The sequence below is a fragment of the Nonomuraea pusilla genome (genome assembly GCF_900109355.1).
Lineage (GTDB): Bacteria > Actinomycetota > Actinomycetes > Streptosporangiales > Streptosporangiaceae > Nonomuraea > Nonomuraea pusilla.
Window position 1 is genome coordinate 109660 of the sequence record NZ_FOBF01000011.1, and the last position, 111776, is coordinate 221435.

Here is a 111776-nt window from a genome sequence, read left to right on the forward strand (position 1 = left end):
CGGGGTCCGCTCGCTGGACGAACTGCGCGCGCTCGGACCGGCCGAGCTGCGGTTCCTCTCGCTGTACCCGGCCGAGACGGACGAGGAGGCGGTCACCGCCAGCGCGACGGCCAACGGCGACCGGATCTTCACCTGGCAGAACCGGACCTGGGCGCGGCTGCACGCCCGCACCGGCGGTGCGACGTGGCTGTACCGCTGGGAGCACGAGCCGCCGGTGCCCGACGGGTACGCCGAGGGCCGGCCCGGCGCGTTCCACGCCTGCGAGATCCCGTACGCCTTCGGCACCCTCGACGCCCGCGACTGGGAGTGGCGGCCGATCGTCAGGGAGCTGGCGGCGACGCTGTCGGGCTACTGGACGGCGTTCGCCGCGACCGGCGACCCGAACGGCGGCGGGCGGCCGTCGTGGCAGCCGTACGTCCCGGACCGCCCGGCCGCGCTCAGCTTCGCCGCCCGCATCACGCAGGGCCCGCTGCCGGACGCAGCCCGGCTGGCCTTCCTGGACGAGCACTACTCCCGCCTGCGCGACCTGCCCTCGGGCCGTATGAACGCCTGACCCTCCAGCGTCAGGAGGCGGTGTGGCGCAGGCGTTCCGTCACCGCGTCGAGGTAGGCGCGGATCGCGTCGTGGTTGCGGCTCAGGCAGTCGATGCGGGCCTTGATGCGGTCGGCCTCCGCGCGCACCAGCTCGACCAGTTCGGGCGTCACGCACTCCGGGTGGACGTGGAGGTCGGTCGGCTTCTCCAGGAAGGGCAGGACGCGCCGGATGATGTCGGTGGTCAGGCCCGAGTCGAGCAGGCCGCGGACCTGCCGCACCCGGTCGACCGCCGACGGCGGGTAGTCGCGGTAGCCGTTGCCGGCCCGGTCGGGCCGCAGGAGGCCCTGCTCCTCGTAGTAGCGCAGCATGCGGGCGGGCACGCCGGTGCGCCGCGACAGCTCGCCGATCTTCATGGTGTTCCTCCCGGTGAGCGCCGTTTGCCTTCACACTGATGTGAGGGTTTCAGCATGGTCGCATGACCGGTACGACGATCGCGAACGCTCCCCGCGCGGCCCGGCTCCCGCTCGGGAGCCTGCTCGCGCTGTTCTGCGCGGCGTTCACCGCGGTGATGACGGAACTGCTGCCCGCCGGGCTGCTGCGCGGCATGGCGGGCGAGCTGGGCGTGACCGAGGGGCGGGCGGGGTTCCTGGTGTCGGGGTACGCGGCGGCCTCCTTCCTCGCCGCGATCCCGCTGACCGCGGTGCTGCGGGGCGTGCGGCGGCGGCCCCTGCTCGTGGGCGTGCTGCTGGCGTTCGCCGCCTGCGACGCCGTCACCGCCGCCTCCTCCTCGTACGCCCTGACCTTCGCGGCGCGGCTGCTCGCCGGGGTGACCGGCGGCGTCATGTGGGCGATGCTCGTCGGGTACGCCGCCAGGATGACGCCCGAGGAGCGGCGGGGCCGGGCCATCGCCATCGTGTCGGCCGGCATCACGGTGGCGCTGTGCGCCGGCATCCCGGCGGGGGCGGCGCTGGCCGGGGCCCTCGGCTGGCGGGCGGCGTTCTGGACGCTCGCGGTCGCGGCGGCGGCGCTGGCCGCGTGGGTGCGCCTGCGGGTGCCCGACTTCCCCGGCGAGGCGGCGGGGGCGCGGCTGCCGCTGCGCGGCGTCGCGACGCTGCCCGGGATCAGGACCGTGCTGGGCGTGACGGTGCTCGCCCTGTTGGGGCACCAGGCGGTGTACACGTACCTGGCGCCGCTGGTGGAGCGTACCGGCTGGGGAGAGGCGAGTCCGGCGCTGCTGGTGTTCGGCGTGGCGACGGTCGCCGGGATCTGGGTCGTGGGCGCGGTCGTCGACCGCCGGCCGCGCGGCACGCTGCTGGCGGCGCTCGGCGCGGTGGCCGCCGCGATGCTCGCGCTCGGGACGGCGGCGCCGGGCCCGGCCGGCGGCCCCCTCGCGCTGGCCGCGGTGGCGGTGTGGGGCGCGGCGTTCGGCGGCGTGCCGACGCTGCTGCAGACGGCGCTGGTGCGCGCGTCGGGGCCCGAGGGCGCGGACGTCGCCACGTCCATGCAGACGACCGTCTACAACCTGGGCATCGCCGCCGGGTCGTTCACCGGGGGGCTGGTGCTGGAGGGCGCCGGGGCGGCGGCGCTGCCGTGGACGGGCCTGCCGCTCGCCGCCGCCGCCCTGGCGGTCGCGGCGGTGTCCCGTCGCCACGCCTTCCCCGCCCGCCGCTGACCCCTCGCGGCGGCCGTTCCGTCACATCCCGTGCCTGGCCAGGGGTTCGACCAGCTCGCGCTCCTCGTACGACAGGTGCGACAGCAGGCTGTCGGTGAGCAGGTCCACGGCGGCGCGCAGGCCGTCGAGGGCGGCGGGGTCGGTGACGAACGCGACCAGCGCGCGATCCACCCGGTCGAGCAGCTTGTGGATCTCCTGGTGCTCCTCCTCCAGCCGGTCGATGACGGGCGTGAGCGCGGGCTCGGCGCGGCGCAGCCGGGGGAACAGCATGGCGTCCTCGGCGGTGTGGTGCATGGTCACCAGGCGGCAGTACGACTCGCAGTACGCGCCGAGCGTCCAGTTGTTCTGCCGCATCGTCATCTCGCTGATGTGCGAGCGGGCGGTGGCGGCGTCGAGGGTGCCCGCCGCGACCTGGGCGACGAGGTCGCGGAGCTGGGCCAGTTCGGCGCGCAGGTGGTCGTGGACGTCCACGAGGTGCTGCCCGGCGGCCTGCTCGGCGGGGGTGTAGCGGCGGCCGGGGTCGGGGGCGGGCCCGGTGGGGCGGGTGGACTCGTCCCAGACGCGGGTCCGGCTGAGGCGTACGCCGTCGTCGGGGGTGGGGACGGCCGCCAGCGGGACGGCCGTCAGCGGGGCGGCGGCCCGGGAGGCGCGGGCCTCGGGAGGCGTCGGCGTGGGAGCGGTCTTCCCCTCGCGGGCGGCGGCGACGAGCTCGCGGGTCGCGGGAGCCGTCTCGGCGGCCCAGCGGCGCAGCTCGCGCGGGTCGCGCACGATGAGCGTGAACACGCTCACCCCGTACGTCAGCGCGATCTCGGCGAGCCGCTCCGGCGGGAGCGGCTCGGCCAGGTTGAGCAGGCGGCGGACGGCGCGCGGGTCGCGGCCCGCCTCGGCGGCGGCCTCGTCGATGACGGCGTTGCCCGCGGCCAGCTCGGCCGGGTCGCGCAGGTGGGGGAGCGAGGGCAGCCAGCCGTCGGCGAGCCTGCCGGTGACGCGCAGCATGCGCGGTTTGTACGCGCCGAGCCAGACGGCGATGTCGTGGGCGGGCCGCGGCCCGCGCGGCGCGCCCACCACCCGGTGGTGCCTGCCTTCGTGCGTGATGGGGCCGGGGGCGTCGACGTCCCAGGCGGCCCGGATGATCGCGATGGCCTCCTCCAGCGCGTCCACGGCCTGGCCGGGGGTCAGGCGCGGGGCGCCCATGGAGGCGATGGCGTCCTGGTACCCGCCGGTGCCGAGGGCCAGCTCGAAGCGGCCGCCGCTGAGGATGTCCAGGCTGGCGGCGGCCTGGGCGAGCATGGCGGGCGGCCGCAGCGGCAGCGGGTGGACGTTGCCCGCGATCCGGATGCCGCTCGTCGCGGCGGCGACGTAGCTGAGCAGCGTCCAGGTGTCGAGGAACGCCGGCTGGTACGGGTGGTCCTGGAAGGTGACCAGGTCGAGCCCGTCGCGTTCGGCCCGCTGGACCAGGGCGACGACGGCGTCCGGCTGGTCGGCGGCGGGCATGAGGTTGACGCTGAACATCAGGTCGTGACCGTAGTCGGGCATGGGGTCGCTCCTCGGGGCACGCCGTTATGTGGCGGTACGAACTGTTCGCGGCGCGAAGTAAAAGTATTTCGTATCGCGAAGCAGTGTCAACTAGACTTGGGTGTCAGGGAGGTGCGCGTGGTCACGACGGCGGAGCCCGCCCAGCGGCGGATCGCCCAGGCGCTGGTACGGCTCGCTCATGCCGTGCAGCAGGTGTTCTCCGAGGTGAGCAGGGAGCACGAGCTCACGCCGCAGCAGGCGCAGCTGCTCTGCCTCCTCATCGACGGCCCCGTCGGCATGACCGGCCTGAGCCGGGCGCTGCACCTGGAGCGGTCGAGCCTGAGCGGGCTGGTCGACCGGGCCGAACGCCGCGGACTCGTGGCCCGCGCCCGCGACTCGCGCGACCGCCGGGCCTGCCGCATCGAGCTGACCGGCGAGGGCGCCCGGGTCGCCGCCCTGGCGCACGACGCCGTCACCGCCCGCCTGGAGACCCTGACGGCAGGGCTGCCGCCCGAACACCACGACCTCCTGGCGGCCACGCTGGACGACCTGCTCTCCCGCCCGGCGCCCCCCGGGCCCTGACCTCCGCGTCCCGGTCCGGCCGTCACGCACCGCGCGGCTGTTCAGCGCTGGCACAGCTCCCGGACGACCTCCCGCAGGTACGCGTGCAGTTCGTCCTCCTCGCCGTCGCCGAGGGCCGCCATGGCGGTGGGGAAGGCGTCGGTCAGATCGACCATGACGTCCAGCACGACCTCGTCCATGAACTCGCCGGAGCGCCCGGTCCCTGTCTTGGACCGCGCGCTGTCCAGCCGCGGCCCGTTCACCATGGTCCGGGCGATCCGGCGTAAGTCGCTCAGGGCGAGGTGCGTGTGCCGGTCCCAGGGCCGGCTCTCGTCGAAGCGTTGCTCGTCGAACTCCTCGATCTTCATCTTGAGGATCGGCCGCTGTTCCGCCGTCGCGGGGACGTCGGGACGCATGACGATGCCTTCCGCGAGGTTGCCCGGAATGTCCGGCAGGCCGTGCAGGCGTGGCACCCGGGTCGGGAACCGCAGCGGCAGGGCGTCCAGCTCGTGCCTGGACCCCCTGCCGAGCAGGGGCACGACGTCGAGCCCTGCCGACGCGGCCACCGCCGCCACGTCGGCATAGGGCAGGAAGAGCCCCGCGTCGTCCGGATGGTCGTGCCGGAGCACGTCGAAGAGCGCGAAGCGCAGGTCAGGGCTGTACCAGACCCCGGTCTGCACCGCGCCGACCCCGGCCACCGGCGCGACGTCGGGATGCGGATAGCGGCCGCCGTACAACTCCCCGTAGACGCGCACCGCCGCGCCGCCCGACGACAGCGCCGCCCTGGCCGCCTGCCACAGCCGGCCGCGCAGCAACTGCCAGCCGAAGAACGCCTCCTCCCCGCGCAGCCACGCCTTGCGCTTGCCGACGCGGAACTCCCGGCCGTCGTGGGCGACGACCAGTTGCGCTCCGTGGATCTTCTCGGTCGCGATCCAGCTGCCGCCGGGGCCCGCGGCGGCGCTCGACGCGACCGGGATCTTGGGGAAGGGCACATGACGCATGGCATGATTCTCGTTCTCCACACGTCGTGCCCGAACCTGGTTTTCGCTCCGGTCAGCCCAGCTTCTTCAGGTCGGCTGCCTCCTTTAGGAAGACGATGCCGTCGATCGTGTCGAGCTGGGCCGGGTCCAGCGGGAAGTACGCGAAATCGCGGGAGACGCGCGCGGCGGGTTCCGTGACGGCCCCGGCCAGGCGGCGGGCGTCGACGACCGAGCGGCCCCACGGCAGCGTGGACAGGACGCCCTCGACGGTGTCCGGGGGCGGGGTGTCGCCGTCGACCGCGCCGAAGGCGGAGGCCAGGAAGGCGTACCGGTCGCCCAGGTGGGTCTCCGCGATCGCCCCCGCGCTCCACCACTCCAGCACCTGGTCACCGAACCGCATGAGGCTCTTGCTCCGCTGCAGGTGGAGGTTGCTGGCGAAGACCAAGGCCGGGCCGCGCTCGGCGACGGCGCGCAGGTTGGCGGCCATCATGGCGTCCCGCAGGGCCGACAGCCGGGTCCACCGCACCGGCGACGCGTCGGCCATCCAGTAGTGGTAGCGGAGCAGGCCGGTGGCGGTGCGCCCGTACAGCGCCGCCCGCTCCCTGTCCTCCGGGCTCAGCTGCGGCGCCTGCGTGTCGAGCAGCGCCACCAGATCGTCGGCGATCAGCCGCAGCCGCTCGGCGTCGGCGGACCGGCCGATCGATTGGGACGGGTCCATGGCCGCGGCCTCGTTCGCCCACCGGTCGTCGGGGCCCAGCAGCGCGTCGAGGGCCTCGCCGGTGACGACGGCGCGGGGGAGCGGGCCGTCGAGGAGGGCGTGCAGGGCGGTGAGCGCTTGGCGCGGGCTCGCCGCCCAGTACTCCAGCGGGCCGTCGAACCCGAAGAACCTGAGCTTCTCGTCGTGCTCCTCGTTGTACGCCCGCATCCAGCGGACGAGTTCGCGGTTGGCCGGTGCGGCGCCGAAGCCGTGGCTGAAGCCGCGTTCCATGACGTCGTCCAGCGTGCCCGCGCCCGTCATGACGTAGTCGTCCACCACGAGGCCCATGAGGCAGTCGCTCTCGACGGCGAACGACCGGTAGCCCTCGTGCTCGACCAGATGCCGGAAGATCTCGTTCCGGGCCTCGCCCAGCTCGCCGACGAAGTGCCTGGCCTCGCCGAGGCCGAGCAGCAGGGGCTCGGCGGGGAGCGACCGGAGGAACGCCGAGATGCCTTCGCCGTCGAGCGGCCAGGCCATGTCCTTGATATCCATACCTTGACGGTATCGTTGAACATTCGAGGTAAACTTTTCGCGGAAAACCCCGCCCCCACCGCGCTGAACCTTCAATCGGGGGTGCAGCGGAGACGGACGCGCCCCCCGGTGCTAGTCCACCGTGTAGTCCGGTGTCATGGCGGCGGCCATGGCGAGGTGGGTGGCCGCCTCCTCGTGGCGGCCCTGCCGCTGGAGGGTCCGTCCGAGCAGGTGGCGGGCGTACGAGTCGTCGGGCGACTCGGCCACCAGCCGCTCCAGCGAGGTCCGCGCCCGGTTGAGCTGGGCGGAGGCGAAGTACGCGCGGGCCGCCAGCATGCGCACGCCGCGGTCCTCGCCGTGCTCGTCGAGCAGCGGGCCGAGCAGGGTCAGCGCGCCCAGCGGGTCGCGCATGTCGAGCAGCGACTCCGCGCGGCGCAGCCGCTCCACCTCGGCGGGCAGCCGGCGCGGGGTGCGGCCGGCGGCGTCGGCCAGGAACTCCGCGATCACGGCGGGCGGCTGGGCGCCGGCCAGCGCGATGCCGTTCGCGACGATGGTGGGCGACGTGGTGACCCCGATCGCCTTGCCGACCAGCAGCAGCTCGCGCAGCAGGGCCTCGCCCGCGCCCGCCGCGAGCAGGGCCGGGCCGTCGGCGAACCCGGCCTCCTCCGCCAGCCGGGCCAGCACCGCCGGGTCGCCGATGTCGACGACGTCCACGAAGTGCGCCCTGAACACGCGCTCCACGACGGCGTCCTGGAGCGCGGAGCCGCCCGACTCGTACGCCAGCGCGATGAGCCGGTGCGCCGGGCGGCTGTCGGCCCGCCACTCCGCGCCCGAGGCCGGCCCGAGCCCTTCGACAGCCCCGGAACCAGCCCCGGAACCAGCCCCGGAACCAGCCCCGGAACCACCCCCGGAACCAGCGCCTGAGTCAGCGCCGAAACCGGCACCGGCACCGGGACCAGTGCCGAGGTCGGCGGCCGGAGCCCCGGTCTCCGCGGGCGGCGCCCCGGGGACCGCGCAGGCGGCCGGCGCGTCAGCGTCCTTGGGCTCGTCCGCGGGCGACGCGGCCCGCGACGGGGCCGTGGGGTCGATCAGGTACGGCCGCCAGACGGTCTCGACGGGCTCGCCGTCCCACGAGGCGAGGGCCTTGGCCAGCCGCCGCCTGCCGACGTGGGCCCATCCGCAGATGACGTCGGCCCAGATCTCGATGCGCATACCTGTCAACGTAGGCGACCCGGACACCTCCTGACGAACCTCCCGCCCGTGCGCGGGAAGGCGCCGGCGCTTGGTAACCTCCCGCAGGCGCCGCCGACCGCCCCGTGCCGAGGGCGCTCACCGGCCGGACGCGCCCGGCCTCCGCAGAACCCGACCCGAGGTGACCGTTGCTGCTGCCCGACGAGCTCAGGACCGCGCTGGACTCCGCCCTGTCCCGCTTCTCGCCCCAGGACCTGTCCCAGGCCGCCGAGCAGCTCACCGAGCGCTACCGCGCCCACGACCCCGGCGGCGCCGTCCCGTTCATGCGCACCCCGCAGGACGTCGCCGCGTACGCCGCCTACCGCATGCCCGCCACGTACGCGGCGTGCACGGCGGCGATGGGCCGGGCGGCCGCGCTGGCGCCCGGCTTCGCGCCGCGCACCCATCTCGACGTCGGCGGCGGCACGGGCGCGGCCGTGTGGGCGGCGAGCGGGGTGTGGCCTTCGCTGGAGCAGGTCACGGTCGTCGAGCAGGACGCGAAGGTCATCGAGCTGGGGCGGCGGCTCGCGCGGACCGCGCCGTCCACGGCGGTGCGCGGGGCGTCCTGGCGGCAGGCGTCGGTCCGGGCCGGTCTCGACCGTCCGGCCGCCGACCTGGTGACCATGTCGTACGCGCTGGGCGAGCTCCCCGAGCGGGACGTCCCCGAGGTGGCCGTCTGGCTGGCCGAGCGGGCCGCGCTGGTCCTGATCGTCGAGCCGGGCACGCCCGCCGGGTACGCGACGATCGCCGCGGCCCGCGACGCCCTGCTCGGCCGGGGCCTGGCGGTCCTGGCGCCCTGTCCGCACGGCGGGCCGTGCCCGATCGAGCCGGGACGCGACTGGTGCCACTTCTCGGTACGGCTGCCGCGCACGTCGCTGCACCGCCGGGTCAAGGCGGGCACGCTCGGTTTCGAGGACGAGAAGTTCTCGTACCTGGCGGTCGCGGGGGAGGGGGCGGCGGCCGGCGCGGTCCCGCCGGGCGCCCGCGTGCTGCGCCACCCCGGCAAGCGCAAGGGCGTGGTGTCGCTGCGGCTGTGCACGCCCGGCGACGGCGTCCGCGACGTGATCGTCTCCAAGCGGCAGGGCGAGGTGTACCGGCTGGCCAGGGACGTCGAGTGGGGCGACGCCTGGTCCCACTGAGCAGAACGCGCAGAACGCTCGGACGCGGTCCCGTACGCGCACCCGTAGACTCGGACGACCGTCCCGATCGCCGACGAGGAGTGCCGCGCGTTGTCCCCGACCACCCCACGTGAGCTCGGCCTGCTGGCCGACTGCGCGAACTGCTTCGGGTTGTGCTGCGTCGCGCTGCCGTTCTCGGCCTCCGCCGACTTCGCCATGGACAAGGACGCCGGCCGGCCCTGCCCGAACCTCGCCGCCGACTTCCGCTGCTCCATCCACGACCACCTGCGTGACAGGGGCTTCCCCGGCTGCACGGTGTACGACTGCTTCGGCGCGGGCCAGAAGATCTCCCAGGTCACCTTCGGCGGGCGTGACTGGCGGTCGGAGCCGGGGTCGGCGGGTCGGATGTTCGCGGCGTTCCCCGTCATGCGCCAGCTCCACGAGCTGCTGTGGTACCTCGCCGAGTCACTGACCCTCGACGCCGCCCGCCCGGTCCTGCCCGAGGTGCGGCGGGCGCTGGAGGAGGTCGAGCGGCTCACCCGCGGCGACGCCGCCGACCTGGCCGCGCTCGACGTGGCGGCCTGCCGCGCCGCGGTCAACCCGCTGCTGCTGCGCGTCAGCGAGCTGGTCAGGGCGGGGCTCGGCGGCAAGGACCACCGGGGCGCCGACCTCATCGGCGCGAGGCTCGACGGCGCCCGGCTGCGCGGGGCCGACCTGCGTGGCGCGTACCTGATCGGCGCCCGGCTGCGGGGCGCCGACCTGCGGCAGGCCGACCTCATCGGCGCCGACCTGCGCGGCGCCGACCTGTCGGGCGCCGACCTCACCGGCGCGATCTTCCTCACCCAGTCCCAGGTGAACGCCGCCGCGGGCGACTCCGCCACGCGGCTGCCCGAGGGGCTGAGCCGCCCGTCCCACTGGACGGACACGCCGGCGGCCTCGCGCCCGGCTCCGGGCACCCCGCGCTCGGACTCGGGCTCGCGCTCGGGCTCGGGGACGCGACGCCGCCGCCCGCCCCGCCGGCGCTGACGTGGAGCCGTGACGCCACGGCGGCCTCCACCGCCTGGCTAGGCGGAGGTGTCGCCCAGGGATTCGAGGAGGTCGCGGAGGGCGGCGGCGAGGTCGTCGCGCCGGTCGGGCGTCAGGCGGGAGAGCACCCGGGCTTCGGTCTCGAGGTGCGCGGGCAGCGTCCGCTCGATCAGGGCGAACCCCTCGTCGGTGAGCGTGACGTGCACGACGCGGCCGTCGGACGCGCTGGGTGTGCGCCGGACCAGGCCGCGGGCCTCCAGCCGGTCGAGCCGCTGCGTCACCGCGCCCGACGTGATCATGGACGACCGCATCAGCTCGGCCGGGGTGAGCCGGTGCGGCGGGTCGCTGCGCCGCAGCGTGGCCAGCACGTCGAACGACGCCCGGTCGAGCCCGTGGGCGGCGAAGGTGCGCCCCAGTTCGGCGTCCACGAGCCGGGCCAGCCGTGACAGCCGCCCGATGATCCCCATGGGGGAGACGTCCAGGTCGGGACGTTGCGCCTGCCACTGCGCGAGGACGAGATCGACGTGATCGGCCACGGGCCCAGCCTAGCCGTTCTCTTAGCAGTGAGGTAAATCACGCTGCGCTTTGCTTAGTGCTAAGTTACTTTGTCTTAGTGCTAAGAAATCGCTTCGGCGTCGTCGCCGTGACGGCGCTCGCCCCCGCCGTCTGGGGCACCACCTACCTCGTCACCACGGAACTGCTGCCGCCGGGAAGGCCGCTGCTGGCCGCCGTCGCCCGCGCGCTGCCCGCCGGGCTCCTCCTCGTCGCCATCACCCGTACGCTGCCCTCCGGCTCGTGGTGGTGGCGCGCGGCCGTGCTCGGCGCGCTCAACATCGGGGTGTTCTTCGCGCTGCTGTTCGTCGGCGCGTACCGGCTGCCCGGAGGCGTGGCCGCGACCGTGGGCGCCGTCCAGCCGCTGCTCGTCGCCGTGCTGTCGGCCGGGCTCCTCGGCGAGCGGCTGACCGCGCGCACCGCCGTCGCCGCCGCGGCGGGCATGGGCGGCGTCGCCCTGCTGGTGCTGCGCGCCGACGCCCGGCTCGACGCGCTCGGCGTGGCCGCCGCGCTCGGCGGCGCCGTCGTCATGGCCGCCGGGGTCGTGCTCAGCAAGCGCTGGACCTCGCCCGCGCCGCTCCTGGCCACCACCGGCTGGCAGCTCGTCGCGGGCGGCCTGCTGCTGCTCCCGGTGGCGTTCGCCGTCGAAGGGCCCCCGCCCGCCCACCTGACCGCCGCCAACCTCGCCGGGTACGCCTACCTGACCCTCGTCGGCGCCGCCCTCGCCTACACGCTGTGGTTCCGCGGCATCAGGGCGCTCACCCCCACCAAGGTCACCTTCCTCGGCCTGCTCAGCCCGGTCGTCGCGACCGCGCTCGGCTGGCTCGTCCTCGGGCAGTCGCTCGGCGCGTGGCAGGGGCTGGGGGCGGCCGTCGTCCTCGCCGCGCTCGTCGCCGTCCAGCTCCAGCCCACCCGTACGGCGCCGCCCGCGCCCGGCGACCCGGGCACTCCCGCCCTGGTGCCGAACACCCCGATCGGAGAGAGGTCATGACGACGATGCGCATCACCGTGTTCGGCGCCGCGGGAGGCGTCGGCCGCCGCGTCCTCGCCGAGGCCGTGGACCGGGGCCACGACGTCACCGCCGTCGTCCGCGACCCCGCGCGCCGCCCCGGACTGCCCGGCCGGGTGGTGGCGGGGGACGCCGCCGCCGTCGAGGACGTCGTACGGCTCAGCGCCGGGCAGGACGTCGTGATCAGTGCCACCCGGCCCGCCCCCGGCCATGAGCGGGACCTGGTCACCACCGCCGAGGCCCTGCTGGCCGGGCTGGCCCGCACCGGGGTGCGGCTGCTGCTCGTCGGCGGCGCCGGCAGCCTGACCGTGCCCGGCGGCGGCACCCTGGTCGACACGCCTGACTTCCCGCCCGCCTGGCGGCCCATCGCGCTGGCCTGCGGCGACCAGCTGGACGCCTGCCGCGCCGACACCGCTGTGGACTGGGCCTACCTCAGCCCGCCCGCCCTGCTCGAACCCGGCGTGCGCACCGGCCGGTACCGGCTGGGCCGCGACGAGCTGCTGACCGACGCCGCCGGCAGGTCGGAGATCTCGATGGAGGACCTGGCCGTGGCGCTGCTCGACGAGGCCGAGCGGCCACGGCACCGCCGTGCCAGATTCACCGTGGCGTACTGATTTTCCTGGAAAAGGCCAACAATGTCATGACACTGTAATTGAAATGAACTGAATAAATTTCTTTCTCATGATATGATGGGAACAGGAATGAAATAACGGATATAGCCTTCCTCGCTGTGACCAACGTTTCATCCCCGAGCGCGACCGCGCTCACCGCAGCGGCCGCCCGCGCGGCCCACCTGGTCGTCGACCAGGCCCCCTTCCTCTTCGCCGACCCGCTCGCGCACCGCCTCCTCGGCGAGCAGGCGGACACGCTCCTGGGCTACCACCGCGCCCACGGATCGCACCCCGTGCTCGCCGGCGCGCGCACCGCCGTCGTGACCCGCGCCCGCTACACCGAGGACCGGCTCGCGGAGAGCACGCGCCGCGGCGTCGCCCAGTACGTCATCCTCGGCGCCGGGCTCGACACCTCCGCCTACCGGCCCGACGCGCCCCGCGGCACGCGGGTCTTCGAGGTCGACCGTCCGGCCACGCAGGAATGGAAACGCCTGCGCCTGGCCGAGGAGGGGATCACGGCGCCGGGCACCGTGACCTTCGTGCCGGTCGACCTCGAACGCGACTCGCTGCCCGGCCGTCTCGCGGCGCACGGGTTCGACCCGTCGGCGCCCGCGTTCGTGGCCTGGCTGGGCGTCAGCATGTACCTCACCCGCGAGGCCGTCGGCGCGACGCTTGACGCCGTCCGCGCGTTCGCGCCCGGCACCGAACTCGTCATGGACTACCTGCTCCCCGAAGAGCTGCGCGACGCGGACGGCCAGGCGTACGCCGAGGCCGTGATGGGGATGGCCGCCCGGAACGGCGAGCCGTGGCTGTCCTTCTTCGCCCCCGCCGACCTGACGTCCCTGCTCGGACGGCACGGCCTGGAGGTGGTCGAGCACGTCGGGCAGCGTGAGTGCGTCGCCCCGGAGCTGTGGGAACGCTCCGACGCGCTGCGGCCGTCACGGCTCGCGTGCCTGGCACGCGCCCGCGTCGCCCCGCCCTCCCGGACGGTTGACTCCACAGGGTGAGGATCGGCCGCTCGGCTGCGCTACGCCGGCGCCCACCTGGCCTGCGCGGAGCCGCTCAGGCGAGCCGGCGAACACCCGGCGCACCCGTTCGAGCCGCCCCCGTCCCAGCGGCGGCGGTCACGGGGCGCGCCGGGCCGCCGGGAGCGCTAGTCCACCGACCAGAGCGGCCTGTTGTCCTTGGAGTAGAGCACGATGTTGCCCTGGTTCTGCACCGCCAGGTACGCGCCGGGGTTGCCCGCGGTCCTGGTGATCCACAGGGCCGTGTTCGACGAGCTGTAGACGACCAGGTTGCCTTCCTTCTGCATCACGGCGTAGGCGCCGGGCTTGCCGGCCGTCGGGGTCGTCCAGAGCGCCTTGCCGGCCCGGCTGTACAGGACGAGGTTGCCCTCCTTCTGCATGAGCAGCTTGTACTCGCCGTTGCGCGACTGGACCCACTGCCCGGCCTTCAGCGTGTGGCCGGACGGCAGCGACCCGGCGTAGGCGTGCCGCGACCACAAGAACTCGTTGCCCGCCGAGTAGATGACGAGGTTGCCGTCGTTGTGCACCTTGAGGTACGCGCCGGGGTTGCCGGCGGTGCTGGTGCCCCACAGCGGCCGGCCGGACGTGCTGTAGACGACGAGGTTGCCCTCGCGCTGCATCGTCGTGTACGCGGTGGCGCCCGACGTGGGCGTCGCCCAGAGGGCCGTGTTGCCGGGGCCGTAGAGGACGAGGTTGCCCTCCGTCTGCTGGATCAGCCGGTACTGGCCGTTCTCGGACTTCACCGACTCGTTCGGCTTGAGCACCTCGCCCGCGGTCAGCCTGTCGTCCGTCTTGTCCGCCGCCGGACCGGCCGTCGTGCCGGCCGTCGTGCCGGCCATCGTGCCGGCCGTGCCGGCGTGGGCCGCCGCCGACAGCGGCAGCGCCAGCGCCGCCGCCAGGAGCGCGCACACTCCCGCCCCGCGCAGGTCCGCCCGTCCGAGTGAACGCCTTCGTACTCGCCTCACGAAACGAACTCCGAATCTTCTCGTGCTTGTCTGACGGGCCACGACCTTAGGGACCCGGACCGGGCCGCGGTGACGGTCGTTCGACCCGCAATGCGTACCGTGATCACCTGGTCACAGGTCGCCCACGTCGATCAGCCCGTCCTGGATCGCCCGCGCGACCAGGTTGGCCTTGGTCCTGGCCTCCCGCCCCACGTTCGCGTACTTGACCCTGACCCGGTCCAGGTAGGAGCTGACCGTGCGCGGCGTGATGCCGAGCCTCTGGGCGACGAGCTCCTTCGACTCGCACTGGAACCACTCGATCAGCACCTCCTCCTCCCGCAGGGAGAGCTTGGGCCGGTCCGGTGCGGTGTCGGCGCCGAACGCCCCGGCCAGCGCCGGCGGCGTGTACGGCCGGTCGTGCGCCGCCGCCGCGGTGGCCGCGATGAGGTGCTCCTCCCCCTCGGCCTTGGTGAGGAAGGTGAAGGCCCCGAGGTCCATGCAGGTCAGCGCGGTCCTCTCGTCGTCGCGCATCGTGTACACGACGACCTGCCGGCCCGCCTCGACCAGCCGCCGCAGCTCGTCGTAGGCGGGCGGGCGGCCGCCCAGTTGCAGGTCGAGCACGACGACGGCGGCCGTGTCCCCCGGCGGCGTCCACGCGGTCTCCACGCCGGCGCCTGAGGCCACGACCTTGATCGGCGGATCCGCCGTCGAGTACCAGTGCTCGGCCCCCGCCAGGACCACCGGATGGTCGTCGATCATCGTCACCGTGATGGCGTCGCCTGTCGCCACACCGCCTCCACCCACACTCGATTCTCCGCAACCACAGCGTTCACCGCGACCCGCGGCGATCCGGACTCCAGGCGCGGCGCCGCCCGTCCTTCAGCCGCCGATCCTTCAGGCGCGGGCCCGTCGCCGAGGGCGCTGACCCGGACCGTGTCCGGCGTGCGGACCACGGTGACCCGGGCACCGGCCACGGCCGCGGCCAGCACGGCCGCCACCGGGTCGATCAGCTCCCGCCGCACGTCCCTCGGCAGGTCGCGCGGCTCGCCCCGCGCCGCGAACCGGACGGTGACCCCGCGGTGCTCCGCGACCTCCATGACCGCGCGCAGCTCGTGCACCAGCCGGTCGGCCACGTCGTCCTTCTCGGCGAAGAGGCGCCGCATCCTGGCCGCCTCCTGCGCGCAGCGGCGCCGGACCTCCGGGTCGGACGGGTCGAGCGAGCCGTACCCGAGCCCGGCGAGCAGCGGGACGACGGCGCCCAGCAGCGCGACGTAGCGCTGCCGGTGATCGCGGTGGACGTGCTCGGCCACCGCCTCCGCCGTACGGAACCGCTCCTCCTCCTCGGCGGCCTGCCTCGCCCGCGCGGCGACGCGCCGCACCTCCCGGATCACCAGGCTCAGCGCGAGCTGGAACCCGTAGACGGACACCACGGACACCGCCATCGCCGCCCACGCCCGCGCTTCGGGCGGGCCCGACACGACGGCCTTGGCGAGGGCGATGGCGAGGTTGGCGCCGAGGAAGGCGGCCAGGTGCGCGAGCGGCCGGTCGAACAGCAGCAGCACGCCGTACCAGCCGACCAGGCCGAAGTACCAGTGGGCCCGGTCCAGATAGTTGCCCGGCGGCGCGGCGGCGGCCGCCGCGACCGCCGCGAGCAGCACCAGCGCCAGGCCGGCGCGCCGAGCGGGGGACGGGATCCGGCCGTCCCGCGCCAGGCACGCGGCGGCGACGGCCGCGACCCCGGCCATCAGCGCGAACCCGGCGATCTCCAACCAGAGCGGCTGGTAGCGTCCGCCGTGCTCGACGAACGTGGGCAGGCACAGTCCGAACTGCACGCCGACCGTGACCGCCAGGACCGACAGGCGGGCGCCGCGCAGGAGCCGGTCCTCGACGCGGGCGGCCGGCCTGTCGCGGCGGCGCTCAGCTGTCCGCGTCATCCGCCCCCGTCCCATCCGGCCCCGCGTCATCCGGCCACGTCCATGTCAGCGTGGTGCCCTCGCCCGGCCGCGACCCGACCAGCACCCGGCCGCCCGCCCTGGCCATCCGCTCCACGATCGAACCCCGCAGGCCGCGCCGGTGCGGGGCGACCCGCAGCGGGTCGAAGCCCCGTCCCCGGTCCCGCAGCTCCACCACGACCCTCCCGCTCACGTCGAGCCCGGCGCGCAGCGACGCCTCGAGCACCCCCGCGTGCCGCTCCACGTTCGTCAGCGCCTCCCGCACGCCGTGGAAGATCGCGAGCGCCGGCGTGGCGGGCACGGCAGGCAGGTCGCCGGCCTCCACCTCGACGCGGACGGCGGGGTGGCGGGCCGCGGTGCCCAGCAGCGGCCCCAGCTCGACGCGGCCGTCGTCCGATCCGGGCACCTTGGCGAGCTCCTCCAGGTCGTGGCGTGCCCGCTCCGGCACCCAGCGGTTCCCGCGGGCTCCGTCACGCGCTCCCACGGCGACCAGCAGCAGGGTGGTGCTCGCGGTGTCGTGCAGGGTCGCGAGGTACTCGCGCTCGCCGGAGCGCCTGGCCGCGGCGACGGCGGCGCGCCGGCGCCGGGCCGCGACCCGCGCGGTGAGCCGGTCCGCCGAGCGCGCCTGAGCGCGGACGAGCACGTAGGAGAGGCGCGACAGCGTCAGCTCCAGCAGCAGACGCAACCCCGCCGCCGCGACCGGCACCGGCTGCCGCGAGTGGGCGTAGGCGCCCGCGACGAAGGCGACGATGCCGAGCAGGCCCAGGCCGCACCCCACGAGCGGCCTCGTCGGCCACTCGTACGGGCACGTGACGGCCGTGATCGAGACCAGCGCCACCACCCAGCCGCCGGGGTCACCGGCGCCGGTCACCACCTGCCCGAGCCCCACCGCCACGAGGACGGCCGCGTCCAGCGCGGCGGCGGCCCACGACCGCGAGAGCGCCGGGTTCCGCGTCCAGGCCAGGCGCAGTGCGCACCACCCGGTGGCGAGGGTCGCCATCGAGATCGTCGCCGCCGTGTGCCCGTCCGGCGTCGCGAGGATCCCGAAGGCGGCGCACGGCACGACCACCGCGGAGCGGAACCAGACCGCGTAGCGCTCGGCCGCCCGGTTCAGCTCCCGCTCGGCCACCCCTGTTCCCGCACGGCCGCGCGGGACGGGCGCGGCTCCCGGCTCCGCCTCACCGGGGAGGCCCACCTCCAGGGGATCCGCCGCTGGCAGGTGCTCCTCGTGCTCTCCTCGAACCATCGGGTGAAGATTATCCACGGCGGACAGCCGGACCGATCATCGATTCTCCGGCCGCGAGCGGTCAGGCCGCGCGGGAAGGCCGCCAGCCGGCCCCGTCCTCGGCCGAGGGGACGTCCTGCGAGGCCCTCGCGCTGCCCGTGAGCGCGAGCATCCGACGGGGAGTCACTGCCATGGCCACGACCACCACCGCTGCCGTACCACTCTCGGAGGACGACCCGCGATCAGCCGTGCTGACGACGACGGGTCGCGACTAGCGGCGGGCGTAGTCCCCCACGGCGGGTTCCAGGAGGTCGTAGGCCTGCCGAGCCGTCCCGGCGAGGGCGGCGAAGATGTGCTCGGACTCCTCGCCGTCGAGAACCAGGCGCTGGCCTTCCTCGAACAGCAGCCGTTCCACATCGGCGAGCGCGGCTGCGACGAGACGGGGTGCGAGACCGGTGTCCCCGGTCTCCCGTGCGAGCACCGCGGCGAGCTCGGCCTCGGCCTGGTCGAACAGCTGGCGCAGGCGTGCCCGGAGCACGGGCGTGCCCAGCACCATCCGCTGCCAGCCGGCGTCGGCGTCGGGGATGGCCGGGTCGCGGCGGCTCAGCCGCTCGCCGTAGTCCCGGCGGACCGCGTCGAGGGCCGACTCGCCGGGCGCGCGCCGCGACACCGCCCGGGCCATGCCGTTGACCAGTTCCTCCTGCAGGTCCAGGACGAGGTCCTCCTTCAGCGGGAAGTGATTGGTGACGGTCATCCTGGCCACTCCGGCGGCGGACGCCACGTCGGCGATGGTGACGTTGTCGTATCCGCGTTCAAGGAACAGACGGGTCGCGACGTCGGAGATCAGCTGCCGGGTCTCGCGTTTCTGGCGTGCCCGCAGACCTTCCGGCCGTTCACCCACGATCTTCACCCTTCCTTCGAGTAGGCGTGACCCGCTCAATAGGTTTGACCAATTGACTAGGTCGGACCTAGCGTTTGGGACTGTCCTAGTCAATCGATCCTAAGGGTGCTCGATGACCGCCACCTCCACGCCCGGCGCCACGCGGGAGCCGCTCGATCCGCGCCTCCTGCGCATGGGGCTCGTCCTGATCGCCGCCCCCATCCTGGCCTCCGTCGACGCCACCGCCGTGGGCATCGCGTCGGCCTCGATGGCGGCGCACTTCGGCGCCTCCCTGACCGACGTCCAGTGGGTGGCCGCCGGCTACCTGCTCGCCATCGCGGTGGTCATGCCCCTGTCGGGCTGGCTGAGCGAGCGATACGGGGCCTCCAGGATGTGGATGATCGCCGTGGCGGTCTTCACCGCCGGATCGGCCCTGTGCGGCCTGGCCTGGTCGCTGCCGGCCCTGATCGGCTTCCGGCTCGTGCAGGCGATCGGTGGCGGCCTGATGAACCCCATCGGGCAGTCGATCCTGGCCCAGGCAGCCGGCCCCTCACGGATCGGCCGGGCCATGTCCACGCTGACGATCCCCGTCATGTTCGCCCCCGCCCTCGGCCCGATCGTCGGAGGCGTGGTCGTCCAGCAACTGGACTGGCGCTGGATCTTCTACCTCAACCTGCCGATCTGCCTGGTCGTCCTCCCGCTCGCCGCGCGGCTGCTGCCCCGCGACGGCTCCGGGCCGTCCGCCGCGGCACGGCTCGACACGCTCGGCCTCGCCCTGCTGTCGCCCGGACTGGCGGCCCTGGTGTACGGGCTCACCATGGCCGGCGGACGCGAGGGGACCGGCTCGCTCACCGTCGCCGTCGCGCTCTGCGGCGGGCTCGCGCTGGTCGCCGGCTACCTCGTGCATGCGCTGCGCACCAGCCGCCGGCCGCTGATCGACCTGCGCCTGTTCGGCCGAGGCGGCTTCACCGCCGCCTGTGTGACCCTGTTCCTGCTCGGGGCCTCGCTGTACAGCTCGATGATCCTGCTGCCGCTGTTCTTCCAGCAGGTCCGCCACGCCGACACGCTGTCGACGGGGCTGCTGCTCACCCCGCAGGCGCTCGGGGCGGCGGCCGGCACCTTCGTCGCCGGGCGGCTGGCCGACCGGTACGGTCCGCGCGCCGTCGTGGCCTGCGGCCTGGTGCTCTCGCTCGCCGGGCTCCTCGCCTTCACCCAGGCCCCTGCCATGCCCGAGACGTGGGTGCTGACCGGGTGCCTCGTCCTTTACGGGCTGGGCATCGGAGGGGTGTCCGCGCCCACCATGGCGGCGGCGTACGGCTCCGTCGAGAAGCACCAGACACCGGGCGCCGCCGGCGCGCTGAACGTGCTCAACCGGCTCGGCGGTTCACTGGGCACCGCCGTCCTCACCACCGTCCTGGACGGCCGGCTGCTCCGGGTCACCGACCCGGCGGCGGCCTACGCCACCGCCTTCTGGTGGGCCTTCGGACTCTGCCTGATCACACTCGTTCCGGTGACGTTCTTCCCGCCGTCGCGGTCGCCGAGCAGATGAAGCGGACAGCTATGACCACGCGTACCGACGTCCCGCCGGAAGCCCGCAGGTGCTCGGGCAGGCTGACGGCGGTGTCCGGGCAGCAGCGTGTGCGAGCGCGTCACCTGTGACCTGCCGACACAGCCGCCGCCGCTTCCGTCCAGCGTGCCGCGGACTGGCTGCTGTCACCGTGGCAGCAGCCAGTCCGCCACCTCGTCATCCCACGAGGGCTGCACGCAGTCACCTGCTGGACGTGCCCTTGTCCTAGAGCAGGCCGCGGGCGGTGAAGGCGGCGGTCACGGCGGCGGCCGCGTCGGTGCCGCCGTGCCGGCGGGCCGACGCCACCGTGGCCTGGGCGGCCGCCTTGAACGTGGTGTCCGGGGCGAAGTCGAACTGCGCGTCGACGATGATCGTGCCGGCCAGGCGGTCGCCCAGTTCGGCGCGGATGGCGTACAGGGCCGCCGACCAGATCTCGCCGTCGGCGTGCACCTCGCCGGCCATGTCCTCGGGGTAGTGCTTGGTGCCGTCGAGGCGGCGCAGGCAGTGGGGGACGGCGGAGGTGTAGGCGACGGAGTCCCAGTCGGCGACGCACGCCTCGGGGGTGCCCGTCGGCGTGCCGGTCTTCCACGACGTCACGGCGACGGCCAGGTAGTCGCCGAAGGCCTCGCCGATGGCGCCGGACTCCAGCGTGGTGCCGAAGCCGGACACCTGGCCGTCCTGCACCGAGTGGCCGTACTCGTGGACGATCACCTCCGCGTCCTCGGCGTCGTCGACGCCGCCCTTGCCGAGCGTGATGTTGGCCTTGTCGTCGCGGAAGAAGGAGTTGTCGCCGCCGTACTGGTTGATGCGCAGCTCGATCTGGCGCTGGTTGACCGGGCGCAGGCGGGAGCCGAAGCCGAGCGACTGCAGGTAGTGCTGGGCGGTGGTCACCCAGTAGTAGCCCATGACCTGCTCGAACTGGTCGGTGTCGCGGCGGAAGTCGTAGGAGCCGTTCACGGCCTTGCCGGTCTCGCTCTTGACCCTGACGTACCGGCCGGTGAGGGTGCCGGAGCCGTCGAGGTCGGTGAGCGTGACGCTGCGGTAGGCGGCGGCGAGGGCGGCGCTGTCGCGGTCCTTGTCGTCGGTGAGCGACTCGTCGCCGAGACTCTGCACGGGATTGGGGTAGAAGACGGTGGCGACCGGATCGGTGGCTCTCACGGAGGAGGCGTCGGCGGCGGCGGTGCCGGAGCCGAGCAGCGCCGCGGCGGCGGCCAGGGCCAGGCAGGCGGTGGACGTGCGACGTCGGGGGGTGTGCACGGTGCGTGTCCTCTCACGGGGGGAGACCATCGTAGGCCCGGAGACGCGCCACGCGCCCGCCCCGATCGGGGGCGGGGCCGGGACGCGGCGTTCCGGGAGTGCGCCATGATCGGAACCGGCGCGCGGCCCGGCCGCACCCGCCGCCGGGCCGGGCCCGGGAGCACGAGCACGACCCAGCGAGGAGAGCAGCATGACCGTTTCCGCCCACCCCGTGACCGATCCCGTCTGCGAGCACGGCGAGGGTCCCGTCTGGTGCGCCAGGTGGGGCGGGCTGCGCCTGGTGGACATGCTCGCCGGCGACGTCCTCGCCCTGGACTCCTCGGGCGCGGTGCGCCGCCGCCACGTCGGGAAGGTCGCCGCGGCCCTGCGTCCGAGGGCCGCGGGCGGGTTCGTGGTGGCGGGGGAGCGCGAGCTGCTGCTCGCCGGCTCCGACGACCTGGACGCGCCGCTGCGCTCGCTCGGCGAGGCGTGGACCGACCCGTCGGTCCGCATGAACGACGGCGGCTGCGACCCGGACGGCCGCTTCTACATCGGCACGATGGCCTACGACGCCGCCCCGGGACGCGGCACCCTGTACGTGACGGAGCGGGACGGCACGCTGAACCCGGTGCTGACCGGGGTGACGGTGTCCAATGGGTTCGACTTCAGCCCCGACGGCAGTCTGGCGTACTACAACGACACCGCCACCGGGCGCGTGGACGTCCTCGACTACGACCCGGAGCGGGGGCTGAGCGGCCGCCGCCCGTTCGCGGTGATCGAGCCGGGCCACGGCACGCCCGACGGGCTGACGGTGGACGCCGAGGGCGGGGTGTGGGTGGCGCTGTGGCAGGGTTCGGCGGTGCGCCGCTACGCCCCCGACGGCACCCTCGACGCGGTCGTCACGCTGCCGGTGACCAAGGTGTCGGCGGTGGCGTTCGGCGGCGACGGCCTCGACCGGCTCTACATCACGACGTCCGCGCTGGACGTGGACCGCGCCGAGCAGCCGCTGGCCGGGGCGGTCTTCGCCGCCGACCCGGGGGTGCGGGGCCGCCCCGTGCTGGAGACGACGCTCTGAGCGGCCGGTCGAGGGTCAGGTGACGCGGGCGGCCTCGACGACGAGGTGGCGCGGCCCGCGCAGCGACGCGCTCTGCCGGTAGGGCGGCGGGTCGGCGGCCAGGCGGGGCGACTCCAGCCGCCGCACCAGCGCGCCCAGCGCGACCCGCGCCTCGATCCGCGCGAGCGGCGCGCCGACGCAGTAGTGGATCCCGCCGCCGAACCCCAGGTGCTGGTTGTCCTGCCGCAGCGGCTCGTACCTGTCGGCCTGCGGGAAGCGCTCGGGGTCGCGGCTCGCGGAGGCGAGCAGCAGGGCCACGTTCGCGCCCGCCGGGACGGTGACGCCGTCCAGCTCGACGTCCGTCAGCGTCGTACGGGTGCGGAACTGCACCGGCGGGTCGTAGCGCAGCACCTCCTCCAGCGCGGGCGTGATCAGGTCGGGCCGCTCCCGGAGCAGGGCCAGCGCCTCCGGGTTGCGCAGCAGCGTGAGCATGCCGTTGGTGATGAGGTTGACGGTCGTCTCGTGCCCGGCGATGAGCAGCAGAGCCATCGTGGCGATGATCTCGGGCGGGTTCATCCGGTCGCCGGAGGCGTCGGTGAGCAGCCCCGACAGCAGGTCGGGACGCGGGTGGGCGGCGCGCTGCCCGGCCAGCTCGACGAGGTAGGCGCGCAGCTCGGCCGCGGCGGACACGGCGCGGGCCACCTCCTCCTCGGACATCCCCTCCGGAGGGTCGAGCGTGCGGGCCAGCGCGGTGGCCCAGACGTGGAAGCGCGGCTCGTCCTCGCGGGGCACGCCCAGCAGCTCGCAGATCACGGTGACGGGCAGCGGGTAGGCCAGGTCGTCCACGACGTCGAGCGTGGTCTGGCCGGCGCGGCGGTCGAGCAGCTCGTCCACCAGCGTCTCGACGTGCCGGCCGAGCAGCCTGATCCGGTGCGGCGTGAACTGGCGCATCACGACGGCGCGCAGCCGGTCGTGCTCGGGCGGGTCGAGGAAGATGAACCCCGGTCTGCGCTCGTCGCCGTCCTCGATGAGCCGGCCCGACGCGGCGAGCGCGCCCGCGCCGGTGCGGCTCTTGCGCTCGTCCGAGCTGATGCGCGGGTCGTGCAGGAGCGCGGTGACGGCGCGGTAGGTGCTGGCGGCGTACAGGTTCTCGCCCTGCCGGGAGACCGGGGTCCGGCGCAGCTGTGCGTACAGCGGGTACGGGTCGGCGCGGCTGGCCTCGTCGAGGACCTGCGCGAACAGGGTGTCGGTCATGGCGGTCCTCGTCACAGCGGCGGAGCGGTCAGGGGCGAGCGTGGGTCGCGGTGGGTGGAGCGGTCGCTCGCGGTGGGCCCGTCGCCGGTCACCGCGGCGGTGGGGCTGTGCGTGGCGCGGTCGTCGAGCGCCAGCCCGGCCGGTACGGGCCGCAGCGGGTCGGGCGCGTCGGAGGCGTGCAGGTCGGGCGGGAACGGCAGGTTGGCCGCGACGAACCCGGCGTAGGCGGGCAGCCAGCGCGGCGAGTCCACGGCCACGGCGGCGACGGTGCGTCCCTGGCGGCCGTAGGCGGCGACGAACCGGCCGTCGGCGACCGCTCCCTGAGTCACCACGACCTCGTCGGCGATCGTGGGCAGGCCCACGGACTTGATGTTCACGCCGAACTGGTACGACCAGAACGCGGGCAGCCCGCGATGGGGGCGCAGCGGCGCGGGCGGTTCGCGCAGCAGGTTGGCGGCGGCCGTCTCCGCCTGGCGCACCGCGTTGTCCCAGTGCTCGACGGCCAGCAGGAGCCCGTCGTAGTGCGGGTGCGGCCAGCGGGCGACGTCGCCGGCCACGTACACGTCGTCGGTGACGACGGCGTCGGCGTCGAAGGCGCGGCAGGCGGCGTCGCAGACCACGCCGCGCGCGTCGGCGGCCAGCCCGGACCCGGCCAGCCACTCGGTGTTGCGGACCGCGCCGAGCGCGACGACGGCCACGTCCACCTCGACGACGTCGCCGTCGGACAGGTACGCGGCGCGCAGCCGTCCCGAGCCGTCGCCCTCCAGCGCCATGACGGTGGTGTTGGCGCGCAGGTCCACGCCGTGCGCGCGCTGCATCCTGGCGGCGACGCTGCCGGCCGCGGCGCCCAGGGCCCCCGAGAGCGGGGCGGGGCCCCGCTCGGCGAGGGTGACGGGCAGCCCGAGCTCCCGGCAGACGGACGCGATCTCCGAACCGGTGAACCCGCCGCCGATCACGAGCACCCGGCGCGGACCGGCGGCGAGCGCGGCCCGCAGCCGTTCGGCGTCGTCGCGCCCGCGCAGCGTGAACACGCCGTCCAGCGCGGCCTCCTCGGCGGCGGGCCAGGGCCTGGCGCGGGTGCCGGTGGCGATGAGCAGCCGGTCGTAGCCGATCTCGCGGCCTCCGGCCAGCGTGACCGTCCGCGTGTGCGGGTCGAGCGCGGCGGCGGGCTCGCCGAGCAGCCACGTCGCCTCCAGGTCGGGGGCGCGCACGAGCGCGGTGTGCGCGGGCGAGGCGCGTCCGGCCAGCACCTGCTTGGACAGCGGCGGCCGGTCGTAGGGCTCGTGGGGTTCGTCGCCGATCAGCGTGAGCTCGCCGCGGAAGCCCTCGCGGCGCAGCGTCTCGGCGGCGCGCAGGCCGGCCAGCGAGGCGCCGACGATCACGACGCGGCCCGGCGCGGCGGGGCTACTCACCGGAGGGCTCCTCGGCGTAGGTGATCGCCTGCACGGGGCAGGCGGCCGCGGCGTGGCGCACCTCCTCGGCCAGCGCCCGGCCGGGCGCGTAGTCGTACTCGAGCGACTCGGCGCCGTGGAAGCGGAAGACCGACGGCGCGGCGAACACGCACTGCCCGTAGCTCAGGCAGCGGTTCAGATCGACGAGCACTCTCATGCGGGTCACGTTACGTACGGCCGGTCCAGGCCCTGATCAACGCCGTGCCAAGTGTCGGGTTGCGGCAGTAAACCTAGATGGTCTAGGTTTGCGCCTAGAGATCCTAGGTTTCCGGTGACGGGGAGGCGCGATGATGGCACGAGCGGGACTCAACGCGGAGCGGCTGACGGCGGCCGCCGCCGAGCTCGCCGACGAGATCGGCTTCGCCAACGTCACCGTCTCCGAGCTGGCCCGCCGCTTCGGCGTCAAGGACGCCAGCCTGTACTCCCACATCAGGAACCTTCAGGACCTGCGCACCCGGGTCGCCCTGTACGCGCTGCGCGACCTGGCCGACCGGCTCACCGACGCGACAGCCGGCAAGGCCGGCAAGGACGCCCTGGCCGCGTTCGGCGGCGCCTACCGGGCGTTCATGGTGCGCCACCCCGGCCGGTACGCCGCCTCCCAGACGCCGCTCGACCCCGAGGCGGTCGCCGGCTCCGAGGCGGTGCAGCGCGTCTTCCGCACCACCTACGCCCTCGTCACCGCCTACGGCCTGCGCGAACCCGACGCCACCGACGCCGTCCGGCTCCTGCGCAGCACCTTCCAGGGCTTCGCCGGCATCGAGGCCGCCGGGCAGTTCGGCCACCCGCGCCCGGCCGGAGAGTCCTGGAACAAGATCATCGACGCGCTCGACTGCGCGCTCAGACATTGGCAGGTTTCCCCATGACCACCCGCACCGAGCCCCCGCCGGGCCTCGGCCGCCCGCTCGCCGGGCTCGCCTGCGCCCTCGTCGTCGGCGCGTTCGCCGCGCTGCTCGACACCACGATCGTCGGCGTCGCCGTCCACACCCTCGCCGGCGCCTTCTCCGCCGACCTGGCCGCCACGCAGTGGGTGACCACTGCGTACCTGCTGGCCGTGGCGGCCGTCATCCCCGCCACCGGCTGGGCCGCCGCCCGCTTCGGCGCCGGCCGGGCGTGGACCGTCTCGCTCGCCGTGTTCCTCGCTGGGTCCGTGCTGTGCGGGGCCGCCTGGTCGCTGCCCAGCCTCGTCGCCTTCCGCGCCCTGCAGGGCGCGGGCGCGGGCATGCTCTTCCCGCTCAGCCGGATCATCGTCGTCGAGGCGGCCGGGCGCGAGCGGCTCGGCAGGATGATGGCGCTGATGGCGATCCCCGTGCCGCTCGCGCCCGTGCTCGGGCCCGTCGTGGGCGGTCTCGTCCTGGAGACGCTGTCGTGGCGCTGGGTGTTCTTCCTGAACGTCCCGTTCCTGCTGGCGGGCATCGCGCTGTCCGCCGCGTGCGTCCCCGGCGGGCGCCGCGACGGCGGCGCGCGGCTCGACGTCGCCGGCCTGGCCGCCGTCAGCGGCGGCGTCACCCTGCTCGTGCTCGGGCTGACCGGCGACCACGCCTGGCCCTCGGCGGCGGGCGCCGCGCTGCTCGGCCTGTACGCCTGGCGGCACGTCCGCGCCCGCCACGGCGGCCCCCACGTCGTCGACCTCGGCCTGTTCCGCGACCGGGCGTTCAGCGCCTCCGCCGCCCTGGGCCTCCTCGCCAACGCCGCCCTGTACGCCGCCGTGTTCCTCGTGCCGCTGCTGTTCCAGCAGGCCGGGGGCACGGGAGCGCTGGGGGCGGGGCTCGTCCTCGCGCCGCAGGGGCTCGGCATGCTCGCCGCCGTGCTGGCGGCCGGGCGGCTGGTCGACCTGCGCGCCAACCCCCGGGCGCTCGTGCTCGCCGGGCTCGCCGCCGTCGCCGCGGGCACGCTGCCGTTCGTCCTGCCGTTCGCGCAGGACGCCTCCGCCCCTGGCGGAGTCACGCCGCTGCTCGCGGCGGCGCTGTTCGTCCGCGGCGCCGGCATGGCCTTCGCCGTCGCGCCCACCATGACCACCCTCTACCACTCGCTGCCAAGGTCGAGTACGGCCGACGCGACCACCGCCAACGCCGTCCTCCAGCAGGTGGGCGCGGCGGCGGGCACCGCGGCCGTCGCCGTCCTGCTCGACCGCGCCGACGGCTTCGCGCCCGCCTTCTGGGCGACGCTCGCCGCCGTCGCGCTGTGCGCCGTGCCCGCGCTCTTCCTCCCCGGCCAATCGACGGAAAGGTGACCACCGTGAACCCGCTCACCGAACGGCAGATCCGCGACTCGTTCGTCAACTGCTCCAAGGGGGAGGCCCGCCGCGCCGGGCTCCCGCCCCGGCTCGCCGACCTGCCCTGGCCGCGGCTCGACTTCCTCGGCTGGCGCGACCCCGGCGCGCCCGAGCGCGCCTACCTGGTGGCCGAACGGCCCGGCGGCCCCGTCGGCGTCGCGCTGCGCCTCGCCCAGGACGTCCGCAGGAGCTTCACCAAGAGCACGATCTGCTCCGTCTGCCTCACCCCGCACAGCGGCGCCGGCGTCGCGCTGTTCGCCGCGCCCCGGGCCGGCGAGCGCGGTCGCCACGGCGACACCGTGGGGGCGTACATGTGCGCCGACCTCGCCTGCTCGCTGTACGTGCGCGGGCTGAAGCGCACCGACGGCGGCATCCGGCTGGAGGAGTCGCTGACGGTGGAGGAACGCGTCCTGCGCGCCGCGGCCAACCTGGACGCCTTCCTGGAGAAGGTGGTGGCGGACCGGGCGGGCGCCGCCCGGTAGCGCGTCCTGACGGCGCACGCCCGTTATGCTCTCGGTGGCATGAGCGAGCCGAACGACGACCGCGCCCCCGTGAAGACCCCGTCCGCCGGTCGGCCGCGCAGCGGCGAGGCCGACCGGGCGATCGCCGCCGCCGCGTTGAGGCTGCTGGCCGAGCGCGGGCCCGCCAGGGTGACGGTCGAGGGGGTCGCGGAGTACTCCGGGGTGGCGAAGACCACCATCTACCGCCGCTACCGCAATCGCCGTGAGCTGCTGCACGCGTCGCTGCGTTCCGTGGCCGACCTTCCGGAGCCCTCGCCGTCGCTGCCGGTCGCCGACCGGCTGGCGGTGCTGCTGGAGCAGTTCCGCGAGGGGGTCGAGAGCGTCGGGCTGCGGGTGGTGGCGACGCTGTTCCTGGAGGCCGAGGACCCCGAGTTCGCCGAGACGTTCCGGCAGTGCGTCCTGACGCCCCGGCTGGAGCTGCTGCGGCGCGTGTTCCGCGACGGCGTGGCCGCCGGCGAGCTGCGTCCGGACGCCGACTACCGCAGGGTGGGCGACATGCTGTTCGGGTCATACTTCGCCCGCTTCGCCATCGAGGGCGGGGTGGACCGGGAGTGGGCTCGTGCGGTGGTGTCGCTGGCGATGCCCTTGATCGAGCGGACCCCGCCCGGCCAGGGCGGCCAGGCCCCGTGACCCTCGCCCCGCCCGGCGTCCCGCGTGGTCGCCGCCGGCGTGTGCGGCGCGATCAGCGGGGCGGGCCGAACGTGGCCCGGAGGTGCCGCCACATGCGCTCCGCGGCCGCCCCCTTGCCGTCGCCGCTCCTGATGGACGCGGCCAGGTCGCCGGCGCGGCGCCGGTAGGAGGGCGTGCCGAGCACGGTCTTGACGGCCTCCCTGATCACCGGTGCCCGCCAGCGCCGTGCCGGGATCCTGATCCCGGCACCGCGTGCGGCCACGTGATCGAGGTTGATCTGCTGCTCGACCTGCATGGCGACGCCGATGATCGGGGTGCCCGCGGCGAGCGCGGTCTGCACGGTGCCCTGGCCGCCGTGGCCGACCACGAGGTCGGCGAGCGCGTTCACGGTGGGCGCGGGCACGAACGCGTCGGTGATGACGACGCCGGGACGCTCGGCCACCTGGGCCCGCGCCTCCTCGATCGGGCAGACCGACGGCGAGGCGAGGATGACGGCGTTCCAGGGGTCGCCCGCCGTGCCGGCGACGGCGCGGACCGCCTCCAGGAAGGCGTCCTTCGTTCCCGAGCTGCCCATCGTGCAGAAGATCACGGGGACGTCGTCGCCGGCCGTCAGGACGGCCCGGAGGGCGGGATCCAGGGCCGCGGGCCCGTCCCCAGGCGCTCCGGGCGCGAACAGCGGGCCGGTGATCGCCATGTGCCCGGGGACCACGCAGTCGGCGTAGAACTCGGGCAGATCGTTGACGAGGGTCAGGTCGGCGCGCAGCATCTCGAAGATCGTCCTGGGTGGCTCGCCGGGCCAGCCGCACGCGGCGATCGCCTCGCTCAGCCGGCGCTGCGTGAACGCGCCGAGCCCCGTCTTGACGCCCGCGGGAACCATCCTGACGATCGTCTCGCGGACGGGGCGCGGCAGCCTGGGGAGCACCGGGACCACGTCGGGAAGGTCCCGCAGCAGGCCGCCCGCCACGCTGGCCGGGTCCAGCGGGATCGGCAGGAAGCACATCGTACGGATGCCGAGCAGCCGGGCGGCGATGTTGCCGAACGGCCAGAACCCGTGCAGGACCACGTCGGGCCGCAGCGCCTCCAGGGCCTTGCGCTCGCCTTCGACGAGCTCCCGTGCCAGGGCGGCGGACCCGACGATCTCGGGCGGATCCCACTGCAGGTCATGGGCGATGCTGCGGCCCTCCAGGCGGGGCGCGCAGTGTGTGATGCCGAATCCGGCCCGCCGGATCATCGGCTCGAACCGGCTGCCGTGCGACAGGAACGTGACGTCCAGGTCCCAGCCGTCGGGCGTGCGCTCCCGCAGCCCGTGGGCCAGTTCCACGGCGCGCGTCGCCTCGCCGGCGTCCTGGAGGGCCACGGCGACGGCCATACGAAGACTGATCATGCCGGGCATATTACGCTACGGTCGTCGTAGCGTAATAACGGCGTGCGGGAAACCCGTGGGGATGGTGCAATGAGGCCACGCGGCGGGCGCCCGGCGGTGTCAGAGGCCGCTGCTCGGTGGTGTGCTCCCTGGAGTTCGCCGGCCGGTCATGTCGAGGAAGAGCCTGAGTAGCGCGACGACGGTCCGCGGCGCGTCCTCGGGGCTGTAGTGGCCGGTGGCGGGCAGTTCGCTGACGATCCCGTGGGGGAAGGCGGCGCGGAACAGGGGCAGGAAGTGTTCGGCGGCCAGGGTGCGGTCCTCGGCCCCCCAGATCGCGAGGGCCGGGATGCGGGAGGCCCGGTCGCGGGCGGCGGCCGTGGGCTCCTCGAACCGGTGGGCGCCGAGCGCGAAGCCCTTCGCCCAGCCGAGGGCGCCGGCCGCCTCGGCGGGGGTCGGGAAGGCGTCGGCGTAGGCGCGGATCCACGTCGGGGTGATGATCCGGTTGTCGTGGAAGCCGTTGAGCTTGAGCGTGCTGAGGATGTTGTAGCCGAGGCCGCCGAGGGTCCCATCGAGGCTGCCTTCGGCCTGGGCGCGCGCGATCCAGGTGAACCAGGGGGCCTGTGCCGCGTTGGCGGCCAGGGTGGCGGCGAGGTCCTGCTGCCCGAAGGGCGTGGGCCCGTTCAGGCTGACGACGCTGGCGATCCGGTCGGGGTGGCGGGCGAGCAGGCCCATGCCGACCGGGCCGCCGAAGTCGTGCATCACCAGGGTGATCTCGCGCAGGTCGAGATCCAGGACCAGCGCTTCGAGGTTGTCGACGTGGTCCTGGAGCCAGTAGGTGCGCTCGGCCGGGGTCTCGCTCTTGCCGAAGCCCATGTGGTCGGGCGCGATGACGCGGTGCGTGGGCGACAGGCCGGAGATCAGGTGGCGGAAGAGGTAGCCCCAGGTGGGCTCGCCGTGCAGGCAGAGCACCGTGGGGCCGGAGCCCTCGTCCACGAAGTGCATGCGGAATCCGGCGGCGGAGCTGAAGTGCGGCGGGAACGGGAACGTTCCTTCGAAGGTCTCGCCTGCGTCGATCACGGGTGGTGTCTCCTCGGACGGTGGCGGGTGGGGCGTGGGCAACCCTAGACCCAGGTGGTTTTTATTTGCAACCGCGATAGTCTTCATTCGCAACCGGAGGACGAGCAGTGGAGGCACCCAGGTGACCAGGCCCCAGGCGAGCGCGACCCCCTGCCCCGTGATGCGGACCGTGGACCTGGTGGGAGACCGGTGGACGCTGCTGATCCTGCGCGACGCCTTCGACGGACCGCGCCGCTTCAGCCAGTTCCAGCGCGACCTCGGCATCGCCAAGAACGTCCTCAGCGACCGGCTCGCCGGACTCGTGGCGGCCGGCATCCTGCGCACCGAGCCCGCCGCAGGCGCGGCGCCGTACCGGGCCTACGTCCTCACCGAGAAGGGCCAGGACCTGTTCGACGTGGTCATCGCGCTGCGCCAGTGGGGCGAGCGCCATGCCTTCGGCCCCGACGAGGAGTACCGGCCGCTGATCGACAGGACCACGGGCGACCCGCTGCGGCGGCTGACGTACACGCGGCCCGACGGGACCGGCGTGCGTCCGGGTGAGACGGCGCTCGGCGAGCTCCGCCCCATCGGGGCACCAGGCTCCAGCTAGGCACCGCGCTTCGGGAGCCGGGCGCGCTCCGTCCGGGCTACCGGTCCTCCGCCGCGGCCTTGACGTGCCGGTTGCGCAGCTCGATGAGACGGCTCATGTAGCGGCGCAGGACGAGCGCCTCGGCGAGCGCCCCCAGCGGCCCCGCCGGGGCGGAGAACTCGACGACGTCGCGCATGAGGGTCCCCGCCGCGCCGCCGTTCCCGTCGCCCGTGCCGTACGCCGCGAAGTGGTGCTCGTGCCGCCAGTGCCGGAACGGCCCGGTCACCTGCTCGTCCACGAAGAACCGCGGCCGGTGCCAGGCGCTGATCAGCGAGGTGAGCCGCCACGGCAGGCCGAAGTGCGTGGCCTGCCAGGTGACCCGGTCGCCGAGGGCGAGGCGGCCCGAGGTGACGCCGGCGACCGCCCGCTCGCGGGAGCGGCTCATGGACGACGTGTGCACCTCGACCGACAGCGAGACGTCGAAGACCGCCGCGGGCGGCGCGAGGACGACCGTGCTCACCTCGAAACGGACCACACGGACGATCATCGCACGGCGCCCGGCCGGGAGGCGGCGGGGGAGGACCGCCTAGCGGGCCGGCGGGAGGTGGCGGCGGAGGAAGTCGAGCTGGTGCAGGAGCATCCCCGCGAACACCGTCTCGTCCGACGTCGGGGCGTGGCCGGAGCCGGCCAGCGGCAGCACCTCGTGCGGGCGGCCCGCCGCCAGCAGCGCCGCCGACAGCCGCAGCGTCCCCGCGGCGAACACGTTGTCGTCGGCCAGCCCGTGGACGAGCAGCAGCGGCCTGGACAGCCGGTGCGCCTCCCGCAGAGTGGAGCAGGCGTCGTACCGGCCGGGATGCTCGGCGGGATGGCCGAGGAAGCGCTCGCGCCAGTGCGTGTCGTACAGGCGCTGGTCGCTCACCCCCGCCCCCGCGACGGCGGCGTGGAAGACGTCGGGACGGCGCAGCACGGCGGCGACGGCCAGCGTCCCCGAGAACGACCAGCCGCGTACGGCGACCCGCCCGAGGTCCAGCTCGGGGCGCCGCTCCGCGACCGCGAGCAGCGCGGCCACCTGGTCGTCCAGCACGGGGCCCAGGATGTCGCCGTGCACCTCGCGCTCCCAGGCGGGGCCGCGCCCGGGGGTGCCGCTGCCGTCGGTGACGAGCACCGCGAAGCCCTGCTCGGCGAACCACTGCGACACGAACGTCATGGGCGCCTGCTCGGCGGTGACCCGCTGCAGGGCGGGCCCCGCGTACGGGTCGACGAGCACGGGCAGCGCCGGGTCGCCGGGACGGTGCCAGGACGGCAGCAGCAGGTGACTGCGCAGCTCGCGCCGGGTGGTCACGAGGGCCGTACGGCGCAGCTCCAGCAGGGGGCGCTCGGCGTAGGAGGCGACGCGCACGCCGGGGCGGCCGGGGCGCAGCACCGTCACCTCGGCGCCGGGGCGGGCGGCGGTGCGGGCGGACAGCACGAGCGTCCCGTGCCGCAGCACGCCCGTGTGCACGCCCGGCGCGGACGTGAGCCGCTCGGGACGGCCGCCGGGGCGGCACCTCCACACGTGGGTCTCGGTGGGGTCGGAGGACGCCGTGAACAGCACGTCGTCGCCGTCCACGGAGAGGATCTCGCGCACCTGCAGCCCCTGCGGGGTGGCGGGGACGCCGTCGAAGGTCAGGCAGCGCGTGCCGTCCTCGTCGGCGTGCGCCGCCAGCGCGCCCCCCGCGGTGCGGGCGGGCGCGCCGGGCAGCAGGTGCACCCAGTGCTCGTCGCGTTGGACGGCCAGCCGCACGGTCCGCCCGGTGCCGGGGTCGATCGCGTACGTGACGACGGCGCGCTGGTCCCGGCTCTGCACGGCCAGGTACGGCCCGTGGGCGTCCCAGCCGGCCGCCACCAGGTACTCGTGGGCCAGGCGGTCCCACGGCACCTCGGTGCGCCGGCCGTCGAGCGTGACGATCCAGAGGGTGACGTCGGCGTTGGCCGTGCCCGCCGCCGGGTAGCGCACGGCCCGCGGCGGCCGCGCCGGGTCGGACGGGTCGGCGACGTGCCACAGCGCGACGGGGCTCTCGTCCACCCTGGCGACCAGCAGCCGGGAGCCGTCGGGCGACCACCAGTAGCCCCGGGTGCGGCCCATCGACTCGCGGGCGGCGTGCTCGGCGACGCCGAACCGCACCTCGGGGCCGTCGGGCTCGGCGAGGACGCGGTCGGCGGACCCGTCGGCCTCGGCCACGCGCAGCGCGCCGCCGCTCAGGTAGGCGACGCGGCGGCCGGACGGGTCGGGGCGCGGCTCCGACGCCCGGCCGGCCGTGGGGAGCGTCCTGTCCGCGCCGGAGGGCACGTCCACGACGTGGAGCTCGCCTTCCAGCGTGTACGCGGCCAGGCCGCCCGCGTCGTCGGTGGCGTACGCGCCGATGCCGGCCCCGGAACGGCTGCCGGGGCCGGCGACCAGCCGCTCGGCGGCGGTGTCCAGGTCGAGCTCCCACAGGCAGGTGGCGGGGTCGTCGCCGGAGCGGCTGCGCAGGAAGAGCACCGCGCGGCCGTCGCGGACGACGGTGAAGCCGGAGGGCGCCCCGAGGCTGAAGCGGCGGGTCCTGGCGAACTGCCGGGGAAGCCCGGTCGCCGCGTCGCGTCCAGGGGCGTCGGGGTCGTGGGGAGCGGCTGGGTGCCGGGGGTTGACGGGCATGCCGAAGGTCCTCTCGGGGAGACGCGGGATGCGGGCACGCGTCGAGGACGCGGCCCGCGGTGGGGGAGTGGTGCGATCGAGACCGGCGGCCGGTGTGCCGGGGATCCGCCGGAGGCGGTGGGGCCGGGCCCGTGCCTGTGAGGCTTCCGCCGAGCCGCTCGCCGGGCCTTCGCCTGCGATCGAGCGGTGCGGCATTGTAGGTACAAGATCGCAAAAAGCGCAAACGCCGCCCGGGGCGGACGTCAGAGGATGAAGAAGATGAACAGGACGCAGACCACGACGTTGAGCAGCCACCCATGGCCGTTCATCCAGTCACGCACCTGCGGCATCGCCCGCACGGCGCGCCGGTGGAAGACCAGGTAGGCCAGCAGCGGCAGGGCCGCGATGAGCAGCGTCGCCACGAGGAAGGGGAGGGCGGCGACGGCGGGCAGGTCGTGCTGCGTCAGGTGCACGCCGACGGTGAGCATCGCCATGATGTCGGTCGGCATGACGAGGATCAGCAGCAGCCCGGTGGTGAACGCCCGGTCGGGCCCGGCGTCGAGCAGCGTGCCGAGCCAGGCGGGCGGCTCCGACGTCTCACGTCCGAGGTAGTTCTTGACGGCGAAGGCGATCAGCAGGCCGACCAGGGCCACCTGGACGAGCGCGCCGACCGAGCCGGGGTCGGCCGGGTCGCCCAGCGTGACGGCGCCGCCGAGGAGCCCGGCGAGCCAGCGGGCGATCGCGGTGCCGATGACGGCGGCGATCGCGACGCCGGCGAGGTAGGCGAGCGACATCCGCACCGCCTGCCGGTGGGTCACCAGGATGATCGCCGTCATGATCTGGGGGCCCGCCATCATGGTGACGGCGAGCGGCAGCACCTGCAGGTCCATCGGCGCCCTTCCGTCGCGTCGCTCCGGCGCCCGTGGGACGGGCGGCACGGCGGGCCACGGCCCGCCGTGCGCCTGCCGGCCGCGCCGTCCGCGCGTGCCCGTCTACATCATGGGGCGGTTGAGTGCCCGCATCTCCCGGCCGTGGACGGCCAGGGCGTAGATCACCAGAGCGTCGACGATCATGACGATCAGCGACCAGAGCGGGTAGGCGGGGAACCAGGCGAAGTTGACGATCGCCTGGATGGTCGCCAGCGCGATGCCGACCACCCGTCCCCAGGTCTGCCCGGCGATGATCGCCGCGCCCGCGAGGGCCACGATGACGCCCATGATCAGGTGGACCCACCCCCACGCCGTGAGGCTGGCCGGGATCGCGAGGCCACCCCTCGTGATGAGGTAGAAGCCGCTGTTGAAGAGCGCGACGAGCCCCATGACGGCCTGGAAGCAGCCGACGACGATCATCGCGACGCCGGCGAACATGACCCAGCCCGCCCAGCCGGTGACCTGGGCCGGCTCCTCCGTCTCAGCCCGGGCGGGCCCCGGACGCTGCTGGGGCACGGTGGGCGGCACCTGCTGCTCCCTGGCCGTCGGCTGTGTCTGCGCGTAGCGCGGGTCTTCCATGGTCGGCTCCTTCCGTAGCCGCGCCTCCGGGCCGGTGCGCCGGAGACGGTTGACGCCTACCCCAGCAGTCACCCCAGGCCTCACAAAATGCACTAAAACTGCACAAACTAGACAGAGGTTTGGTGTGGTGAGGAGAGCATCGCCGCCGCCCGGCCCTGATCGTCCTGACCAGGGTGATCCTCGCCGTGCGGGGGGTAGACCGGGCAAAACCCGGGTCCCGCGCGGGCGGCGCGGGCCCCGCTTTGGTACTGTTGCCGTCCCAGACGTGATCGTCCCCAGGAGGTGAGACCCATTACCGCTGTGTCAGGCTGGGTGCTCCCCTCCAGAGAACGGTCCACGGGAAACAGGTGACCGCGGGAGCGCCCATCGGCTTTCCGAAAGGCTCCCATGTCGCTTTCCTGCTCACCTTCCGCCACGTCCGCGCTCGTCGCCAGGCTCCGCGCCGCCGGCTGCGTCTTCGCCGAGGACGAGGCCGAGCTCCTCATCGCCGCCGCCCGCACCCCTGACGACCTCGACGCCATGGTCGAGCTGCGCGTCGCGGGCCGGCCCCTCGAACACCTCGTCGGCTGGGCCGAGTTCCGGGGCCTGCGCGTGGCCGTCGAACCCGGCGTCTTCGTCCCCCGGCCCCGCTCCGAGTTCCTCGTCGAGCAGGCCGCGCGCCTCGCGCGGGCGGCGGCGCCGGACGGGCGCGCGCCCGTCGTGCTCGACCTGTGCTGCGGGTCGGGGGCCATGGGCCTCGCCCTGCTGGCCGCGCTCGGCACGGCCGCCCTGCACGCCGCCGACCTCGACCCGGCCGCCGTCCGATGCGCCCGGCGCAACCTCACCCCCAGGGGCGGCCACGTCTACGAGGGCGACCTGTACGAGCCGCTGCCCGCCGCGCTCCGCGGCCGGGTGGACGTCCTGATCGCCAGCCCCCCGTACGTGCCGTCGGGCTCGATGGGCCTGCTGCCGCCCGAGGCGCGCCTGCACGAGCCCCTGGTGGCGCTCGACGGCGGCCCCGACGGCCTCGACGTCGTGCGCCGCGTCATCGCGGGCGCGCCCGGCTGGCTCGCGCCCGGCGGCCACCTGCTCGTGGAGACCAGCGCGCGGCAGGCGGAGGCGACGGCCGCGGCCCTCGCCGCGACGGGCCTCGCGGCCCGCGTCACCCGCAGCGACGAGTTCGACGCCACCGCCGTGGTCGGCACGAAGCCCGGCTCCTGAGCCGCGCCCCCGCGGCCCCTCGCCGGGTGAACACGCCGGACCGCCGAGCATATAAGGACCAACGGCACCTCCATTAGGGACTTCGTCCCCGGGCGCACCGCCCGTGCCGGACGGCTAATGGAGGTGGAGGGAAGTCCGCTGGCGAAGAGGAGATCGTGATGGCCGGACGGATCGTGGTCGGAGTGGACGGTTCCGCCCCGGCGACGGCAGCGGTCGAGTGGGCCGCCGACGACGCCAGACGCAGGAACCTCGGGCTGCGGCTCGTCCACGTGTGCGAGCAGTGGCCGCACGCCGTGGGCGGCACCAAGTACTGCGCGGGGGCGCTGGAGGCCGCCGCCGACCGGGCACGCCAGATCGCCCCCGGCGTCGACGTCGTCACCGACCTGCTGGCGGGCAACGTCATCGAGGACCTCGTCCGCGAGTCCACGACCGCCGACAGCACGGTGCTGGGCAGCCGCGGGCTCGGCGGGTTCACCGGCATGGTGCTCGGCTCCGTCGGCATGGGCGTGGCCGGGCACGGCGCGGGCCCCGTCGTCATCGTGCGCGGCGCCGGGCCCGTCCACGGGCGGGTCCTCGTCGGGTACGACGGCTCCGAGCACTCCGACGCCGCCATGCGCTACGCCTTCGAGCAGGCCCGCGCCCGCAAGGCGCAACTGCACGTCGTCTACGCCTGGGAGATGCCGATCCTGTCCCCGTACGCCGCCGCCTACAGCAGCCTGGTGGAGGAGGCCTTCGAGGAGGAGTCGCGCAAGGCGCGCGAGCGCGTCGTCCCCTGGCGGGAGAAGAACCCCGACGTCGAGTGCGTCGACGAAGGGCTGTGCGAGCACCCCGCCGCCGCCCTCATCAGGGCGTCGGAGTCGGCCGACCTGGTGGTCGTGGGCACGCGCGGCATGGGCGGGTTCGCGTCGGCGGTGCTCGGCTCCGTGAGCCACGCCGTCCTGCACCACGTTCACTGCCCGGTGGCCGTCGTACGGCCGCGGGAGGAGGAGTCATGAGTGTCGAGACGCTGACCGCCGAGCAGGTGATGAGCCGCGTGCTCGTCGCGGTCAGGCCGGAGGAGTCGCCGCTGATGGCGTGGGAGCTGATGCGGCGCGCCGAGGTGCACCACCTGCCGGTCGTGGACGGGCAGCGGCTCCTCGGCATCCTCACCCGTGAGGACCTCGCGGGGTCCTGGTCGGGCGGGCCGCGCGAGCAGTCGAAGCGCCAGGTGCGCTCGCTCCTGGAGGGCGAGCGGCGCCCCCGGGTGCGGCCCGACTGCCCGCTGCCGCGCGTCGCCGCGATCATGCTGGACGCCGGGTGCGACGCCGTGCCCGTCGTCGCCGCGGAGGGCCTGGTCGGGCTCGTCACCGCGCGGGACGTGCTGATGGCGGTCGCCGGTCGCGCCGCCGCGCGGGAGGTCGCCGGCGAGGTCGTCACCGGGATGTTCCACCTCGAACCGGTGCTCCGCGTCAAGGAGTGACGGCGGGCGGGAAGCCGGGCGCCCGCGGGGAGGCGCCTGGAGGAGGACGAGGACGCGTACTCGCCGCGCGCGTCCAGGAGCCGGCCGCCGCGCGGGCGGGCGGACGGCGGCGAGCAGACGGCAGGGTCGAGAGGGAGGCGCGTGATGGACGCGCTCGTCGTGTACGAGTCGATGTTCGGCAACACCAAGCAGATCGCCGAGGCGGTGGCCGAGGGCCTGGCGACCAGGATGCGGGCGGAGGTGGCGGAGGTCGGCTCCGCGCCCGACCTCATCGGCGACCAGGTCGCCCTCCTGGTGGTCGGCGGGCCCACGCACGCGTTCGGCATGAGCAGGGAGTCCACCCGGCAGTCCGCGGCGCAGCAGGCGCCCGGCGGCCTGGTCTCGAAGGGACGCGGGCTGCGCGAGTGGCTGGGCGGCCTCGGGTCGTCGTCGGCCACGCTGGCGTCGGCGGCGTTCGACACGCGGGTCTTCAAGCCGCGCATGCCGGGGTCGGCGGCGCGCGGCGCGGCCAAGCGGCTGCGCCGCGCCGGGATCAGGCTGGTCGCGCCGGCGCAGAGCTTCTACGTCGCGGGAACGCCGGGCCCGCTGCTGGACGGCGAGCTGGACCGCGCCCGCGCCTGGGGCGAGTCGCTCGCCGCCTCGGTCGCCGTCCCCACCCGCTGACCCCCGCGCCGGACGTCTCCCCTGGCTGACGAAGGTCCCGGCGGGCAGGGCACAACGGCTCTGCCCGCCGGGACCGCCGCGTCGGACGATGGAGCCATGACACGCATCGTGGTGGGCGCGGACGGCGGCCCCGGCTCGGAGGCCGCGCTGATGTGGGCGGCGGCCGAGACGGAGCGCCGCGGGGGACGGCTCGTGATCGTGCACGCCTGGGAGAGCCGGGCGGAGCAGCTGGCCGCCTACGCCCCCCACCCGGCGGGGGCGGAGCCCGGACGCCGGCGCGCCTGGGAGAGCGCGGCGCTCACGCGGGCCGTCCACACGGTGGAGGACGCGTTCCCGGGCCTGCCGGTCGAGCCGCTGCTCGTCCTGGGACGGCCGGAGACGGCGCTGCTGCAGGCAGCCAGGGGCGCCGACCTGCTCGTGCTCGGCTCGGCCGCCCACCGGGCGGGTGACGGCAGGCTGGGCGCCGTGCTGCTCTCCTGCCTGCGCTGGCCGCCCTGCCCGGTCACGGTCGTCCCCGCGGACCATGTGGCCGCGCCGCGCGACCCCCTGGCCGGGCTGCTGACCGAGCCGGTGAGCCGGCTCGCAGCCCGGTAGGGCGGCAGGTGGGGCCCGCGGTTCCTCAGGGGAGCCCGGGCCGGGGCGGTGGGCCGGGCCGGCCTCGGTCAGCGCGCGCCGGCCGGCGCTTCCTCGGGCCGAGGGGACCTCAGACGGTCGCCCGGCGTCCGGCCGGCCGCCCCGCCGTCGTCCTGCCGGTCGGGCGGGGGCAGGGCGGCCGCGGTCAGCGCGCGTACCTGCTCCTCCAGTCGGGTGACGCGTTCGCGCAGCGCCGCCAGTTCCACGTCGAGCGCCGACGCCTCCATGATCATCCGGCTGCCGATCATGATCGGTTCACCTCCGCTGGGGCCGTGTGACACCCCCAGGGTGAGCGACCGCCGCGCGCGGCGACAGCGCCGAACGTCCCCGGTGGCGGGGACCAAAGGCACTGCCCGGGGCGCGGGCCACGACCCGGCGCGGGAACCGCCCGGCAGGCGGTCGCGGCCGGGGCCGAAGGTCCCGGGGGCCCGGGGCCTTCGGCCCCGGCGCGGCGGACGTCCCGGATGATCTGGTGGAGCCATGGACGCCTTGACGCACGCCGCCGACGGCCCGCCCGCACCCGCCGCGGACGGCCTGCCCGACGAGGAGGCCGTGCGCCTGCTCGCCGAGTACGGCCCCAACGAGCTGCCCGCCGCCAGGCCGCCCTCGCTCCTCGCGCGCGCCGCGCGGCAGCTCGCCGACCCCCTGTCGATCCTGCTGCTGGCCGCCGGGCTCGTGACGCTGCTGGTGCTGGGCGAGGTGCCGGAGGGCGTCGCGATCCTGGCGATCCTCGCCGTGAACGTCGCCATCGGCGTCACCCAGGAGGCGAAGGCCGAGCAGGCCGTACGGGCGCTGCGCACGATGACGGCCCCGATGGCGAAGGCGCGGCGCGGCGGGGCGGTGCGCAGGATCCCGGCCGCCGAGGTGGTGCCCGGCGACGTGATCGAGGTGGCGGCGGGAGACCGGGTCCCCGCGGACGCCCGCGTCGTGGAGGCGGCGTCGCTCGCCGTGAACGAGGCGATGCTGACCGGCGAGTCGCGTTCGGCGGGCAAGCGGGCGGGCGGCGCCGTGGACGGCGCGCTGGGCGACCGCGACGGCCAGCTCTTCTCCGGGACGATGGTGGTGCGGGGCTCCGGCGTCGCGGTGGTCACCCGCACCGGGGCCCGGACCGAGATGGGGGCGATCGCCTCCGCCCTGCACGGCCAGGTGAAGGGGCCGCTGGAGGTGGAGCTCGCCCAGGTGTCCAAGCGCATCGGGCTGCTCGCGGCGGCGGCGGGCGTCGTCATGGTGGCGCTCGGGCTGGCCAGGGGCGGCATCGCGCCGTTCGACCTGGTGCTGGCGGGCGTGGCGCTGGCCATCGCCGCCGTTCCCGAGAGCATGGCGGCGGCCGTCACCACCGCGCTGGCGCTCGGGTCGCAGCGGATGGCGCGGCTCGGCGTGATCGTCCGGCGGCTGTCGGCGATCCAGGCGCTCGGCGCGACCACCGTCATCGCCTCGGACAAGACGGGCACGCTGACCACCGGCCGCCTGACCGTGGCGGATCACGTCGCGGTGCCGGGGGAGGACCTGTGGCGGGCCGCCGTCCGCTGCAACGACGCCCGCGACGGCCTCGGCGACGCCGTGGACGTGGCGCTCCTCGCCGCCGCCGCGGAGCACGGGACGCGCAGGAACCCCGCGGAGACCCGGCTGGCGGCCCGTCCCTTCGACGCCGAGACCCGCTCGATGACCGTCCTGACCGGGACACCGGGGGAGACGCCGGTGGTGACCGTCAAGGGAGCGCCCGAGGCGGTGCTGCCGCGCTGCGTCCCGGGTCCGGAGACCGAGCGCCTGGCCGCCGCCGTGCCCGAGCTGGCCAGGCGCGGCCTGCGCGTGCTGGCGCTGGCCCGCGCCGACGCCCCCGGCCATCGGCCCGGTGACGGCGCCCGGTCCGCCCGGCCTGGCGAGGCCGGTGACGGCGCCCGGCCCGCCCGGCCTGGCGAGGCCGGCGACGGCGACCGGCCCGGCGAAGGCGGGCCTCCTGACGGGTGGGACGCGCTCGACGCGGCCGGGTTGCGGCCGGTGGGGCTGGTCGGGCTGAGCGACGAGGTGCGGGCCTCCGCCGGCCGGGCCGTGGCGGAGTGCCGTTCCGGGGGCATCCGGGTGATCATGGTGACCGGCGACCACGCCGACACCGCCCGCGCCGTCGCCGAGGAGGTCGGCATCGACCCCGACCCGGTCGTCACGGGCGCGTCCCTCGACGGCCCCGACCGCGCGGCGCTGCTGCGCCGGGCCGGCGTGCTGGCCCGCGTCGATCCGGCGACCAAGCTGGAACTGGTGCGTGAGCTGCGCGAGCACGGCGAGGTCGTGGCCATGACCGGCGACGGGGTCAACGACGCCCCCGCCCTGCGCCACGCGGACGTCGGCGTCGCCATGGCCGGCGAGGAGGGGACGGACGTCGCCAGGGAGGCCGCGTCCGTCGTCGTGACGAACGGCGAGCTCGGCACGATCGTGGCGGGCGTGCGCGAGGGCCGCCGCCTCCACCGCAACGTCGGCTCCATGATCGGCTACCTGCTCACGGGCAACCTGGCCGAGATCCTCATCGTGCTCGTCGGCATGTTCGCCTGGCCGGACCTGGTCATCCCCCTGCTGCCGGTGCAGCTCCTCTGGATCAACCTGGTGCTGGACGGCATCCCGGCCATCGCGCTCGGCGTGGACCGCGCGCCCGGCGACCCCCTCGCGAGCCGTCCGCGCCGTGACGGCCTGCTGTCCGGCGCGGTGCTCGGCGGCATCGCGCTGCGCTCGCTCGTGGTCGGCCTGCTCGTCGTCGCGGCGGTGGAGGCCGCGAGGGCGCTCGGCTGGGACAGCGAGCAGGTCAGGACGCAGGCGGTGCTCGCGCTCGTCTTCGCCAGGCTCACCCTCGCGTACGTGGCCAGGGCGCGCCGCTGGACGTTCGAGCCCGGCTGGTGGCGCGGGCGCGCGGTGCTGGCCGCCGTGGCGGGGACGGCGGCGCTGCAGGCCCTCGTCACGCTGGTCCCGCCGCTGGGCCGGCTGCTGGCGCTGGCGCCGCTCCCGCCCGCCGGGTGGGCGATGGCGGCGGCCGCCGCGCTGCTCACCCCGCCGCTGTGCGACCTGGCGGCCCTGCTCACGCGCGCCCGCCGCTCGACCCCGGCTGCGGCGGGGTGACGGCCGGCCGATGTTCGGGTTCCGGCCGTACGGGCACATGGTCCGGTGCGGGGGCCCGGTCACCGGGCGGCCGCCGGTGCGGCATGCGACCGGCATGCGGTCGGCATGCGGTCGGCGAGGCCGGGGGGACCGGGGAGAGGGCCGAGGAGGTCGGTGATGAGCAGGCCCATCGTGGTCGGACTTGACGGGTCGGAGTCGTCGTACGAGGCGCTCGACTGGGCGGTGGACGACGCCGTCAGGCGGGGGCTCTCCCTGCGCCTGGCGCACGTACGCCAGCCGTGGCAGGCCGAGCGGTCCGGAATCGCGGCCTCCGACCACCAGACGCTGACCGAGCGGTGCGAGGCCATGCTCGCCACCGGCACGGAGCGGGCCCGGCGGCGCGTGCCCGAGCTGCGCGTGGAGAGCGCGCTCATCACCGGCGCGCTCGTGGAGCGGATGCGCGAGGAGTCGCGCGCCGCCGACTCGATGGTGCTCGGCAGCAGGGGCCTCGGCGGGTTCGCGGGGCTGGTGCTGGGGTCGTGCGGGCTCGCCCTGGCGGGGCACGCCGTCTGCCCCGTCGTGATCGTCAGGCGGCCCGAGCATCCGGGCGGCGAGGTGGTCGCCGGGTTCGACGGCTCGCCCGACGCGGAGGCGGGGCTGGAGTTCGCCCTGGAGCAGGCGGCGGCGCGGGGCGTGCCGCTGCGCGTCCTGTACTCGCAGCCGTCGCCCGTCGTCGCGCCGCACCCGGTCGGCTACGGCCCCATCCCGGTGGGGCCGCCGGTGAAGGAGATCTGGCAGCGGCTGGCCCCGTGGCGGGAGAAGTACGCGGACGTGGAGGTGGCCGAGTCGGTGGCCACCGGCCAGCCGGCGACGGCGCTGTCCCACGCCTCCCGCCGCGCGTCCCTCGTGGTGGTGGGGTCGCGCGGGCTCGGCGGTTTCGCCTCGGCGGTGCTGGGGTCGGTCAGCCACGCCGTGCTCCAGCGGGCCCGCTGCCCGGTGGCCGTCGTCCACTCCCCGTGGAACCGCACCTGACGCGCCCGGGCCGGGCCCGCGAGCGCGGTTCAGCGGCGTGGAGACCCGGCGCGGGGGTCCCGCGTCAGAGGCCGTGGATGCGGCGGCCGGTGATCTGGGTGGGCAGGATCCTGATATAGAGCAGACGGGCGCCGCCCGCCCACGGGCTGATGCCCGCCTCGGCCAGGTCGCCCGCCTCCTCCGGCGGCACGTGGTGCGCCGCCCCCTGGACGAGCACGCTCCACCCCTCGTGCCTGGCCTCGTCGATCCTGTCCACCTCGAACCCGACCTTGATCTCCACGCCTTCCAGGCCGGTGCGCAGGTCCTCGTCCATCGGGCCGTGCGGCGCGGTGCGGAAGACGATCGCGCCCTCGCGCACCTTGTAGTTCACCGGCAACACGGTCGGCCCGTGGGAGCCGCTGAAGGCCACCCTGCCGACGCCGCCCGGCGAGATCAGCCGCAGGCACTCCTCCTCCTGCAGCACCTCCAGCGTGGGGTGCGCCATGGCGGGGCCCCGCCCCGGCGGGCGGTCCACGTCGCTGCCCAGCAGGTCGTCCACGGTGGTCTGCAGCGCCTCGGCCAGCCGGTACAGGACGCCGCTGCTCGGCGGCTCGGCGCTCTCCTCCAGATAGCCGAGGTAGCCGGCCGACATCTCGGCGCGCTCGGCCACCTGCTCCCTGCTCAGGCCGAGGCGTTCGCGGTGGTGGACGAGCCGTCGTCCGAGGTCGCTGGTCCGGGTCATGATCGGTTTCTCCTCGGTGAAGACGCGGGACTCGACGCCGTTGACGCGCGCCCGCCGGTGGTCCGCGTCGATGAAGATCTGCGACCCGCGGTAGCGGATCGACATGGACAGCAGCCCGAGCTGGTCGGGCAGGAGCGGGTCGAGCCGCAGCTCGCCGCGGCCCACCTCCAGGCCGAGGTAGCAGCGCTGCAGCAGGTCGAGCGTGCCGCCCATGGCGCCGAGGTGGATGCCCTCGGCGGTGGTGCCGCCCTGGACGTCCTCGATGTCGCTGAGCAGCGCCTCGGTGAAGAACAGCCAGGACGACGACCGGTCGTACCTGGCGAGGACCCAGGCGTGGACGACGGCGCTGAGCGTGGACCCGTGGCTGGTGCGCTCCAGGTAGTAGGCGATGGTCCGCATGATCAGCCCGTGGTCGGCCGGGTAGCCGAGCCCGCGCAGGATCTCCAGCAGCTCGTCGGCGGTCAGCAGGTAGAACAGCATGAGCGTGTCGGCCTGCTTGGACGCCTTGTAGCGGTTGACGTCGTCGCCGTCGGCCTCCAGCGCCCGGTCCAGGCGGCGCACCCGGCTGTAGCGGCTCCAGTCGAGCTCCAGCAGCGCGGCGTACCCGGTGAACTGGCTGATGACCCCGTCGTGGAAGTCGACGCGCATGCGGCGCGCGATGTCGTCCCAGCGGGCCAGCTCCTCGGCGGGCGGCGCGAGCGCGGGCGCCAGCCGCGCCGTCTCGCGGGCGCGCAGCAGCAGCCACGCGGTCATGACGTTGGTGTAGGCGTTGTTGTCCAGGCCGGGGGAGGAGGCGCCCGGGTAGGCGTCGTGGTACTCGTCGGGGCCCATCACGCCGTGGATCTCGTACCTGTCGCCCACCCTGACGCACAGGGAGGCGAAGAAGCGCGCGATGTCGAGCAGCAGCTCGGCCGCCCACGGCGGCATGGAGCCGGTGGCCAGGTGGTGGTGCCACACGTTGTAGGCGACGGCCAGGCCGACGTGCCGCTGCAGGTGCGAGTTGTCGGGCAGCCAGCGGCCCGACTCGGGGTTCAGGTGCAGCGTCTGCGTCTCCTCGCGGCCGTCGCTGCCGCTCTGCCAGGGGAACATGGCGCCCTCGCGCCCGGCCTCCCTGGCCGCCTTCCTGGCCTGCGGCAGCCGCCGCCACCGGTACCGCAGCAGGCCGAGCGAGACCTCGGGGAAGCGCAGGTTCATCCACGGCAGCACGAACAGCTCGTCCCAGAAGACGTGCCCCCGGTACGCCTCCCCGTGCAGCCCCCGCGCGGGCACGCCCACGTCCAGAGCGGCGGTGTGCGGCGAGAGCGTCTGCAGGACGTGGAAGACGTGCAGGTGGACGATCTGCGACACCTGGGGGCCGTCCACGTCGAGCCGGGCGCGCAGCCACAGCCGCTGCCAGGCCTCGACGTGCTCCCGCATCAGGACGCCGAAGCCGGGCGCGCGGGCGGCCCGCCGCAGCGCCGCCGCCCGCGGGTCGTCCACGCCGGCGTCGCGCGACGACACCAGCGCCACGACCTTCGTCAGCGTGACCGGCTCGCCCTGGACCAGGTCGAGCACGTGGTCGGTGTGCACCTCCGCGGCGCCGGCGGTGGCCTCGCCAGGACCGGTCGGCGCGTCGATCCTGGAGGCGAGCGCGACGGCGACGCGCGAGGTGCGGGTGGTCGCCGTCAGCCACGTCAGGCCGTCGCCGGCGCCCGCCGCCTGGTCGGTCAGGTGGTCGCCGCGCAGCGACCGGTAACGCGCCACGCCCCGGTTGGCGACGTCGCCGTCGATCCCGGCGCGCACCCGCAGCGGCCCCGACCAGTTCTCCGCGACGAACGTCGTCTCCATCGCCGCGAGGAACGGGTCGGCCATGGACACCAGGCGGCGCTGCCGCACCAGCGTGACCCGGCCCGCGCCGTCCTGCCAGCGCAGCTCGCGCAGCAGCAGGCCGTGGCGCAGGTCGAGGTCCTGCCGGTACTCGGGCAGCCGCGCGCCGCCGGGACGGAACCAGGCCGACCCCGGCGTGGCGAACGTCAGCGGCAGCCAGTCCGGCAGGTTCACCATGTCCTCGTTGCTCACCGTGCGGCCGGCCACCTCCGACTCCAGCCGGTCGTAGCAGCCCGCGAGGTACGTGCCGGGCGCGCGCTCGGGCCCGGCCTCAGGGGTGGCGCCCCTGGTGGCGAAGCGGCCGTTGCCGAGCGTGCACAGCGCCTCCCGCCGCCCCTCCGACGCCGGGTCGAAGCCCTCGTAACGCAGCACCCACGGGTTCATCGCAGCTCCACCGGCACCCGTCCGGACACCGCCAGCTCGGCCAGGTCCTGCACGACGACGTCCGCGCCGGCCGCCTCCAGCGCGCCCGCCTGCGTCCCCGAACGGTCGACCGCCACCACCATGCCGAACCCGCCCCTGCGTCCCGCCTCGACGCCGGGCAGCGCGTCCTCGACGACCGCGGTCTCGGCGGGCCGCAGGTCGAGCCGGCGCGCCGCCTCCAGGAACAGCGCGGGGTCAGGCTTGCCCGGCAGGCCCAGCCTGGCGCTGTCGTTGCCGTCGACCACCACGTCGAACAGGTGCGACAGCCCGGCCGAGGCCACGACGGCGCGGCAGTGCCTGCTCGCCGACACCACCGCGGTGCGGCAGCCCCGCCTGCGCAGCTCGTGGAGTAAAGCCACGGTGGAGGGGAACGGCGCCACGCCGTGCTCCTCGATCTCCCGCATGAACAGCGCGTCCTTGGCCATGGCCAGGCCGCGCACCGTCGGCGCTCCCGGCGGGTCGGACGGCGCCCCCTCCGGCAGCGCGATGCCGCGCGAGGCGAGGAACGTGCGCACGCCGTCGAGGCGCGGCCGGCCGTCCACGTACCGCAGGTAGTCGGCCCGGATGTCGAAGGGCGCCTCAGGGGATCTCTGCTGAGGCTCGCCCGAGGGCTCCGATCGGCCGCGCAGGAAGGTGTCGAAGACGTGCTTCCACGCGGCGGCGTGCACGCGGGCGGTGTCGGTCACCACGCCGTCCGTGTCGAGGACGACGCCGCGCAGCCTGGTCAGGTCGATGGCGGCCATGTCTGGACGCTACCCCCCGCTGACGTGGGCAGGCATGGGCCGTTGGACCCGCCCCGCGGGGACCTCCGGCCCTGCACCCCGCACCGCCCCCCGAGGTCCGCTGGAGGTGAGAGGAGACCGCCCGCGAAAGGACGCGCCGGCGGTGAGCACGAGGAGGCCCGTCATGATCGTTGTCGGTGTGGATGGCTCGGTGGCGGCGCGTGCCGCCGTCGAGTGGGCGGCCAACGACGCCTTCAGGGCGCACGAGCCGCTGCGGATCGTCCACGCGGTGGACAGGACGCCGTACCAGGTGCGCAGGTTCCCCGAGGAGGACCTGCCGGACGCGCTGAAGCGCCAGGGGCGCAGGATCCTCGACGAGGCGCTGGCCCTGGCGCACGAGCGCCAGCCCGGGGTCGAGGCGACCACCCACGACATCGAGGGCTCGCCCGCCGCGGTGCTGCGCGACCAGGCGCAGGACGCCAGCGAGATCGTCGTCGGCAGCCGCGGGCTCGGCGGCTTCCGCGGAGCGCTCCTCGGCTCCGTCAGCATGCACGTCGCCGGGCACGTCACCTGCCCCGTGGTCGTGGTGCGGGCCGAACACCGGCCGGTACGCGGCCAGGTCGCCGTCGGCCTCGACGACTCGCCCCAGTCGGAGCCCGCCCTCGACTACGCCTTCCGCCAGGCCTGGGTGCGCGGCGCCACGCTGCGCGCCGTCCACGCCTGGCAGCTCCCCGTGCACGCGTTCGCGCCCCAGATCCCGTACGACATGGACGACGTCCGCGCGGCCCAGCACCGGGCCGTCGTCGACCGGCTGGAGGCGTACAAGCAGCGCTACCCCGAGGTCAAGATCGTCGAGGACGTGCAGTCGGCCCACCCGGTGGACGCGCTCACCGAGGCGTCGGAGGAGGCGGACCTGCTCGTCGTCGGCTCCCACGGGCGCGGCGGCCTGACGTCGATGCTGCTCGGCTCCGTCAGCCGCGGCGCGCTGCACCACGCCGAGTGCGCCGTGGCTGTCGTGCGCGGGACCTAAGTCTCCCCCGGCGGGGACCTTCGCCGCTGCCCGGCCCCGCCGGGCGGCGGCAGCCTGAGGAGTGGAAGGAGAGGTGGACACCATGGCAATCGAAGTCAAGGACGTGATGGGCCGCGTGGCCATAGCCGTCCTGGAGGACGCTCCGTTCGCCGACATCGTGGCCGCGATGAAGCGGTTCGCGGTGGGAGCGGTGACGGTGATCGACGCGGACCGGCGCCCCGTCGGGGTCGTCTCGGAGGACGACCTGCTGCTGAAGGAGACCGACGCGGTCAAGCACAGCGTCTCCATCTTCGAGTCGCGCAGGCAGCGGCAGGAGCACCAGAAGGCGTCCGGCGTCACGGCGGGCCAGCTCATGACGACGCCCCCCGTCACCGTCACCCCGGGCACGCCCGTGCGCGAGGCGGCCCGCATCATGCACGACAAGCACATCAAGCAGCTCCCCGTGATCGACCCCGTCACCGGCCGCATCATCGGCACGCTCCACCAGCAGGACGTCCTGCGGGTCTTCGCCCGCCCGATGGAGCAGCTGGAGGCCGACATCCGCGCCGCGATCGACGACCTCGACGACTACGCCGTGGAGATCGAGAAGGGCGTCGTGCGGATCTCCGGCAAGGTGCAGTGGAAGTCCCAGGCCATCGCCCTGGTCGAGCGCATCCGGGCCGTCGAGGGCGTCGTGGACGTGCTCTCCGAGCTGACGTACGAGCACGACGACCTCGTCATCGTCCCGCCTCTCCTCTGACCGCCGGGGCGGTCAGGCGCCGCCCCGGACCGGGACGTCCACGTCGTCGTCGAGGCGCCAGGCGAGACCGTCGCGCACCGCGACGACCCCGTCGACGCCTTCGGCGAGCCGCACGGCCGCGCGGGCCTGTGCGCGCCGCTCCACGGTGCCCGACAGGGTGACGAGCCCGTCGCGCACCGCCACGTCCACGCCGTCGGGCACGCTCTCCAGCACCAGCCGCCTGATGTCCGCGTCGGGACGCAGGAACACCTTGATCAGGTCGCGGCGGCTGACGATGCCGGCGAGCCTGCCCGAGGCGTCCACGACGGGCAGCCGCTTGACGCCGTGGCGGTCCATCAGCCGGGCGGCCAGCACCACAGGGGCGTCGGGCGTGGTGACGTGGGCGGGGGACGTCATCAGCTCGCCCGCGGTCTCGCCGTGCGCCTTGTGGTAGCCGCTGCCCTCGCTGCCGAGGTTGTGGCGCATGCGGGTGCGCAGCGACGGCCGGTACCCGTCGCCGGGCGAGCACTCCTTGTACTCCTCCTTGGCCAGCAGGTCGCACTCGGAGACCACGCCGACGACGCGGCCGTCGCCGTCGACCACCGGCAGGCCGCTGACGCCGTGCCCGAGCAGCTCCTCGGCGACGGCGTGGAAGGAGGTCTTCTCGTGGACGGAGACCACGTCGGCGGTCATCACGTCCCTGACGGTCATGCGCATGCGGTCACCTCGGGGACACCTCAGGAGCGCGTCAGGAATCTGACCCGGACGATCCCGGGCACGGTGCGGGCGAGCAGACCGGCGATCCTCGCGGTCTTGTCCGCGTCGTCGAAGCCCGCGTTGTCGAAGCCCGCGTTCTCGGGGCGCGCGGGTTCGTCGCCCGCGTGGTCGAAGGCCCCGGTGAGCTCGGCCACGCCGTCGCGCACGGCGACCTCCCAGACGGGCCCGCCGGGGTACTGCTCCCGCAGCGCCTCGACGACCTCGCCGCGCAGCTCCTCGTCAGGACGGGCCAGCATCGCCATGAGGTCGCGGCGGCTCACCACCCCCACGACGGCGCCCCCGCCGTCCACCACGGGCAGGCTCTTGATCCGCCGGCCCACCATGAGGTCGATGGCGACGGTGACGTCGGTCGTGCCGGTGACGGTCGCGACGCCGGCCGTCATGACCTCCTCGACGCGGTGCGGCGGAGGCGCCCCGCCGCCGGACGGCGGGATCGCCGTCGCGCGGGGGTCTGGCTCGAACTCGTCGCGCAGCAGGTCCATCTCGCTGACGACGCCCACGAGGCGGCCGGAGTCGTCCAGGACGGGGGCGGCGGTGATGTCGTGCCCGTGGAGGACACGGATCGCCCGCCGCACCGTGTCGGTGCGGCGGACGGTCACCGCCGGGCTGGTCATGACCTCGCGTACGAGCATGGCGGCCCGGCCTCCCACCTGGATCCGGCGGTCGCGCGCGGCACGGCTCAGCCCTTCTCGGGCTTGCCGATGGCGATGCGGGTCGCGCCCTGCTTCTCCTCGGCCAGCTTGACGCTGACCTCCAGGATGCCCTTGTCGTAGGTGGCCTTGACGTCGCTCTCGTCGGCCGTGGACGGCAGCGCCACCGAGCGGGTGAACGAGCCGTACCTGAACTCGGTGCGGTGGGCGTGCTTCTCCTCGGTACGGCGCTCGGCGTGGATGGTGAGGACGCCGTTGGCCAGGGTGATCTCGACGTCCTTGTCGGGGTCGAGGCCGGGCAGCTCGGCGCGCAGCACGTAGCGGCCCTCCTTGACGTACTCCTCCAGCCGCATGGGGGCCTCGGGTCGCGTCCCGGCGAACGGGGCTTCCAGCAGGTCGAAGATCTCCGGGAAGAACCCGCGCTCACGGCGTGCGATCGAACTCATGCTTGCCTCCTTTGTTCGCCTTCATCACACCTCGTGCTGGTCGAGGGGTTGTAGGGGCGGAAGTCCCGAATGCCGTGCCGTTGGTCAGGCCGCCGGAGACGCGGGTCAGCGCAGGCGGCGCAGCAGCGGCGACGGCTGCGGGCCGCAGGGCGCGAGCCTGACCCGCGCGTCCACGACGGGCGCGCCGGCGGCGCCGACGATCACGGGGTTGAGGTCGAGCTCGGCCACCTCGGGCAGGTCCTCCAGCAGGCGGCCGACGCGGGCCACCTGGAGTGCCAGCGCGTCCGCGTCCACGGGCGGCGAGCCGCGGTAGCCGTGCAGCAGGGGCGCGCAGCGCAGCTCGTCGACCATGGCGGCGGGGTCGGCGACGGGCGGCACCCGGAACACGCGGTCGGCCAGCAGGTCGGCGGCCACGCCGCCCATGCCGACCATCAGCAGGGGGCCGAACACCGGGTAGTTGACGCCGCCCACGATGATCTCGACGCCGCCCGGCAGCATGCGCTGGACGACCCCGCCGGTCATCTGCCCCCCGAGGCGCGCCGCCATGTCCTCGTACGCGCGGCGCACGTCGCCGGGCGTGGCCAGGCCGAGCATGACGCCGCCCACGTCGCTCTTGTGCACCGGCCCCACGGCCTTGAGCACGGCGGGCAGGCCGGTACGACCGGCGGCGGCCGCGGCGGCGTCGGGGCCGTCCACCTCGACCGTCTCGGCGAGGTCCACGCCGTAGCAGCGCAGCAGCCGGGCGGCCGTCGCGGGCGGCAGCCAGCGGCCGTCGGGACGGGCGGCCAGCTCGGCGGCGACGAGGGCTCGCGCGGCGGCGACGTCGGCCGGGGGCACGTCCGGGGGCACGTCCGGGGGCACGTCCGGTGGCACGGACGGTGGCGCGGACGGTGGCGCGGACGGTGGCGCGGACGGTGGCGCGGACGGTGGCACGGGCGGCTCCAGCAGGCCGGCCCGGTGCCTCGCGTACGCGACGGCCGTGGCCAGCGCCGCCACCGCCTGCTCGGGGAAGGCGTAGCTGGGGACGAGCCCGTCGATCAGCCCGTCGTGGCCGACGACGCAGGCCAGGACGGGTTTCGCGGAGCCGCGCGCCGCCGCGGCGAAGGCCCGCCGCGTCTCCTCCAGCCCCGACCCGAACGGCGGCGTGTAGACCGCGAGGACGGCGTCCACGGCGTCGCAGGCGGCCAGCGCCGCCACGGCGGCCCGCAGCTCCTCGGCTCCGGCGTCGGCCGTCAGGTCCACCGGGTTGCCGAGCGCGGCGTTGGCGCCGCCGCGCAGCAGCCCGGCGGGCAGCTCTGGCACGATCAGGCCGTGCTGCTCGCACGCGTCGGCGGCCATGGCCTCCGGCCCGCCCGAGTTGCCGACGACGGCGACGCGCGGCCCGGCGGGCAGCGGCTGGTGGGCCAGCAGCCGGGCGGCGTCGATGAGCTCGTGGACGCTGTCGAGCCTGATCACCCCGGCGGCGCGGGCCAGCGCGTCCACGGCGACGTCGGGCGAGGCGGCGGCGGCCGTGTGCGAGCGCACCGCGCGGTCCCCGGCGCCGGTCCTGCCGCTCTTGACCATGAGGATCGGCTTGCGGGCGCTGACCCTGCGGGCGATGCGGGCGAACTTGCGCGGGTTGCCGAACGACTCCAGGTACAGCGCGATGACCCCGGTGTCGTCATCGTCCTCCCAGTATTCGAGCAGGTCGTTGCCGCTGACGTCGGCCTTGTTGCCGACGGAGGCGAAGGAGGAGACGTCGAGGCGCTCCAGCAGCGCCGCCCCCACCGCGCCCGACTGCGACATGAGCGCGACCCGGCCGCGCGAGGGCGACAGCGGCAGGAAGCTGGCGTTGAGCCTGGCCCCGGTGTTGACGACGCCCAGGCAGTTGGGGCCGACCAGGCGCATGCCCGCCTCGCGGCACACGCGCAGCAGCTCCTGCTCGGCGTCGCGCCGGCCCGCCTCGGCGAAGCCCGAGGTGAGCACGGCGAGACCGCCCACCGCGGCCTCCGCGCAGTCGCGGGCCACCTGGAGCACCAGGTCGGCGGGGACGGCGACGACCGCGAGGTCCACCCGGGCGGGCACCGTGGTCACGCGCGGGTAGCAGGCCAGCCCCTCGACCTCGGCGGCGTTGGGGTTGACCGGGTAGACGGGGCCGGGGAATCCGCCGTCCAGCAGGTTGCGCAGCACCCGGTGGCCGAGGCCGCGCGGGTCGCGCCCGGCGCCGACGACCGCGACCGAGCGCGGCGCGATCACGGGACGCAGCGAGGCCCGCTCGGCCTCGTGGTCGCGGGCCTCCACGCCCGCCCGCAGCCGGGCCGTGGGCGTGACCTTGATGACGAGGTGCACGGTCCCGCTGTCGTAGCGGTGGACGACGTCCAGCCCGAGGTCGCGCAGCACGCGGATCATCGGCTGGTTCTCCGCCAGCACGTCGGCGGTCAGCTCGGACAGCCCCTGCGCGGCGGCGTCCACGGCGACGTGCTCCAGCAGCAGCGTGCCGAGGCCGTGGCCGTGCACGGCGTCGTCCAGGAGGATCGCCAGGTCGGCGCGGCGGCCCCCGCCGTCCGGGATGTACTCGACGACGGCGACCAGCTTCCCCTGCACGGTGGCGACGAGCGCGCGGCCCGGGTAGCCGGGGCCGGTGAGCCGGTCCATGTACGCGTGGGCGGTGCTCCTGCCGCCGGTGAAGAAGCGCAGGTACGCCGAGCGGTCGGAGGAGCGGTCGACCAGCTCGTGCAGGGCCGCGCGGTCGTCCGGCGACAGGGGCCGCACGTGCGCGATGCCCCCGTCGCGCAGCAGCACGTCGTATCCGTCAGGCATGCCGCTCCAGTTCCGTCGCGGGACGGCGCGGGCTGCGGCCCACGGGGGCGCCGTAGCCCAGCCTGATGATCATCTGGGGGTGGCCGCGGCGGTGGTGCGGGTCGCGGCGGGCCCGCATGTCGCGCAGGTCCAGCGGCTGGTTGAGGAACGACGCCGACAGGCCGCGCAGGGTGGCGAGCAGCAGCACCCGCTGGAGCGCCTGCCCGGCGCGCAGCCAGTCGAGGGGGCGGTCGCCGGGCGTGGTGAGCACCGCGAGCTGCGGGCGCTCCTCGAAGCGGGCGGCGTAGGCGTGGCGGCCGAAGTCGCGCACCGGCGCCGGGTCGCGCAGCGGCCGCGGCCCCTGGACGTGGTCCGGCATGCCGTCGAACCGGGCGCCCGGCATCGTCCAGGCGCGCAGCTCCGCCTGGTAGTCGTGGTCGTGGGCCAGCTCCTCCTCGGCGATGGCGGCGTAGTCGAGCGTCTCGGCCACCCCGCGCCGGTCGAGCCGCACCAGCGTCGCGCCCTCCCTGGAGGCGGCGGTCCGCAGCTCGTCCCAGACGGCGGCGGGCACCCGGTCCCCGGTGAACGGCAGGCGGTTGGTCCGCCGCACCGGGAGCAGCTCGTACAGCTCGCGCTGCTCGGCGGTGGCGGGACGGCGGTCGCCGGCGCGGACGGCGGCGAGCAGCTCGGGCTCCTCCTCCGGGTCGGGCAGCAGCCACACGACGGGCCGCCGCCCCGACGTGCTGACGGCCAGCCGCAGGTTGAACAGTGCCGCCCCGCAGCTCACGTGGAGCGAGCGCCCGCGCGGGTCACTCACCCGCAGCCGCCGGTCGGGGTCGGCGAGCAGCTCGACGAACTCGCGGTGGACCACCTCGAAGCGCCACGGCTGGGTGTTGAGCACCGAAGGCGCCTGCCCGGCGGCGGTCAGCAGCCGCCTGACGCCGAGGTCGGCGGCGAGTGTAGTTGACATGACACACCTCCCACCCGCGACGCTCGCGCAGCCCCCCGGCCGCCCGGCAGGGCCCTACGGCCCGCGCGCCCGTGCCAAAGGTCCTGCCCGCCGGGGCCGCCGCACCCCTCCGCAGGGCTCGGACGTGCGGAAAGAACCTCCCAAGTAAGGACCAAGGTCCTCGCCCGCCGGGACGGCCGACCCTACGGACAAGGTAACGAGCTGCCCCAAAGTTGCTGCCATGGACGTCTTGGACCTCTCCCGCTGGCAGTTCGGCATCACGACCGTCTACCACTTCCTGTTCGTGCCCCTCACGATCGGGCTGTCCGTGGTGGTGGCCGGGCTGCAGACCGCCTGGTACCGCACGAAGAAGCCGGAGTACCTGCGGCTGACCAAGTTCTGGGGCCGGCTTTTCCTCATCAACTTCGCGATGGGCGTCGTGACCGGCATCGTGCAGGAGTTTCAGTTCGGGATGAACTGGAGTGACTACTCCCGCTTCGTGGGTGACGTGTTCGGCGCCCCGCTGGCGATGGAAGGGCTGGTGGCGTTCTTCCTGGAGTCCACCTTCCTCGGCCTGTGGATCTTCGGCTGGGACAAGCTGTCACCCCGGCTCCACCTGGCCACCATCTGGCTCGCCGCCATCGGCACCAGCCTCTCGGCCTATTTCATCCTCGCCGCCAACTCGTGGATGCAGCACCCCGTCGGCTACCGCGTCGTCAACGGCAGGGCCGAGCTGACCGACATCTGGGCGGTGCTCACCAACTCCACCACCCTCGTCACCTTCCCGCACGTCCTGTTCGGCGCGTTCCTCACCGCCGGGGCGTTCGTGCTCGGCATCAGCGCCTGGTTCCTCCTGCGGGGGCGCGACGTCGCCGTCTTCCGCACCTCCGCCAGGCTCGCGCTCGTCGTCGGCCTCGTCGCCGGGATCGGCGCGTCCTTCTCGGGCCACTGGCAGGCGCAGATCATGACCGAGCAGCAGCCGATGAAGATGGCCGCCGCCGAGGCCCTGTGGGAGGACGAGACGTCCGCCGGCTTCTCCCTGTTCGCGATCGGCGACGTGGAGAACGGCCGCAACCACGTCAACGTGCAGATCCCGTACGGCCTGAGCTTCCTGGCCACCAACACCTTCGACGGCAAGGTCCAGGGCATCAACGACATCCAGGCCCGCTACGAGGCCGCCTACGGCCCCGGCGACTACCGGCCGGTCGTCGGCCTGGCGTACTGGTCGTTCCGCCTGATGATCGGCTTCGGCGGGCTGTCGGCGCTGCTGGCCCTCGCGGGGCTCTGGCTGACCAGGCGCGGCAGGCTCCCGTCCGGCCGCTGGTGCTACCGGATCGCCATCGCCGGCATCGCGCTGCCGTTCGTCGCCAACTCCCTCGGCTGGATCTTCACCGAGATGGGCCGCCAGCCCTGGACCGTCTTCGGTCTCATGAGCACCGCCTCCGCCGTCTCCCCCGGGGTGGACGTCACCGAGGTCGCGATCACGCTCGTCGGCTTCACCCTCGTCTACGCGGTGCTCGCGTTCATCGAGGTGCGGCTGCTGCTGAAGTACATCAAGCTCGGCGCGGAGGAGCGGAGCGAGCCCGAGAGCCCCGTCCCCGCCCTCTCCTACTAAGGACGTCCGGCCATGGAACTCACCACGATCTGGTTCTTGCTCATCGCGGTCCTGTGGACCGGGTACTTCGTCCTCGAAGGCTTCGACTTCGGCGTCGGCATCCTGCTGCCGTTCCTGGGCCGCACCCCGGGCGAGCGCGCCACCGTCGTCAAGACCATCGGGCCCGTCTGGGACGGCAACGAGGTGTGGCTGCTCGTCGCGGGCGGCGCCACCTTCGCCGCGTTCCCCGAGTGGTACGCCACCCTGTTCAGCGGCTTCTACCTGCCGCTCTTCCTCATCCTGCTGGCCCTGATCGTGCGCGGCGTGGCCCTGGAGTACCGCAACAAGAGCGACAGCCCGAAGGGCTGGGACCGCGCCTTCTTCTGGGGCTCGCTCGGCCCCGCGCTGCTGTGGGGCGTCGCCTTCGCCAACATCGTCCGCGGCGTCCCCCTGGACGCCGCCCACGAGTACACCGGGAACCTGTTCACGCTGCTGAACCCGTTCGCGCTGCTCGGCGGCGTGGCCACGCTGCTGCTGTTCACCCTGCACGGCGCGGTCTTCCTCGCCCTGCGCACCACCGGTGAGCTGCGCGAGCGCGCCACCAGGGCGGCCAGGACGCTCGCGCCGCTCACCGTGCTCGTGGTGCTCGGCTTCCTCGTCGCCGCCCGCTCCGGGACGGTCTCCTGGGCCGCGGTGGCCGTGGCCGCCGCCGGCATGGCCGTCGCCCTGGTCGCCACCCTGCGGGGCCGCGACGGCTGGGCGTTCACCGGCAGCGCCCTCGGCATCGCCGCGTTCGTCGCCACCCTGTTCACCAGCATGTGGCCGAACGTCATGCCGGCGCTCGACCCGGCCAACAGCCTCACCGTCACCAACGCCGCCTCCGGCCCGTACACGTTGACCGTGATGACGTGGGTAGCTGCCATCTGCACGCCGGTGGTCCTCGGCTACCAGGCGTGGACCTACTGGGTCTTCCGCAAGAGGCTGACAGGAGCGAACTGAGATGACTCCCATCGTGCTCGGCTACGACGGCTCGGACTTCTCGGTGCAGGCGCTCGACTGGGCGCTGGACGAGGCCGAGCTGAGGAGGCTGCCGCTGGTCGTCGCCCACGCCTGGCAGTGGCCGTACGGCGACGCCGCGGACGAGGACAAGGCGCACCTGCGCAAGGCCGCCGAGCACGTGCTGTGGCACGGGGCCGAGTGCGCCCGCTCCACCGGGGCGGGCGTGCAGGTCACCACCGACCTGTACGAGGGCCCTGCCGCGCGCCGCCTGGTCGAGCTGTCGGCCGACGCGGCCCTGGTGGTGGTCGGCTCGCGCGGCCTGAGCGAGCTGCCGAGGCGCGTGCTCGGCTCCGTCGCCGGGTACGTGGCGGCGAACGCCCGCTGCCCCGTCATCGTGGTGCGCGGCCCCGGCCCGCTGCCCGCGCCCGTCAACCCCGGGCCCGTCGTGATCGCCGACGACGAGCCGGACGACGCCGTGCTCGGTTTCGCCTTCGGCGAGGCCGCCATGCGGCAGCTCACGGTGGCCGCCGCCGACCCCGGCAGGATCCCGGCCAGGCCCGGCGTGGAGGTCAGGGCCGCGCGGGAGGGCGAGACGGCCACACTCCTCGTCGTGGGCCGCGCCGGCCGGCCGGTGGACGACACGCTCGTCCAGCACGCCCCCTGCCCCGTGGCCGTCGTGGGCGGCTGACCGGGCCGCCGGGTGTTCCTGGGGCCGATGTCCCTACGCGGCAGGGACCTTCGGCCCTCACCGGCGGTCCACCGGCGTGATGCTCTGGAATCACCGGCAGCGGGAGGTGGAGTCATGAGCATCCTTACGGAGCGGCAGGCCGTCGAGGCCGCGCTGGACGCGGCCCGCTGGGCCCCGTCCGTGCACAACACGCAGCCCTGGTCGTTCGCCGTGAAGGGCGACGAGATCGCGCTGCGCGCCGACGTGGACAGGCAGTTGCGCGTCGAGGACGTGCCAGGCAGGGAGCTGCTCATCAGCTGCGGCGCCGCGCTCTACACGATGCGGACCGCGCTGCGGTGCGCGGGGTTCGAGCCGGTCGTCCGCGTGCTGCCCGACCCCGACCGCCCCTCCCTGGTCGCGACCGTGCGGCCGGGCGCGCCCGCCGAGCCGGACGAGCTCACCCTGCTCATGGGCGGCGAGATCGAGCGCCGGCGCACCCACCGCGCCGCGTTCACCGACCTGACCGTCCCGGAACGGCTCCTCGACGCCCTCGCGCTCGGCGCGATGGGCGAGGGCGCCAGGCTGGCCGTGGTCGGCGAGCCCACGGCGGTCGAGGTGATCGCCGCGCTCACCCGGGCGGCGCAGGGCGTGCAGGCCCAGGACAGGCGCTTCACGCTGGAGGTCATCCGGTGGGCCAGGCCGCCGGCCGCCAGCCGCTCCGACGGCGTGCCCGCGGGCGCCTACCCGCGCACCGCCCCCCGCACCGACCCGTTCTTCCCGCAGCGCGACTACGCCTGGCGGCACGACTGGGGGACGGAACCCGACAGGAGCGCCACCTCCGCAGGGGTCGTGGCCGTCCTCACCACCGCCCGCGACGGCAGGGAGGACTGGATCACCGCCGGTCAGGCGCTGCAGCGGGTGCTGCTGCACGCCTCCGCCCACGACGTCAGCGCCGCCTTCCACACCCAGGCCCTGGAGATGCACCACCTGCGCGAGTTCCTGCGGCACGAGCTGCTGTCCGGCGAGTTCCCGCAGATGATCATGCGGTTGGGCATCACGTTCGAGGAGAAGGAGAGCGTCCGCAGGCCGCTGTCGGACCTGCTCGGCTGACCCCGCTCCGCCCTCCCGGCCCGAGCGGCGGCACTCCACCCCCGATACCCCTGGTGGGAGTTTCGCCGTTTGGATGGAAAACTGGGAGTATGTCGGAGGACGAGGGGCGCGCCTTGATGCCCCACATGAGGCTGGACGAGCTGCTCGCCGAGCTGCAGGTGCGGCTGAACGCGGTGCTCGCCACGCGTGACCGTGTGCACGCCCTGCTGGAAGCCGTCGTTTCCGTGGGCAGCGACCTGGACCTCGAGACGGTCCTGCGGCGCATCGTCGAGACCGCCACCAGGCTGGTCGACGCCAGCTACGGCGCCCTCGGCGTCGTCGGCCAGGACGAGACCCTCATCCAGTTCATCCCCGTCGGGCTGAGCGAGGAGGAGATCGCCAGGATCGAGCACTGGCCGCACGGCCTCGGCCTGCTCGGCCTGCTCATCAAGGACGCCAGGCCGCTGCGCCTCGGCCGCATCTCCGACCACCCGGAGTCGTACGGCTTCCCGCCCGGCCACCCGCCCATGGGCACCTTCCTCGGCGTCCCCATCCGGGTGCGCGACGAGATTTTCGGCAACCTTTACCTGACCGAGAAGCGCGGCGGCGGCGAGTTCGACGAGGAGGACGAGTCCATCGTCATCGCGCTGGCCACCGCGGCCGGCGTCGCCGTCGAGAACGCCAGGCTCTACGAGGAGACCCGCAGGCGCGAGACCTGGCTCAAGGCGTCCTCCGAGGTGACCACGAGCCTGCTGTCGGGCGCCGACCCGCAGGCCGTGCTCGTCACCGTCGCCACCCGCGCCAGGGAGATGACCGGCGCCGACCTGGTCAAGATCCTGCTGCCCGACCCCGCCAAGCAGCGCCTCACGGTGCACTACGCCGACGGCGAGCGCGCCGGCGAGGTCCGCGACCTCACCTTCGACCTGGAGGAGACCACCGCCGGACGGGTGTTCACCAGCGGTGAGCCGCTGGCGGGAGGCGAGCTGCTCGACTCCTCGTCGGGGCTGGAGGAGCTCGGCTTCGGCCCGGAGCTGCTCATGCCGCTCGGCGCGGGCCAGGCCGTACGCGGCGTGCTCGGCCTCACCAAGCGCACCGGACGCCTGCCGTTCAGCACGGCCGACGTGCGCATGCTGGAGGCGTTCGCCGGGCAGGCCGCCATCGCGCTCGAACTGGCCGAGGCCCGCAAGGACGCCGAACGGCTCGGCCTGCTGGAGGACCGCGACCGCATCGCCAAGGACCTCCACGACATCGTCATCCAGCGGCTGTTCGCCACCGCCATGACCCTCATGAGCACCGTCAAGCTGGTGGACCACCCCGAGGCGTCGGGACGGCTCCGCCACGCCATCGACGAGCTGGACGAGACCATCAGGCAGATCCGCTCCACCATCTTCGCCCTGCAGGGCCCCGTCGAGGGCGCCGGGCCCACGCTGCGCACGCAGATCGTGGACCTCGTCGAGTCCGCGCGCGGCCACCTGGGCTTCATGCCGGGGCTGAAGATGGAGGGCCAGATCGACAACCGCATCCCGGCGGACGTCGCCGATCAGCTGCTCGCCGTCGTGCGCGAGGCGCTGTCGAACATCGTCCGCCACGCCAAGGCCAGGAAGGCCGAGGTGGCGGTGGAGGTGGCCGGCGGGCGGCTGTCGCTCACGGTGCAGGACGACGGCGTCGGCCTGCCGTCCACGGGCAGGCGCAACAGCGGCCTGCGCAACATGGAGCAGCGCGCGCTGAACCTGGGCGGCTCCTTCGAGATCACCTCTCCTGACGGAGGAGGGACCTGTCTGCACTGGAGCGTCCCTCTCTGACCAGGTGGCGATCTCGGGCCGGCCGGCCCGGGATCATGCGCCCGGACACCTGCTCGGTCTGCACCACCACGTAGTGGTCGCGGCTGCCCGGCGCCCACGGCCGCAGCGGCAGCCCGGACAGCCGGGCCACCTCGTCGGGGTCCTGCACGGCCCGCGCGTGCCCCACCGCCGTCACCGACCAGCCGGTACGGGTCTCGCGGTCGAACTCGTCCGCCTCGAAGGCCACGACGGCCTGGCGGGTGGCGGCCGCCAGCTTCGAGCCGGCGGCGGTGCGGATGACGATGCTGTCGCCGTCGAGGCAGAAGTTGACCGGCTGCACCGCCGGCAGGGCGCGATCCGTGAACACGATCCGCCCGATCGCGGCTGAGGACAGCAGGCGCAGGCACTCCTCGCGGGTGAGCACCTTCAGTCCGGACGAGTCGAGTGGCATGCCCCTACTCTGCCGGGCGGCGTCACCCGCGCCTTAGGGCCGAAGGTCCCGTCATTGCTGCCGATCAGCCCGCAGCCGGGCGGCGAGCGCGGCGGCCTGGGTGCGCCGCTGCATGTTCAGCTTCGACAGCAGGTTGGAGACGTAGTTCTTGACCGTCTTCTCGGCCAGGAACAGCCGCTCGCCGATCTGCCGGTTGGTCAGGCCCTCGCCGATGAGCTCCAGGATGTGCCGCTCCTGGTCGGACAGCGCCGCGAGAGGGTCCTTCCTGGCGGCCTGGTCGCGCAGGCGCTGCAGCATGGCGGCGGTGGTCTGCGGGTCGAGCAGTGACTGCCCCGAGGCCACCGTGCGCACCGCGCCCACCAGGTCGGAGCCGTGGATCTGCTTGAGCACGTACCCGGACGCGCCCGCCATGACGGCGTCGAACAGGGCGTCGTCGTCGGCGAAGCTCGTGAGCATCAGGCAGGCCAGGCCGGGCAGCCGGGAGCGGACCTCCCTGCAGACGTCGACGCCGTTGCCGTCGGGCAGGCGGACGTCGAGGACGGCGACGTCGGGCTTGAGCGCGGGGATGCGGGCGACGGCGGACTCGGCCGTGCCGGCCTCGCCGACGACCTCGATGTCGTCTTCTGAGTCGAGCAGGGCGGCCACCCCGCGCCGCACCACCTCGTGGTCGTCAACGAGGAAAACGCGAATCATACGCTGACGTTAACATCCCGGCGGGCAGGGCGGGCCACGCCCCTCGCCGCCCGCCGCAGGGCCGAAAGTCCCTGCGGGGGCCGTCCAAGGGCTCTGCGCGCCCGCGCCGCGCCTCTGGGAGGCTGGAACCCCGCGGCGGCGAGCCGCGCCCCGGCGCGGGGTAGGAGCCGGAACGGACAGGGCCGCGGCACCGGGCCCGCCACGAGGGGAGCAATCATGATCATCGTAGGGGTGGACGGCTCGCGGGCCGGGCTCGACGCCGTCGCCTGGGCCGCCAGGGAGGCCGCGCTGCGCGGCGTGCCGCTCACGGTGGCGTACGCGATGCCGAGGTGGGCCATCGAGACGCGCAGCGGCAGGTACGCCGACGTCGCCGCCTGGATGCGCGACGGCTGCGACACCGTCCTCGCCGCGGGCCGGGAGCGGGCCCGGCGCGAGCAGCCCGAGCTGGAGGTCGTGACGGCGGCGCTGCCCGGCGACGCCCGCGACGCGCTGACCAGGGCCGCCGAGGACGCGCAGCTGCTCGTCGTCGGCAGCCACGGGGTGGGCGGGGTGCGCGGCATGCTCATCGGGTCCGTCGCCTACGGGGTCACCGCGCACGCCACCTGCGACGTGGTCGTCGTCCGCGCGCTGCCCTCCCTGCCGCGCGGCGAGATCGTCGTCGGGGTGGACGGCTCGCCCCGCTCCCGCGCGGTGCTGGAGTTCGCCTTCGCCGAGGCGGAGCTGCGCGGCGCCGAGCTGCGGGCCGTCCACGCCTGGGCCTGGCCGCGGCCGGAGGGCTTCGACCCGGCCGACCCCGAGAGCGAGCGCGACGAGCAGCTCGTGCTCAAGGAGACGCTCGCCGGGTTCGGGGACCTGCACCCCGACGTGACCGTGATCGAGGAGCTCGTGCACGGCCACCCCGTGGAGGTGCTCCGCCAGGCCGCCGCGGGCGCCGACCTGCTGATCGTGGGGACGCGCGGCTACGGGACGTTCGCCGGGATGGTGCTCGGGTCGGTCAGCCAGGCCATGCTGCACGAGTCCCCCTGCCCGCTGGTGGTGGTCCGGGGCGACCGCCCGGCTCTGTAGCGGGCTCAGGTGCCGCGTGGGGCGTCGCGGCCGCCGAGGGCGTCGCGGGTCCAGGTGCCGAGCACGAGCAGCGTCTTGGTGCCCGTGACGTCGCCCGCGCGGCGCAGCCGGTCGATCACCTGCTGGAGGTGGCCGAGGTCGCGCACCCGTACGTGGATCAGCGCGTCGGGGTCGCCGGCGATCGTGAAGACCTCCTCCACCTCGGGCACGTCGGCGGCGGTGCGGACGATCTCGCTGACCGGCGTCGTGCCCGGGTAGCGCAGCTCGGTGAACGCCTCGATGGCCCAGCCGAGCTTGGCGTAGTCGATCTGGACGGTGAACCCGGTGATGACGCCGAGGTCGCGCAGCCGGTCGACGCGCCGTTTGACGGCCGCCACGGACAGCCCGATCTCGCCCGCCATCTCCGAGAACGTCCTGCGGCCGTCCTCGCGCAGCAGGCGCAACACCTGATGGTCGATGTCGTCTATGTCGGGCATGCCGAAACTCCTCACTGCGACGCAAAGAACATAAGACACCACGCCCCACTGCTCAAAGTCTTTGCGTCTTTGTCGCGGCTTGTCCTGCGATACTTGCGCGAACAGCGGCGTCGTTGCTGTGCTTGGGATCCCCCAACGTACGTAAGCCAGGAGGTTCGCGGTGAGCGTGACTCCCGCAGCGGTGTCATCGGACGTGTCGCTCGACGACAAGTACGCGGCCGACGACGGCACAGTGCTGATCTCGGGCATCCAGGCCCTGGTCCGCCTGACGCTCGAACAGCGGCGCCTGGACGGGGAGCGCGGGCTGAACACGCGGGTCTTCGTCTCCGGCTACCAGGGCTCCCCGCTGGGCGGGGTGGACCTCGAGATGGGCCGGGCCAGGCGCTTCCTGGACCCGGCGGGCGTGGTGTTCAAGCCCGGACTGAACGAGGAACTGGCCGCCACCGCCGTCGCGGGCACCCAGCTCCTCGCCCAGGCGCCCGGCCGCCGCCACGACGGCGTGACCGGCTTCTGGTACGGCAAGAACCCCGGCCTCGACCGGGCCGCCGACGCCATCAGGCACGGCAACGTCTCCGGCACCTCCGCCCGCGGCGGCGCCGTGGCCTGGATCGGCGACGACCCCGGCAGCAAGTCCTCCACCGTGCCCAGCTCGTGCGAGCCCATGTGCCAGAGCCTCGCCATGCCGCTGCTCGCCCCGGGATCGGTCGCCGAGATCATCGAGTTCGGGCTGCACGCCGTCGCGCTGTCGCGCGCCAGCGGCCTGTGGACCGGCCTGAAGATCGTCGCCGACATCGCCGACGCCTCCGCCACCGTGGACCTCGCCCCGCTGCGCGCCGGCATCCCCGCCCCCGACCACCCCGACCGGCCCGTCACCCCCGCGCTGGTCGGCCCCGCCTCGCTCGACGCCGAGCACGACATGCTCACCCGCAGGCTCGACCTCGCCCTCGCGTACGCCTCCGCCCACGGCCTGAACCGCGTCATGGCCGGAGGGGAGCGGGCCACCCTCGGCGTCCTCGCCTCAGGCACCTCGTACGCCGTCGTGCTGCGCGCCCTGGCCGACCTCGGCGTGGACGAGTCCATGCTCGGCGACCTCGGGCTGCGCCTCATCAGGGTCGGCATGCCGTTCCCGCTCGCGGACGCCGAGCTGGCCGCGATGACGTCCGGCCTGCACAAGGTGCTCGTCGTCGAGGACAAGACGCCCTTCCTCGAAGGCCGGCTCAAGCAGGCCCTGTACGGCGGCGAGCACACCCCCGCCGTCGTCGGCCGCTTCGACGAGCACCGGCGCGAGCTGCTCACCGCCCGCGGCACCCTCGGCGCCGAGGACGTCGCCAAGGCCCTCGCGGCCTGCCTCGGCCCGGAGCGGCTCCCGCACGCCGCCGTCCGGCTGAGCGCCCCCGCCAAGCCCGCCGGCGCGGGACGGCGCCTCCTGCCGATGGTCGCCGCCCGCACGCCGTACTTCTGCTCGGGCTGCCCCCACAACACCTCCACCCGCGCCGACGAGGGCACCCTGGTCGGCGTCGGCATCGGCTGCCACGCCATGATCGCCCTGGACGGCCACGGCCGCGGCAACCAGATCGGTCTCACCCAGATGGGCGGCGAAGGCGCCCAGTGGATCGGCCTGGCGCCGTTCACCGACGACCGGCACTTCGTCCAGAACCTCGGCGACGGCACCTTCCACCACTCGGGCTCGCTCGCCGTCCGCGCCGCCGTCGCCGCCGGCGTCACCATGACGTACAAGCTGCTCTACAACGACGCCGTCGCCATGACGGGCGGGCAGCGCGCCGAAGGCCGGCTCGACGTGCCCGCGCTCACCCGCTCGCTGGAGCTGGAGGGCGTCCGCAGGATCATCGTCACCACGCCGGAGCCCGAACGCTACCGGGGCGTCCGGCTCGCGTCCGTCGCGAGCGTCCGCCACCGCGACGAGCTGGCCGCCGCCGAGAAGGAGCTCGCCGCCGTCGAAGGCGTGACCGTGCTCCTCCACGACGACCGCTGCGCCGCCGAGGAGCGGCGGCTGCGCAAGCGCGGCAAGCTCCCGTCCGTCGCCGAGAAGGTCGTGGTGAACGAGCGCGTCTGCGAGGGCTGCGGCGACTGCGGCGACGTCTCCACCTGCCTGTCCGTGCAGCCCGTCGAGACCGAGTACGGCCGCAAGACCCGCATCCACCAGGCGTCCTGCAACTCCGACCTGAGCTGCCTCAAGGGCGACTGCCCGTCGTTCCTGCTGGTCGAGCCCGGAACGCGGGCCGCCAGGCCGCTGCCGCCGCTGCCCGTCGAGCTGGCCGAGCCCGCCCGCAGGGTCACCGGGCAGGAGACGCTCGTCAGGATGCCCGGCATCGGCGGCACCGGCGTCGTCACCGTCTCCCAGATCCTGCAGATGGCCGCCCACCTCGACGGCCTGTACGCCGCCGGGCTCGAACAGACCGGCCTGGCGCAGAAGGGCGGCCCCGTCGTCAGCGACCTGCGCCTGTCCACCCGCCCCGTCAGCGGGTCGGTGAAGGCGACGCGCGGCACCGCCGACGTCCTCATCGGGTTCGACCTGCTCGGGGCCGCCGCCGACGCCAACCTCGCCGTCGCCGCGCCCGGCAGGACCGTCGCCGTCGTCAGCACCGGCCTGGTGCCCACCGCCGCCATGGTCACCGGCCGCGTCGCCGCGCCCGGCTCGCCCACCGACGCGCTCGTACGGATCGAGTCGGTCACCCGCGCCTCCGACAACCTCTACCTCGACGCCCACGCGCTCTCCGAGGCGCTGTTCCAGGACCACATGCCGGCCAACATGCTGCTCGTCGGCGCCGCCTACCAGCACGGCTGCCTGCCCGTCTCCGCCGGGGCGATCGAGCGGGCCATCCGGCTCAACGGCGCCGCCGTCGAGCAGAACCTCGCCGCCTTCCGCTGGGGCCGCGCCGCCGTGCTCGACCGCAAGGCCGTGCTGGAGGCCGCCGACCCCGGGCGGGCCGAACCGGAGCCGGACACGCTCGACCAGGTCGTCGCCACCCGCGTCGCCGACCTCACCGGCTACCAGAACGCCGCCTACGCCGGCACGTACGAGCGGGAGGTGCGCCGCGTCGCCGCCGAGGCCGTCGAGCGCGCCGGCGAGGAGGCGGGCGCCGCCGTCGCCCTCGCCTACGCCCGCGGCCTGCACAAGCTGATGGCGTACAAGGACGAGTACGAGGTCGCGAGGCTCCACCTCGACCCCGGAGAGCGGGCCAGGCGCGACCAGGAGTTCGGCCCCGACGCCACCGTCTCCGTGCTGCTCCACCCGCCGGTGCTGCGGGCCATGGGCATGAAGCGCAAGATCCGGCTGCGCCGCTCGGCCGGGCCGCTGTTCCACACCCTGCGCGCCGCCCGCGTCCTGCGCGGCACCGCCCTCGACGTCTTCGGGTACGCGAAGGTGCGCAGGGTCGAGCGCGAGCTCGTCACCGAGTACCGTGACCTGATGCGGGATGCCTTGTCCAAGCTCACCCCGGACACCGCCGCCACCGTCGCCGAACTGGCCGCGCTGCCCGACCTCGTCCGCGGGTACGAGGACATCAAGCTCGCCCGCGTCACCGAGTTCCGCGACCGCGCCGCCGCCGCCCGCGCCCGGCTCGCCCGACGCTCCGAGGAGACCCCGTGACCGTTGACCGCCTGCTGCCCGACCAGGACGCTCGCGACCTCATCGAGCTGACCCGCGAGATCGCCGACAAGGAGCTCGCCCGCCGCGTGGACGAGCACGAACGCGCCGAGACCTACCCCGAGGGCCTGTTCGCCACGCTGGGCGCCGCCGGGCTGCTCGGCCTGCCCTACCCCGAGGAGTACGGCGGAGGCGGCCAGCCGTACGAGGTGTACCTGCAGGTGATCGAGGAACTGGCCGCCCGGTGGGCCGCCGTCGCCGTCGCCACCAGCGTGCACACCCTGGCCTGCCACCCGGTGCACGCCTTCGGCACCGACGCGCAGCGCGAGCGCTGGCTGCCCGACATGCTCGCCGGACGCCTCGTCGGCGGCTACAGCCTGTCCGAGCCGCAGGCAGGCTCCGACGCCGCCGCCCTCACCTGCAGAGCCGACAGGACCGGCGACGGCTACCGCATCACCGGCAACAAGGCGTGGATCACCCACGGCGGCAAGGCCGACTTCTACGCCCTGTTCGCCCGCACCGGCGAGGGCAGCCGCGGCATCTCCTGCTTCCTCGCGCCCGGCCACGCCGACGGGCTCACCTTCGGCCGTCCCGAGGAGAAGATGGGGCTGCACGCCGTCCCCACCACCAGCGCCCACTGGGACGGCGTCGTCATCGACGCCGACCGCCTGCTCGGCGAAGAGGGGCAGGGCCTGCAGATCGCCTTCAGCGCCCTCGACTCCGGCCGGCTCGGCATCGCCGCCTGCGCCACCGGCCTCGCCCAGGCCGCGCTGGACGAGGCCGTCGCCTACGCCAAGGAACGCACCACGTTCGGCCGCAGGATCATCGACCACCAGGGGCTCGGCTTCCTGCTGGCCGACATGGCGGCCGGCGTCGACACGGCCAGGGCCGCCTACCTCGACGCCGCCCGCCGCCGCGACGCGGGCATGCCGTACGGCAGGCAGGCCAGCGTCGCCAAGCTGGTCGCGACCGACACCGCCATGAAGGTCACGACGGACGCCGTCCAGGTGCTCGGCGGCTACGGCTACACGAGGGAGTTCCGGGTCGAGCGCTACATGCGCGAGGCGAAGATCATGCAGATCTTCGAGGGCACCAACCAGATCCAGCGCATGGTCATCAGCCGCCACCTCGCCAAGTAGCCCATTGACCTGGCAGAACTCCGTCCAGACGAAGACCATCGGGCGACACTGGGCGTTGCCCGATGATCTCCAGTTCTGTCTCAGTTCTGCCCGGTGAGCAGCCGGGGGCGAGGCATGCGCCGGTCGAGGTTGTCGGCGAGCGCGACCGGCGAGGCGGGCAGCCCAGCGTCCTCGTCCTGCTCTTCATCACCCCCGCGCGCGGCACCTGGAACGATGGGCCCGGGGGAGTGGACGAGCCGATCCCCGCGCTCACCACGCGGGAGGCCAACGCGCTCGTCGTGCCCTGCGAGGGCCGCGACGGCAAGAGGGCCCGCCCGTCCGGCCTGCCCAAGCGGACCAGCACAACCAGGCCGGAGGACGGCATCACGATCGACCCTGATGCGCCGACCAGGGCGTTCCCCGCGTTCCTGTCGCTCAGGCGGTCCGGTCGGCCGCGGAACACGAACCCGGTCAAGCTCCTACGTCGGCGACGAGCCGTACATGCGGTGGCTGGAGGAACGCGCGCCGTTCGCCGACCGACGCCTGTTCGCGACCGCGCCCGACGTCGTCGGCAACGCGTTCGCCACCGTCAACCGGTCGTACCCGTTCCTGGGACGCATCCGGGACATGGGGTGTCCGGCCGCGCTGGTCGCCCAGGACTACCTGGAGTTCTGCATCTGGTGGAGCTGGGACGACCTCGACTGCCTGTTCATCGGCGGCTCGACGGGCTGGAAGCTGAGCCCCGCGGCCGCCGTGCTCACCCGCGTGGCCGCCTCGACCGGCAAGTGGGTGCACGTCGGAAGGGTCAACTCCTTCAAGCGCTACCGTTACGCCGCGGTGGTGATGGACGCCGACTCGGCAGACGGGACGCTCCTCGCGCACGGCCCGGACAAGCATCTGCCGTCCGTCCTGTTCTGGGCGCAGCGCCTGTCGCTCGATACGTCGTCCCTGCTCGGCGCCGATGACCTGGTCTACGACCCGTACGACGGCCGCTACGAGCTCACGCCGAGGCCTCCCGCTGCGGCCCCGCCGCTTGCCCCCGCTCCCGCCCTCGAACTCGAACAACTCGCCCTGATCTGAAAGGACCCCTGATGGTTACGTGCTTCCACTGCCGCGAACCGCTCGACCAGCGCAGGCGAGCCCTGCTGCAGGACGTCACCACCACCCGTGCTGTCAACGAGATCGTAGCCACCGACGGCCCGGGCTGCGGCCTCCACCGCCTGGCCCCACCCGCGAGCTGTGGGTGAGAGGACGAAGCCACCTCGGGGATCGGCGAGGCTGCACACCCCCGGACGAGGGCTCACTCCACCCACTCGTCGCCGGAGTAGAGTGTGCCGCCAGTCCAGATGTAGCGGTTGGCGAAGAGGTCCCAGCGGGAGAACTGTGCTTGGACCTTCGTCCGGTACCAGCCAGGCCCACCACACCATGTACTCGAGCCATCTGGAGACGTTGTGCCGATCCTGTAGGTCGAATCTACGCTGGGCCCGGTGGGGCCCCAGGCGTCGCTGCCCGTCGTCCCCTCTCGCCAGTAGCCCCCTCCTACGCACCAGTCCCACCTGGTTCCATACCACCTCTGGACCTCCAGGCTGATCCTGGCCTGCGTGACCTTCGGGGTGACGCAGTCCGCCTCGAGTACGTAGGTCGTCCCCCAGGCGTGGTTCGAGGACCAAACACCAGGCGTGTAGTGGTCGATACCTGCCGTGGCCTGAACGCAGTAGGAGGATCCCTGCGCCACCGTGACGAAGGTCCTTTGCGTGTACGCCTGCGCAGGTTGCGGCAGCGTGATCATCAGAAGCAGCGCGAGGATGGTGGATAACGGGCCGAGGAGCAGGGTGCTTCGTCGCGACATGGCGTCCTCATTGGTGGGTCGAACATGGAGTTCACGTATCGCGTCGGCGACACGACGAACATCAGGGCACACGCGCAGTGGGCCGATGCTGTGCAGGAGCATCGCCTCATGACCGGCAGGCCGATGCGGGAGGACCCCTTCCCCTAAGGTGATCGGCGGCCCGAGCAAGCGCCAACCCCCCTTATGGGGGGTTTCGGCGCTCGGTCGCCTCGTCATGCACCCTGGCGTGCGACCCGTGCACATTCCGCGATGTGGCACCGCCACCCTCGGCACGCCGGATGGCGCCAGGAACGCCAGCTCCAAGATGTACGCGCGGGCCCGGCAGCCGGCTCAGCTGTTCGGCTACCACCGGCCGATCACCTGCAACCACACCATGGTCTACGGCCCGTCTGCGCCGAGCCGTGCGGGCACTGGTCGTGCAGCGGGTCACGTCCGTGGACGTGACCGTTCGATTCCCTCGTCGGCTCTGCTGGGAAGCCCGGGTCATCTGGCGGATGACCTGGGCTCTCTGCTGTCGTGGATCGCTGAGAGCTGTCCGGCGCCGTCCGGCCGCGAACGGCCCGCAGCGACCGTCCGCGGCGATCCTTCGGGATGCATCTTCAGAAGACAGAGGTTCGTTGAAGCCGTCGGCGGTCAGGAGTTCCGGAGAATCCGAGGCCACGCGAACCCGGGCGCGGAAGTACTTCCCCACGCGGCGACGCCCCACAGAGGTATCGCGCCTATCGCACTGCCGGTTGCGGCTCCGGGCACCGGACGGGCGATGAGCACCAGCACGTGGGAGGTCCTGGTCACCGTCAGTGTTCGATGAGCTCGCACGCGGTCCGTCAAGAACCCGCCGACTCGTATGCCGATGATGCCGCCGAGGCCGAAGAGGAGGAGGCCGACGCTCACTGCGTCACCGTCAAGACGACGACACTGACCAGGTATGGCGTGAAGTACGTGTTCAACGGCGTACAGGCCGTTTCAGCTCGGCGGCCGGGTGTGGTTACAGATGCGCGGCCAGGAACGGAAGGACGACGTCGGCCATCTCGTCGGGTACTTCCTCCGCCAGGTCGTGGCCGGCGTCGAAGACGTGTCCGGTGACGTTGTGGGCCATGAGCCGCATCTGGGACTCGTTGCGATCGCCGATGAACGCGGATCCCCCGAGCGCCAGGACCGGGATGTCCAGTTTCTTCTGTGCGGCCTGCCGGTTCTGTTCGGCGTCGACGAGCATCGCCCGGTAGATCGAGAGCATCGCACGGATGCCGCCGGGCATGGAGTAGCAGCGCACGTACTCGTCGACCGCGTCGGGGGTGGCGGTGTCGGGGCGGCTACGCTCGTACTTGATCATGTAGGTGATCAGCTCGCGCTCGTGCCCGCTGATCAGCATCTCCGGCACGTCGGGCTGGAAGTAGAAGCCCAGGTGCCACAGGTGCATGCCGCTGGAGACGTTCTCGGGCGTGAGTGCGGTGTGGTCCTCGAAGCCGAATCCGGGGAACAGGGCCTCGGCGAACACGAGAGCGGTGACGTGGTCGCGGTGGCGGGCCGCGAGCTGGTAGCCGATCACCGCTCCCCAGTCCTCGCCCACCACGGCGTATGTCTCGTGTCCGAGGTGGGTCATCAGTTCGGCGATGTCGTCGCTCATCGTCGCTGAGTCGTAGCCGTCCGACGGGCGGACGGAGTCGCCGAGACCGCGGAGGTCCGGCACGACGACGGTGTAGTGGGGCGTCAGCTTCGGGACGAGGTGGCGCCAGTGGTAGCTGGTCTTGGGCACGCCGTGCAGGAGTACCACCGCGGGGCCGGACCCGGCTGTGCGGTAGTGCAGGCTCGTTCCGTTGACTGCGGCTCGGCCCGTGCGGACGGGCGTTCCGTCATGATCGAACATCGTGTTCATCCAACCTGTCTGTTTGCGCTTTGCGATGCGGGTGTCAGGGGGCTTGCGGAGGGTCGACGACTGTCACCAAGCGGCTCGCTCCGGTGCCTCCCGAGGTTGTCCGGGAGGCGGAACGGCCGGCGGGGCGCAGGGTGACGTTCTCCGGGTGGAGCCGGCCGAGCAGGGCCAGTACGACGGGGTTGTCCTGGCCGGCGGCGTTCAGAGTGACGCCACCTGCTCGCGTCCACACCAACCCCGGTGCGCGCAGTGCGGACCACACGGATGCGGTGCCGGGCGCGGCATCGGATTGTGTGTCGCCTGCGGTGGGGTCCGGTCGGTGGGCGAAGCGGTGGCCGCGCAGAGCCTGGCCGAGGTCGACGTGGGCGGTGGTGCCGTCGTGGGTGATCTCGATGCCGGCGCTGCGGGTCCCGTCTGCGACCGGCCTGGTGATGATCCGGGCGGTAAGCGGCCCCGATGCGTTGTCGTCGGGCGGCAGGTCCTCGACGAGGGTGCGGGGCGCGGCGTAGTAGTCCTGTGTTTCGGCGACATACGTGACGGTGTCTTCAGCGGCCAGGGTCGGGACGCCAGGTCAGCAGGTGCCCGGTCGCGGCCAGGGGCGGCTGGTCGAGGACGGTGGGCAAGGCGGCGCCGCCGCCTGCCTCGAAGCCGTGGCCACGGGGACCGCCGGTGCCGGTGACGACATGGCGGGCGAAGTCCACAATGCTGGAATGCCGGATCTGGCGGACCACCAGTTCGGTGAGGAACGCGTCGCGGGCCGGTTCGGTATACCGCAGCCCGGACGGGATGATCAGGAATGGAACGTCCTGCCAGTTGGTGAAGGGCACCAGGGCGTCGCGCAACAGGACGATCTGGTGCGGCCACTCGTTGTAGAGCTGCATCGTGACAGGCCCGCCGCGCGAACCGCGGAGCAGATCGGCCGCAGGAGGGGTGAGCAGGTGGCCATGGCAGTGGCCGCGGACGACCAGCGGGTGCGGCGGGCAGCGGTATCCGGGTGATGAGCAGCCTCTCCAGGGCCGAGGTGGCCCACGAGGTGAGCTCCCGGCCGATCGGCTCAGCCTGCGCGGCCAGTTCACGTGCTGCCGAGGCACTGTCCGGGCGGATGGCCGGCGGCGGGGAGGTCTCCCGGGTACCGAGAGCGAGTGTGGTGCGGATCTGGTCCTCCAGCACCTCGCCGTCTGCGCTGGTGAGGGCGTTGTCATCGATGATGCCCTGCAGGAGCGGCTCGTGGCGGTGAAGAAATCGCGGGCGGTCAGGGTGGTGCCGACGGCGGGCAAGGTGTTCCAACGGCTGCCGCCGGAAGCGGGTGTGCTCGGGGTGGGTGCGGGGAGCATGAGTCCTCCTCGGTGGTCGATGAAGCAGGGTGGGTGTCGCCGGGCCTGGGCGTGCGCGGGGTCCGGACCTTTTCTGGATCGACTGATACAGTTTGAGGCTGTGAAAAAGTCAGCCGAGGGCGGCCAGGGCGACCTCCACGAGGGGCTCGAGGGCGTGGACATCTGGGGTGATCTTCGAGGAGACCAGTAGGCCGTTGAGGAACGTGACGAGGAAGGCGGCCAGTGTGTGCGGATCGTGCCGCGCCGCGATCTCTCCCCGCTCCGCCGCGACCCGCAGCACCTCGGCGAGCGCGTCCCGACTGGCGTCCTGCATGTCCCGCACGGTGCGCCGGATCGCCGTATTCTCCGGCAGACGCTCGCAGGCGGCATTGATTGCCAGGCAGCCCCGGCCGTCGCCTCCCGCGGCGATCCGGATCCGCTCGACCAGCATGGTGCGGATCGCCGACCGGGCGTCCGTCCCCTCCTTGAGGCTGCGCAGGGCTGCCGCCGCGAGGGTGGTGCGGTAGTGCTCCAGTGCCGCCCGGTACAGGCCCTCCTTGTCGCCGAACGCGGCGTACAAGGATCCCTGCCCGATCCCCAGCTGCTGGGTCAGGTCGCGCACCGAAGTCGCCTCGTAGCCGTTCATCCAGAACAACTCCATGGCGCGGCTCACCGCCGCCTCGGTGTCGAATTCCCGGGTCCTTGCCATGGCTCCACTGTAGCTTATCTGGATCGCCCGTTCAAGAAACGGAGCTGCGACCTGACCATGCACTGACGGGCCGCAGGCCGGACCCACGGCTACTCGTCGCCGGCCTCCTCCAATCGGTCGGCCAACTGCCGCCATGCCGCGTCCAGGCGACCGCCACCTCCTTGCGTAGGTCGGGCGGGAGGTCCCGTGCCGGGCGATCCTCGTGCTGAAGCTCGTCGAAGAGGGCTGTTACCCAGGATGAAAACGGCTCAATATAGAAGCAATAAATGGGCCAGACCAAATCATGTATTCGGAATCCAGCATCCTGCGTTGTGGCCGAGATCACTTGATGTGCAGCCCTGTCGATCAATAGTGGTCAACGTAGCGCGATTTACACATTCTTCGATTAATTCTCTTAGTGCGTAGTCGATGACGAAAGAGGATGCACCGGAGACCGTCTAATGATCGCGAAGGAGATGTCGGCGCTGACGCTGACGTTCGATGAGTCGATTTCGGCTGCGAAGGCAGAGGCGGTTCGCAAATCCGTAGCGGGGGACCAGAAGGTGAACGCAACGGCCTCCGGCGCGCCGATGTGGTGTGGCAGCAAGTGGAGTTCGGGCGACGCCAACGGATCCTGGACCATCGGCTACCAGTGCGGAAGTACTCGAACCCTCCCTTGGGAGTACCAGCTCTCGGCCGCCGTCCGAGCCATCGTCGTCGGATACGTCGGCGAAAGCGGCCTCGACCGGTGGCGTAACGGGTCCTTCGCGGGACACCTGGCACCACATGTGGAACCGCCCGACTATCACTTCCATGGCACTATGAAGCCGGTTTACGTCGGAACGACATCAATTATCGGGATCTTTCCGCGTATCGGCATACTATCGGCAGTGGAGGCACTGCTAAGCTCGGCGTGGCTTACTCTGTTGTTCTGCAGAGCTGAATGACGCGCTAATGCTCTCGAATCGTAATTCGGGGGCATTGATGCATTTCTACCCGAAATCTCGCTATGGCATAATGGTAAACATGAGTGTAAGAGGAACCATACGGGAGTGGCACCAGGACGAGGGGTGGGGTGTTATCGACTCTCCGGAGACCCCTGGCGGTTGCTGGATGCACTTCGGCGTTGTCCAGGTTGAGGGATACCCCGCTTTGTTCGTAGGGCAGGACGTTCGATTGGAGTGGGAGGCGCCCGGTCAGGACGGCTATCACTTTCGGGCGGTTCGCGTAGATCTGCTGTGAGCGCGGTTGCAGGGGTTGCTCATGCGCATGGCAGGGCCCCCCGGATCGTCAAGCGCGCGGGCAGCAGGCCGTAAGGCCGGAATCGTGTACAGGAGTAGAAGGGTGCTGTGCCGGCGCGGATGAGACGTGGGCGCGAGCCAACCGCGGAACGGCTCGCGCCTCACCGGCTACGAGGATCGGTCCACGCCCAACTCGTCGAGGTACGCCTCGATGGCGTCGTTGACAATGGCCTTGCCGCCCATCTGCTCCTGCTTGCACGCGGCGAGGAGCCTGGCCCGGGTGTTGCGTTTGAGCCGTACGACGCAGGCTTCGCGGTGGCCCGGTCGGCTGGTGTGCCGGGCGGCGGCTGGTTGGGGTCGCGCGGCAGCTCGATGTCGGCGTCCTCGGGCATGTCCGCGGGGATGGGTGGCTGCAGCGCGCCGCAGTAGGTGTTGATGACCGCCTCGAACGTCTCCTGTAGGCCGTCGCCGGTGGCTTCAAGGGTGTAGGTGAGGCGTTCGTCGGTTTCGGTGTACAGGTGGGCGATGGCGGGGTGAAGGTTCGTCCACGTGGGCTGTCGAATGCGGCGCCCTCCTGATTGCGGTTCCGCTTTCGGCTGTTGTGGGGGCTTCGGTGGCTCCGGCTTGCGCGGCACGGCGGTGTCGCTCCTGTGGTGCGTGGCGTGCTTCCAACGGTACGGGTTTCTGTCGCCTTGTCGCGTCGGACGGGAGCGCACGTGATCTGACTCGTCACAATGCCCGCGCCCTGCAGCCAGGAGATACGGCCTAGCCAGTGGCAGACCTTCACCTCGCTACGAGCGCCAAGCCCACGCCCGGCCAGACGCCGGTTCCGTCCTTGCGGCGCCGGACGCACGCTCTCGCCGGAGACGCTTCGCTCCCTCAGAGCGGCTTCGAATCCCGACGTCGGCGATCAGCGTCATGCAAGGACCAACGGCAGCAGGATCAGGGCGACGCCGGACTCCCATCATGAACTCGGCCACACGGCAGGAATCGATCATCATTTCCCCTCGCGTCACCTCCCGAGCCGCCAGGCGCGTTCGGTCAGCCACAGGACTGCATGGCCGGCGGAGATGTGACACGGATCGGTAACCCCAGCGGCTCCTGGATCCACACCTACAATGCTCACCACATCGCCGACCTGAACCCGCACTGGGCCTGACTCGCAGGAGGAGGACAACAATGAGAAAGCACACTCTTCTCGTACTCGCCCTCGCTGCGACAGCGGCCATGTCCGCCTGTGGCGGGCCCAGCGGAAGCGCACCCGCAGCGAACGCGGGCCCGAGGCAGGAGCAGGCTCACAGCTCTGAGGCGAAAGGCTCTTTGGACCTGTCGCTGTTGCGTGTCGCCGAGGCCGACTTCGACCCTTATGGAACGCCGGAAGAACTCGCCGCGGACCGTCCGATCGTGGCCGCCGGGGTCATCGACGGCTGGCAGCAGGGCCCGATTCTGAGATCTTATCCAGGCGGCCCTCTGGACTATCGGGTCGTCCTGAGGATGCGTGTCACGGAACCGCTCAAGGGTGTCAAGGGCCGGAAGACGATCCCTGACGGGCTCGTTTACATAGAGCTCAGCCAAGGTGGGGTCGCCAGCGACCCCGCGGTCCCAGCCGAGCAGTGGAAGCCGCGTAAAACCGTCGAAGATTTCGAAAAAGCTCTTCCTTCCGGTACGAAGATGCTCGCGTTCCCGCGTGAGCGTCCTGTCCAGGAATTGGAGGTACATGACCCAGGGGAGCCTCTTCCGCCGGACGCCAAGCTGATGCTCGTACCCCCGCAGGGCCTGATATTCGAAGATCCGCAACTGCTGAATCAGCGATCCGGGGCCACCGCCCTGGTGGGCGGCAAGGAACGGCTGAGCGTCGGGGGCGAAGCCTGGGCCGCCCCCAAGAACATGGGTGAGCTGGTCGCCCGCCTGAAGCAGCACGGAATCACCGAGTGACTCAAGGTTCTCAAGCCGCCGCCTGCAACGCCCCAAGGCGGCGCAGGAGGTGAGCGGACGTGTCAGCCGCGGCGGTTGGGGAGCATGGCCAGGGCCTGGGAACGCTGCGCGACGAGGTCGTCGTAGGTGCCGTCGCGCTCAGCCCAGCGGTGCATGAGGACCCGCTCGACCAGGATCTCGTCAGGGGTGGGGTCCTGTGAGAGCAACCGCGTGACCTCGGCGGCGAAGTCGTCGAGCGGCAGTGCGCGCGGGTTCACCTTCTCCTGTCCCGCCGTGGCGACGGCCGGGGGAACGAGTTCGACGACGCTGACGCCGGTGCCGTCGAGTTGCGCGCGCAGTGCCTCGGAGTAGGCGTGCACCGCGGCTTTCGAGGCGGCGTAGGTGGGCATGGGCGGGAACGGCAGGAAGGCGATGCCGGAGGTGACCGTGATGAAGGTGCCGGCGCCGCGTTCCACCAGGTGGGGGGTGAAGGCGTCGATGACCCGGATGGTGCCGAGCAGGTTGGTGTCGATCGTCCTCTCCGCCGCCTCGAAGTGGGCGGGGTCGCACAGGTCCTCCAGGAGCATGACGCCCGACATGGTCACCACGGTGTCCAGTTCGGGGTACCGGGCGAGCACGGCGTCACGGGCAGATGCGACGGAGACGCCGTCGGTGACGTCGATGCGGAACGTGCCGAAACCTTCCTCGGCGAGCTCCGAGAGCGCCTCCGGGTTACGGCCGCCGACGGCGACGGCGCTGCCCGCCGCGGCGAACCGGCGGGCCAGTTCCCGCCCGATGCCGGACGTCCCGCCGACGATGAGAACGGTGCGGTTGGAGAGATCCACGAGATCTTCCCTTCAGTTCATGGCGCCGACGGCGTTCAGGCTCGCGGCGCACTCGGCGATGCTCTCCGTCCTGCTCGGAGAGCGCTGCCGCAAGTCTTGACGGCATCCGCCGGGCGCGGCAGGGCCCCCCTCTTCCGGGGTCCTGCCAGGGCCCCCTCTGCGTCGGGGGCGCCGCATTACCGTGTCGGTTATGAAGGATGAGGAATCCGGCAACCGGCTCGGCAGCTACCTTCGTGCCCGGCGTGAGCTGGTCTCCCCGGCGCAGGCGGGGCTGCCGCCCGGTGGCAACCGTCGCGTCCCCGGCCTGCGCCGTGAGGAAGTCGCCCTGCTCGCCGGAATCAGCGCCGACTACTACCTGCGCCTGGAGCGGGGCCGCGACAAGAACCCGTCACCTCAGGTCCTCGAATCACTCGCGCGCGTCCTGCACCTCGACGACATCGAGCGGACGTATCTGCTCGGCCTCACGGCGGCACGCCCCAGGGCGCCGCGCCGCAGGCGACCCGAGCAGGTACCGCCACGGGTGCACCAGCTCCTCGCCCACCTTCAGATCCCCGCGTTCGTCGAAGGACGCGCCTTCGACGTCCTGGCTTCCAACCCGATGGCCGTCGCGCTCTCCCCGCGCCTGCGGCCCGGTGAGAACCGGCTCCGTTCCCTCTTCCTGGACCCGGAGGAACAAGCCTTCCACCAGGACTGGACGAAGGCCGCCGCCGGCTTCGTCGCCGCCCTTCGCACGACCATCGGGGACGACACCGACAACCCGCGGTTCGTCGAGCTCGTCGGAGAACTCGCGCTGTCCAGCCGGCGGTTCCGCACGCTGTGGGCCCGGCACGACGTCCGCAACCTCGACGGAGGCACCACCACCGTCCGCCACCCCGTCGTCGGTGAACTACGGCTCCACCGCGACAAGCTCCCCGTGGACGACGTCATCCTCGTCGTCTACTACCCGGACAAGGACAGCGACAGCGACGAGAAACTCCGGCTCCTCGCCGCACTCTCACAGACCGACCCCACCGACCCGGCACAGCAGGTCGGCGGGCACCCCGAAGCCGCGGACCCCCTGACGAACACCGCCCGTCCGGCGCCGCGGCCAGAATGACGCCGCCGCCGTTTCGGCCATGGAGCGGCGGACTGCTCACCGCGGAAATGGGACACGGGGACGGTGCCCTGGCAGGACCGCTACCTCGCCCGGCAGGCGCCGCTGGACGGTTCCGGCGTCTGCCGCACGCCGCCCCGCGTCCGGGTCCCGGACACCGCGCCCGGAGCCTCGGCGCTGGTGAGCGTCACCGTCGAGGCGCCGGACGTCCCGGGCTCCTGCAAGGTCTTCTGGAAGATGGTCGACGCCGGGGGCACCCTCTACTTCCCCAACCGGTCCGGGATCTTCTTCGACGTGCAGGTCACCCGGTGACCTGCGCCTTCACTCCTCCTTCACTCTTCCCGCGCGCTTCCTGAAGGCCGGGTGCAGGTCTCGTGCAGTCTTTCGGCGCACGATCGCCTCGACCCCCCGCCGCCCCCCTTCTCCTGGTGGCGGGATCGCCGCCTCCCCTGGGGGCTCCTAGGAAGGGAAGACCATGAAGGTTCGCACCGCGTTCCTCGCGAGCGTCGCCGCGCTCGCCACAGCAGCCGGGCTGGTCACCGCCGCCGCGCCCGCGAACGCCGCCGGCCCCTGCGGCGCGGGCTACCGGCTGTTGGACCGCGTCCGGCCGGTCACCAGCGCGGGCGGCGCGACCGGCGGCTACCTCTACGTCTACTGGAACGGCTCCACCGGCAAGAGCTGCGCCGTCGTGCGCCCCATCGACGCGTGGGCCGGGAAGGTCGTCGACATCGCCGTGGCGATCTCGACGTCCACGGCCTCCGACTCGGACGTGAGCGAGAGCGGCAAGGGCTACCGCTACTACGCGGGTCGGGCCTACGTCTCCGCGCGGAACACCTGCATCAACGTCTACGGCGGCGTGCTGTACGGGGACGTGGTGTACACGGGCAGCTACCGCAACATCCACTGCGACTGACCCGGCTCTCTCGCCGTGGGCGCCTCGGCCCGCCGCGTACGGGGGCGGCGGGGGCCGGGCCGGGGCGCCCACGAAGGCCCGCCGGGCGAGCCGTTCGCGTCGCGCTGCTCGCCCCCTCCAGGAGGGCACCGGCTAAGGAGCGGAAGGCGCCCGGCCGGCGCCCGGCTGGTCACGGCTCCAGATCTGGGTGCATCGAGGGAGGTCCCTGATGCCGCCGCCTTCCGGGATCATGCCCCAGAGGAAGGGGATCAGGTACTGAGGCGGTTCGCCCAGGAGCGTGGCCAGTTCGTCCTCGGTGACGGTGAGAGTGAAGGCGGAACCAGGTCGCCCCGGGTCCCATCCTTCCTCCAGGGCCCGCCGGACGCATCCGGCGACGAGGACGGGACGGATCACGATCGTTCGCTCTCCTGCCCAGTTGTCGGGCCGGGCGCAGGGGAGCGACACCACGAGGACGCCTGCCGGGTCCTCTGCCCGCTCGACGGCGAAGGTGAGGGGGCCGGGGCCGCTGTCCCCGCCGCGGGCCGGCCGGTGGCCTACCCGCCAGCGGAACACGCCGCCGTCGACGGTGATGAGCCGCGAGCCCTTCTTCGGCATCGCCACGGTCGCCTCCAAGCTCGGGTCCTGGTCCGCGCGCAAGCGTAACCGCTCCGGCCTCAGCCGGTACGTGGCGACACCAGGCGGAGGGCCTGGGCGGCCGCCCACTGGCTGGTGTGGACGACGCTGTCGGTGAAGGGCAGTCCCAGGTAGTCGCCGGCCAGGATCACCCGCGGCGCGGCGGCGGCGACCGACTCCCGGTACGCGGCGACGCGGGCGGCCTGCCCGACGGGCGTCCAGGGCAGCGCGGCGCTCCAGCGGTGGACGGTCGCGCCCGTCACCTGGGAGCGCGCCTCGGGCACCAGCGCCGCGAGCTCGTCCAGGGTGTGCTCGATCACGGTGTCGTCGCCCGCGTCGCGCAGGCGCGACGCGGCGGACTCGCTGAGCATGACGTTGAGCAGTTCCCCCTCGGGCACGAGCGCGCGGGCCTTGCCGGACTCGACGCCGATGGCCGCGACGGTCCGGAGCTCGGTGACGGGGACGAGCACGCCGTACACGCCGTCGAGCCGCCTGCTGCGCCATCTCGGGCCGTAGCGCAGGGCGACCAGGATCGTCGAGCTGTAGGGGGTGGAGAGGAGGCCGGAATCGGGTGAGCCGGGAAGGAGCCGCGCGGCGGCGGGCCCCGGCGTGGCGATCACGGCCGCGCCGGCCGCGATCGTACGGTCGGGGGTCGCCACCTCGACTCCGCCACCGGCCTCCCGCACCTCCAGGGCGGGCGTCTCCAGGAGCAGGGGCGCCCGCTCGGCGAGCGCCTCGGTGACGGCGCCCAGCCCGCGCCGCAGTGCCATGGTCGCCGCCCTGCGGGCGGTGAAGCCCGTGAGGATCGCCGGCAGGGCGGCGGAGTTCCCGGCCACGTTCTGGAAGTAGAAGCCGCTGACCATCGCGTCCATCACCCGGTCGGTGAAGACGTCGCCGAAGACGGCGCGGCTCCAGCCGTCGCCGGATCGCGTGTCGAGGTCCTGCCACTGCGCGAGGTCGTGGAGCGCGCGGCGGCGCAGGCGCGGACCGGTGCGGGCGAATCCGGCCCCGGCCCGCAGCGCCGCGCCGGCGGGCAGGAGGCCGGCGGTGACGAAGGTGGCAGGGTTGGCGGGGGACACCGTGACGATCTCGCCGTCGCGTACGAACCCGGCCCGCGTGCTCGTGGGGACGAGCTCGTCGGCCAGCCCGAGCCGCCGCAGCAGCGGCATGAGCCGCTCGTAGCCGGTGGAGACGAACTGCGCGCCGCGGTCGACGACGAAGCCGTGCGCGCGGTCGCTGGACATGCGCCCGCCGGGGCGGTCCGCGCTCTCCAGCACCAGGACGTCCACGCCGCGCGCCCGCAGCTCGTACGCGGCCGTCAGGCCGGCCAGGCCCGCGCCGATCACCACGACGCCGGTGGTGAGGGTTCCCCGGTTCACTGGCGCCCCGGCTGCGGCGCGGAGGCGTCCGCGGCCGTCGGGCGGGCGGCCGGGACGTCGGCGAGGCCGGTGTAGACGTCCTTGCCCTGGGCGCGGGCCTGGGCGACCATGAGGTCCGCGCCGGCGGAGGGGCCGCCGATGCGCAGCACGGCGTCGCAGCGGGTGAGCAGCCGCTCGGCGACGGGGTGGAAGATCTCCTCGAAGAGGGGGTCGCCGGGACGGCCGCTTCCCGCCGTCTCGAGGAGCGGCAGGGCGAGGGCCTCACCGGTGACGGGCAGGTGCCCCGCGCGGAAGAGGACGAGAGCGGTCTCGTTCATCGCGCGGACGTTGGCCTCCAGCAGGGCGGGGTCGTCGCCGGTGCCCGAACGGTAGGGGCCGGCGACGAGGATCATCAGGGGGTGTGGCGCGGTGGTCATGAGGGCGGCTCCCCGGCGGGTTCGGAAGGTGGAGTGGTCAGGCGAGGAGGGTCTCGACGCCCGCGTCGCGCAGGGCGTCCAGGGTGCGCGGGCCGTTGGGGTGGGTGGCGGTGTCGGCCGCGGCCGCGTCGGTGACGAAGCAGTGCGCCGCGTCGAGGGGAGCGACCTGGCTGAACGCGCGCACGCCCAGCTTGGTCGCGTCGGCGACGACGACGGTGCGCGCGGCCTGGCGGAGCCCGGCCTGCTTGACGGCGGCGTCGTCGAGTGAGAACTCCGACCAGCCGTGCTCGGCGTGCACGCCGCCGATCGACATCAGGAAGCAGTCGAACGCCAGCGACTCCAGCGTGCGCAGCGCCAGCGGGCCGACGAGGGAGCGTTCGCCGGGGCGGGAGCGGCCCCCCGCGACGAGCAGCTCGATCCCGGGCCGGTCGGCGAGGCGGGTCGCCGCCTGCAGGCTGAGCACGGTGACGGTCAGCGGGGCCCGCGCGGCCAGCTGCTCCGCGACGTGGACGGTGGTGGTGCCGGCGTCCAGCAGCACGCGCGACCCCGGCTCGACGAGCCGGGCCACAGCCGCCGCGAGGCGGTCCTTCGTGGCGGCCTGCCACATCTCCCGGGCGGAGAACCCGGCCTCCTCCTCGCGGGCGCGGGTGGGGACGGCGCCCCCGCGCACCCTGCGGACGAGGCCCTGACGGTCGAGCGCGTCGAGGTCCCTGCGGACGGTCATCTCGGACACGCCGAGGCGCTGGGCGAGCTCGGACACGGACACCCGGCCGGCGCCCTGGACGAGCCGCAGGGTCAGGTCCAGACGATTGGCGACACCCATGACCCATTTCTAACACATCGATGTTCGAATGAACATCGACTTGAGCGAAACAGCCGGATCGCCGCAGAGCGGGGGAGAGATCCGCGCGAATGTCGACGCGGAGGGCGGGCGGCCGCGTCGAGGGAGCGCGGCCGGTGGCCGGTCAGGCGCGGGGCAGGGCCAGTTCCAGCTGGATGTGGTACACGCCCGTCATGACGGGGGTGAAGCCGGCGACCACCTCGTCCGCGTAGTCGCCGCCGTCCCTGAGTCTCACCCGCAGCGGGCGGCCCTCGTGGTCGGCGGTGATGCGGTAGCGGCCGATCGGCACGTCCTCCAGGCCGGAGCCGTCGCCGTTCCTGCCGGCCCGCCGGGAGATCGCGGCTCCGGGCGAGCCGTCCACCAGCGGGCCGTCCGGGGTGAGGCTGAGGCGGACCTTCTCGTCGTCCAGGAAGGCGTCCGGGTCGTGCGGGTCGGTCGGGTCGAGGTGGAAGAGCACCTTGCCGCCGTAGAAGCCGAGGCCGTCGGGCCGCTCGCCGGAGAGCTTCCAGGTGAAGTTCCTGATCGCGCCGCTCGGCCCGGCGAACGGGGCGTCGTCGTCGGGGGCCAGGCTCATCGTGTACTCCTGGCCGTTGTAGCGCCTGGTCACCGTCGCCGTGGCGTGGAAGGTGACGCCGATGTTCGTCCGGACCCGGTAGGTGCCGTCGGCGCCGGTCCTCACGACGGCGTTGCTGTCGTGGAGCACCTGGTTGTCGGCGACGACCTCGGCGCCCTCGACCGGCCTGCCCTGCGCGTCGGCCACCCGCCCCTTCAGCACGCCCGGTTCGACGTCCTCCGTGCCCGCGCGCGGGCCGTCGCCGACCGCGCCGTCCACCCGGCCGGTGCTCAGCCGGCCCGTGCTCGTCTGGCCGGTGTCCACCTGGCCTCCGTTCCCGATCCCCGTCATCCCGCATCCGCTGAGTGCCACCAGCAGGACGCCGGTCAGCAGCCGTCTGTCCACACCCGGGACGTTAAGATCACGATCTTGCAGGCGACTTGGAAACGAGTGCGCTACGCGGGGACGGCGGCCGCGCGGCGGGACGGCCAGAGGGCGCTCACGCGCATCAGGCTCACGCCGAACATGAGAACGCCGACCGGCACGTGCAGGACCTTGAGATGGGCGACGGCCAGCGCGATCTGAACCACCGTCATCAGCAGCATGGTGACGGCCGGCATGATGACCGCGCGGCGGCGCGTCATCACCGCGGCGACCAGGTGGACCAGCACGGTGACGACCACGGCGATGGCGGTGGCCGCGTGCGCCGCGCGCCCGCCGGGTGACGACAGCAGCATGCCCGCGGTCACCGCCTGGACGAGCAGCGCGACAGTCTGCAGAGCGAGCGCGACACGTAGGAACATCAGGGGATCTCCTTCACGACTGGTGCGGGCCAGGGAGGGTTCCCGCACGTCGTCATGGTGCTCCAACGGGGCCCGCGAGGCGTCCGCCACGCGGAGGCATCTCCCGCTACCGCAGCGGGACGATCCCCACCCCGCCCGTACCACGCCGGGAGTAGCCGCTCAATGCTCCGGCCGCTTCTCCGGTGGGGGATGGGGGCGCTGGAAGGTGGTGTAGAGCCACCACAGCGACGGCGCCAGCAGCAGCGCGCCCAGGGCCAGGGCGGCGAGGGTCGCCGCGAGCACGGCGTCGGTCGCCGCCGCCGTCCTCAGGGGGAGCCCCGGCAGCAGCATCGGGTACTGCCCGGCGCCCCAGCCCCACAGCAGCCCGGCCACCGCGAGCGCGGCGGTGACACGGACGGCCAGGTAGGAGCGCCGCCACAGCAGGACGAGCGAGGCCACGCCCGCCACCGCCGACAGCACCACGAACGGCAGCGCCCACCCCGACGTCAGCTCGCGGAAGAGCCCCGGGCTGTCGGCCCGCAGCACGAGCAGCCCGGCGACGGCCAGCGCCCCCGTCACCAGCCCGGCCAGCAGGGCCCGGTGGCGGAAGAGCCCGGCCAGGTCCTGGTCGCCCGCGCGTTCGGCGTCGCGGGTCAGGTACACGGCGGCGAGGTACGCGGCGGTGGCGACGGCCAGCAGCCCCGTCACCACGGAGGTCGGGTTGAGCCAGCTCGCCACCAGGTCGCCGCGGGCGAGACCGGGCGGGACGCGGCCCGAGGCGATCCCTCCGGCGGCCGTCCCGAGGAAGAACGGGGTGACGAGCGACGAGAACGCGAACGTCGCGCCGAACAGCCGCTGCCGCCACACCTCGGTGCTCGCCTTGCGGAAGGCGAACCCGGCGCCCCGCGCGATGATGCCGAGCGCCGCCAGCGTCAGCGGGATGTAGAGGGTCGAGGTCACCGCAGCGAACACGGGCGGGATGCCGGTCCACATGAGGACGATCACCAGGATCAGCCAGACGTGGTTGGTCTCCCAGACCGGCCCGATGGAGTGCTCGACGAGCGCCCGCTGCCGCCGCCCGCGCGCCGCGCCCCCGGCCAGCAGGTCCCACACGCCGCCGCCGAAGTCGGCGCCCCCGAGCAGCACGTACGCGGTCAGCCCGATCCACAGGACGGCCATGAGGACGTCGGCGAGGGTGAGGGACATCGTCAGATCACCTTGTACCCGGACACGTCGGCCTCCTGGGGCGCGATCGGCACGGGCACGTCACGCGAGAGCCTGCGCATGACGTACACGGTGCCGACGGTCAGCACCAGGTACACGAGCGCCACCAGCACGAACCCCCACACCAGGCCGGGAGCGGGGTTGACGGCGTCGCGGACGCGCAGCACCCGGTAGACGATCCACGGCTGCCTGCCCACCTCGGTGACGATCCACCCGGCCTCGACGGCCAGCGCCGCCGCGGGCCCGGCCACGGCGGCGGCCCGCAGGTACCAGCGGGTGCCGGGCAGGTCGCGGCGGCGCCGCCAGGTCACCGCCGTCCACGCCGCGAGCGCGAGCAGCGCGAACCCGATCGCCACCATGATCTGGAACGCCCAGTGCACGACGTTCACGGGCGGGCGGTCGCCGGGCGGCACGGAGTCCAGGCCGACGATCTCGGCGTTGGGGTCCCAGTGGGCGAGCAGCGACAGCCCGTACGGGAGGTTCAGGGCGTAGCGCATCTCGTCGTCGATGTACAGGCCCCCGAGGTGCAGCGGCACGCCGCGGTCGGTCCTGTACACGCCCTCCATGGCGGCGAGCTTCACCGGCTGGTTGGAGGCGACCGCGTGGGCCGCCCAGTCGCCGACGCCGATCTGGACGGGCGTGACGAGCGCCGCCACGGTGAACGGCAGCAGGAAGCCCACCTTGTGGTAGCGGTCGCGCCGGCCGCGCAGCATCGCCACGGCGTACACGCTCGCCATGGCGAACCCGGCCACCATGAAGGCGGCCAGGATCATGTGGATGGTCAGCGTCGGCACGGCCGGGTTGAACATCGCGCGCAGGGGCGAGACCTGCGTGACCCGCCCGCCCTCCTGCGTGAACCCCACGGGCTGCTGCATCCAGCCGTTCGCGGTGACGACGAAGAACGCGCTGATCACGCCGGACAGCACGATCGGGATGCCGGCCAGCATGTGCGGCACGGGCGGCATCCTGTCCCAGGCGTACAGGTAGACGCCGAGGAAGATGGCCTCGATGAAGAACGCGACCCCCTCCATGGCGAACGGCAGCCCGATGACCTGCCCGTACGTGCCCATCATGCCCGGCCACAGCAGGCCCATCTCGAACGACAGGATGGTGCCCGACACCGCGCCGACGGCGAACAGCACGCCCATCGCCCGTCCCCACCGCCTGGCGAGCAGCCGGTAGGCCACGTCGCCGGTGCGGTGGCCCCGCCACTCGGCGATCAGCATGATCGCGGGCATGGCGGCCCCGAAGCAGGCGATCACGATGTGCCATCCGAGCGACAGCGACATCTGCATGCGCGCCGCCCACAGGTCGGTCGCCGTCACCGCCAAGGTCCCCGTCGCCATGGCGCCCCCGTCCGCTCACTGTACGTAGGTGATCGATATCTATATGTCACCAGAAGGGGCGAGGTCATGCCGGAACGGGCGAAAGTTCAGGCCGAGGCGGGGGAGCGTCACCTCGACGACGAGCGCGCCAGGAACATCAACGGCCTGGGGAAGGTGCTGGCCGGATGGACGGCCGAGGAGGTCGCCGACTTCGCCGTCTACCTCAGGCGCTTCAACACCGACGTCGAACGCCTCGCCGGCCACCCCTGACCCCGTGGTGGGCGGCCCCGGTCAGGCGGCGGACCAGCCGCCGTCGACGGGGACGATCGCGCCGTTGACGAACGAGGCGGCGTCCGAGGCGAGGAACAGCGCCGCCGCGGCCATCTGCTCCGGCCGGGCCATGCGCTCGCCCAGCGCGAGCACGGGAGCCAGCCGGGCGGCGCCCACCGGGTCGGCCCGGGTCGTCCGGAGCCGACCCGGCCGCCAGCATGCCCAGACCCGCCAGTACGAGGACGGCCAGCCCTCGCGCAGCATTCCCCATGCCCACCACGATCCCACGGTGATCGCCGGCCTCCCGAGTCGTTCTCGCGGGGGAGCGGGCCTCAGGAGTCCGGCCGCAGGCCCGCCAGGAGGTTGAAGGAGCCGGTCAGCAGGTTGAGCGCCACCAGGCCGGGGATCTCGGCGATGACGCGGTCGCTCCAGCCGTGCCCGCGCAGCCCGGCGACGTCCTCGTCCGTCAGCGCCGACGGCTCGGCGAGCACGCGCAGGGCCACGGCGATCAGGGCGGTCTCGCGTGCCTCGGTGGAGGCGCCACGCCGGGCGAGGGCGATGTCGTCCTCGCTCAGGCCGGCCGCGCGGGCGCCCTGGGCGTGCGCGTCGAGGCAGAGCCCGCAGCCGATGCGTTCCTGCAGGGCCAGGGAGACCTTCTCGCTCACCGCGCGGGGCAGCTTGCCGCGCCTCATGGCGCGGGAGAGGTCGAGGTACCCCTGCAGCAGGGCGGGCGAGTGGGCCATGGCCGACACCATCTCGCCGGCGCCGCCCCTTCGCGCCACGATGTCCTCCAGCAGTTCCCTGGACCTGCCGGGCGCGGCGGCGGGGTCGAGCGGGGTCAGGCGTCTCATGTGCTTCCTCCCGAGATCGTGAGCTGCCGATGCTATACCCCCTCCCCGTATATGGCGAAGGGTTGCATACCCCATGGGGGTGTGTTACGTTCCCTGCCGCAGATACCCCCTACAGGTATGAGAAGGAGGACGCCATGTGCACGGCATGCGCGTGCGGAACGGGTGAGAGCACGACGGCCGCGACGGTGGCCGAGGGCGACGCGAGCGTCTACACGGTCAGCGGCATGACCTGCGGCCACTGCGTCTCGTCGGTGTCCGCCGAGATCGGCAAGGTCGGCGGCGTCGCCGGCGTCTCGGTGGACCTGCCGACCGGAGCCGTCACCGTCAGCGGGGCCGGGTTCTCCGACGAGGAGATCCGCGCCGCCGTCGAGCGCGCCGGGTACCGGCTCGCCGGAACCGGGGCCTAGAACCCCGGGAGACCGGGGGGCAGGGTCCTGAGCGCCCGGGTGGCGGGCCGCGCCGCGCGTCCCAACCGCAGCGCGCCGGTCCGCCGCCCGGCCCAGGGCCCCCTTTCACCACATCGAACCGCACCCCACCTCAGGGTGCGAGAAACCAGGAGAACGGTATGAACGCCGTCAATCCCCGCAGGTGGTGGGCACTGGTCGTGCTCGCCGCCGCGCAGTTCATGGTCATCATGGACACGTCCATCATCGGTGTCGCGCTGCCCGGCATGCAGCGCGACCTCGGCTTCACCCAGGGCGGCCTGCAGTGGGTGTTCAACGCCTACGTGATCGCCTTCGGCGGCCTGCTCCTGCTCGGCGGCCGGCTGTCGGACCTGCTCGGCGCCCGCCGGGTGTTCGCCACCGGCTGGGTCGTGCTGATCGCGGGCTCGGTCGTCGCCGCCGCGGCGGGCGGCGCCGGCGTGGAGATCCTCGGGCGCGCGATCCAGGGCGTCGGCGGCGCGCTGATCGCCCCCTCCGCCATGACCCTGCTCATGATGCTGTTCGGCCACGACCAGCGCGAACTCGGCAAGGCCATGGCCCTGTACGGCGCCGCGGCCCCCGCGGGCGGAACCGCCGGTGTGTTCCTCGGCGGCGTGGTGACCGAGTACCTGAGCTGGCCGTGGGTGTTCATCGTCTACATCCCGATCGGGCTGGCCACGCTGGCCGCCGTCCCCGCTCTGCTCCCCGCCGTCCGCGGCAGGCGCGGCTCGGTGGACGTGCTCGGCGCCGCCGCCGTCACGGCGGGCATCGCCCTGGCCGTGTTCGCGGTCGTCCGGGCGCCGGAGCAGGGCTGGGGCTCGGCCGCCACCCTGCTGGAGCTGGGCGGCGCGGCCGTGCTGCTCGCCGTCTTCCTCGGCGTCCAGCGGGTGGTCCGCGAGCCGATCATGCCGCTCGGCGTCTGGCGGACCCCGGGCCTGGCCGTCGCGAACCTCGCCATGGCGCTGCTCGGCGCGGCGTGGATCCCCATGTGGTACTTCCTCAACCTCTACCTGCAGCAGGTCCTGGGGTACGGCGCCTTCCCCAGCGGGGCGGCGCTGCTGCCGATGACCGTGGCCGTCATGATCTTCATGATCGGCATCACGGCGCGGCTGCTCGGCCGGTTCGGGGCCAAGCCGCTGATCGTCCTCGGGCTGGCGGTGCTGGCGGCGGGTGTCGGCGGGCTCTCGCTGGTCAGGGCCGACGGGGGCTTCGTCGTGGACGTCCTGCCCGCCTCGCTGGTGGCCGCGGTCGGCATGTCGCTGGCCTACATCCCGGCGATGATGGCCGCCATGTCGGGCGTACGGCCCGAGGAGAGCGGCCTGGCGTCCGGCATCGTCAACACCACCTACAACGTGGGCTCGGCGCTCGGCCTGGCGGCGATGACGGCGATCGCGACCTCCGGGGGAGCGGAGCCGGGCGACCTGGCGGGGCTCACCGAGGGCTTCAGCGGGGCGTTCGCCGGGGCGGCCGTCGTGGCGCTGGCGGGCGCGGTGCTCGCCCTGGTGCTGATGCGCGGGCGCCGTGCGCGCGCGGCGGGCGAGCAGACGTCCGAGACGGAGTCGCTCGGCGTGTGACGGAGCCCACATCCGCATGGGCGCGGAATACCCTACGGGGGTATAGTGTTGGAACAGGCGGGACGGAACCCAGGGGGAGGAGGCTGAGATGGCCGGATACACCGAGAGCAGCCAGGAGCACCTCCGGCGGCTGCGCCGGATCGAGGGGCAGGTCAGGGGCCTGCAGCGGATGGTCGAGGACGACAAGTACTGCATCGACATCCTGACCCAGGTGTCGGCGGCCACCAGCGCACTGCGGTCCTTCGCCCTGGTCCTGCTGGAGGAGCACATGGAGCACTGCGTCGCCGACGCGGTGGCCGACGGCGGCGCCGAGGCGCGCGCCAAGGTCAAGGAGGCGTCCGACGCGATCGCGCGGCTCGTCCGCTCGTGACCGGCGGCACAGCGGCGACGGCGCGGCGGCGCGGAGACGACAGAGAGATTCCGGGAGAGATCGATATGAGCACCACATCCACGTACACCGTCAAGGGCATGACCTGCGGCCACTGCGTCAGCTCGGTGAAGGAGGAGGTCGGCGCGGTCGCGGGGGTCACCTCCGTCGAGGTGGACCTGGCCTCCGGCCTGCTGACCGTGACCAGCGACGGCCCCGTCGAGAGCGCGCGCGTCGCCGCCGCGGTCGAGGAGGCCGGGTACGAGCTGGCGGGCCGCTCGTGAACGCGCCCGTCAAGCTCGGCGCCTACGTCCTGGGGCTGGCCGTCGTGTTCGGCGGCGCCCTGGGCGTGGGCAAGGCCGTGGGCCCGGTCGCCGCCGCACCGGCGGACCCGGCCCCCGGCGCCGCCCACACGATGACGACACCCGAGACGACGGCCGGGCACGGTTCCCCCGGGGAACCGGCCGGGCACACCGGCGGCCACGCGGAGCAGGCCGCCGCCGATACCCCCGGAGGGCTCCAGATGTCCGAGAACGGCTACACCCTCAAGCCTCTGACCGGCGAGATCAAGCCCGGCGAGCCCGTCGACTACCGCTTCACGGTCACCGGCCCCGACGGCAAGCCCGTCACCGACTACCAGGTCCAGCACGACAAGAAGCTCCACTTCATCGTCGTCTCCCGCGACCTCGCCACCTTCCAGCACCTGCATCCGTCCGAGGCGGGCGACGGCGTCTGGTCGGTGAAGCTGACCCTTCCCGAGGCGGGCGCGTACCGCGCCTTCGCCGACTTCGCCCCCACCGGCGGCAGCCCGCTCACGCTGGGCACCGACCTGTTCGTCGCGGGCGACTACAAGCCGAGGCCGCTGCCCGCGGCGTCGCGCACCGCCACGGTCGACGGCTACACGGTCACGCTCGACGGCGACCTCGTGCCCGGCCGGGCGAGCAAGCTCACGCTCACCGTGAGCAAGGACGGCGAACCCGTCACCGACCTGCAGCCCTACCTGGGGGCGTACGGGCACCTCGTGGCGCTGCGCGCGGGCGACCTGGCCTACCTCCACGTCCACCCCGACGGCGCGCCCGGCGACGGCAGGACGGCGGCGGGCCCGCAGATCACCTTCTACGCCGAGGTCCCGAGCGGCGGCGACTACGGCCTGTTCCTCGACTTCCAGCACGGCGACACCGTGCGGACGGCCGCCTTCACCGCGACGGCGGGCGCCGGCCACGGCGACGACCACACCGAGGACCACACCGAGGACCAGGGCGACGAGCACAGCGACGGGCAGTCCGGTGGGCACGGCCACTGAGGCCGGACGCCAGATGTCGGAACGTCAGAAAGGAGAGGTGATGAGCTCCGTCACCGAGGACAGGCAGCCGGTCTCCGGCGGGTCGGTCGAGCTCTCGATCGGCGGCATGACCTGCGCGTCCTGCGCCAACCGCATCGAGCGCAAGCTGAACAAGCTCGACGGCGTCACCGCCACCGTCAACTACGCCACCGAGAAGGCCAAGGTCAGCTTCCCCGCCGGGCTCGACCCGCAGGTGCTGGTCGGCGAGGTGGAGAAGGCGGGCTACACGGCCGCGCTGCCCGCCCCGCCGCAGCCCGCGGACGCGGGCCCGCGGGCGGCCGAGGACGACGACGAGCTGCGCCCCCTCAGGAACCGGCTCGTCACCTCCCTGGTGCTGGCGGTCCCGGTGATCGCCATGGCGATGGTCCCTGCGCTGCAGTTCACGTACTGGCAGTGGCTGTCGCTCACGCTGGCGGCGCCCGTGGTCGTGTACGCGGGCTGGCCGTTCCACAAGGCCGCGTGGACGAACCTGCGCCACGGCGCCGCCACCATGGACACCCTGGTGTCGCTCGGCACGATCGCCGCGCTCGGCTGGTCGCTGTGGGCGCTGTTCCTCGGCACGGCCGGCACGCCCGGCATGACGCACCCGTTCGAGTTCACCATCACCCGGGGCGACGGGTCGATGAACATCTACCTGGAGGCGGCGGCGGGGGTGACGGCGTTCATCCTCGCCGGCCGCTACTTCGAGGCGCGGTCGAAGCGGCGGGCGGGGGCGGCGCTGCGGGCGCTGCTGGAGCTTGGCGCCAAGGAGGTGGAACTGGCCGACGGGCGGCGGGTGCCGGTCGAGCGGCTGGCCGTTGGTGAGCTGTTCGTGGTGCGTCCGGGTGAGAAGATCGCGACGGACGGCGTGGTCGAGGAGGGTTCCTCGGCGGTGGACGCGTCGATGCTGACGGGTGAGTCGGTGCCGGTCGAGGTGCGGCCGGGTGACCCGGTCACCGGCGCCACGGTGAACGCGGGTGGCAGGCTCGTGGTGCGGGCGACCCGGGTGGGGTCGGACACGCAGTTGGCGCAGATGGCCAGGCTGGTGGAGGACGCTCAGACGGGTAAGGCGCAGGTGCAGCGGCTGGCCGACCGGATCTCGGGGGTGTTCGTGCCGGTGGTGATCGCGCTGGCGCTCGGCACCCTCGGCTTCTGGCTGGGTACCGGTTCGGGTGCGGCGGCGGCGTTCACGGCGGCGGTGGCGGTGTTGATCATCGCGTGCCCGTGCGCGCTGGGGTTGGCGACGCCGACGGCGTTGCTGGTGGGTACGGGGCGTGGTGCGCAGCTGGGGATTCTGATCAAGGGTCCTGAGGTGCTGGAGTCGACGCGGCGGGTGGACACGATCGTGCTGGACAAGACCGGCACGGTCACCGAGGGGAAGATGACCCTCGTCGAGACGCACGTCGCCGACGGCGAGGACGCCGACGAGGTGCTGCGCCTGGCCGGCGCGCTGGAGCACGCCTCCGAGCACCCCATCGCCCAGGCCGTCGCCCGCGGCGCCGCCGAGCGGGTCGGCGACCTGCCGGCCCCCGAGGACTTCGCCAACGTCGAGGGGCTCGGCGTCCAGGGCGTGGTGGACGGCCACGCGGTGCTCGTCGGCCGCCCCCGGCTGCTCGCCGAGTGGTCCCAGCACCTGCCCGTGGAGCTGGAGCGCCGCCTGCAGGCCGCGCAGGCCGCGGGACGCACGGCCGTGGCCGTCGGCTGGGACGGAAAGGCCCGCGCCGTCCTGGTCGTGGCCGACGTCGTCAAGCCGACCAGCGCGGAGGCGGTCGCCACGTTCAGAGGGCTCGGCCTCACCCCGGTGCTGCTGACGGGCGACAACGAGGCCGTGGCCCGTCAGGTGGCGGCCGAGGTCGGCATCGACGAGGTGATCGCCGAGGTGCTGCCGCAGGACAAGGTGGACGTCGTCAAGCGGCTGCAGTCCGAGGGCAAGACGGTCGCCATGGTCGGCGACGGCGTCAACGACGCCGCGGCGCTGGCGCAGGCGGACCTGGGGCTGGCCATGGGCACCGGCACGGACGTCGCGATCGAGGCGTCGGACCTGACGCTGGTGCGCGGTGACCTGCGGGTGGCGGGCGACGCGATCCGGCTGTCGCGCAGGACGCTGGCGACGATCAAGGGGAACCTGTTCTGGGCGTTCGCCTACAACGTGGCGGCGCTGCCGCTGGCCGCGATGGGGTTGCTCAATCCGATGATCGCGGGTGCGGCGATGGCGTTCTCCAGCGTCTTCGTCGTCACCAACAGCCTGCGGCTGCGCGGCTTCAAGTAGGCCGCCGGCCCGTCGCGGACGCCCCGGGGACATCCCTCCCGGGGCGTCCGCGTGTCCGGCGGGGGAGCGGGAATGCCGGGGAGGTGGACCACGGGCCGGACCGACAGGCCGGGCCGTCGAGATGCCGGGTGAGACGGGCCGGATGAGATGGGCCGGGTGAGACGGACCGAGTGAGATGGGCCGGTCGTGGCCGGTGAGGAGGTGGGCGGGGTGCCGGAGCTGCGGCAGGACCCCTGCACGCGCGACTGGGTGGTGCTCGCGCCGCAGCGGGGCGAGCGTCCCCTGGAGTGGGGCGAGCCGGTCCCCGTGCCGGGGTCCAGGGAGACGTGCCCGTTCTGTCCGGGACGTGAGGAGCGCACCCCTCCTGAGCTGTGGCGCAGGCCGGGCCCGGACGGCGGCTGGTCGATCCGGGTGGTGCCCAACCGCTACCCGGTCGTCACACCCCCGACCGGGCCCGCGACGGAGGCCGTGGCCGGGGCGCGTCGGGTCCGCGGGCTGTTCAGACGGGCCGTCGCCGACGGCTCCCACGAGGTCGTCATCGAGACGCCCGACCACGACTGGGACATCGCCGACGGCGGCACCGACACGGTCGCCGCCGTGCTCGACGCCTGCCGGACCCGCACCCGCGTCCTGCGTGAGCGGGGCCCTGGCCTGGTGCTGCCGTTCCGCAACCACGGCGCCGCGGCGGGCACGTCGCTGGCCCACCCGCACTCCCAGATCGTCTCGACGCCCGTGGTGCCGCTGCGCCACCGCCACCTGCACGACGTCGCCCGCGCCTACCACGACGACACCGGCGGCTGCCTCTACCTCGACCTCGTCAGGGCCGAGCTGGACGACGGCGCCAGGGTCGTGGCCGCGCGGGAGCGCGCCGCCGCGTTCGCCCCGTACGCGGCCAGGACGCCGTACGAGACGTGGGTCGTGCCCACCGAGCGCCGCGCGTCGTTCGCCGACGCCTCCGACGAGGCATTGGCCGACGTCGCCGCGCTGCTGGTCCGCGTGCTGGGCGGGCTGCGGCGGCTGCTCGGCGACGTGCCGTACAACTACGCGATCGTCGGCGCCCCGAACGGCGGGGAGGGGGCGCGCTGGTTCCAGTGGCACGTCCAGATCGTGCCGAGGCTGACGATCGCGGCCGGGTTCGAGCTGGGCTCCGGCATGGCGGTCAACATCGTGCCGCCCGAGCGGGCCGCCGCCGAGCTGCGGAACGCGCCGTAGCCAGGCACCCCGGCCGCTCAGACCCGGCCGCTCAGACCCGGCCGCTCAGACCCGGCTGCTCAGACCCAGCCGTTCGCCTTGAGGGCGAGCTTCACCACGTCGGCGACCGCGCCGTCGGCGCAGGCCGCCGCCACGACGTCCGCCGCGGCCCGGACCTCTGGGTGGCCGTCGCCGACCGCCACCCCCACGCCCGCCGTCCTGATCATGTCCAGGTCGTTCGGGTTGTCGCCGACGGCCGCGACGTGCTCCAGCGGCACGCCACGGGCCGCCGCCAGGTCCCGCAGCGCGCTCCCCTTCGTCGCGCCCTCCGGCAGCACCTCCAGGTACGTCGCCTCCGACCGGACCGTGACGGTGCCGGCGACGGCGAGCTCCGGCAGCGGGTCGCCGATCAGCATGCACTTGGTGATCTCGCCGGGCGGCAGCGCCGTCCAGTCACCCGGGTCGCGCAGCGTGATGCCGTCGCGGCGGGCGAAGTCCCGCAGCTCGGGCACGTCGTGGACGGCCAGCGCCTCCCCCCGGCAGAACGCCACCGGGTACGCGCCGGAGGGAAGCTCGTCGAACAGCCCGAGCAGCGTCTTCCAGGCGGCCTCGGGCAGCACGCGCGAGCGCAGCACCGCCCCCGTCACCAGATCGACGGTGCGGGCGCCGTTGTAGAGGATCGCGGGTCCTTCGAGGTCGAGCTCCTCGTAGTAGCGGCGGGCCGAGTCCTCCATGCGCCCGGTCGCGACGACGACCTCGCCGCCCGCCGCGCGGAAGCGGAGCAGGGCGTCCCGGCTGGCCGGCACCATGGCCAGGTCGCGGCCGACCAGTGTCCCGTCCAGGTCGGTGACGATCCACCGGATCACGCGCCCGCTCCCGCGATCTCGGCCATGACGGAGCCTTCGAGGTCGAAGCCGCCGACGCAGGCGAGGTACCCGCCGGGCGTGAGGACGCCGCCCGACAGCGGGATGTAGACGCCGCCGGCCTGCCGGACGAGCAGCGACCCGGCGGCGACGTCCCAGGCGTTGACCCGGGTGCCGTACGCGACGTCCGACCAGCCGGCGGCGACGTGCGCGAGCTTCAGCGCGGCGCTGCCGGGGCGGCGGGTCGACGCGAAGGCGTTGACCATGCGGGCGAAGCGGTGCAGCGCCTCCTCGCCGTCGGCGGCCAGGTCCCGCGGGGTGGGGTAGCTGGACAGCAGCACCGCCTCCCGGTCGGTACGGGCGCCGGAGCTGCGGATGGGCGCGCCGTTGCACTCGGCGCCGCCGAGCCAGGCGGTGAACTCGTCGTCGCGTACGGGATCGTAGACGACGCCCGCCACGACCTCGCCGTCCACGGCCGCCGCGATGGAGGTGCAGAAGAACGGCAGGCCCGCGGCGAAGTTGGCGGTGCCGTCGATCGGGTCGACGTACCAGCTGATCGTGCCCTCGCCCCGGGTGCCGCCCTCCTCGCCCACGACGGCGCTGTCCGGGCAGCGCTCGGCCAGCACCTCCCTGATGCGTTCCTCGGCCGCCTTGTCGTGCTCGGTCACCGGGTCGTGGAAGTCGCGTTTGGTGCTGACCTCCGGGCGCGAGCGGAAGGCGCCGCGCAGCATGTCGCCGACGGCCCTGGCCGCCTCGGCGGCGACGGCGGCCAGTTCGCGCGAGGTGTTCACGTCCATGTCTCCTCCAGGAGGTTCAGCAGGCCGCGCGGGTCCTCCACGGTGGCCTGCGGGGTCTGCCGCACCCGGTACGGGATCTCGTCGGTGCTCCGGGACACCATCAGCACGGTGGCGCCGGCTCCCGCGCGGGCGCCGCAGACCACGTCCCGGTCGTAGTTGTCGCCGACGTACCAGACGTCGGCCGGGTCCACGCCGAGCGCCCGGCAGGCCAGCCAGATCATCTCCGGGTTCGGCTTGCGGACGCCGGCCTCGTCGCTGTAGACCTGCGCGGCGAACAGCCGGTCGAGCCCGGTCTCGGTCAGGTAGTCGCGGTGCACGGCTCCGCACAGCGCGTTGCTGACGATCGCGGGCCTGACGCCGCGCTCCCAGCAGGCGGCGAGCAGTTCCTCCATGCCGTCGCGGGTCTTGCGGCCGCTGCGCAGCTCGCCCATGCGCCTGCACAGCGGCGTCGCCTCGACGCCGACGAGGGCGCGGGCCTGCGCGGGCCAGTCGGTGGCGACGAAGTCGGCCCAGAAGCGGCGGTGCGTCATCTCCTCCGGGTCGAACTGGCGGGAGGTGGAGTCCTTCCAGTACGAGTCGGCGCGTGCCCCGGCGAGGATGTCGCTCTCGACGTCCTCGACGCCGAGCCCGTCGCAGCCGGCCCGCACGAGCAGCTCGTGCACCTCGGCGGCCAGCTCGGCCGCCCAGGACGGCCGCCTGGCCGTCTCCACGATCACGCCGCCGAAGTCCAGCAGCAACGCCTTGGGCCGGATCACGCGCGCACCTCCGCCGCGTCCCAGGAGGACATCCTGGCGCCGTCGGCGCCGAACAGGTGGAGCTGGTCGGTCCAGCAGGTCAGCACGTCGCCGGGGGCGGCCTCGACCGGCGTGTACGACAGCGCGTACAGCTCGGCGTCGAGGATGCGCAGCCGCACCGTCCAGGAGGAGCCGGCCGGGAGCACCGCCTCCACCAGCGCCTCCTCCCGCCAGGCCGAGGCGGGCGGGGCGCCGAACCGCAGCGCCTCCGGCCTGATGCCGACGCCGCCCGGCCGCTCCGGAGCCCCGCGGGACTCGACGTGCCGCAGGAGCGACCCGGCCAGCCCGGCGGGGGAGGGGCCGACGTCCACGATCGCCATCGGCGGGCTGCCGACGAACTCGGCGACGAACCGGTTGGCGGGCCTGGCGTACATGTCCATCGGGGCGGCGAGCTGCTGCAGCTCGCCGTCGCTCATGACGGCCACGTCGGTGGCCATGGTCAGCGCTTCGAGCTGGTCGTGGGTGACGAACACGATCGTCGCGCCCGACTCCTCGTGGATGCGCTTGAGCTCGGCGCGCATCTCCAGGCGCAGCCGGGCGTCGAGGTTCGACAGCGGCTCGTCCAGCAGCAGCACGGACGGGTTGACGGCGAGCATGCGGGCGAGCGCCACCCGCTGCTGCTGGCCGCCCGACAGCTGCGACGGGTAGCGGTCCATCGCGGCGTCGACGTGGACCATCTTCAGCGCCGCCTCCGCCCGCGCCCGCCGCTCGGGCGCGGGCACCTTGCGCATGCGCAGCCCGAACTCGACGTTCTCGCGCACCGACAGGTGCGGCCACAGCGCGTAGTTCTGGAAGACCAGGCCCATGCCCCGCTTCTCCGGCGGGACGTACAGGCCGCGCTCGACGCAGTCGAGCACCCTGTCGCCGACGGCGATGGTGCCGCCGGTGGGCTGCTCCAGCCCGGCGATCATGCGCAGGGTGGTGGTCTTGCCGCAGCCGGACGGGCCGAGCAGGCACATGAACGCGCCGTCGGGGACGACGAGGTCGAGGTTCTTGACCGCGTGGTCGCCGCCGCCGTACGACTTGGAGACTGCGCTCAGGGTGATGTTCGGCATCTAACCTCCTAGGCCGGACGCCAGGCTGCTCTTGGTCAGGCGCTGGGTCAGGGACGTCATGGTGAAGGAGAGCAGGGCGATGATGAGGACGACGGCGTTGGCGAGCTGCGTGTACCCGTAGTCGACGAGGCCGATGGAGAGCGTCGTGAGCAGTTCGGTGCCGGTGGTCGTCAGCATGACGACGATGCTGAGCTCCTTCAACCCCGAGATGAACGGCAGCACGACGCCCGTGACGAGGGCGCCCCTCTGGATGGGGAAGATGATGCGCCGCATCCGCTGCCACCAGGAGGCGCCGGCGATCTGCGCGGCCTCCTCGGGCTCCCTGCCCAGCTGCATCATGGCGGCGATGCCGGAGCGTGAGCTGTACGGCAGGTGGGTCACCGCCATCACCAGGATCAGCAGGAACGTCGTGCCGTACAGGGCCGGGACGGGGCCGCGGGCGACGGCGAACAGCGACAGCGACGCCGCCGCGAACGCGATGCCGGGGATCAGGTACGGCAGGAACGACACCTGGCGCAGGAAGGCGGCGATGCGGGGGGCGGTGCCGCGCACGACCACGTACCCGACGAGCAGGCCGGCGACGGCGCAGATGATCGAGGCGAGGCCGACGATGCGCACCGAGTTCCAGGCGGCCTCCCACACCTCCGAGCCGCGCAGCACCCCGTGCGGGAAGCCGACCGCGCCGGGCAGGCGCTCGGCGAACCAGTAGTCGAGCGTCAGGGTGGACAGGTCCAGCGGGGTGCGGGTGAGCGTGGACAGCAGCAGCGTCAGCACCGGCACCAGCACGCTGACCGCGAAGACCACCATGCCCAGCGCGAACGCGGGCCAGCGCCAGCGGCGCAGGTCGCCCAGGCGGTCCATGGCGCCCTTGCCGCCCACGGTGACGAACCTGCGGTGCTCGCGCATCAGCCGCATGTCGGTGAAGACGATGAGCACGCCGATGATCACGATGACGGTGGCGATCACGGAGGCGACGCCGGTGCTGCGGTCTCGGATCGACTGGTAGAGCCCGGTGGACAGCACCCGGTAGTCCGCCGGCAGGCCGAGCACGTACGGCGTGCCGAACGTGCCCAGCACCCGGCCGACCACCAGCAGCACCGCCGACGACAGCGCCGGGAGCATCAGGGGCACCACGATCCGCCTGATGACGGTGCGGCGCGGCGCGCCGAGGATGCGCGCGGAGTCCTCCAGCTGCGCGTCGATGCGCCGCAGCGCGTTGCCGACCAGGAGCAGCACGAACGGGTAGTAGTGCAGCCCCAGCGTGACGATGATCGGCAGCGCGCCGTAGGCCAGCCAGTCGGGCGTGCGGACGCCCTGCGCCTGCAGGAAGCCGACCTGCCCGCCGGAGCGCTCGTTCTTGAACAGCGTGAGCCACGCCAGCGAGAACGTCCACGACGGCAGCATGTACGGGATCACCAGCGCGCCGGCCATCCACTTGCGGCCCGGCACGTTCGTCCGGGTCACCAGCCACGCCATGCCGCCCCCGAGCAGCAGCGCGAACAGCGTGGTGCCCACCGCGACGACCACCGTGTTGAGCAGCGGCTCCCAGAACAGCAGGCCGCTGATCTGCGAGCGGAAGACGCGCCACAGGTAGTAGCCGGTCCACTCGCCCGGCTGCTGCCCGGCGTGCACCTCGTCGCCGAACTGCAGGCGGAACGCGTCCGACAGCACCGCGACGAGCGGCGCCACGACGAGGTAGGCGAGCACGACGACGAGGATCAGGCCGAGCGCCGCGGTCGGGTCGTGGCGCAGCACGCGCAGCCGGTAGACCATCCTGCGCCGTTTCGGCGGGGGAGGCGGCGGCTCCGTCTTGGTCAAAACAGCCATGGGACTTCCTTCAGGGGTCATCTCGGGGGGTAGGGGGGTCGGCGGCTTCGCCAGGCGGGTCAGACGGTCAGGCGGTCAGGCGGGGCAGGCGGGCGGGCTCGGCTCAGTGACTTCGCTTGAGCATCGCGTCGGCCAGCGCGTCGGCGGACTCGCCCAGCCTGCGGCCGACCGCGTCGAGGCGTGACAGCAGCTCGCGCTCGCGCAGGGTGTCCATCCGCAGCGGCCCGGTGAACAGCTCGGTGAGCCTGGCCTGGGCGAGCTGGCGGACCCTGGTGCGCGACTTGCGCGTGGCGAGGACCGCCATGGTGACGGAGCCGGGGTCGCGCAGGATCCGCAGCAGCGCCTCCTCCAGCTCGTCCAGGCCGTCGAGCACCGCCCGCAGCGGTTCGACGGCGAAGCCCAGGTCGGTGGGGCCGAACAGGTCGGCCTCGCGGACGAAGTCGCGCAGGTGGTCGAGGACGTCGTCGATCGAGCGGGACAGCCGGAACAGGTCCTCCCTGTCGATGGGGGTGGCGAGGATCCGCCACAGGGCCCGCACCAGCGCCGCCCTGGCCGCGTCGCCCTCGTGCTCGATCTCCGCCATGCGGGCGCGGGCGTCGGAGCGTCCGATCGTGCCCGACGCGGTCGAGCAGGCGAGGGCGGCCCCGGTGCGCACCACGGCGATCTGGCCGCGGATCAGGTCCACGACCCGCTGGCCGGATCGGCCGCGCAGCTCGTCCCACACGCGGACGAGGCGCCGGACCCTGCTGGACCGGCCGCTCACAGCAGCCTCACGGCGAGCCCCGCCACGCAGCCCAGCAGCATGGACGACGGCAAGGTCACCACCCACGCCGTACCCACGTTCAGCACTCCCTGCCATCTCACCCTCCTGGTTCCTTCGCTTGCCACCACGCCGACGACGCCGGCCGTGACGGACTGGGTCATGCTCACGGGGCTGCCGAGCGCCGAGCTGCCGAGCACGGCCGCGGTGGCCGCCGTCTCGGCCGAGACGACGTGCAGCGGCCTGGTGATGACCAGGCCGCGGCCCAGCCGCTCGCCCACCCTGGTCAGGCTGGTCAGCGCACCGGCGAGGAACAGCGCGGTCAGCCCCGCCATCCACGCGGGGGACACGGCGACGTCGCCGACCCGTCCTGGCCCGTCGCGGTTCACGTCCACGGCGACGCTCACCACGGCGATCATCTTCTGGCCGTCGTTCACCGCGTACGCCGCGCACTGGGCCGCGTACGCCAGCAGGTGGCCGCCGAGCACCAGCCGGGGCATCCGCCGGTACGACGGCGCCCGGCGGGAGGCCGCGCCGAGGGCGTAGCCCAGGACGAGGCCGGCCAGGGGTGCGGCGAGCCCGATGGCGAGGACGGTGAGCAGCCGGCCCCACGACACCGGCAGCCCCGCGCCCAGCCCGGCCCCCGACACGCCGCCGATCAGCGCGAGCGTCAGGCTGGTCGGCAGGCCCCTGCCGGTCAGCACCGCGACCACGGCCACCGCGGTCACCACGCCGGCCAGGAACACCAGGGCTCCGTCCCTGGTGCCGAGCCCGGCCAGGCCCTCGGTGAAGGTCCGCGCGACCGCCACGCCGAGCGCGTACGGCCCGGCGAACAGGACGGCGCCGAGGATCACGGCGGCGACCCACCCCGGCGTGTGGGGGAACCGCATCCCCAGCCCGATCAGGGTCGCCCCGTCGTTGGCGCCGCTGATCAGCACGAACAGGGCGGCCACGGCGGCGAAGGCGAGCGTCCAGCCCGTCACCGCGAGGACCGCCGCCCGCCAGGGCCGTCCGGCGGCCCGGCCGGGCGGGGAAGGGGAGCGGGGCCGGGAAGCGGAGCGGGGCGGGGGCGGCCGGTCACGCGGCCTCCAGCAGGCTCACCGCGGCGTCCACCGCCGCGGCGACGTCGCCGCCCGGCGGGTAGAGCAGCGTGCGGCCGACGACGAGCCCGCGCACCCCGGGCAGCCGCAGCGCCTTGCGCCAGGAGTCGTACGCCTCGCCCGCCAGGTCGCCGGGGTCGCCGCCGAGCAGCAGGACGGGCAGGGTGGTGGACTCCATGACGCGTTCCATCTCCGGCACGACGGGGAGCTTCAGCCAGGTGCGCGCCGACGTGGCTCCCAGCCCCTGCGCCACGCTGATCGCGTGGATCATCGCCTCGGGCGACAGGTCGTGCCTGACCGCCCCGTCGAGCCGGCCGGACCAGAACGGCTCGACCATCGCCATCAGCCCGCGCCGCGCCAGCTCCGTCACGGCCTGGCCGCAGCCGGCGAGCGTGCTGACGGTGGCCGGGTCCTCCAGGGCGATCCTGCACAGGACCTTGCCGCCGTCGAGGCCCATGCCGGCGATCGAGTCGGCGTCGTAGGCGGTGAAGCGGTCGTCGAACTCGAACACCGCCCCCTGCACGCCGCCGCGGTTCATGGAGCCGATGACGATCTTGTCGTCGAGCGCGCCGAGCAGGAGCAGGTCCTCGATGACGTCGGCGGTGGCGAGCACCCCGTCCACGCCGGGCCTGGCGAGCGCGACGACCAGCCGCTCCAGCAGGCTGACCCGGCTCTGCATGGCCATGGGCCGCCCCGCCACGCCGAGCGCGCCGCGGGCCGGGTGGTCGGCCGCGACGATGAGCAGCCGGTCCCGGGGGCCGCGGAGCGGCCTGCGCCTGCGGGTGGCGGCGGCCTCGGCGACCCGCTCCGGGTGCCAGGCCCGCTCGTCAAGCAGGCGGAGGTAGTCCTGCTCACGCATGCGTGAGGGCTCCTTTCGAGGGGGCGCGGGACGGGCCGGCGACGGTCGGGGGACCGGTGGCGCGCGGGGTGCCACGGCCGGGCCGGCTTCTCGTCCAGGGGTCTTCAGTTCTAGATGAACGGAAGGTGAACAGTCAATACTTTGTCATGACATTCGGACCTCTGTCCGTGTGTACAGGTTCGGGTGCCGCGAGGCTCTTGTTCACTTGCACGTCAGTATGTCTTGACAAATTATTCACCTAACGTTCACTGTGGAGCGCACCGCGGCGCCGGGTCGGGGCTCTGGCGGCGCCTGTGATTCTGAGAGGCAGAGGAGTGAACGCCACCATGAGGCGTAGCCGGAAGATCGTTTCTCTGGCGCTGCTGGCGCTCGCCGCCGCGGCCTGCGCGCCCTCCACGGCGGGCGGGCCTTCGTCGTCGGCCGCGACGGCCAAGGCCCTGCCGGGCCCGTCGCTCGACGCCGTCTTCGATCTCGACGCGCTCGTCGCCGCCGCCAAGAAGGAGGGCAGCCTGCTGGTCTACGACTCCAGCGGCGACATCGAGGAGGTGGCGAAGGCGTTCACCGAGAAGTACGGCATCGCCATGGAAGGGGTGAAGTCCGACACCCCGCAGACAGCCGAGAAGATGACCAGGGAGCACGCGGCCGACAACGTCACCATCGACGCGGCCATGTACGAGGACGGCGGCGTGCTCGTCGGCCAGCTCATGCCGCAGGGCGTGGCGCAGACCTGGATCCCGTCCGACCTGAAGGCCCAGATCCCGGACGAGAACCAGAACCCGCTGCTGGCCCTGTCGAAGGCGACCGTCTTCGCCTACAACAGCAGGCTGTCGCCCGACGGCTGCCCCGTCAAGAACGTCTGGGACCTCACCGAGCCCGCGTGGGCCGGCAAGCTCGTGATGCAGGACCCGCTCGGCAAGCCCACCGTCCTGTCGTTCTTCACCCAGCTCGACGCCCATGGCAACCAGGCGCTGGAGCAGGCGTACCAGCAGAAGTACGGCGAGCCGCTGAAGACGGAGGAGAAGAGCGCGGCCTACGAGTGGGTCAGGCGGATCGCGCGCAACAAGCCCGTGCTGACCGGCTCCGACGAGGACATCTCCGCCGCGGTCGGCGCCCCGGGCGCCACCGACAAGAAGATCGGCTTCATGTCGATCTCGAAGTTCCGCAACAACGAGGACAAGGGCTTCGCCCAGAAGACGTGCGAGGGCCTGGCGCCGTTCGTCGGCTTCAGCTACCCCAAGTACGTCGCCGTGGCCGGCAAGAGCAAGCACCCCAACGCGGCCAAGCTGTACGTCCACTTCATCATGACCGAGGAGGGCGTCAAGCACGAGATCGGCGAGGGCGGCATCTCGGGCAACAGCACGGTGAAGCCGATGGTCACCCCGCCCGGCCTGCCCGACTGGCAGGGGCAGCTCTTCCACACCGATCCCAAGAGCCTGCTGGGCGACCTGCAGAACCGCCAGACGGTGTCGGACTTCTGGCGGGTCAATCACGGCTGACGCCTGACCGATGTGGGCTCGACGCCCGGCGGAACCGCCCCGCCGGGCGTCGTCGGCATGCCTGCGTCTCGGCATAAGCCTTTATGTCATGACATATACACATCCTATTGATTTGTCGTTAAGTGCACGTTACGTTGCTGGCATCACCCACCCCCCGAACGAGGAGGCGCGATGCGTCCCCTGTCCAGGCTTCTCCTGGCAGCCACCACGTTTTCACTGGTAGGAGGGTTAGCACTTCCGGCGTCCGGCAGCGGCGTCGCGACGGTCTACCCCGAGGTCGAGACCCCCGCCCTCTACGACGACGACGCCGGCGGCAACGCCAACGGCGACGACCCCGCCATCTGGGTCGACCCGTCCGACTCCGACGACAGCGTGGTGATCGGCACCGCCAAGAAGGCCGGCCTCTTCGTGTACGACCTCGACGGCCGGCAGCTCCAGCACCTCCCCGCGCCCGCCGCCCCCGGCCCCGACGACGAGCCGGGCCGCTTCAACAACGTGGACGTCGTCTACGGCTTCGGCGGGCGCGACCTCGCCGTCGTCTCCGACCGCGGCCGCGACCAGCTCCGGATCTACGCCATCTCCGACGGCCACCTCACCGACGTCACCGACCCGTCCGCGCCGTACGTGTTCAGCGCCGACCAGCAGCAGGTCAACGACGCCGAGACCGCGTACGGCCTGACCACCTGGAAGGACTCCACCGGCACGTACGCGCTGGTCAGCCGCCGCCACAAGACCTCCATCGGCCTGGTCAGGCTCGTCGCCGAGGCCGGCGGCACCGTGAGCTACCAGCTCGTCAGGACGCTGAGCCTGCCCGCCTCCTTCACCCTCCCCAACGGCCAGAGCTGGGCCCCCTGCATGGAGCCCGACGAGCTGGCCCAGGTCGAGGGCATGGTCGTGGACCAGGAGAAGGACGTCCTCTACGCCGCCCAGGAGGACGTCGGCATCTGGCGGATGAGCGCCGACCTCACCGGCACGCCCGTCCTGGTGGACAAGGTCAAGGAGTACGGCGTGCCCGGCACGTACGACCCGGCCACCGAGGAGTGCACGCCCGGCGCCGACCCCGGCTACGGCGGCACCCACCTGACGGCCGACGCCGAAGGGCTCACCATCTACTACCGCGAGGACGGCAAGGGCTACCTGCTCGCCTCCAGCCAGGGAGACAGCACCTTCGCCGCCTACCGCAGGGAGGGCGCGAACGCCTACCTCGGCCAGTTCAGGATCAGCGAGAAGGACGGCGTCGACGGCGCCGAGCACAGCGACGGCTCCACCGTGCTGAACGTGCCGCTCGGCGACTTCGACGAGGGCCTGTTCGTCGCCCACGACGGCGAGGGCACCCCGGCCGAGCCCGACCGCGAGATCACCGGCTTCAAGCTCGTGAGCTGGGGCGACATCGCCGACCAGCTCGACCTGGACGTCGACACCGACGGCTGGGACCCGCGCGACTGATCCAGGGCCGCGGCGGCGCCCCTCCTCCGCACGCCGCCGCGCCGCACCGCCACCAGATCCGCCCTCCACCGGCACCGTGGCACAGCGCCGAGAAGCCCGGCACCGTGGCACAGCGCCGAGGAGCCTGGCACGGTGGAACGGCACCGGCGGCTCAACGGCACCGGCGGCTCAACGGCGCCGGCGGCTCAACGGCACCGTGGTGCGGCGCCGGTGGCCCGCGGGCATGCGGTGCGGCGTCGGCGGCGAGCGGGCACGGAGGTGGCCCGCTGGCATCTTGATGCGGCGCAGGTGGCGCCCGGGCATGGTGGTGCGTCGTCTGGCCTGCGGGCATGGTGGTGGGGGCGCTGGTGGCCCCCCGGCATGGTGGTGCGGCGCCGGTGGCGGCCCCGACCGGCGCTGGCGCCGCCTGCCCCCGGGCGCCGCCCGTCAGCTGACGGGCGGCGCCCCTCCGCTTGTCCGGGACCTGCCCGGACCCTAACCGGACGCGACCATGACGGTCGCTTTGCGACCAAAATGGTCGCAACAGGGCTATGCTGGAGACATGCCCCGGCAGACGCAGCAGCAGATCGACGACGAGATCATCGACGTGGCCGCCGCGCTCTTCGCCCGACACGGCCTGAAGGAGACCTCCGTCCAGCGCATCGCCGACGCGGTCGGCTACTCCAAGAGCGGGCTGCTGCGGCGCTACCCCTCCAAGGAGGCGCTCCAGGACGAGGTCGTCGCCCGCTGCCTGGCCGAGGTGCGCGGCATCGCCGGCGCGGTGGCCGGGTTCGCGCCCGGACCGTCCCGCGACAGGGAGGCGCTCGTCCGGCTGGCCGCGCTGGCGGTGCGCCACCCGGGCTTCGTCGCCCTGATCCTGTCAGGCGTGTCCCACTCCGACGCCGACGCCGATGGCGGAGCCGCTACCAGGGCCGCTACCAGGGCCGCCGGGAGCATCGCTGCCGGAGCCGCGCAAGGGGCCGCCATGCCGCCGGCCGCGCAAGAGACGGCCAGGAGCGGCACCGGGCGAGAGGACACCGGGAGCGGTGCTTCGCTGGGGCTCATCGCCGATGCGCTCGCCGACGCCTTCGCCGTCACGCCGGAGACTGGGTTCGCCCGCCGGGCGCGCGTCACGGGCGCGCTCGGCGCGCTGGCCGTCGTGTGCGTGGCGATGCGCGGCCGCCTGCCGCACGACGCGGCCCGCCACCTCGTGGACGTCGCCTACGACGCCCTCGGCCACGCCCGCACCGAAGGTGAGAGCGCCGCGCCGCCCATGAGCCGCCAGGACGTACCCACGCAGGAGAGAAGGAAGCCATGACCGAGATGCTCGCCGCCCGGCTGCACATCCCCACCCGCGAACTGCGCATGGAGCGCGTGCCCGTCCCCGAGCCGGGGCCCGGCCAGGTGCGCGTCCAGGTGCGCGCCGCCGGCGTCTGCCTGTCCGACGTCCACCTCGTCGACGGCACGCTCAGCCCGCTGTGGCTGTCCGGCGACAGTGTCACCCTCGGCCACGAGGTGGCGGGCGTCGTCGACGCCCTCGGCCCCGGCGTCGACGGCTGGTCGGTGGGACAGCGGGTGCTGCTCCAGGCCGGCGAGGTCAACCTGCGCGGCACCGTGCTCACGCGCGGCGTCGACTACGACGGCGGCTACGCGGAGTACGCCCTGGCCAGCGCCACCACGGTCGTGCCCATCCCCGACGGCCTGCCGTTCGAGCAGGCGTGCATCATCCCCGACGCCGTCTCCACCCCGTGGGCGGCCGTGACCGCCACCGGCGCGACCCGTCCGGGCGAGGCGGTGGCCGTGTGGGGCGTCGGCGGGCTCGGCGCCCACGCCGTGCAGTTGCTGAGGCTCGTCGGCGCCGCCCCCGTGATCGCGATCGACCCGCTGGAGGCCGCCCGCGAACGCGCCGTCGCCCTCGGCGCCGACGTCGCGCTCGACCCGGCCGACCCCAAGCTGCGCGACAGCGTCATGGACCTGACCGGCGGCGAGGGCCTCGGCGTCGCGTTCGACTTCGCCGGTGTCGCGCCGGTGCGCGAGCAGGCGCTGTCGCTGCTGGGCAAGGGCGGCAGGCTGGTCGTCGTGGGTCTGGCGAACAAGCCGCTGACCATCCCCAACGACCTCGGCTTCGCCTACTTCGGCCAGTCGCTGCACGGCCACTACGGCTCGCAGCCCGAGCACGTCCAGCAGCTCGTGACGCTCGCCGGGCGCGGGCGGCTCGACCTGAGCGGGTCCGTGAGCGACGTGCTGCCGCTGGCCGACGCACCCGCCGCCATCGAGCGTCTGGCCCGCAAGGAGGGCAACCCCATCCGCCTCATCCTCCGCCCCTGACCGAGCCCCGCCGTCCAGGAGGGCCGCCCCACCGCCCAGCAGGGGCGGTCTGTGTTACTGACCCGGACCGTCCAGGAGGGGCGGTCTGTGGGCGCCGCCCCGCAAGAGGGGCGATCTGCGGCCTGTGAGCCGGCCGTCCGGGAGGGGCGCGTCGTGTTCGTCTCTTCGGTGGGTGCCGCGGGCGGCGGGCGCGGCGGGGGTGCGTATGCTCCCCGGCATGGGTGAGCGCGGTGGCCGGGGCGGGGGCCGGTGGATCAGCCTGCGCGAGCTGCTCGCCTTCGACGAGGGCGGCGTGCTGCGGTTGCTGCTCGCGCCGTCCGGCGAGGACGTCCACGTCAACGGCATGATCATCGGCGACGAGGGCCCGGCGCGCTCGTACGCCCACCGCGTCGTCCTGGCCGCCGGGCTGTTCCACTCCACCGGGGCCGCCACCGCCTCGATCAGGGAGGCCGCGGCGCGCGGGGCCGCGGCCGTGGTCGTCAGGGCGGGTGACGACCTGCCGTCCGAGCTGGTGTCCGCCGCCGAACAGGTGGGCGTCGCGCTGCTCGCACGGGCCGAGTGGGCCGACTGGGACGACGTCGCCACCCTGCTGCGCTCCGCGCTCGCGTACGCCGACGCAGGGCGCGGCGACCGGATGGCCGACGCCACAGCGGGCGGCGGCCTGGCCGCGCTCGCCTCGGTCGTCGCCGAGTTCACCGGCGGCTCCATCACGATCGAGGACACCGGCTTCCGCGTGCTCGCCCACTCCGCCACCGGGCCGGAGGCCGACGAGCTGCGCCGCTCCACCATCCTGGGCGGCCGGGTGCCCGACTGGCGGGTCGAGGAGCTGCGGCGCAGCGGCCTGCTGCGCGCCCTGTGGTCCTCGGACGAGGTCATCCACCGCCCCGCCGACGGCGACTCTCCGGAGCGGCTCATCATCGCCATCCGCAGCGGCAGGGAGATGCTCGGCTCCATCTGGGCCGCCGCCGACGGCCGGGGGCTGAGCCCGAACGCCGCCAGCGCGCTGAGTCGCGCCGCCGAGGTGGCCGTCCCGTACCTGGCGCAGCACCGGCTGCGCGAGAGCGCGGCCCGCCGCCGCGAGGAGCACGCGCTGCGCGGCCTGCTCGGCGGCGACGGCGACATGAGCACCCACGCCTGGACCCTCGGCCTGCCGCCGGACCTGCGCTGCGGCGTCGTGCTGGCCGAACTGGACACCTCACCCCAGACCCACACCCAGACCCATGTCCACGCCCAGGGCCAGAACTCGGCCCAGGCCCAGGCCCAAGGACAGGGGCAGGCCCAGGGACAGGGGCAGAACTTGGCGCAGGCCCAGCGACCGGGACCGGGACCGGGACAGGCCCATGTTCAGGCATTAGGACAGGAGGAGGGGCAGGGCCGGGGAACCCGGCCGAGTCAAGGCCAGGGGCTCGAGCAGCCGGGGCCAGGCCGGGGGCTCGGGCAGCCCGGGCCGGGCCGGGGACCTTTGCCTGGGCCGGGTCTGAGGCCGGGGCAGGCGCGGGGGACCGGTCCGGGGCCGGGTGCGTCGGCGGTGGAGCGGACGGTCGAGGTGCTGGCGCTGCAGGCGGCGGCGTACCGGAGCGGGGTGCGGGTGCTGCGCGAGGGGACGCGCGTCCTCGCGCTGCTGCCGCTGGAGCGCGGCGACGACCGCGACCTGCTGGGCCTGGCCCGCGACCTCGATGGGCTGGCCTCGTCCATGCCGGGGGCGAACCGGGTCCGGGTGGGCGCCGGGCCCGCGGTGGCGTCGCCGCTGCTGGCGTCCGCCTCACGCGAGGAGGCCGAGCTGGTCGTACGGGTGCTGCGCGCCGAGGAGGCGCGGGGACGCGGCGAGCGCCGGTACGCGTCGGCGGCCGACGTGCGTCCCGCCCTGGATGTCCTGCGCGTCCTGGACGCCGTGCGCCCGGTGCTGGAGAGCGGCAGCGGCCCGGTGCACGACCTGGTCAGGACGGACCTGGCGACGGGCGGCGAGCTGGTGCGCTCGATCGCCGCCTACCTGGACGCCGGGGGCGACGTCCGCGTGGCGGCCCGCCGGCTCGTCCTGCACCCGAACACCCTGCGCTACCGGCTGCGCCGCGCCCGGGAGCGCTTCGGCGTCGACCTCGACGACCCTGACACCCGCCTCCTGATCACCCTGGCCGTCCGCCTGACCGAAACCCCCTGACCAACTCCTCACCCCTCAGCAACCCCTGACGCCGCACCACACCTGCCCGCTCCTCACGCCTGTCACGGCCGCTCCGGCCCCGGCCTGTCACGGCCGCTCGGGCCCTGCGTCTGTCATGTCCGCTCGGGCTCCGGCCCCTTGCGGTTGCCCCGGCCCTTCGGCTCCTGTGGCAGCAAGGGCCCCGGCCCCTTTCGGTTGCCCGCTCTTCGTGCGTGTCGCGGTTGCTCGGGCTCCGCCCCTTGTGGTCGCTCAGGTCCTCCGGGTCCTCCGGGTCCTCCGGGTCCTGCGGTCGCCGGGGCCCAGCTCCTGCGGTCGCAAGGGGCCCAGCCCCTGAGATCGTCCGCTCTTCGCGCGCGTCGCCGTTGCTCGGGCCCCGGCCCTTGCGGTCGCCCCAGCCCTGCAGTCGCAGGGGCCGGGCCCTGCCGTCGCTCGTCCCCTGTTGGCGGGGTCGTCCGGTCCTTGGAACGGTTCTTGGCTTCGGGGCCAAAGGCAGGCGATCACTTTGGCCGCTCGGATAACGACGTGCGGGGGTCTTATGCCCGAATCTCGTGATGTTCCCTTCCATGATTGCCAGTCGCCTGACTTATCCCGTTATGGCGGGCGGCTGGCGTTTTGATGCCCTCAGGAGTCCTGGACGTGATCCAGAGCAGCGCCACGCTCGCCCCCGCACCCACCTCCCGCGCCGCCAGGGTGGCCCCCGTGGTCCGCCACGCCGTGCGGACGGGCGCGCTGGGCGCCGAGCACCCCGTCGCCGGGTTCGTGGACGTCGAAGGCGTGCGCGAGTCCGTCGCCGACCTGCAGGCCGCCTTCGACGCTGCCGCCTCCGGCGCGGCGCCGGGCGTGCTGCACACGTTCGCCGCCAAGGCCGCCTCGCTGATCCCCGTCCTGCGGCTGCTCGCCGACAGCGGCATGGGCTGCGAGGTGGCCAGCCCCGGCGAGCTGCGCATCGCGCTCGACGCCGGGTTCGCGCCGTCCGCGATCGTCTTCGACTCGCCCGCCAAGACCCGCGACGAGCTGCGGCAGGCGCTCGCGCTCGGCGTGGCGGTCAACGCCGACAGCTTCTCCGAGCTGCGCCGCGTCGACGAGCTGCGGCCCGAAGGGTGCGCGTCGGTGCTCGGCCTGCGCGTGAACCCGCAGGTCGGAACCGGCTCCATCGGCGCGATGAGCACGGCGACCGCCACGTCGAAGTTCGGCGTCCCGCTGCGCGACCCGGGGGCGCGCGAGCGCGTGGTGCGCGCCTTCGCGGAGCGTCCGTGGCTGACGCGCCTGCACGCGCACGTCGGCTCG

General features: G+C 73.6%; 108 protein-coding genes (2 of these 108 only partly in view). 53 read left to right on the forward strand and 55 right to left on the reverse strand.

Annotated features, from left to right (window positions below):
• Window positions 1–553, forward strand: the final stretch of a protein-coding gene (locus BMX74_RS23160) for a carboxylesterase family protein (protein ID WP_256257244.1). Its footprint begins 563 nt before the window's first position; 553 of the gene's 1116 nt are visible here — the last part of the coding sequence; its start codon lies beyond the left edge, outside the window; the stop codon is at window positions 551–553.
• A 10-nt stretch (window positions 554–563) separates the two neighbouring features.
• Here the strand turns inward: BMX74_RS23160 and BMX74_RS23165 are convergent, their stop codons facing one another.
• Window positions 564–947 carry a MerR family transcriptional regulator gene (locus tag BMX74_RS23165; RefSeq protein ID WP_091102736.1) on the reverse strand — a complete coding sequence of 128 codons (384 nt, stop codon included), beginning with the start codon at window positions 945–947 and terminating at the stop codon, window positions 564–566.
• A 62-nt stretch (window positions 948–1009) separates the two neighbouring features.
• Between BMX74_RS23165 and BMX74_RS23170 the strand changes: the two genes are divergently transcribed.
• Window positions 1010–2206 (forward strand): MFS transporter, encoded by a 1197-nt coding sequence (locus BMX74_RS23170; protein ID WP_055501329.1) that lies wholly within the window; start codon window positions 1010–1012, stop codon window positions 2204–2206.
• A 21-nt stretch (window positions 2207–2227) separates the two neighbouring features.
• Here the strand turns inward: BMX74_RS23170 and BMX74_RS23175 are convergent, their stop codons facing one another.
• Entirely contained in the window at window positions 2228–3742 is a 1515-nt protein-coding gene (locus BMX74_RS23175; protein ID WP_091102738.1) for an LLM class flavin-dependent oxidoreductase, read from the reverse strand.
• 117 nt (window positions 3743–3859) lie between these two features.
• Between BMX74_RS23175 and BMX74_RS23180 the strand changes: the two genes are divergently transcribed.
• Window positions 3860–4303, forward strand: coding sequence for a MarR family winged helix-turn-helix transcriptional regulator (locus BMX74_RS23180; protein WP_055501331.1), 444 nt, complete (start codon window positions 3860–3862; stop codon window positions 4301–4303).
• 41 nt (window positions 4304–4344) lie between these two features.
• On the opposite strand, the gene BMX74_RS23185 is transcribed toward BMX74_RS23180, so the two are convergent.
• The 3 genes from BMX74_RS23185 to BMX74_RS23195 form a co-directional block, all read right to left on the reverse strand.
• A complete protein-coding gene (locus BMX74_RS23185) occupies window positions 4345–5283 on the reverse strand; it encodes an RNA ligase family protein (RefSeq protein ID WP_055501332.1) in 939 nt (312 codons plus the stop codon).
• A gap of 52 nt (window positions 5284–5335) precedes the next feature.
• On the reverse strand, window positions 5336–6511 hold the full coding sequence (locus BMX74_RS23190) for an erythromycin esterase family protein (RefSeq protein WP_091102741.1): 1176 nt from the start codon (window positions 6509–6511) through the stop codon (window positions 5336–5338).
• A gap of 111 nt (window positions 6512–6622) precedes the next feature.
• Complete coding sequence (locus tag BMX74_RS23195) at window positions 6623–7702, reverse strand: DsbA family protein (protein ID WP_091102743.1); 1080 nt, start codon at window positions 7700–7702, stop codon at window positions 6623–6625.
• Window positions 7703–7869: 167 nt separating this feature from the next.
• Between BMX74_RS23195 and BMX74_RS23200 the strand changes: the two genes are divergently transcribed.
• Together BMX74_RS23200 and BMX74_RS23205 are read left to right on the forward strand one after the other, a co-directional pair.
• Complete coding sequence (locus BMX74_RS23200; RefSeq protein ID WP_055501335.1) at window positions 7870–8859, forward strand: small ribosomal subunit Rsm22 family protein; 990 nt, start codon at window positions 7870–7872, stop codon at window positions 8857–8859.
• 90 nt (window positions 8860–8949) lie between these two features.
• Entirely contained in the window at window positions 8950–9864 is a 915-nt protein-coding gene (locus BMX74_RS23205; protein ID WP_256257228.1) for a pentapeptide repeat-containing protein, read from the forward strand.
• Between the two features lie 38 nt (window positions 9865–9902).
• Here the strand turns inward: BMX74_RS23205 and BMX74_RS23210 are convergent, their stop codons facing one another.
• Complete coding sequence (locus BMX74_RS23210) at window positions 9903–10400, reverse strand: MarR family winged helix-turn-helix transcriptional regulator (RefSeq protein WP_055501336.1); 498 nt, start codon at window positions 10398–10400, stop codon at window positions 9903–9905.
• A gap of 77 nt (window positions 10401–10477) precedes the next feature.
• Between BMX74_RS23210 and BMX74_RS23215 the strand changes: the two genes are divergently transcribed.
• From BMX74_RS23215 to BMX74_RS23225, 3 genes are all read left to right on the forward strand, one after another.
• Window positions 10478–11407: an EamA family transporter gene (locus tag BMX74_RS23215; RefSeq protein ID WP_055501337.1), complete on the forward strand. Its 930-nt coding sequence runs from the start codon at window positions 10478–10480 to the stop codon at window positions 11405–11407.
• Window positions 11404–12039, forward strand: coding sequence for an NAD(P)-dependent oxidoreductase (locus tag BMX74_RS23220; protein ID WP_256257230.1), 636 nt, complete (start codon window positions 11404–11406; stop codon window positions 12037–12039). The genes BMX74_RS23215 and BMX74_RS23220 overlap by 4 nt, the downstream gene beginning before the upstream one ends.
• Window positions 12040–12155: 116 nt before the next feature.
• A complete protein-coding gene (locus BMX74_RS23225; protein ID WP_091102748.1) occupies window positions 12156–13043 on the forward strand; it encodes a class I SAM-dependent methyltransferase in 888 nt (295 codons plus the stop codon).
• Between the two features lie 146 nt (window positions 13044–13189).
• On the opposite strand, the gene BMX74_RS23230 is transcribed toward BMX74_RS23225, so the two are convergent.
• From BMX74_RS23230 to BMX74_RS23250, 5 genes are all read right to left on the reverse strand, one after another.
• On the reverse strand, window positions 13190–14026 hold the full coding sequence (locus BMX74_RS23230) for a curculin domain-containing protein (protein WP_143078736.1): 837 nt from the start codon (window positions 14024–14026) through the stop codon (window positions 13190–13192).
• A gap of 111 nt (window positions 14027–14137) precedes the next feature.
• The gene (locus BMX74_RS23235; RefSeq protein WP_201784405.1) at window positions 14138–14794 is read right to left on the reverse strand and encodes a DNA-binding response regulator; all 657 of its coding nucleotides are present in this window, start codon (window positions 14792–14794) and stop codon (window positions 14138–14140) included.
• On the reverse strand, window positions 14767–15939 hold the full coding sequence (locus BMX74_RS23240) for a hypothetical protein (RefSeq protein WP_091102754.1): 1173 nt from the start codon (window positions 15937–15939) through the stop codon (window positions 14767–14769). The genes BMX74_RS23235 and BMX74_RS23240 overlap by 28 nt, the downstream gene beginning before the upstream one ends.
• Window positions 15923–17203 carry a sensor histidine kinase gene (locus tag BMX74_RS23245; protein WP_143078737.1) on the reverse strand — a complete coding sequence of 427 codons (1281 nt, stop codon included), beginning with the start codon at window positions 17201–17203 and terminating at the stop codon, window positions 15923–15925. Before BMX74_RS23245 ends, BMX74_RS23240 begins: the two co-directional genes overlap by 17 nt.
• Window positions 17204–17453: 250 nt before the next feature.
• Complete coding sequence (locus tag BMX74_RS23250) at window positions 17454–18092, reverse strand: TetR/AcrR family transcriptional regulator (protein WP_236714558.1); 639 nt, start codon at window positions 18090–18092, stop codon at window positions 17454–17456.
• A 103-nt stretch (window positions 18093–18195) separates the two neighbouring features.
• On the opposite strand from BMX74_RS23250, the gene BMX74_RS23255 reads away from it, so the two are divergent.
• A complete protein-coding gene (locus BMX74_RS23255) occupies window positions 18196–19611 on the forward strand; it encodes a DHA2 family efflux MFS transporter permease subunit (protein WP_091102758.1) in 1416 nt (471 codons plus the stop codon).
• A 243-nt stretch (window positions 19612–19854) separates the two neighbouring features.
• On the opposite strand, the gene BMX74_RS23260 is transcribed toward BMX74_RS23255, so the two are convergent.
• Window positions 19855–20886 carry a M4 family metallopeptidase gene (locus tag BMX74_RS23260; protein WP_218154016.1) on the reverse strand — a complete coding sequence of 344 codons (1032 nt, stop codon included), beginning with the start codon at window positions 20884–20886 and terminating at the stop codon, window positions 19855–19857.
• A 190-nt stretch (window positions 20887–21076) separates the two neighbouring features.
• Between BMX74_RS23260 and BMX74_RS23265 the strand changes: the two genes are divergently transcribed.
• Window positions 21077–21940, forward strand: a complete 864-nt coding sequence (locus BMX74_RS23265; protein ID WP_091102764.1) for an SMP-30/gluconolactonase/LRE family protein — start codon at window positions 21077–21079, stop codon at window positions 21938–21940.
• 15 nt (window positions 21941–21955) lie between these two features.
• On the opposite strand, the gene BMX74_RS23270 is transcribed toward BMX74_RS23265, so the two are convergent.
• The 3 genes from BMX74_RS23270 to BMX74_RS23280 are packed head-to-tail and all read right to left on the reverse strand — an operon-like array spanning window position 21956 to window position 24781.
• Window positions 21956–23173, reverse strand: a complete 1218-nt coding sequence (locus BMX74_RS23270; protein WP_091102767.1) for a cytochrome P450 — start codon at window positions 23171–23173, stop codon at window positions 21956–21958.
• An 11-nt stretch (window positions 23174–23184) separates the two neighbouring features.
• Complete coding sequence (locus tag BMX74_RS23275) at window positions 23185–24585, reverse strand: NAD(P)/FAD-dependent oxidoreductase (RefSeq protein WP_055501345.1); 1401 nt, start codon at window positions 24583–24585, stop codon at window positions 23185–23187.
• On the reverse strand, window positions 24578–24781 hold the full coding sequence (locus BMX74_RS23280; RefSeq protein WP_055503768.1) for a ferredoxin: 204 nt from the start codon (window positions 24779–24781) through the stop codon (window positions 24578–24580). Before BMX74_RS23280 ends, BMX74_RS23275 begins: the two co-directional genes overlap by 8 nt.
• 133 nt (window positions 24782–24914) lie before the next feature.
• Between BMX74_RS23280 and BMX74_RS23285 the strand changes: the two genes are divergently transcribed.
• From BMX74_RS23285 to BMX74_RS23300, 4 genes are read left to right on the forward strand one after another with little or no spacing between them, the layout of a single operon-like run.
• A complete protein-coding gene (locus BMX74_RS23285; RefSeq protein ID WP_055503769.1) occupies window positions 24915–25487 on the forward strand; it encodes a TetR/AcrR family transcriptional regulator in 573 nt (190 codons plus the stop codon).
• On the forward strand, window positions 25484–26854 hold the full coding sequence (locus BMX74_RS23290) for a DHA2 family efflux MFS transporter permease subunit (RefSeq protein WP_091102769.1): 1371 nt from the start codon (window positions 25484–25486) through the stop codon (window positions 26852–26854). Before BMX74_RS23285 ends, BMX74_RS23290 begins: the two co-directional genes overlap by 4 nt.
• A 5-nt stretch (window positions 26855–26859) precedes the next feature.
• Window positions 26860–27378 (forward strand): FBP domain-containing protein, encoded by a 519-nt coding sequence (locus BMX74_RS23295; protein WP_055503770.1) that lies wholly within the window; start codon window positions 26860–26862, stop codon window positions 27376–27378.
• A 39-nt stretch (window positions 27379–27417) separates the two neighbouring features.
• Window positions 27418–28047, forward strand: a complete 630-nt coding sequence (locus tag BMX74_RS23300) for a TetR/AcrR family transcriptional regulator (protein ID WP_082534605.1) — start codon at window positions 27418–27420, stop codon at window positions 28045–28047.
• Window positions 28048–28099: 52 nt separating this feature from the next.
• On the opposite strand, the gene BMX74_RS23305 is transcribed toward BMX74_RS23300, so the two are convergent.
• Together BMX74_RS23305 and BMX74_RS23310 are read right to left on the reverse strand one after the other, a co-directional pair.
• Window positions 28100–29431, reverse strand: coding sequence for a glycosyltransferase (locus BMX74_RS23305; protein WP_177227479.1), 1332 nt, complete (start codon window positions 29429–29431; stop codon window positions 28100–28102).
• 99 nt (window positions 29432–29530) lie between these two features.
• Window positions 29531–30487, reverse strand: a complete 957-nt coding sequence (locus BMX74_RS23310) for an alpha/beta fold hydrolase (protein WP_091102774.1) — start codon at window positions 30485–30487, stop codon at window positions 29531–29533.
• A gap of 121 nt (window positions 30488–30608) precedes the next feature.
• On the opposite strand from BMX74_RS23310, the gene BMX74_RS23315 reads away from it, so the two are divergent.
• The gene (locus BMX74_RS23315; protein ID WP_236714559.1) at window positions 30609–31076 is read left to right on the forward strand and encodes a winged helix-turn-helix transcriptional regulator; all 468 of its coding nucleotides are present in this window, start codon (window positions 30609–30611) and stop codon (window positions 31074–31076) included.
• A 37-nt stretch (window positions 31077–31113) separates the two neighbouring features.
• Here BMX74_RS23315 and BMX74_RS23320 read toward each other — a convergent pair whose 3' ends face one another.
• The 4 genes from BMX74_RS23320 to BMX74_RS23335 all read right to left on the reverse strand — a co-directional run bounded on the left by BMX74_RS23320 (window position 31114) and on the right by BMX74_RS23335 (window position 35216).
• Window positions 31114–31590, reverse strand: a complete 477-nt coding sequence (locus BMX74_RS23320; protein ID WP_091102776.1) for an SRPBCC family protein — start codon at window positions 31588–31590, stop codon at window positions 31114–31116.
• A gap of 51 nt (window positions 31591–31641) precedes the next feature.
• Window positions 31642–33729: a S9 family peptidase gene (locus BMX74_RS23325; RefSeq protein WP_091102778.1), complete on the reverse strand. Its 2088-nt coding sequence runs from the start codon at window positions 33727–33729 to the stop codon at window positions 31642–31644.
• Window positions 33730–33971: 242 nt separating this feature from the next.
• Complete coding sequence (locus tag BMX74_RS23330; protein WP_055501350.1) at window positions 33972–34598, reverse strand: GAP family protein; 627 nt, start codon at window positions 34596–34598, stop codon at window positions 33972–33974.
• 102 nt (window positions 34599–34700) lie between these two features.
• Complete coding sequence (locus tag BMX74_RS23335) at window positions 34701–35216, reverse strand: DUF7144 family membrane protein (RefSeq protein ID WP_201784407.1); 516 nt, start codon at window positions 35214–35216, stop codon at window positions 34701–34703.
• 387 nt (window positions 35217–35603) lie between these two features.
• Between BMX74_RS23335 and BMX74_RS23340 the strand changes: the two genes are divergently transcribed.
• From BMX74_RS23340 to BMX74_RS23360, 5 genes are all read left to right on the forward strand, one after another.
• Entirely contained in the window at window positions 35604–36416 is an 813-nt protein-coding gene (locus tag BMX74_RS23340; RefSeq protein ID WP_091102781.1) for a putative protein N(5)-glutamine methyltransferase, read from the forward strand.
• Window positions 36417–36574: 158 nt separating this feature from the next.
• Complete coding sequence (locus BMX74_RS23345) at window positions 36575–37411, forward strand: universal stress protein (RefSeq protein WP_055501352.1); 837 nt, start codon at window positions 36575–36577, stop codon at window positions 37409–37411.
• The gene (locus BMX74_RS23350) at window positions 37408–37875 is read left to right on the forward strand and encodes a CBS domain-containing protein (RefSeq protein WP_055501353.1); all 468 of its coding nucleotides are present in this window, start codon (window positions 37408–37410) and stop codon (window positions 37873–37875) included. The genes BMX74_RS23345 and BMX74_RS23350 overlap by 4 nt, the downstream gene beginning before the upstream one ends.
• Window positions 37876–38019: 144 nt before the next feature.
• Window positions 38020–38538: a flavodoxin family protein gene (locus BMX74_RS23355; RefSeq protein WP_091102783.1), complete on the forward strand. Its 519-nt coding sequence runs from the start codon at window positions 38020–38022 to the stop codon at window positions 38536–38538.
• A gap of 96 nt (window positions 38539–38634) precedes the next feature.
• Window positions 38635–39132: a universal stress protein gene (locus BMX74_RS23360; protein ID WP_055501355.1), complete on the forward strand. Its 498-nt coding sequence runs from the start codon at window positions 38635–38637 to the stop codon at window positions 39130–39132.
• A 68-nt stretch (window positions 39133–39200) separates the two neighbouring features.
• On the opposite strand, the gene BMX74_RS23365 is transcribed toward BMX74_RS23360, so the two are convergent.
• Window positions 39201–39419, reverse strand: a complete 219-nt coding sequence (locus BMX74_RS23365) for a hypothetical protein (RefSeq protein WP_055501356.1) — start codon at window positions 39417–39419, stop codon at window positions 39201–39203.
• Between the two features lie 232 nt (window positions 39420–39651).
• Here BMX74_RS23365 and BMX74_RS23370 point away from each other — a divergent pair, with 232 nt between their 5' ends.
• Complete coding sequence (locus BMX74_RS23370) at window positions 39652–42273, forward strand: cation-translocating P-type ATPase (RefSeq protein WP_091102786.1); 2622 nt, start codon at window positions 39652–39654, stop codon at window positions 42271–42273.
• Between the two features lie 156 nt (window positions 42274–42429).
• Window positions 42430–43284, forward strand: coding sequence for a universal stress protein (locus tag BMX74_RS23375; RefSeq protein WP_055501358.1), 855 nt, complete (start codon window positions 42430–42432; stop codon window positions 43282–43284).
• Window positions 43285–43348: 64 nt separating this feature from the next.
• On the opposite strand, the gene BMX74_RS23380 is transcribed toward BMX74_RS23375, so the two are convergent.
• A complete protein-coding gene (locus BMX74_RS23380; RefSeq protein ID WP_091102787.1) occupies window positions 43349–46255 on the reverse strand; it encodes a pyridoxamine 5'-phosphate oxidase family protein in 2907 nt (968 codons plus the stop codon).
• Window positions 46252–47037: an HAD family hydrolase gene (locus BMX74_RS23385; RefSeq protein ID WP_055501359.1), complete on the reverse strand. Its 786-nt coding sequence runs from the start codon at window positions 47035–47037 to the stop codon at window positions 46252–46254. The genes BMX74_RS23380 and BMX74_RS23385 overlap by 4 nt, the downstream gene beginning before the upstream one ends.
• Before the next feature lie 163 nt (window positions 47038–47200).
• Between BMX74_RS23385 and BMX74_RS23390 the strand changes: the two genes are divergently transcribed.
• Window positions 47201–48046, forward strand: a complete 846-nt coding sequence (locus BMX74_RS23390; RefSeq protein WP_091102790.1) for a universal stress protein — start codon at window positions 47201–47203, stop codon at window positions 48044–48046.
• Between the two features lie 82 nt (window positions 48047–48128).
• Window positions 48129–48785, forward strand: coding sequence for a CBS domain-containing protein (locus tag BMX74_RS23395; protein WP_055503774.1), 657 nt, complete (start codon window positions 48129–48131; stop codon window positions 48783–48785).
• Window positions 48786–48797: 12 nt separating this feature from the next.
• Here the strand turns inward: BMX74_RS23395 and BMX74_RS23400 are convergent, their stop codons facing one another.
• The 5 genes from BMX74_RS23400 to BMX74_RS23420 form a co-directional block, all read right to left on the reverse strand.
• Window positions 48798–49481 carry a CBS domain-containing protein gene (locus tag BMX74_RS23400; RefSeq protein WP_055501361.1) on the reverse strand — a complete coding sequence of 228 codons (684 nt, stop codon included), beginning with the start codon at window positions 49479–49481 and terminating at the stop codon, window positions 48798–48800.
• Between the two features lie 20 nt (window positions 49482–49501).
• Window positions 49502–50173, reverse strand: a complete 672-nt coding sequence (locus BMX74_RS23405) for a CBS domain-containing protein (protein WP_091102792.1) — start codon at window positions 50171–50173, stop codon at window positions 49502–49504.
• Between the two features lie 47 nt (window positions 50174–50220).
• Window positions 50221–50637 (reverse strand): Hsp20/alpha crystallin family protein, encoded by a 417-nt coding sequence (locus tag BMX74_RS23410; protein ID WP_055501363.1) that lies wholly within the window; start codon window positions 50635–50637, stop codon window positions 50221–50223.
• Window positions 50638–50742: 105 nt separating this feature from the next.
• Entirely contained in the window at window positions 50743–53436 is a 2694-nt protein-coding gene (locus BMX74_RS23415; protein WP_091102793.1) for a bifunctional acetate--CoA ligase family protein/GNAT family N-acetyltransferase, read from the reverse strand.
• Window positions 53429–54385 (reverse strand): Acg family FMN-binding oxidoreductase, encoded by a 957-nt coding sequence (locus BMX74_RS23420; protein WP_055501365.1) that lies wholly within the window; start codon window positions 54383–54385, stop codon window positions 53429–53431. The genes BMX74_RS23415 and BMX74_RS23420 overlap by 8 nt, the downstream gene beginning before the upstream one ends.
• Before the next feature lie 220 nt (window positions 54386–54605).
• On the opposite strand from BMX74_RS23420, the gene BMX74_RS23425 reads away from it, so the two are divergent.
• The 5 genes from BMX74_RS23425 to BMX74_RS23445 all read left to right on the forward strand — a co-directional run bounded on the left by BMX74_RS23425 (window position 54606) and on the right by BMX74_RS23445 (window position 60515).
• Window positions 54606–55979 carry a cytochrome ubiquinol oxidase subunit I gene (locus tag BMX74_RS23425; protein ID WP_055501366.1) on the forward strand — a complete coding sequence of 458 codons (1374 nt, stop codon included), beginning with the start codon at window positions 54606–54608 and terminating at the stop codon, window positions 55977–55979.
• 12 nt (window positions 55980–55991) lie between these two features.
• The gene (gene cydB / locus BMX74_RS23430) at window positions 55992–56957 is read left to right on the forward strand and encodes a cytochrome d ubiquinol oxidase subunit II (RefSeq protein WP_055501367.1); all 966 of its coding nucleotides are present in this window, start codon (window positions 55992–55994) and stop codon (window positions 56955–56957) included.
• 1 nt (window position 56958) lies between these two features.
• On the forward strand, window positions 56959–57645 hold the full coding sequence (locus BMX74_RS23435; protein WP_055501368.1) for a universal stress protein: 687 nt from the start codon (window positions 56959–56961) through the stop codon (window positions 57643–57645).
• 114 nt (window positions 57646–57759) lie between these two features.
• Window positions 57760–58734, forward strand: a complete 975-nt coding sequence (locus tag BMX74_RS23440; RefSeq protein WP_055501369.1) for an Acg family FMN-binding oxidoreductase — start codon at window positions 57760–57762, stop codon at window positions 58732–58734.
• A gap of 125 nt (window positions 58735–58859) precedes the next feature.
• Window positions 58860–60515 (forward strand): sensor histidine kinase, encoded by a 1656-nt coding sequence (locus BMX74_RS23445; RefSeq protein ID WP_420538138.1) that lies wholly within the window; start codon window positions 58860–58862, stop codon window positions 60513–60515.
• Here BMX74_RS23445 and BMX74_RS23450 read toward each other — a convergent pair.
• Both BMX74_RS23450 and BMX74_RS23455 read right to left on the reverse strand, forming a co-directional pair.
• A complete protein-coding gene (locus BMX74_RS23450) occupies window positions 60463–60945 on the reverse strand; it encodes a pyridoxamine 5'-phosphate oxidase family protein (RefSeq protein ID WP_091102796.1) in 483 nt (160 codons plus the stop codon). The two genes, BMX74_RS23445 and BMX74_RS23450, sit on opposite strands and share 53 nt — an antisense overlap.
• 51 nt (window positions 60946–60996) lie before the next feature.
• Window positions 60997–61638 carry a response regulator transcription factor gene (locus BMX74_RS23455; RefSeq protein WP_055501371.1) on the reverse strand — a complete coding sequence of 214 codons (642 nt, stop codon included), beginning with the start codon at window positions 61636–61638 and terminating at the stop codon, window positions 60997–60999.
• 216 nt (window positions 61639–61854) lie between these two features.
• Here BMX74_RS23455 and BMX74_RS23460 point away from each other — a divergent pair, with 216 nt between their 5' ends.
• Complete coding sequence (locus BMX74_RS23460; RefSeq protein WP_055501372.1) at window positions 61855–62703, forward strand: universal stress protein; 849 nt, start codon at window positions 61855–61857, stop codon at window positions 62701–62703.
• Window positions 62704–62708: 5 nt separating this feature from the next.
• Here BMX74_RS23460 and BMX74_RS23465 read toward each other — a convergent pair whose 3' ends face one another.
• Window positions 62709–63179: an Lrp/AsnC family transcriptional regulator gene (locus BMX74_RS23465; RefSeq protein WP_055501373.1), complete on the reverse strand. Its 471-nt coding sequence runs from the start codon at window positions 63177–63179 to the stop codon at window positions 62709–62711.
• Window positions 63180–63339: 160 nt separating this feature from the next.
• On the opposite strand from BMX74_RS23465, the gene BMX74_RS23470 reads away from it, so the two are divergent.
• The 3 genes from BMX74_RS23470 (at window position 63340) to BMX74_RS23480 (ending at window position 68984) form a co-directional block, all read left to right on the forward strand.
• On the forward strand, window positions 63340–66789 hold the full coding sequence (locus BMX74_RS23470) for an indolepyruvate ferredoxin oxidoreductase family protein (RefSeq protein ID WP_091102799.1): 3450 nt from the start codon (window positions 63340–63342) through the stop codon (window positions 66787–66789).
• Entirely contained in the window at window positions 66786–67925 is a 1140-nt protein-coding gene (locus BMX74_RS23475) for an acyl-CoA dehydrogenase family protein (RefSeq protein ID WP_055501374.1), read from the forward strand. Before BMX74_RS23470 ends, BMX74_RS23475 begins: the two co-directional genes overlap by 4 nt.
• Window positions 67926–68405: 480 nt before the next feature.
• The gene (locus BMX74_RS23480) at window positions 68406–68984 is read left to right on the forward strand and encodes a hypothetical protein (protein WP_091102801.1); all 579 of its coding nucleotides are present in this window, start codon (window positions 68406–68408) and stop codon (window positions 68982–68984) included.
• A 220-nt stretch (window positions 68985–69204) separates the two neighbouring features.
• Here BMX74_RS23480 and BMX74_RS23485 read toward each other — a convergent pair whose 3' ends face one another.
• Window positions 69205–69753 (reverse strand): hypothetical protein, encoded by a 549-nt coding sequence (locus BMX74_RS23485; protein ID WP_055501376.1) that lies wholly within the window; start codon window positions 69751–69753, stop codon window positions 69205–69207.
• A gap of 24 nt (window positions 69754–69777) precedes the next feature.
• Here BMX74_RS23485 and BMX74_RS45755 point away from each other — a divergent pair, with 24 nt between their 5' ends.
• The gene (locus BMX74_RS45755) at window positions 69778–69900 is read left to right on the forward strand and encodes a hypothetical protein (RefSeq protein WP_256257237.1); all 123 of its coding nucleotides are present in this window, start codon (window positions 69778–69780) and stop codon (window positions 69898–69900) included.
• A gap of 838 nt (window positions 69901–70738) precedes the next feature.
• Here the strand turns inward: BMX74_RS45755 and BMX74_RS23490 are convergent.
• From BMX74_RS23490 to BMX74_RS23505, 3 genes are all read right to left on the reverse strand, one after another.
• Complete coding sequence (locus BMX74_RS23490; RefSeq protein ID WP_055501377.1) at window positions 70739–71617, reverse strand: alpha/beta fold hydrolase; 879 nt, start codon at window positions 71615–71617, stop codon at window positions 70739–70741.
• A 551-nt stretch (window positions 71618–72168) separates the two neighbouring features.
• Window positions 72169–72504: a hypothetical protein gene (locus BMX74_RS45015; RefSeq protein ID WP_218154018.1), complete on the reverse strand. Its 336-nt coding sequence runs from the start codon at window positions 72502–72504 to the stop codon at window positions 72169–72171.
• A 562-nt stretch (window positions 72505–73066) separates the two neighbouring features.
• The gene (locus tag BMX74_RS23505; RefSeq protein ID WP_091102805.1) at window positions 73067–73645 is read right to left on the reverse strand and encodes a TetR/AcrR family transcriptional regulator; all 579 of its coding nucleotides are present in this window, start codon (window positions 73643–73645) and stop codon (window positions 73067–73069) included.
• A gap of 440 nt (window positions 73646–74085) precedes the next feature.
• Here BMX74_RS23505 and BMX74_RS43245 point away from each other — a divergent pair, with 440 nt between their 5' ends.
• Entirely contained in the window at window positions 74086–74571 is a 486-nt protein-coding gene (locus BMX74_RS43245) for a hypothetical protein (protein ID WP_143078739.1), read from the forward strand.
• A 1614-nt stretch (window positions 74572–76185) separates the two neighbouring features.
• Window positions 76186–76800 (forward strand): hypothetical protein, encoded by a 615-nt coding sequence (locus BMX74_RS23520; RefSeq protein WP_091102811.1) that lies wholly within the window; start codon window positions 76186–76188, stop codon window positions 76798–76800.
• Between the two features lie 62 nt (window positions 76801–76862).
• Here BMX74_RS23520 and BMX74_RS23525 read toward each other — a convergent pair whose 3' ends face one another.
• Window positions 76863–77624: an SDR family oxidoreductase gene (locus BMX74_RS23525; protein ID WP_091102812.1), complete on the reverse strand. Its 762-nt coding sequence runs from the start codon at window positions 77622–77624 to the stop codon at window positions 76863–76865.
• 190 nt (window positions 77625–77814) lie between these two features.
• On the opposite strand from BMX74_RS23525, the gene BMX74_RS23530 reads away from it, so the two are divergent.
• From BMX74_RS23530 to BMX74_RS23540, 3 genes are all read left to right on the forward strand, one after another.
• Entirely contained in the window at window positions 77815–78720 is a 906-nt protein-coding gene (locus BMX74_RS23530) for a helix-turn-helix transcriptional regulator (protein WP_143078740.1), read from the forward strand.
• A gap of 63 nt (window positions 78721–78783) precedes the next feature.
• Window positions 78784–79029, forward strand: a complete 246-nt coding sequence (locus BMX74_RS23535; RefSeq protein WP_091102815.1) for an NBR1-Ig-like domain-containing protein — start codon at window positions 78784–78786, stop codon at window positions 79027–79029.
• A 163-nt stretch (window positions 79030–79192) separates the two neighbouring features.
• Window positions 79193–79630, forward strand: a complete 438-nt coding sequence (locus tag BMX74_RS23540; RefSeq protein WP_091102819.1) for a hypothetical protein — start codon at window positions 79193–79195, stop codon at window positions 79628–79630.
• Window positions 79631–79762: 132 nt separating this feature from the next.
• On the opposite strand, the gene BMX74_RS44295 is transcribed toward BMX74_RS23540, so the two are convergent.
• From BMX74_RS44295 to BMX74_RS23580, 8 genes are all read right to left on the reverse strand, one after another.
• Window positions 79763–80242, reverse strand: coding sequence for a hypothetical protein (locus tag BMX74_RS44295; RefSeq protein WP_063791945.1), 480 nt, complete (start codon window positions 80240–80242; stop codon window positions 79763–79765).
• Between the two features lie 41 nt (window positions 80243–80283).
• The gene (locus BMX74_RS23550; RefSeq protein ID WP_091102822.1) at window positions 80284–81621 is read right to left on the reverse strand and encodes a protoporphyrinogen/coproporphyrinogen oxidase; all 1338 of its coding nucleotides are present in this window, start codon (window positions 81619–81621) and stop codon (window positions 80284–80286) included.
• Window positions 81618–82037: a DUF4406 domain-containing protein gene (locus tag BMX74_RS23555; protein ID WP_091102823.1), complete on the reverse strand. Its 420-nt coding sequence runs from the start codon at window positions 82035–82037 to the stop codon at window positions 81618–81620. The genes BMX74_RS23550 and BMX74_RS23555 overlap by 4 nt, the downstream gene beginning before the upstream one ends.
• Window positions 82038–82074: 37 nt before the next feature.
• A complete protein-coding gene (locus BMX74_RS23560; RefSeq protein ID WP_091102825.1) occupies window positions 82075–82860 on the reverse strand; it encodes a DeoR/GlpR family DNA-binding transcription regulator in 786 nt (261 codons plus the stop codon).
• Between the two features lie 142 nt (window positions 82861–83002).
• Window positions 83003–83836, reverse strand: a complete 834-nt coding sequence (locus BMX74_RS44300) for a carboxypeptidase-like regulatory domain-containing protein (RefSeq protein ID WP_091102826.1) — start codon at window positions 83834–83836, stop codon at window positions 83003–83005.
• Between the two features lie 50 nt (window positions 83837–83886).
• The gene (locus tag BMX74_RS23570) at window positions 83887–84234 is read right to left on the reverse strand and encodes a hypothetical protein (protein ID WP_091102828.1); all 348 of its coding nucleotides are present in this window, start codon (window positions 84232–84234) and stop codon (window positions 83887–83889) included.
• 159 nt (window positions 84235–84393) lie between these two features.
• Window positions 84394–85419 carry a cytochrome d ubiquinol oxidase subunit II gene (locus BMX74_RS23575; RefSeq protein ID WP_091102829.1) on the reverse strand — a complete coding sequence of 342 codons (1026 nt, stop codon included), beginning with the start codon at window positions 85417–85419 and terminating at the stop codon, window positions 84394–84396.
• Between the two features lie 2 nt (window positions 85420–85421).
• Window positions 85422–86783, reverse strand: coding sequence for a cytochrome ubiquinol oxidase subunit I (locus BMX74_RS23580; protein WP_055501389.1), 1362 nt, complete (start codon window positions 86781–86783; stop codon window positions 85422–85424).
• A 66-nt stretch (window positions 86784–86849) separates the two neighbouring features.
• Here BMX74_RS23580 and BMX74_RS23585 point away from each other — a divergent pair, with 66 nt between their 5' ends.
• Window positions 86850–87032, forward strand: coding sequence for a hypothetical protein (locus BMX74_RS23585; RefSeq protein ID WP_091102831.1), 183 nt, complete (start codon window positions 86850–86852; stop codon window positions 87030–87032).
• Window positions 87033–87053: 21 nt separating this feature from the next.
• On the opposite strand, the gene BMX74_RS46505 is transcribed toward BMX74_RS23585, so the two are convergent.
• Window positions 87054–87296: an SDR family oxidoreductase gene (locus tag BMX74_RS46505; RefSeq protein WP_337959860.1), complete on the reverse strand. Its 243-nt coding sequence runs from the start codon at window positions 87294–87296 to the stop codon at window positions 87054–87056.
• 68 nt (window positions 87297–87364) lie between these two features.
• Complete coding sequence (locus BMX74_RS23595; RefSeq protein WP_091102832.1) at window positions 87365–87883, reverse strand: carboxymuconolactone decarboxylase family protein; 519 nt, start codon at window positions 87881–87883, stop codon at window positions 87365–87367.
• 134 nt (window positions 87884–88017) lie between these two features.
• On the opposite strand from BMX74_RS23595, the gene BMX74_RS23600 reads away from it, so the two are divergent.
• From BMX74_RS23600 to BMX74_RS23630, 7 genes are all read left to right on the forward strand, one after another.
• Window positions 88018–88290 carry a heavy-metal-associated domain-containing protein gene (locus tag BMX74_RS23600; RefSeq protein ID WP_055501394.1) on the forward strand — a complete coding sequence of 91 codons (273 nt, stop codon included), beginning with the start codon at window positions 88018–88020 and terminating at the stop codon, window positions 88288–88290.
• A 158-nt stretch (window positions 88291–88448) separates the two neighbouring features.
• Entirely contained in the window at window positions 88449–89879 is a 1431-nt protein-coding gene (locus tag BMX74_RS23605) for an MFS transporter (RefSeq protein ID WP_091102836.1), read from the forward strand.
• An 88-nt stretch (window positions 89880–89967) separates the two neighbouring features.
• Window positions 89968–90249: a metal-sensitive transcriptional regulator gene (locus BMX74_RS23610; RefSeq protein WP_055501396.1), complete on the forward strand. Its 282-nt coding sequence runs from the start codon at window positions 89968–89970 to the stop codon at window positions 90247–90249.
• 65 nt (window positions 90250–90314) lie between these two features.
• Window positions 90315–90530: a heavy-metal-associated domain-containing protein gene (locus BMX74_RS23615; RefSeq protein ID WP_055501397.1), complete on the forward strand. Its 216-nt coding sequence runs from the start codon at window positions 90315–90317 to the stop codon at window positions 90528–90530.
• Window positions 90527–91549 carry a hypothetical protein gene (locus BMX74_RS23620; RefSeq protein ID WP_091102837.1) on the forward strand — a complete coding sequence of 341 codons (1023 nt, stop codon included), beginning with the start codon at window positions 90527–90529 and terminating at the stop codon, window positions 91547–91549. The genes BMX74_RS23615 and BMX74_RS23620 overlap by 4 nt, the downstream gene beginning before the upstream one ends.
• A gap of 40 nt (window positions 91550–91589) precedes the next feature.
• Window positions 91590–93836 carry a heavy metal translocating P-type ATPase gene (locus BMX74_RS23625; RefSeq protein ID WP_091102840.1) on the forward strand — a complete coding sequence of 749 codons (2247 nt, stop codon included), beginning with the start codon at window positions 91590–91592 and terminating at the stop codon, window positions 93834–93836.
• Between the two features lie 186 nt (window positions 93837–94022).
• Complete coding sequence (locus tag BMX74_RS23630) at window positions 94023–95048, forward strand: galactose-1-phosphate uridylyltransferase (RefSeq protein WP_091102843.1); 1026 nt, start codon at window positions 94023–94025, stop codon at window positions 95046–95048.
• Window positions 95049–95107: 59 nt separating this feature from the next.
• Here the strand turns inward: BMX74_RS23630 and BMX74_RS23635 are convergent, their stop codons facing one another.
• The 8 genes from BMX74_RS23635 to BMX74_RS23670 all read right to left on the reverse strand — a co-directional run bounded on the left by BMX74_RS23635 (window position 95108) and on the right by BMX74_RS23670 (window position 103082).
• Entirely contained in the window at window positions 95108–95893 is a 786-nt protein-coding gene (locus tag BMX74_RS23635) for an HAD-IIB family hydrolase (protein WP_218154019.1), read from the reverse strand.
• Entirely contained in the window at window positions 95890–96687 is a 798-nt protein-coding gene (locus BMX74_RS23640; RefSeq protein WP_055501402.1) for an inositol monophosphatase family protein, read from the reverse strand. The genes BMX74_RS23635 and BMX74_RS23640 overlap by 4 nt, the downstream gene beginning before the upstream one ends.
• The gene (locus tag BMX74_RS23645; RefSeq protein WP_055501403.1) at window positions 96678–97442 is read right to left on the reverse strand and encodes an HAD family hydrolase; all 765 of its coding nucleotides are present in this window, start codon (window positions 97440–97442) and stop codon (window positions 96678–96680) included. Before BMX74_RS23645 ends, BMX74_RS23640 begins: the two co-directional genes overlap by 10 nt.
• Entirely contained in the window at window positions 97439–98536 is a 1098-nt protein-coding gene (locus BMX74_RS23650) for an ABC transporter ATP-binding protein (protein ID WP_055501404.1), read from the reverse strand. The genes BMX74_RS23645 and BMX74_RS23650 overlap by 4 nt, the downstream gene beginning before the upstream one ends.
• Complete coding sequence (locus BMX74_RS23655) at window positions 98537–100363, reverse strand: ABC transporter permease (protein ID WP_055501405.1); 1827 nt, start codon at window positions 100361–100363, stop codon at window positions 98537–98539.
• Window positions 100364–100466: 103 nt separating this feature from the next.
• Complete coding sequence (locus BMX74_RS23660; protein ID WP_055501406.1) at window positions 100467–101126, reverse strand: DUF47 domain-containing protein; 660 nt, start codon at window positions 101124–101126, stop codon at window positions 100467–100469.
• Window positions 101123–102106 (reverse strand): inorganic phosphate transporter, encoded by a 984-nt coding sequence (locus BMX74_RS23665; RefSeq protein ID WP_055501407.1) that lies wholly within the window; start codon window positions 102104–102106, stop codon window positions 101123–101125. The genes BMX74_RS23660 and BMX74_RS23665 overlap by 4 nt, the downstream gene beginning before the upstream one ends.
• Before the next feature lie 94 nt (window positions 102107–102200).
• Complete coding sequence (locus tag BMX74_RS23670; RefSeq protein ID WP_055501408.1) at window positions 102201–103082, reverse strand: Cgl0159 family (beta/alpha)8-fold protein; 882 nt, start codon at window positions 103080–103082, stop codon at window positions 102201–102203.
• A 326-nt stretch (window positions 103083–103408) separates the two neighbouring features.
• On the opposite strand from BMX74_RS23670, the gene BMX74_RS23675 reads away from it, so the two are divergent.
• From BMX74_RS23675 to BMX74_RS23705, 6 genes are all read left to right on the forward strand, one after another.
• Window positions 103409–104578, forward strand: a complete 1170-nt coding sequence (locus BMX74_RS23675; protein WP_091102927.1) for an ABC transporter substrate-binding protein — start codon at window positions 103409–103411, stop codon at window positions 104576–104578.
• Between the two features lie 171 nt (window positions 104579–104749).
• Window positions 104750–106024 carry a phytase gene (locus BMX74_RS23680; protein WP_055501410.1) on the forward strand — a complete coding sequence of 425 codons (1275 nt, stop codon included), beginning with the start codon at window positions 104750–104752 and terminating at the stop codon, window positions 106022–106024.
• A 541-nt stretch (window positions 106025–106565) separates the two neighbouring features.
• Window positions 106566–107321 (forward strand): TetR/AcrR family transcriptional regulator, encoded by a 756-nt coding sequence (locus BMX74_RS23685; protein WP_091102845.1) that lies wholly within the window; start codon window positions 106566–106568, stop codon window positions 107319–107321.
• The gene (locus tag BMX74_RS23690; protein ID WP_091102847.1) at window positions 107318–108331 is read left to right on the forward strand and encodes a zinc-binding dehydrogenase; all 1014 of its coding nucleotides are present in this window, start codon (window positions 107318–107320) and stop codon (window positions 108329–108331) included. Before BMX74_RS23685 ends, BMX74_RS23690 begins: the two co-directional genes overlap by 4 nt.
• A gap of 217 nt (window positions 108332–108548) precedes the next feature.
• Window positions 108549–110489, forward strand: coding sequence for a PucR family transcriptional regulator (locus tag BMX74_RS45020; protein ID WP_201784411.1), 1941 nt, complete (start codon window positions 108549–108551; stop codon window positions 110487–110489).
• A gap of 636 nt (window positions 110490–111125) precedes the next feature.
• Window positions 111126–111776: the start of a type III PLP-dependent enzyme domain-containing protein gene (locus tag BMX74_RS23705; RefSeq protein WP_218154020.1), read on the forward strand. It continues 726 nt past the right edge of the window; the window shows 651 of its 1377 coding nt (coding positions 1–651); the start codon lies at window positions 111126–111128; the stop codon falls past the right edge of the window.

Bases quoted from the DNA above. Each gene is read 5' to 3' on its own strand.
- BMX74_RS23165 (WP_091102736.1), bottom strand. From the start codon at position 947: ATGAAGATCGGCGAGCTGTCGCGGCGCACCGGCGTGCCCGCCCGCATG.
- BMX74_RS23170 (WP_055501329.1), top strand. From the start codon at position 1,010: ATGACCGGTACGACGATCGCGAACGCTCCCCGCGCGGCCCGGCTCCCG.
- BMX74_RS23175 (WP_091102738.1), bottom strand. From the start codon at position 3,742: ATGCCCGACTACGGTCACGACCTGATGTTCAGCGTCAACCTCATGCCC.
- BMX74_RS23185 (WP_055501332.1), bottom strand. From the start codon at position 5,283: ATGCGTCATGTGCCCTTCCCCAAGATCCCGGTCGCGTCGAGCGCCGCC.
- BMX74_RS23190 (WP_091102741.1), bottom strand. From the start codon at position 6,511: ATGGATATCAAGGACATGGCCTGGCCGCTCGACGGCGAAGGCATCTCG.
- BMX74_RS23195 (WP_091102743.1), bottom strand. From the start codon at position 7,702: ATGCGCATCGAGATCTGGGCCGACGTCATCTGCGGATGGGCCCACGTC.
- BMX74_RS23220 (WP_256257230.1), top strand. From the start codon at position 11,404: ATGACGACGATGCGCATCACCGTGTTCGGCGCCGCGGGAGGCGTCGGC.
- BMX74_RS23240 (WP_091102754.1), bottom strand. From the start codon at position 15,939: ATGACGCGGACAGCTGAGCGCCGCCGCGACAGGCCGGCCGCCCGCGTC.
- BMX74_RS23245 (WP_143078737.1), bottom strand. From the start codon at position 17,203: ATGGTTCGAGGAGAGCACGAGGAGCACCTGCCAGCGGCGGATCCCCTG.
- BMX74_RS23255 (WP_091102758.1), top strand. From the start codon at position 18,196: ATGACCGCCACCTCCACGCCCGGCGCCACGCGGGAGCCGCTCGATCCG.
- BMX74_RS23265 (WP_091102764.1), top strand. From the start codon at position 21,077: ATGACCGTTTCCGCCCACCCCGTGACCGATCCCGTCTGCGAGCACGGC.
- BMX74_RS23270 (WP_091102767.1), bottom strand. From the start codon at position 23,173: ATGACCGACACCCTGTTCGCGCAGGTCCTCGACGAGGCCAGCCGCGCC.
- BMX74_RS23280 (WP_055503768.1), bottom strand. From the start codon at position 24,781: ATGAGAGTGCTCGTCGATCTGAACCGCTGCCTGAGCTACGGGCAGTGC.
- BMX74_RS23285 (WP_055503769.1), top strand. From the start codon at position 24,915: ATGGCACGAGCGGGACTCAACGCGGAGCGGCTGACGGCGGCCGCCGCC.
- BMX74_RS23290 (WP_091102769.1), top strand. From the start codon at position 25,484: ATGACCACCCGCACCGAGCCCCCGCCGGGCCTCGGCCGCCCGCTCGCC.
- BMX74_RS23300 (WP_082534605.1), top strand. From the start codon at position 27,418: ATGAGCGAGCCGAACGACGACCGCGCCCCCGTGAAGACCCCGTCCGCC.
- BMX74_RS23305 (WP_177227479.1), bottom strand. From the start codon at position 29,431: ATGATCAGTCTTCGTATGGCCGTCGCCGTGGCCCTCCAGGACGCCGGC.
- BMX74_RS23325 (WP_091102778.1), bottom strand. From the start codon at position 33,729: ATGCCCGTCAACCCCCGGCACCCAGCCGCTCCCCACGACCCCGACGCC.
- BMX74_RS23330 (WP_055501350.1), bottom strand. From the start codon at position 34,598: ATGGACCTGCAGGTGCTGCCGCTCGCCGTCACCATGATGGCGGGCCCC.
- BMX74_RS23335 (WP_201784407.1), bottom strand. From the start codon at position 35,216: ATGGAAGACCCGCGCTACGCGCAGACACAGCCGACGGCCAGGGAGCAG.
- BMX74_RS23340 (WP_091102781.1), top strand. From the start codon at position 35,604: ATGTCGCTTTCCTGCTCACCTTCCGCCACGTCCGCGCTCGTCGCCAGG.
- BMX74_RS23345 (WP_055501352.1), top strand. From the start codon at position 36,575: ATGGCCGGACGGATCGTGGTCGGAGTGGACGGTTCCGCCCCGGCGACG.
- BMX74_RS23350 (WP_055501353.1), top strand. From the start codon at position 37,408: ATGAGTGTCGAGACGCTGACCGCCGAGCAGGTGATGAGCCGCGTGCTC.
- BMX74_RS23355 (WP_091102783.1), top strand. From the start codon at position 38,020: ATGGACGCGCTCGTCGTGTACGAGTCGATGTTCGGCAACACCAAGCAG.
- BMX74_RS23360 (WP_055501355.1), top strand. From the start codon at position 38,635: ATGACACGCATCGTGGTGGGCGCGGACGGCGGCCCCGGCTCGGAGGCC.
- BMX74_RS23365 (WP_055501356.1), bottom strand. From the start codon at position 39,419: ATGATCGGCAGCCGGATGATCATGGAGGCGTCGGCGCTCGACGTGGAA.
- BMX74_RS23370 (WP_091102786.1), top strand. From the start codon at position 39,652: ATGGACGCCTTGACGCACGCCGCCGACGGCCCGCCCGCACCCGCCGCG.
- BMX74_RS23375 (WP_055501358.1), top strand. From the start codon at position 42,430: ATGAGCAGGCCCATCGTGGTCGGACTTGACGGGTCGGAGTCGTCGTAC.
- BMX74_RS23380 (WP_091102787.1), bottom strand. From the start codon at position 46,255: ATGAACCCGTGGGTGCTGCGTTACGAGGGCTTCGACCCGGCGTCGGAG.
- BMX74_RS23385 (WP_055501359.1), bottom strand. From the start codon at position 47,037: ATGGCCGCCATCGACCTGACCAGGCTGCGCGGCGTCGTCCTCGACACG.
- BMX74_RS23390 (WP_091102790.1), top strand. From the start codon at position 47,201: ATGATCGTTGTCGGTGTGGATGGCTCGGTGGCGGCGCGTGCCGCCGTC.
- BMX74_RS23395 (WP_055503774.1), top strand. From the start codon at position 48,129: ATGGCAATCGAAGTCAAGGACGTGATGGGCCGCGTGGCCATAGCCGTC.
- BMX74_RS23400 (WP_055501361.1), bottom strand. From the start codon at position 49,481: ATGCGCATGACCGTCAGGGACGTGATGACCGCCGACGTGGTCTCCGTC.
- BMX74_RS23405 (WP_091102792.1), bottom strand. From the start codon at position 50,173: ATGCTCGTACGCGAGGTCATGACCAGCCCGGCGGTGACCGTCCGCCGC.
- BMX74_RS23410 (WP_055501363.1), bottom strand. From the start codon at position 50,637: ATGAGTTCGATCGCACGCCGTGAGCGCGGGTTCTTCCCGGAGATCTTC.
- BMX74_RS23415 (WP_091102793.1), bottom strand. From the start codon at position 53,436: ATGCCTGACGGATACGACGTGCTGCTGCGCGACGGGGGCATCGCGCAC.
- BMX74_RS23420 (WP_055501365.1), bottom strand. From the start codon at position 54,385: ATGTCAACTACACTCGCCGCCGACCTCGGCGTCAGGCGGCTGCTGACC.
- BMX74_RS23425 (WP_055501366.1), top strand. From the start codon at position 54,606: ATGGACGTCTTGGACCTCTCCCGCTGGCAGTTCGGCATCACGACCGTC.
- cydB (WP_055501367.1), top strand. From the start codon at position 55,992: ATGGAACTCACCACGATCTGGTTCTTGCTCATCGCGGTCCTGTGGACC.
- BMX74_RS23435 (WP_055501368.1), top strand. From the start codon at position 56,959: ATGACTCCCATCGTGCTCGGCTACGACGGCTCGGACTTCTCGGTGCAG.
- BMX74_RS23440 (WP_055501369.1), top strand. From the start codon at position 57,760: ATGAGCATCCTTACGGAGCGGCAGGCCGTCGAGGCCGCGCTGGACGCG.
- BMX74_RS23445 (WP_420538138.1), top strand. From the start codon at position 58,860: ATGAGGCTGGACGAGCTGCTCGCCGAGCTGCAGGTGCGGCTGAACGCG.
- BMX74_RS23450 (WP_091102796.1), bottom strand. From the start codon at position 60,945: ATGCCACTCGACTCGTCCGGACTGAAGGTGCTCACCCGCGAGGAGTGC.
- BMX74_RS23455 (WP_055501371.1), bottom strand. From the start codon at position 61,638: ATGATTCGCGTTTTCCTCGTTGACGACCACGAGGTGGTGCGGCGCGGG.
- BMX74_RS23460 (WP_055501372.1), top strand. From the start codon at position 61,855: ATGATCATCGTAGGGGTGGACGGCTCGCGGGCCGGGCTCGACGCCGTC.
- BMX74_RS23465 (WP_055501373.1), bottom strand. From the start codon at position 63,179: ATGCCCGACATAGACGACATCGACCATCAGGTGTTGCGCCTGCTGCGC.
- BMX74_RS23480 (WP_091102801.1), top strand. From the start codon at position 68,406: ATGCGGTGGCTGGAGGAACGCGCGCCGTTCGCCGACCGACGCCTGTTC.
- BMX74_RS23485 (WP_055501376.1), bottom strand. From the start codon at position 69,753: ATGTCGCGACGAAGCACCCTGCTCCTCGGCCCGTTATCCACCATCCTC.
- BMX74_RS45755 (WP_256257237.1), top strand. From the start codon at position 69,778: ATGGAGTTCACGTATCGCGTCGGCGACACGACGAACATCAGGGCACAC.
- BMX74_RS23490 (WP_055501377.1), bottom strand. From the start codon at position 71,617: ATGTTCGATCATGACGGAACGCCCGTCCGCACGGGCCGAGCCGCAGTC.
- BMX74_RS45015 (WP_218154018.1), bottom strand. From the start codon at position 72,504: ATGCAGCTCTACAACGAGTGGCCGCACCAGATCGTCCTGTTGCGCGAC.
- BMX74_RS23505 (WP_091102805.1), bottom strand. From the start codon at position 73,645: ATGGCAAGGACCCGGGAATTCGACACCGAGGCGGCGGTGAGCCGCGCC.
- BMX74_RS43245 (WP_143078739.1), top strand. From the start codon at position 74,086: ATGATCGCGAAGGAGATGTCGGCGCTGACGCTGACGTTCGATGAGTCG.
- BMX74_RS23530 (WP_143078740.1), top strand. From the start codon at position 77,815: ATGAAGGATGAGGAATCCGGCAACCGGCTCGGCAGCTACCTTCGTGCC.
- BMX74_RS23540 (WP_091102819.1), top strand. From the start codon at position 79,193: ATGAAGGTTCGCACCGCGTTCCTCGCGAGCGTCGCCGCGCTCGCCACA.
- BMX74_RS23555 (WP_091102823.1), bottom strand. From the start codon at position 82,037: ATGACCACCGCGCCACACCCCCTGATGATCCTCGTCGCCGGCCCCTAC.
- BMX74_RS23560 (WP_091102825.1), bottom strand. From the start codon at position 82,860: ATGGGTGTCGCCAATCGTCTGGACCTGACCCTGCGGCTCGTCCAGGGC.
- BMX74_RS23570 (WP_091102828.1), bottom strand. From the start codon at position 84,234: ATGTTCCTACGTGTCGCGCTCGCTCTGCAGACTGTCGCGCTGCTCGTC.
- BMX74_RS23575 (WP_091102829.1), bottom strand. From the start codon at position 85,419: ATGTCCCTCACCCTCGCCGACGTCCTCATGGCCGTCCTGTGGATCGGG.
- BMX74_RS23580 (WP_055501389.1), bottom strand. From the start codon at position 86,783: ATGGCGACGGGGACCTTGGCGGTGACGGCGACCGACCTGTGGGCGGCG.
- BMX74_RS23585 (WP_091102831.1), top strand. From the start codon at position 86,850: ATGCCGGAACGGGCGAAAGTTCAGGCCGAGGCGGGGGAGCGTCACCTC.
- BMX74_RS46505 (WP_337959860.1), bottom strand. From the start codon at position 87,296: ATGCTGCGCGAGGGCTGGCCGTCCTCGTACTGGCGGGTCTGGGCATGC.
- BMX74_RS23595 (WP_091102832.1), bottom strand. From the start codon at position 87,883: ATGAGACGCCTGACCCCGCTCGACCCCGCCGCCGCGCCCGGCAGGTCC.
- BMX74_RS23600 (WP_055501394.1), top strand. From the start codon at position 88,018: ATGTGCACGGCATGCGCGTGCGGAACGGGTGAGAGCACGACGGCCGCG.
- BMX74_RS23605 (WP_091102836.1), top strand. From the start codon at position 88,449: ATGAACGCCGTCAATCCCCGCAGGTGGTGGGCACTGGTCGTGCTCGCC.
- BMX74_RS23610 (WP_055501396.1), top strand. From the start codon at position 89,968: ATGGCCGGATACACCGAGAGCAGCCAGGAGCACCTCCGGCGGCTGCGC.
- BMX74_RS23615 (WP_055501397.1), top strand. From the start codon at position 90,315: ATGAGCACCACATCCACGTACACCGTCAAGGGCATGACCTGCGGCCAC.
- BMX74_RS23625 (WP_091102840.1), top strand. From the start codon at position 91,590: ATGAGCTCCGTCACCGAGGACAGGCAGCCGGTCTCCGGCGGGTCGGTC.
- BMX74_RS23640 (WP_055501402.1), bottom strand. From the start codon at position 96,687: ATGGACGTGAACACCTCGCGCGAACTGGCCGCCGTCGCCGCCGAGGCG.
- BMX74_RS23650 (WP_055501404.1), bottom strand. From the start codon at position 98,536: ATGCCGAACATCACCCTGAGCGCAGTCTCCAAGTCGTACGGCGGCGGC.
- BMX74_RS23655 (WP_055501405.1), bottom strand. From the start codon at position 100,363: ATGGCTGTTTTGACCAAGACGGAGCCGCCGCCTCCCCCGCCGAAACGG.
- BMX74_RS23670 (WP_055501408.1), bottom strand. From the start codon at position 103,082: ATGCGTGAGCAGGACTACCTCCGCCTGCTTGACGAGCGGGCCTGGCAC.
- BMX74_RS23675 (WP_091102927.1), top strand. From the start codon at position 103,409: ATGAGGCGTAGCCGGAAGATCGTTTCTCTGGCGCTGCTGGCGCTCGCC.
- BMX74_RS23680 (WP_055501410.1), top strand. From the start codon at position 104,750: ATGCGTCCCCTGTCCAGGCTTCTCCTGGCAGCCACCACGTTTTCACTG.
- BMX74_RS23685 (WP_091102845.1), top strand. From the start codon at position 106,566: ATGCCCCGGCAGACGCAGCAGCAGATCGACGACGAGATCATCGACGTG.
- BMX74_RS23690 (WP_091102847.1), top strand. From the start codon at position 107,318: ATGACCGAGATGCTCGCCGCCCGGCTGCACATCCCCACCCGCGAACTG.
- BMX74_RS45020 (WP_201784411.1), top strand. From the start codon at position 108,549: ATGGGTGAGCGCGGTGGCCGGGGCGGGGGCCGGTGGATCAGCCTGCGC.